The organism is Microbacterium sp., from assembly GCF_051860965.1.
GTDB lineage: Bacteria > Actinomycetota > Actinomycetes > Actinomycetales > Microbacteriaceae > Microbacterium.
On the sequence record NZ_JBIMKU010000002.1, the window covers coordinates 303,819 to 419,161 of the forward strand.

Genomic DNA, 115,343 nt, shown 5'->3' on the forward strand with positions numbered 1-115,343 from the left:
CGGATGGTCGGCGGTGCAGCAGGCGTTCTTCAACCCGCAGATCGCGCTCGACTCCCTCCCGCGCATCTGGGAGGGGTTCCTGATCAACCTGCAGGTTCTGGCGCTCTCGCTCGTGACCGTCTCGATCGTCGCGCTGCTCGTCGCGGTGCTGCGAACGCTCCCGGGCCCGGTCTTCCTGCCGCTGCGCGTACTCGCAGCGGCATACACCGACATCTTCCGCGGACTGCCCTTCATCATCGTGCTGTACATCGTGGGCTTCGGCATCCCGACCCTCACGAACACGCGCGTTCCGCTGATCCTCCTCGGTACGCTCGCCGTCACCCTCACCTACTCGGCGTACGTGTCGGAGGTCATCCGCGCCGGCATCGAGGCGGTGCATCCATCCCAGCGCCTCGCCGCACGCGCACTGGGGCTCGGCTACGCCCAGACGCTGCGGCGCGTCGTCCTGCCGCAGGCGCTGCGCAAGATCACGCCGCCGCTCATGAACGACTTCGTCGCGATGCAGAAGGATGTCGGCCTCATCTCGATCCTGGGCATCATGGACGCCGTTCTCGCGGCGAAGATCGAGGCGTCGCAGACGTACAACTTCACGCCGTACGTCGTCGCCGGCATCCTCTTCGTCCTCCTGGCGATCCCGACCATCCGCCTCACCGACTGGTACACCGCGCGGCTGCGCTCTCGCGAGCAGACGGGGGCGATCCTGTGACCGCCCTGCTGCGCGCCGAGGATCTGTGGAAGTCCTTCGACGGACGCGACGTGCTGCAGGGCGTCTCGGTCGATCTCGCGGTGCACGAGGTCGTCGCCGTCATCGGAGCGAGCGGGTCGGGCAAGTCGACGCTGCTGCGGTGCCTGAGCCTGCTCGAGCCCATCGACGACGGACGCATCCTGCTCGGCGACGACGACATCTCGGATCCCCGCGTCGACGCCAACCGCGTGCGCTCCCGCTTCGGGATGGTCTTCCAGAGCTACAACCTCTTCCCGCACATGTCGGTGCTCGACAACGTGACGCTCGCCTCACGGGTCGTGCGCAGGGAGTCGAAGCGGGATGCCGAGGCCCGCGGTCTCGTGCTCCTGGAGCGCGTCGGACTCGCCGACAAGGCGCGGGAGCACCCCGACCGCCTCTCGGGCGGTCAGCAGCAGCGCGCGGCCATCGTGCGCGCGATCGCGACGGACCCGGAGGTGCTGCTGCTCGACGAGATCACCTCGGCGCTCGATCCGGAGCTCGTGGGCGAAGTGCTCGAGCTCGTCCGCCAGCTCGCCGAGGACGGTGCGACGATCCTCATGGCGACGCACGAGATGGCCTTCGCGCGCGACGTAGCACATCGGGTGGTCTTCCTCGACGGCGGCCGCATCATCGAGCAGGGCCCGCCCGCCGAGGTGTTCGGCGCACCGCGCGAAGCGCGCACCCGGGAGTTCCTGGCCCGCTTCACCGCGTAGGCCGCGGCATCCATCCCCGACCGTCGTCGAGCTTTTCGCTCGGTCGGAGAATGTCGCCTCGGTCGGACGATTTCGCGCTGATCCTCCGACCGAACGTCGATCCTCCGACCGAGCGGCAGCGACAGGACGCGCAGACGTGCTGGAGCGGAGCGCCGCAGACGGTGTCAGGATGCTGCGCGCTCGGCCGCTTCGACGACGTTCGTCATGAGCAGCGCGACCGTCATCGGGCCGACACCGCCGGGGTTCGGCGAGAGGTAGCCGGCGACCTCGACGACGTCGGGGTGGACGTCACCGTGCACGCGGCTCTTGCCCGTCTCGGGGTCGAGCTCGCGCGTCACGCCGACGTCGAGCACGGCGGCGCCCGCCTTGACGTGCTCGGGCCGCACGATGTGCTTGACGCCCGCCGCGGCGACGATGACGTCGGCGAGCGCGAGGTACGCCGCCAGGTCGGTCGTGCCCGTATGCGTGAGCGTGACGGTCGCGTTGATCGCTCGGCGGGTCAGCAGGAGCCCGATCGAGCGCCCGATCGTGACACCGCGGCCGACGACGACGACGTGCTTGCCGTTCAGGTCGTAGTCGTTGCGCAGCAGCAGCTCGATCACTCCCCGCGGCGTGCACGGCAGAGGCGTCGTGATCGGCGCGTTGACGTTGAGCACGAGGCGGCCGAGATTGGTCGGATGCAGGCCGTCGGCGTCCTTGGCCGGGTCGATGCGCTCGAGGATCGCGTCGGTGTCGAGATGCTTCGGCAGCGGGAGCTGCACGATGTAGCCGTGGCATCCATCGTCCGCATTCAGCTCGTCGATGACGGCCTCGACCTCTTCCTGCGACGCGTCGGCGGGCAGCTCGACCTGGATCGAGTTCATGCCGATCGCCTCGGACTCGCGGTGCTTCATGCCGACGTAGAGCTGGGACGCGGGGTCGGCGCCCACGAGCACCGTCGCGATGCCGGGCACGATCCCGCGCGCCGCGAGGGCTGCGACGCGCTCACGCAGTTCGGCCTTGATCTCGGCCGCCGCCGCCTTGCCGTCGAGTCTGATCGCGGTCATGTCGTTCGTTCCTCCTGCTGTCGAGTCCGAGCGATGCTGTCGAAACCGACGCTCCCCCGATGTGGTTCGACGGGAACGGTCGGGTTCGGCACGTCGCTACTGCGCGAGACCGGGGTAGAGCGGGAATGCAGCGGTCAGCGCGGCGACCCGGGTGCGGAGGGCTTCGACATCCGCGCCGGGCAGCAGCGCGAGGGCGATGACGTCGGCGACCTCGGTGAACTCGGTGTCGCCGAACCCGCGGGTGGCGAGTGCGGGCGTGCCGATGCGCAGGCCCGACGTCACCATCGGCGGGCGCGGGTCGTTCGGGACGGCGTTGCGGTTCACGGTGATGTGGATCTCGTGCAGCAGGTCCTCGGCCTGCTTGCCGTCGATCTCGGCGTCGCGCAGGTCGACGAGCACGAGGTGCACGTCGGTTCCGCCCGAGCGCACGGCGATGCCCGCCGCGGCGACGTCGGGCTGCGAGAGCCGCTCGGCGATGATGTGCGCGCCGCTCAGGACGCGCTCCTGACGCTCCTTGAACTCGGGCGTCGCCGCGAGCTTGAACGCCGTCGCCTTGGCGGCGATGACGTGCATGAGCGGTCCGCCCTGCTGCCCCGGGAACACGGCCGAGTTGATCTTCTTGGCGATGTCGGCGTCGTTCGTGAGGATGAAGCCCGAGCGGGGGCCGCCGATCGTCTTGTGCACCGTCGAAGACACGACGTGCGCGTGCGGCACCGGGTTCGGGTGCAGACCCGCCGCGACGAGCCCCGCGAAGTGCGCCATGTCGACCCAGAGCAGAGCACCGACCTCGTCGGCGATCGCGCGGAAGGCGGCGAAATCGAGCTGGCGCGGATAGGCCGACCACCCGGCGATGATGACCTTGGGCTGGTGCTCGATCGCGAGGCGACGGACCTCATCCATGTCGATCGTCGACGTCTCGGGGTCGACGCCGTACGCGACGATGTCGTAGAGGCGACCCGAGAAGTTGATCTTCATACCGTGCGTGAGGTGGCCGCCCTGGTCGAGCGAGAGACCGAGCAGCGTGTCGCCCGGGCGCGCGATCGCGTGCAGCACGGCGGCGTTGGCCGTCGCACCCGAGTGCGGCTGGACGTTCGCGAACTCGGCGCCGAAGAGCGACTTCGCGCGCTGGATCGCGAGCTCCTCGGCGACGTCCACCTCTTCGCAGCCGCCGTAGTAGCGGCGGCCGGGGTACCCCTCGGCGTACTTGTTCGTGAGGACCGAGCCCTGCGACTGCAGGATCGAGACCGGCACGAAGTTCTCGGACGCGATCATCTCGAGGTAGCCGCGCTGACGCTCGAGCTCGCGCTCGAGCACCTGGGCGATCTCGGGGTCGACCTCGGCGAGCGGGGCGTTGAAGTACTGATCGGTCATGACGATCTCCTTGACGACGGCTTTCGGGGTTCGCGGCACGGGGGTGCCGGGATGTCTACATCGGCCCAGGCGCGCGGTCGAATGCCGTTGTCAGCCGCTCCCCGGTGGTGGTCCACCTCAACGCCAGTCGCGACGATCCGAGCATAACCGATGGCCTCGGCCCGCGGACGCTGTGCGTCATGGTCGGCAACCGGTAAAGTGGCGACATCCGCTTTTGTTAGGACGCTTTACATGAATCGTCGGCAGCGACGCCGGACAGCCGCAGCACTCGTCCTCGCCCTCGCTGCCGCGCTGGCAGCGTGTGCGCCGGGCGGACAGAATGGAGACACCGTGACTCTTCCCCCACTCGTTCCGCTCCCCGCATCCATCGCATCGACCGACGGCGCGCCGTTCCGACTCGGCGCCGACACCGTCGTGTCGGGGGATCGGGATGCCGCGGCCGCCCTCGTCTCGTTGCTCGAGGCGCGCACGGGCACGGCGCCCGGAGATGGCGAGGACGGCTCCATCGAGCTGCGGATCGAGAAGGGCGGAGCGCCCGAGTCGTACGTGCTCGCGGCGGACGACGCATCCATCGTCGTCACGGGCGCGGATCCCGCGGGCCTCTTCTACGGCGTGCAGACCCTCGGGCAGCTCGTGCGACCCGATGGAGCCGCGTGGGTCGTGCCCGCCGTGAGGATCGAGGATGCCCCGAGGTTCGCCTATCGCGGGGTCATGCTCGACGTCGCCCGGCACTTCCAGACCGTCGACACCGTCAAGGCCTACATCGACCGCGCGTCGGGCCTGAAGTTCAATGCGCTCCATCTGCACCTCAGCGACGATCAGAGCTGGCGCCTCCAGCTCGATTCGCGCCCGCTCCTGACCGAGCTGTCGAGCAGTTCGTCGGTCGGCGGCGATCCGGGCGGCTTCTACACGAAGGCCGACTACGCCGACATCGTCGCGTATGCCGCGGACCACCACATGATCGTCGTTCCCGAGTTCGACATGCCGAGCCACACGCACGCGATCACCCTCGCGTACCCCGAGCTCATGGAAGAGCCCGTGATCGACGATCACATGCGCGAGATCGCCGCGAGCCACGGCGGTGAGCTGCCCGTCAACGGCGTCGACTACGACGGCATGGCGGTCGGATTCTCATCGCTCAAGATCCAGGACGAGGCCACGTACGACTTCGCCGCCGACGCGTTCGGCGAGCTCGCCGCGATGACGCCCGGACCGTACCTGCACTTCGGCGGGGACGAGTCGCTCGCGACGAGCGATGAGGATTTCGACGAGTTCGTGAGCCGCGTCAGCGAGATCATCTCGAATCTCGGCAAGATTCCCGTGGCATGGCACGAAGCGGGGTCGGCCAAGGACCTCGCCGACGACACCGTCGGGCAGTACTGGGGCTTCGTGACCCCGACCGACGGGATGGACGACAAGGCGCGCGCGTTCGCGCAGGTGATCCTGTCGCCCGCCGATGCGATCTACCTCGACATGAAGCCGACCGCGTCGAGCGACCTCGGTCTGACCTGGGCGAACGGTCCGACGAGCGTCGAGCGTTCGTACTCGTGGGAGCCCTCGGCGGTGATCGAGGGCCTGGACGACGGCGACATCCTCGGCGTCGAGGCGCCCCTGTGGACCGAGACGATCAAGAACCTCGACGACATCGACGCGATGGCGTTCCCGCGCATCGCGGCCGCAGCCGAGGCCGCGTGGTCGCCGGCCACGACCGAGAGCGAGCTGCGCACGTGGCAGTCGTTCCGCGAGCGCGTAGGGGCGATGGGACCGCTGTGGACGAGCCTCGGCATCGGGTTCCCGGCCTCGGACGAGATCCCCTGGGTGACCGAGGAGTGACCACCGTCATCCACTCCGTGCGGCTCGTCGACGGCGGGATCGTCACCGACGACGCGTGGGTCGCCGTCGACGGCGAGCGCGTCGTGGGGACGGGCACGGATGACGCGTGGCGTGCGCTCGTCGACGACGGTGACACCGTCGTCGACGGCGGGGGCGGCTTCCTCGTGCCCGGGTTCATCGATCTGCACGGGCACGGCGGTGCCGGCGCGTCGTACGACGACGGGGCGGAGGCGATCCGCGGCGCGCGAGCGCTGCACCGCGCACACGGCACGACCCGCGCCGTGATCTCGCTCGTGACGGCGCCGATCGACGATCTCACGCACCGTGTCGCGGTCATCGCCGACCTCGCCGAGACCGACCCCGACATCCTGGGGTCGCACCTGGAGGGACCCTTCCTCGATCCCGGGCACAAGGGCGCCCACGATCCGGCGCTGCTGCGGCATCCCGCGCCCGGAGACGTCGCCCGACTCCTCGAAGCCGGACGCGGGACCGTCCGGCAGATGACCATCGCCCCCGAGCTCCCCGGCGGCCTCGATGCCGTGCGCGCGGTCGTGGGGGCGGGAGCCGTCGCGGCCGTCGGCCACACCGATGCGTCGATGGATGCCGCCGCCCGCGCGTTCGACGCCGGCGCGACCGTCCTCACGCACGCGTTCAATGCGATGCCCGGGCTCGCGCATCGCGCTCCCGGACCGGTCGGCGCGGCGACGGCCGACCCGCGGGTGACGCTCGAGATCATCGCCGACGGCGTGCACGTCGATTCCGAGATCGTGCGCATCGTGTTCGCCGCCGCCCCCGGCCGCATCGCGCTCGTGACCGACGCGATGGCCGCAGCGGGATCGACGGACGGACGCTACGTGCTGGGCGGGCTCGGGGTCGATGTCGTCGAGGGCGTCGCACGGCTCGCCGACGGGGGCAGCATCGCGGGATCGACGCTGCTCCAGGATCAGGCGCTCCGCAACGCCGTCGTGTTCGGCGTGCCGCTCCCCGACGCCGTCGAGGCACTCACGCGCACGCCCGCCCGGGTGCTCGGCCGCGACGACCTCGGCCGCCTCGAGCCCGGATGCCTCGCCGACGCCGTGCTGCTCGACGACGATCTCGTCGTGCGCGCCGTCTGGATCGCCGGGACTCGGGTCTAGGAAGACCGAGCGGCCGCTGCATACCCCCCGATCGCAGCGACCGCTCCCGTCTTCTCCCCAGATTCCCCAGAACCCGTCTGTCGAGATGGGCGGGCCGGAGAACCCTCCCCCGAGAATCCTCCGGCCCCGCCTCCCGATGACTCGGGCGGAATCCACCCGATCCGTGCCACCGGCGCCCGCTCCCCTGCCCCCCGGCGGGAAGCGAGCAACGATCTCTCCCTGATGAGACGACGACACGGCGCATCTATTACGCGGTTCGTCGGATTTCTTTCGACTTCCCTCTCGGCGGCCCCGATTGCCCTCCCCGACGAGACAAAACCCCCGGTTCACGAGAGAATGAGCCGAGTCGCGTGATAGAACCCGCTTTCGCGCGTCTCTTCCGGTGGAGGCTGTGGGATGCCTCATGCCGAGCATGTCTGGGGACTGCATGACGATGAACGACGACGCCGTAGGGGTGGCCGAACTGGGCGACTCCGACCTCGTGCTGCGCACGCGCTCGGGCGATCCGCAGGCGTTCGCGGAACTGTGGCGCCGCCACTACCGTTCGGGCGTCGCCGTCGCACGCTCGGTGTCGTCCTCGCTCGATGCCGACGACCTCGTGCAAGAGGCGTACACGCGCATCTACCAGTCGATCCAGAAGGGCGGGGGGCCGACCGGCTCGTTCCGCGCCTACCTGTTCACGAGCATCCGCAACACTGCTGCGGGCTGGGGCCGCGCACGCAAAGAGACCGCGATCGACGAACTCGACACCGTCGAGGACCCGGCATCCAACGAGCACGCCACGGCCGAGGCGCTCGATCGCAGCCTCACGCACCGGGCCTTCCGCAGCCTGCCGACGCGTTGGCAGGAAGTGCTCTGGTACTCCGAGATCGAGCAGATGAAGCCGGCCGAGATCGCGCCTCTTCTCGGCCTCAAGGCGACCGCCGTCGCCCAGCTGACCTTCCGTGCGCGCGAGGGTCTGCGGGAAGCCTGGATCCAGGCCCACTTGCGCTCGCTCGAGGACGGCTCGGACTGCCAGTGGACGGTCGAACGCCTGGGAGCATACGCCCGCAACAACCTCGGTCGTCGCGATCTCGGCAAGGTCGACGCGCACCTCGCCGAGTGCGCGCGGTGCACGATCGTCGCGAGCGAAGCGAAGGAGGTGGGCAGCCGACTCGCCCTCGTGCTGCTGCCGCTGACCATCGGCGCAGCCGGAACGTCCGGCTACCTCGCGATGCTGCAGGGCGGCGGGATTCCCGTGCTCGCGCTGGCCGCGATGCCGGGGAGCATCGAGGGCGCTGTCACGGTCCTTCCCGCGGCACCGGTGCCGGTCGGCGCGGCGGGCGGTGCGTCCGGCGCCGGCGCGTCCGGCGGCGGTGCGGCGAGCGCGGGAGGCGGATCCGCTGCGGCCGGTGGCGCGGCAGCGGCCGGCACCGCGGCTGCGGGCACCGCAGCGGCCGCGGGCGGCGGTCTCATCGGAATCGGCGCGAGCATCGCGCTCGTGGCGGCGGCGATCGTGGGGGCGGGGGCGGGCGGCGGGGGCGCCACCCTGCTCCCCCCGGTGGGGCCCCGGGGCGCCGCGGGGCGGGGAGTACCCGCGGTCGCCGCCCCCACATCGCCGGCCCCCGACCCACCGTCCGACCGGACCGAGCAGGTCGTGGAAGAGGTCGCGCCCGAACAGGTCCTGGACCCGATCGAGCTCCCCGTCGCCGAGACGACGCCCACGTCACCGCCGTCTCCGGCGAACCCGGGCGTGACGCCGATCGATCCCGTGGATCCCGCCGTCACGCCTATGCCCGTCGATCCGGCAGAGCCCACGGACCCGACCGATCCCACCGATCCCACGGATCCCACCGATCCCACCGATCCGACCGATCCCACCGATCCCACCGATCCCACGGATCCCACCGATCCCACCGATCCGACAGACCCCACCGACCCCACCGACCCCACCGACCCCACCGACCCCACGGACCCGACCGACCCCACCGACCCGACCGACCCCACCGACCCCACCGACCCCACCGACCCCACGGACCCGGCCGAGCCGACTCTCCCGGAGGGGTCGCCGACGATCGGCTCGGCGACGGTCACACTGGCCGGGCGGGCGACGATCCACGTCCCGATCACGGGCGCTCCGGGCTCGACGGTCGCCGTCACGTTCGCGGGCCGCAGCCTCGGCAGCGCGATGATCGGCGCCGACGGCACCGCGATGGTGGACGTGCAGCCGACGCTGAGCGAGGTCCTGGCCGACTCGGCCCTCGTCGTGAACTACACGGCGGGCGACGCGGCCGGCCCCACGGCGCAGCGGCGCATCACGGAGTTCGTCAGCGTCTGGGCCCTGCTGGTGGCGGTCCTCGGACTCTGAGCCGGGCGGTCGCGGCATCCATCCCCGGTAGAATCGGCGGGTGACCGACATGCGCCCCGTGACCCCTGCAAGACCGGCGGAGCCCGCGCCCGGAACGCGCGCGCCGCTGTCGCCGATCGATGTCCTCGCCTTCGTCTGCCAGCTGTTCGCCTTCGGCACGCTCGCGTTCTGGGGCTTCGTCTTCTGGTCCTTCCCGTGGAACGTCGTAGTCGGCATCGCCGCTCCCGTCGCCGCGATCATCGTCTGGGCGCTCTTCGTCTCGCCGCGTGCCGTCTTCGCGGTGCATCCCTTCGTGCGCGCCGTCGTCGAACTGCTCGTCTACGTCTCGGCGACGATCGCCTGGTGGAGCATGGGCGCGGCGTGGGTCGGGATCGTGTTCGGGGCGATCGCCGTCACCGTCGGCGTCCTGGCCGGCCGCCGCCGGTTCTCGTGACCCCCGCATCCGTCGTCGCGCGACTGCGCGACGAGCTCGGCGACCGGGTCGACACGTCGCCCGCCGCGCTGCAGACGGCGCGTGCCGACAAGTCCGGGCACGCGGCACCGGGCACTCCGATCGCGGTCGTGCACGCGGCGTCCGTCGCCGACGTGCAGGCGACGCTGCGGATCGCCACCGCGACGGGAACGCCCGTCGTGACCCGCGGCGCCGGCACCGGTCTCGCGGGGGGCGCGAACGCCGGCTCCGGCGAGATCGCGCTCTCGGTGCGCGGCATGGACCGCATCCTCGATGTGCGCGCGGACGACCAGATCGCGGTCGTCGAACCGGGCATCCTCAACGCCGACCTCAACGCCGCGCTCGCCGAACACGGACTGTGGTGGGCCCCCGATCCCGCGAGCCGCGCGATCTCGACCGTCGGCGGCAACATCGCGACCGGCGCGGGCGGGCTGCTGTGCGCGAAGTACGGGGTCGTGCGCGATGCCGTGCTCGGCGTCGACCTGGTCCTCGCAGACGGCAGACTGCTCACGCTCGGCCACCGCACCGTCAAGGGCGTCACGGGCCTCGACCTCACGTCGCTCGTCATCGGCTCGGAGGGCACGCTGGGGGTCGTCGTGGGCGCGACGCTCAAGCTCCGCCGCCTGGTGCCCGGCGACGTGTGCACGATCGCCGCGACGTTCCCCGACGTGCGCACGGCGGCACAGGCATCCGCCGCCGTCACGGCGTCCGGCGCCCAGCCGTCGATCATGGAGCTGATGGATGCCGCGTCGCTCGCTGCGGTCCATGCCCTCCTGCGGCTCGATCCGCCGCTGCCGGGCGCGGCGCAGCTCACGATCCAGACCGACGGTCCGGCCGCCGGCACGGAGGCCGACACGATCGCCGAGGTGCTGCGGAGTGCCGGTGGCGTCGTCGCGGTGTCGCACGACCGCGAGGAGGGCGAGCGGCTGCTCGCGATCCGGCGGGCGATGCATCCCGCCATGGAGTCGCTCGGCACGACGCTCATCGAAGACGTCTCGGTGCCGCGCAGCGCCATGCCGGCGATGTTCGACGAGATCGCGCGCGTCGAACGCGAACACGGCGTCACGATCCCGACCGTGGCGCACGCGGGTGACGGCAACCTGCATCCGAACTTCATCTTCCACGCCGAGCCCGACGAGTTCGGCGTCGTCGAGGCGCCGTCGTACATCTGGGATGCCGCGGACGACCTCTTCCGCGCGGCGCTGCGCCTGGGCGGCACCCTCACGGGCGAGCACGGCGTCGGTGTGCTCAAGCGTCGATGGCTCGCAGACGAGCTGGGCGACGATCAGTGGCGGCTGCAGCGCGAGATCACGCGCGTGTTCGACCCGCAGGGCCTGCTCAACCCCGGCAAGGTGTTCTGACTCACGCCGCGGGCGGGTAGACCTGCACCGGCTCGCCGACGGACGCCGGGCGGTTCGCGATGATGATCGCCAGGATGCCCAGCGCGACCGGAACGGCGAACGAGAGCAGCTGGCCGAGCCCCCAGACGAGCGCGATCCACTCGCCGTCGTCGGTGCTCGGAGCAGGGCTCACCGCGACGTACAGCAGCTGAGTGAGCACCTGCGGCGTCACCACGAGGGCGAGGCCCCACAGCGGCATCCATCGCTCGCGTCCGCGGAGCACCCCCGCGCGCGCGATCTGCACGACGAACACGATCGACGCCGCCAGCGTCACCGCCCAGGTGAGGTAGGCCCAGGCGCGGTAGAAGTCGGGCGCGCTCTCGTACGGCATGATCCAGGACAGGATGCGGTCGATCAGCGGCCACGCCGCGACGATCACCGCAGCCGTGACGGCGAGCGGCCGACGGCGCACGACGCTGCCGTCGCGTCCGATCCCGAATGCGAACACCAGGACGGCCGCCGAGAACGCGAGGACGGCCGCCCAGAACAGCACACCCGAGACCGGCGAGAACAGCATCGACGTCTGCGCGAAGAGCAGAGAGGACTGGGCGAACGTCAGCACCGCGCTCACGATGAGCAGGACTCCGCCGACGAGGAGGGTGCGTCGCAGAGCGGGGGCGGAGGGGGCGTCCGTCATGCCTTCAGCGTAGGTCAGAGCGACGTGAGCGCCGCCGCTCCGTCGAGCTGCGTGTCGCGCACGTCTCCGATCAGCGCGGCGCCGAGCGCGGCGGCGGGCGAGCCCGCGGGAAGGAGCTCCACCCTCTCCTCGAGGTGCAGGGATCGCATGAAGGGGGATGCCGCGGCACTCGCCGCGAGCTCGGCCGAGACATCGGCCATCAGCCGTTCGCCGAGCGCCGTCACACCCCCGCCCAGCACGACGGCGTCCACGTCGGCGGTGAGCACGAGAACGCGCACGGCAGCCGCGACGCCTCGCGCGAGGCCCGCGCGCAGACCGAGCGCGGTCTGGTCTCCGGCATCCGCCGCGTCGAACACATCCCGCACGGGCAGTGCGGCGCGGCGTCCCCAGCGTTCGGCGATCGCCCCGCCCCCTGCGAGCGCCTCGATGCAGCCGAACTGACCGCACCGGCACAGCGGACCGTGCGGGTCGACCGAGATGTGGCCGACCTCTCCGGCGGTCCCGCGGGCGCCGCGCCACAGCTCGCCGTCGCGCACGATGCCCGCCGCGATGCCGGTGCCGAGGTTGAGGTAGCCGGTCGTGCCCACCCCGCCGTGCAGCACGTAGGCGCCCAGCGCGGCGGCCTTGACGTCGTTCTCGACCCGGACGGGCACGCCGAGCGCGGGGCCCACGGCCGCCGCGAGATCGAGTTCGGCGACGCCCAGGTTCACGGCGTGCACGACGCGTGCCGTCCCCGGCACGACCTGGCCCGGCATCCCGATCCCGACGGAACGCACCGCGGTGCGATCGACCCCTCCGTCGTCCGCGAGCGCCGCGACGGCATCGAGCACCGTCTGCACGACGGCATCCGGTCCCCATCCGGTCGCGAGCCGCACGCGCCGCACGACGGTGCCGGTCTCGTCGACCGCGACGGCATCGCTCTTGGTGCCGCCGACGTCCAGCCCGATCCTCATCGGCCGTCCTCCCGTCGGAAGGCGGCTGTTCCCTGCGCGCGCATCAGCCCTTGACCGCCCCCGCGACGAGTCCGCCCGACATACGCCCCTGCACGATGAGGAAGAAGATGACGACGGGGATCGCGATCATGGTGGATCCCGCCATGACGGCGCCCCAGTTGACGGCGCCTCCGACGGACGAGGACTGGAAGGCGTTGAGCCACGGCATGAGCGTCAGGTTGTAGCCCGACATGAACAGCAGCGCCATCGTGAACTCGTTCCACGCCTGGATGAACGCGAAGATGCCCGTCGCGACGAGGCCCGGCGCCAGCAGCGGGAAGGTGACCTTCCAGAACGCCTGGGACTTCGTGCATCCATCGATCATCGCCGCTTCTTCGAGATCGGCGGGGACACCCGCGACGAACCCGCGCAGGGTCCAGATCGTGAACGGGATGACGGCGGCGGTGTAGACGATCCCGAGGCCCAGCATCGTGTTCATGAGGTGCCAGTCGTCGATCATGCCGTAGATCGTGAACATCATCGCCTCGCCCGGGATCATCTGCACGATGAGGATCGAGACGATGAAGGTCCGGCGGCCCTTGAAGCGGAAGCGCGCGAGGGCGACCGAGGCGAGGAACGCGAAGAGCAGCGTCGCGACGAGGACGCCGGCCGTGATCGTGACCGTGGTGGGCAGCGCGTGGGAGAAGTCCGTCTGGCCGGGCGCGGCTTCGCGGTTCCACGCCGTGACGTAGTTGCTCGCCGTGAAGTCCAACGGGAACCAGCTCGGCGTGCGGCTGACGATCTTGCTGTTCGGCGTGAACGACATGTTGATCATCCAGTACACCGGGAAGATCGAGAGCACGAAGACGATGAGCGCCGCGATGTTGAGGACGGTGCGGGTGGCGACCTTCTTCGCCGAGGGGCGTCGCGCATCGATCGAGCCGCGCTTGGGGCGCTTCGCGTGGCCGACCTCGCCGATGACCTCGTCGACGCCGACCGTCGTGAGCTGGGTGCCGACACTGACCTGAGTGCTCACAGCTCCTCCTCCTTGAGCGTCGTGCGCACGTACCCCCACGAGAGGACGAGCAGCAGGATCACCATGACGACGCCGATCGCCGACGTCATGCCGAACTCGCCGACACCCTGGCGGAACAGATAGGTGCCGAGCACATTGGTCTCACTGGCGATGCCGCCGCGGCTCTGCAGGGCGTAGACCTGCGTGAAGATCCGGAGGTTCCAGATGATCTGGAGCACGAGGACGACGGTGAGGATGCTGCGCAGGTACGGGAAGACGACCTGCCAGAAGCGCTTCCAGCCCGTCGCACCGTCGAGCGATGCGGCCTCGATGACCTCGCCCGGCACCTGGCCGAGACCCGCATAGGTCGTGAACGCGACGAACGGGATGCCCTGCCAGACGACGATGATCGTGAGGACCATGTAGAACGACCAGGGGTTGAGCAGCCACGAGTAGTTCGTGAAGTCGCTGGTACCCGTGATGGCGTTGAGCGCCGCATTGACCAGGCCGTACTGGGTGTCGAAGATCCAGCCCCACACGACGGTCGCCGTCAGCGGCGGCATGGCCCACGCGAGCAGGAGACCCACCGACACGACGATCCGCCAGCCGCGCCCGAGGCGCGTCATGAGGAGGGCGACGAGCACGCCCAGCACGATGATGAGCGCCGTGAGGACCACCATGAGCCCGAGGCTTCGCAGGAGCACGGCGGGGAAGTCGGACTGGGTGAACAGCGCGACGTAGTTGTCGAGGCCCACGAAGTCGGGCAGCGTGCCCTGCACCTTGTTTCGGACCGTGTAGTCGGTGAACGACTGGACGACCATCAGGATCGCCGGCCAGCCGACCATGACGCCGAGGATGATCAGGGAGGGCGCCAGGAGCGTCCACCCGCCGCGCGCCTCGCGGCGCGCGCGCTTCTTCTCGCGCGAGACGGGCGGGCGTCCGGCGCTCCGCGCGGCCGGCGGCCGCTCGGCGATCGCAGTGTCGCTCATGTCGTCTCCTCTCTGAGGTGATCCGGCCGTCGCGGCGAGCGCGCGGCAGTTCGGGGGTGTTCGGGAGAGGACCGCTCTCCGGGTCATGCGCGGGCGCCGATCGTCCCGATCATGGCCGAGGGCTCGGTCCGACGGAAGGGGTCCCGGCCCGGAAGACCGGGACCCCTTCGCCTACGGGATTACTTGTTGAGGATCGCTTCGATCTGCTTGTCGAGGTCCTCGGCCACCGTCTTGACGTCCTCGCCCTGCGCGATGCGCACGAGACCGTCGGGGATGATGGCCGCAGCCTCGACCTCACCCCAGTTGGGGCTGGCCGGCGTGAACTTCGAGTTCGCGAGCGCCTCGGCCTGCGCCTTCGCCGACGCGGTGTCGGGGAGGGCGGACGCGGCCGACTTGATGCCCGGGACGAGCCCCTGCTCGGCGAGGAGCTCCTGGTAGCCCGACGAGAGCATGATCTTGAGCGCGGCCTTGGCCTTCTCGGGAGCGTCCGACTTGTACGCGACGGCGACGTTCGAGCCACCCGCGAAGATCGGCGCGGTCTCGCCGGCCTTGGCACCCGGGAGTGCGAAAGCGCCGAGGTCCTTGGCGTAGGTGTCGGGGCATCCGTTGGAGACCTCTTCACCAGCCGCCTCGTCGCCCCACGGCCAGGCACCCGTCAGGTTGCCCTGGGCCCACGCGGGAGTCGAGAGGAATCCGACCTCGCCCGCGCAGAAGGCGATGTTGCCGAGACGCTCGTTGCCGTCGACAGGCGCGATCGTCGCGGTCTGGTAGACCTCCTGCAGCTTCGTGAGACCCTCGACGCTCGCGTCGCTGGAGAGCTGGGCGTCCCACTCGTCGCCGTCCTGGACCGCGATCTCGCCGCCGTACGTCCAGATGTAGGGAAGCGCGTTGTACCAGTCGCGACCCGGTGCGTAGATGCCGGAGACGGTCGCCGTGGTCAGCTCCTGACCTTTCGCGACGTAGTCGTCGAGCGTCTCGGGGAGCGTGTCGCCCACGATCTGCGGCGTGTAGAAGACGACGCGGCCACCGGCGTAGTACGGCGCCGCCCACAGCGAGCCGTCGTACGTGCCGGCCTCGACCAGGCCCGGAAGCAGGTCGTCGCCGCCGAGGTCGCCCTCGATGTCGGTGATGTCGAGGAACAGCCCCTTGTCGGCGAAGCCGATCGCCTGCGTGTTGCCGACCTCCACGATGTCGGGAGCGTCGTTCGACGACAGCGCCTTGTCGTAGGTGTTGGAGACGTCGTCCCACGTCTTCTCTTCGATCTTGAGCGTCCAGCCGTCGTTCTCGTCCGCGAAGGTGTCGACGAGGTAGTCGCGGGCCGTCTGCGGGGTGTCCGCGCCGACCAGCCAGACCGTCAGTTCACCGGTGGACGGCTCGCTGGGGGCGGCACCGCTGCCGCCGGCGCAGCCGGCGAGAAGGACCGCCGAAGCGCCGACGAGCCCGATGGCTCCGAGCTTCTTGTTCATGGTGTCTTCCTTTTGTTTCTCTTGGTGGTACCGGGAGGGCCGGGTGACCCATCCGGGGGGATGGTGGGGTGTCACGACACCCCGAGTTGGCCTGACAGGACCATGACGGCCGCACCGCGCAGGACGATGTCCTGGCCCTGCTCCGTCATCCGCACCCGCACGCCGTCGTGGAACTCGGCGAGCGTGCGTGTGCGAAGGGTCTCGACCGCCTGATCCGCGAGGGGGCCGTCGAGAAGCTCAGGGGGGCCGGAGAGCACGATCTCCGACAGGTCGAGGGCGCCGACGACGGGCGCGAGCGCGATGCCCAGCCGCTCCCCCGCGTCGCGCAGGATGCCGTCTCGTTCGTCGATGGATGCCGCCGCCAGCCGCTCCGTCAGGGACGGCACCGACAGCCAGGCCTCGAGGCATCCCACCTTTCCGCACGAGCACAGCGGGCCGCCGTCGGTTCCGACCGTGACGTGCCCGATCTCGCCCGCGGCGAAGCGTGGACCGCGCATCGGCTGACCGGCGGCGAGCAGCCCGGAGCCGACGCCGCGACCGACCTTGACGAGCAGCACGTCGTCACCGGCGCCGCCGAAGGTGTACTCCGCAAGGACCGCGGCATTGGCGTCGTTCGCGACCAGCACGGGCAGCCCGAGCGCGTCCTGCAGTGCGCCCTCGAGGTCGAAACCCACCCAGCCGAAGTTCGGGGCCGCGAGGATGACGCCGCGCTCGTCGACGACGCCGGGAGTGCCCACGCCGATGCCGAGCACGGGCGCGTGGGACTCGGCGACGAGCTCGCGTGCGAGGGACACGACGGTCTCGACCACGTCGTCGGCGGCCGGCAGGGGGACTTCGCGGCGGACGACGATGTCGCCGTCGATGGTGAGGACGGCACCCGTGATGACTTCCGAGCCCGAGAGGTCGATGCCGACGATGCGGTGGCCCGCGCGGTCGAGATCGATGAGCATCGCCGGCTTGCCGGGACCGCTCGATTCGCGCATGCCCAGTTCGGCGACGAATCCGTCGGCGATCAGCTCGGCGACGAGGTCCGAGATCGTGACGCGGGTGAGGCCCGTCTCGCGGGAGAGATCCGCACGGCTCATGGCGCCGTCGTGGAAGAGCGTCTGCAGCACGAGTGAGCGGTTGTGCCCGCGCGCGTGCTCCGGCAGCACTTTCGCGCCGCGGCGCAGCGAGCGGCCGAAGGCTCGGGTCGCCCCCTGGGCGTGCACGTTCTCGAGGGCCGAGCCGCGCTGCACTTCCGATGCCGTCATGTTTGTTAGTAGACCTTACGAACATAATCGGCGCAAGCGATGAAACGTATTTGGACGGCGTGTTTACAAAACCGTTACATTCCTGCGAACTTCCCGCGACAGAGGCGACGGGGGTCGGATGCCGCATCGCCCGCGGTTAGGCTCGGCGCATGAACCGGCACGCCATCACCCGACGGATCGCCGTCCTCGCCGTGACCGCCACCGCGGTTCTCGGGCTCGCGGCGTGCACGTCGTTATCCACCCCCTCCCCCGCATCGACGAGCGTCGGCAGCGACGCCGCGGGAGACGACGGGCAGAGCGTCGAGGACGCATGCGCCCTCGTCCAGGGCACGATCACCGACGTCACGACCGAGTTCGAGAACCTCGGCGACGGCGCCGATCCGGCCGCCGTGGTCGAATCCGTCAAGGCGGCGTCGCAGAAGATCGGCGATGTGTCGTCGCAGATCACGAACGACGAGGTGGCCGCGATCGTGCCGTCTCTGCAGGAGATGTTCGCGCAGGTCGGCGACACGATGACGGCACTCGTCGAAGGCGACGTCTCCAAACTCGACGACGCTCAGGCGCTGGCCGAGAGCTTCCAGACCACGACGCAGCGGTTGCAGGAAGTCTGCGCTCCCTGACGCGTGACCCGCGCGCCCGGTCGTCCTTTACCATAGAGGGACCAATCTTCGCACCTGGGGGGTGACGGCGTGACGGATCTCGCTACCAAGCACGGGGCCGGCGATGCGGCTGACGACGCCCGCGACGGCGAGTTCGTCGACGACTCCGCCCAGCTCGGCGAAGACTCCGCGGCCGAGATCCGCGACGATGCAGAGCCGTCGGACAAGACCGCAGAAGACGATGCGAGCGACGAGCAGACGGATGCCGCCGCCGACACCGGGGCGCCGGACGACGTCGAGACGGGCGACGGCTCGTCGGTCGAGATCGACGACGACGCGGCTGCCGTCGACGACGCCATCCCCGCCGAAGACGAGATCGACGATGCCGCGATCGTCGGAGACGAGGCGGAGCCGGATGCCGCAGAAGCAACCGGGATCACCCCGGACCCGGAGGTAGAGGTCGCGCTCGACGACGAAGCCGAGCTCCCCACCGCCGCGGAAGAGACCGAAACGATCGTCGCGCCCGTAGCGCTCGACCCCACCACGGCGGCCGACCCCGAGCCCGCGGCACCCGCTGCCGCTCTGGCGGCAACCACCGCGGTGCTCGCCGCCCCTGTCGCGGCGGCCGACGGCGCAGGTGAGGGCACCGGCGCGATCTACGCCTGGGCTCCCGCCCAGCCCGCCCCCAAGAAGCGTCGGGCAGGTCTGTGGATCGGCCTGGCGGCCGGCGCAGCCGTCATCGGCATGGTCGCGGCATCCGTCGTCCTCATCGCACCCGGCACCTCGGTCGCCGGCGTCGGCGTCGGCTTCCTCACCGAGGGCGCCGCCAGCGACGCCCTGACGCAGCGTCTGGCGGAGACGACGATCGTGCTGACCGGCCAAGGCGACGACGTCGAACTCACCGGTGCCGAGCTCGGCGCCTCGATCGACGCCGATGCTCTGGCCGCGAGGGCCTACGCCGAGCATCCCGCGTGGAACGTCACGCAGTGGTTCTCCGAGCCGATCGACGCGATCGTCCACCTCGACGCCGCCGCGGCGACGCCGGTCCTGCGCGCCGCCGCACCGAGCCTCTACACCGATCCGGTGGATGCGACGCTCGACTTCGACGAGGCGACGGTGTCGTACGTCACGACCCCCGGCGAGCTCGGCACCGGAATCGACGTCGAGGCCGTGCGGGAAGCGCTGCAGGCCGCCTTCGTCGCCGGCGATTCCCGTGTCGACTTCGCGCCGGTGCAGGCGGACGTCCCGCCCGAGACGCAGGCGCATGTCGTCGAGGCGACCGCGAAGGGGCTCAACGACATCATCGACCGCGCCGGTTTCTACATCGGCGACGAGCGGGTCGTCCCCGTCTCGCGCGAGGTCGCGGCATCCTGGCTCACCGTCAGGCCCGGCGATCGCGGCACCTTCCAGGTGTCGGTGGATGAAGCGGCCATCCAGCCCATCGTCGACACGATCGCCGCGGCCGTCGACGTCGCACCCGTGAACAACGCCGTCATCACGAACTCCGCGGGCACCGTGCTCCGCGACGAGTCGAACGGCACGGTCGGCCGGGCGGTGGAGGACACCTCCGACATCGCCGCCGACTACGCCGAACAGCTCACCCACTTCGACCCGGTGTTCGAGCTCCCGATGACCGAGGTGCCGTTCACGACGGTCACGCTCGCGCGCCGCGTCGAGGTCAACCTGTCGAGCCAGCGCGCGTACTTCTACGAGAACGATGTGCTGGTGCGGGACATCATCATGTCGTCCGGTGTGGCGGGCTCCGCGACCCCCAAGGGTCGCTTCACCGTCAACGGCTACTCACGGGTGCAGAGCATGGGCTGCTTCGAGGGGGCTCCCTACTGCGTGCGCGACGTTCCCTACGTGACGTGGTTCGCACCCGATGTCGGCTTCCACGGCGCGAGCGCGCTGCGCAACAGCCTGGGCTACCCGCAGAGCCACGGCTGCGTCAACATGTGGGACAGCGACGCGAAGTGGGTCTACGACTGGACCGCGAACGGCACCGAGGTCTGGGTGCACAGCTGACCCTCGTCAGCTCCTCGCGACGCTGACCTTCCGGCGGACGACCACGCCCGCCGGGGATACGGGAATGGCGAGGGCGACGCGCGCCCCCGCCATTCCCGGTCCGTCGATCAGTGGATCGCGTCGATGATGCCGTTCAGCGTCGCGGACGGACGCATGATGTTCTCCACGAGCTCGACCGACGGGCGGTAATAGCCGCCGATGTCGGCGGGCGAGCCCTGCACGGCGTTGAGCTCCGCCACGATCTGCTCCTCGTTCGCGGCGAGCGACTCCGCGATGGGTGCGAAGATCGCCGCGAGCTCGGGATCCGCCGTCTGCGCGGCGAGCTCCTGCGCCCAGTACAGGCCGAGGTAGAAGTGGCTGCCGCGGTTGTCGATCGTGCCGAGCGCGCGGCCGGGCGACTTGTCGTTCTCGAGGAACGTGCCGGTCGCGGCATCCAGCGTGTCGGCAAGCACCTGCGCCCGCACGTTGTCGGTGTAGGTCGCGAGGTGCTCGAGCGAAGCGGCGAGCGCGAAGAACTCGCCGAGCGAGTCCCAGCGCAGGTAGTTCTCCTCGACGAGCTGCTGCACGTGCTTGGGGGCCGATCCGCCGGCGCCGGTCTCGAACAGACCGCCGCCCGCGAGCAGCGGCACGATCGACAGCATCTTGGCGCTCGTGCCGACCTCGAGGATCGGGAAGAGGTCGGTCAGGTAGTCGCGAAGGACGTTGCCCGTCACCGAGATCGTGTCGAGTCCGTGGCGCAGGCGCGCGAGCGTGTAGCGGGTCGCCTCGGTCGGCGACAGGATGCTGAACTCCACCCCGTGGGTGTCCATCGTGGCCAGCGCCTGGTAGATCTTCGCGACGAGCTGCGCGTCGTGCGCCCGGTTGATGTCGAGCCAGAAGACCGCGGGCGCACCGCTCGCCTTCGCGCGGCCGATCGCGAGCTTGACCCAGTCCATGACGGCGATGTGCTTCGTCTGCGTGGCGCGCCAGATGTCGCCCGCGCCGACCTCGTGCTCGATCAGGACGGTGCCGTCGCTGTCGAGCACCTGGACGGTGCCCGGAGCCGCGATCTCGAACGTCTTGTCGTGGCTGCCGTACTCCTCTGCCGCCTGTGCCATGAGCCCGACGTTCGGCACGGTGCCGATCGTCGCGGGGTCGAGCGGGCCGTTCGCGATGACGTCGTCGATCACCGCCTGATAGACACCGGCATACGACGAGTCCGGGATGACGGCGAGCGTGTCGTCCTCGCCGCCGTCGACGCCCCACAGCTTGCCGCCGTTGCGGATCAGCGCGGGCATCGAGGCATCCACGATCACATCCGACGGGACGTGGAGGTTCGTGATCCCCTTGTCGGAGTTCACGTACGACAGCCGCGGACCCTTCGCGAGCTCGGCGTCGATCGCGGCGCGGATCTCTGCGCCGCCCTCGAGCTGGTCGAGGCCCGCGAGGATCGAGCCGAGTCCGTTGTTGGGCGTGAGCCCCGCGGCGGCGAGCTGGTCGCCGTACGTCGCGAACGTCTCGGGCAGGAACGCCTTGACGACGTGACCGAAGATGATGGGGTCGCTGACCTTCATCATCGTCGCCTTGAGGTGGACCGAGTAGAGGACGTCGTCGGCGGCCGCGGTCGCGAGCGTCTCGGCGAGGAACGCGTCGAGCGCGGCTGCCGAGAGGAACGTCGCGTCGACGATCTCGCGCGGGAGGACCTTGAGGTTGTCCTTCAGGACCGTCACGGTGCCGTCGGTCGCCGTGTGGCGGATCGTCAGCACGTCGTCGTGCGCCGCGACCCACGACTTCTCGTTCGCCTTGAAGTCGTCGTGGCCGAGCGTCGCGACGCGGGTCTTCGAGCCGGCGGCGAACGGCTTGTTGCGGTGCGGGTGCTTGCGCGCGTAGTTCTTGACCGACAGTGGTGCTCGGCGGTCGCTGTTGCCCTCGCGCAGCACGGGGTTGACCGCGGAGCCCTTGATGCGGTCGTAGCGCGCCCGGATGTCCTTCGCCTCGACCGTCTCGGCCTCATCGGGGTAGTCGGGAACGTCGTAGCCGTCGGCCTGCAGCTCGGCGATCGCTGCCTTCAGCTGCGGGATCGAGGCCGAGATGTTCGGAAGCTTGATGATGTTGGCCTCGGGAAGTGTCGCGAGACCGCCGAGCTCGGCGAGCGCGTCGCCCACCTGCTGCTCGGGCGTCAGCTTCTGCGGGAACGCCGCGAGGATGCGGCCCGCGAGCGAGATGTCGCGCGTCTCGATGTCGACCCCCGCCTGCCGCGTGAAGGCCTGCACGATCGGCAGGAACGAGGCGGTCGCCAGCGCCGGGGCCTCGTCGGTATAGGTGTAGATGATGGTCGAGTCGGTCACCTGAGATGTCTCCGTTCGGTCTGCGCCCAGCCTATCGCACCGGGCCAAAGTATCTTGACGTCAAGATAAACCGAGGGCGAGCACACCTTCGGCCCAGCGTGCCTGCCGTTCCCATTGGAAGCCCTGTCCGCCCTCGTGCTGGTTGAAGGGGAAGACCTCGACCTGCACGTCTGCGCCGTAGTGGTTCGCGGCCGCGAAGACGGTCGACGGCGGGCACACGGTGTCGTGCAGTCCGGTGCTGAGGAGCGCGGGGGCCGTCGCGCGACGGGCGAAGTTGACACCGTCGAAGTACGACAGGGTGCGGAACGTCCGGTCCACCCGATCGCGATGCACGGAGAGGTACTGGACGATCTCCTGGTACGGGAAGGCCTCGGTCAGACCGACGGCGCGCTCGAAGTGGCAGAGGAACGGGACGTCCGCCATGACCCCCTGCAGACCCTCGACGAGGCCCGCCGCAGCGAGCGCGATGCCGCCCCCCTGACTGCCTCCCGTGACGAGCACCCGAGCCGGATCGACGAGGTCCAATCCACGCACCTCGTCGACGAGCCGCACCGCATCGGTGAAGACGCGGCGGTAGTAGTAGTCGCGCGGATCGTCGATCCCCCGCGTCATGAAGCCGGGGGCGGACGGACCGGTGCCGTGCGGATCGGGCGTCGACCCGCCCGACCCCCACACGCTGCCCTGCCCGCGGGTGTCCATGAAGGCGTAGGCGTACCCGCTCGCCACCCAGGGCAGACGCTCATGCGGGAGTCCACGGCCGCCGCCGTACCCGTTGTATTCGACGATCGTCGGCAGCGGCCCGGTCGCACCGGCGGGGGTGAGGTACCAGGCCCGGACGTCGTCGCCCGCGAATCCCGTGAACGTGAGGTCGTGCACGTCGACGAGGGACAGCGCCGTCTGCACGCGCGCGAGGCGCGTCGGGCCGGCATCCGACCGGGCCTGCGCCAGCGTGTCCGCCCAGAACTCGTCGAAGTCCTCGGGCTCCGCCACGTCGGGGCGATACGTGCGGAGCTCCTCCAGGGGCAGATCGAAACGTGACACGGTTCTCCTTACTCTTCACGGGATGGTGATGCGGGATGCCCGGCGGGGGCGGTCATGAGCGGATCTCGGTGATGTGCAGGACGAAGGCCTGCACGGGCCAGAGCGTGGGAAGCTGAAGCCCGACCTCGGCGAGCACACCACCCGGGAGCTCGATCTCGGCGAGGGCGAACCACTCCGGAGTGATCCAGGACGCGCTCCGCGCCCCGCCGATCTCGCGGCGCACGCGCACGCGATAGCGCCTGGCCGGGTCGAGCCCGGCGAGGCGCAGCCGCTCCGGACGGGCGTCCTCCAGGCTCCGCACGGTCGCGACGACGACCACGGCGGCCGCGGCATCCGGCCCCGTGAACATCGTCACCCGCCACGCGGGATCACGCAGCGCCGGATGCGAGACGACCCCCGTGTGGATGAGCGGACGCAGCTCGCGGTACAGCTGCGCGAACCGCGCGACGACGGCGAGGTCCTCGGCGGGGAGCACGGCGATATCGGTCTCGAATCCCGCCGATCCGAGCAGGCTCGTGGCCATGCGGTACGAGAGATCGGTCGTGCGGCCCGAGCTGTGCGACTCGGCGGGGCCGACGTGCGCACCGACGAGCTCGGGGGGCAGGAGCAGCCCGGTCCACAGCTGGATGTCCTGCCGTTCCACGGGGTCGTTCGAGTCGCTCGCCCACACGCGGTCGGTGACCGCGAGGATGCCGAGATCGGTCCGCGCACCGCCGCTCGAGCACGATTCGATCTCGAGGCCCGCGTGCGAACGCTTGAGGTCGGAGATCAGCCGGTAGACCGCGCGCATCTGCGCGTGTCCGCCGGGCCTGCCGTCGTGGACGCTGTCGACGAGATCGCGGTTGTGATCCCACTTGATGAAGTCGATCCCGAGCGACGCGACGAGAGCGGAGATCTGCCCGCGCACATGCTCGTACGCGGCCGGATTCGCCAGATCGAGCACGTACTGGGTGCGCCACGAGAGCTCGCCGCCGTGATCCAGGTAGCCGGGATCGTGCAGGAGCCAGTCGGGGTGGGCGCGCGCGACGTCCGACGCCAGGCTCACCATCTCGGGCTCGAACCACAGTCCGAACTCCATGCCGAGCTCGTGCACCCGAGCCGCGAGCGGTTCGAGGCCTTCGGGCCACACTCCCCGATCGACGACCCAGTCGCCGAGGCTCGTCGTGTCATCCCGTCGCCCCTGGAACCACCCGTCATCCAGGACGAATCGCTCGAACCCGACGGACGCCGCCAGCTCGGCGAGCGCGAGGAGCCGTGCCGGATCGTGGTCGAAGTACACGGCCTCCCACGTGTTGAGGGTGAGCGGCCGCGGAGAGGAGGGATGCTGCGGCCGCGCCCGCAGCCATGTGTGCACCCGTGCGGCGAACCCGTCGAGCCCGGAGTCGGTCCAGACGAACGCCGTGCGCGGAGCGCTGTACGCCTGCCCTGCCGCGAGCACGATCTCTCCCGGTCGCAGGAGCTCGCCCGCTCCGATCAGGATGACGGCATCCGTCACCCGATCCGTGCGGTAGGTCGTGTCCGACGACCAGGCCGTGTGGACTCCCCACGCCTCGCCCGCCGACCAGCGGGGTTCGTCGATCGTGAGGATCGTCGCCGTCGGAGCGTCGTGACCGGGGCGACCCCGACGCGAGGCGCGGGCGACCGCGCCCGCGGGCACCAGGGTCGTCACCGGGCGCTTCTCGCGCGTCCACCGGCCGTCGAAGGTCGTGACGTGCGTCGTCGACGACGGCACGGGCAGCGTCGCCTCGAGCCAGTCCACCTCGATCGGGTCGCCGGCGTTGTGCAGCTCGGCATCCACCCACACGACACCGCCGGCCTCGATCCGCGCCGTCCACGTCAGGGAGAGTCGGGATGCCTCGTCCTCCGCCCGGATCGTCACCGCCCCGTCGGCGACGTCCGCCGACGTCGTGCGCCAGCGACAGCGGTGCAGTCCGGACGCCGTGCGGACCTGAAGACCCGGGCGACCCGTCCACCCGTCGGCCTCGGCGGGGAGGATCGAGACCTGCCACGCGGCGTCGAGGGTGCCGGGCGGAGCCTGGCGGCTCACGGCACGGGCCAGGGCACGCAGGTCGTCGGGCTCGACGTCGCCGAGCGGAGCGCCCCAGTGCAGGACGCGCGGGAGTCCGGGCGAGGGCACCTCGAGCACGAGCGTAACCCCGTGAGCGTCGACGATGAGGTCGTGCGGGGTCATTCGCCCTCCTCGGGCGCGGGCAGACGCTCGCCCGTGCCGCGTTCGATGATCCAGGTGGGAAGCGTGATCTGCTGGATGAAGCCGGACGGATCGGCGATGCGCTCGATCGCGAGCCGGCCGGCGCGGCGACCGAGCTCGAGCGGGTCGTAGGAGATCACCGAGACCCCGAGCACGTCGGCGGTGTCGAAGTCGTCGAAGCCGATGAGCGCCGTGCGGCCGTCATCCCCCCGCTCCCGCAGCGCCTGCAACGCACCGATCGTCATGCGGTTGTTGCCCGCCACGATCGCCGTGGGCGGGAGCGGGGCGTCCAAGAGCTCGCGCACCAGCTGGATGGCGGGGAGCGACAGATCGTCGCGGAGAACCTCCCACGCAGAGGTGTCAGCCACCCCCGCCTCGGCCATCGCCTGCCGATAGCCGCCGATGCGCTCGGTCTGCGTGTAGACCGCTGCCGGGTTGCACACGTAGGCGACACGGCGATGGCCGAGCCGCACCAGGCGACGCGTGGCCTCGAGCACGGCGGCACGGTTGTCGAGCACGATCGAGTCGGCCGCGAGATTGCGCGCGGGGCGATCGAGGGAGATCACCGGCGTGCCGAGCTGGCGCTCCCCCTCGAGATAGGACTGGTCCTCACCCACGGGGATGAGAAGCAGTGCGCCGACGCGCTGCGCGAGAAGAGCGTCGGCGACGCGACCCTCGCCCTCCTCGGTGTCGTCGGTCGTCGCCACGACGAGGCTGTAGCCGTGAGCCGAGAGCTCCTTCTCGAGTCCGGCCGCGACCTTGTAGTAGAACGGGTTGCTCAGCTCGCCGATGATGAAGCCCACGGTCTTGGTGCCGCCGCCCCGTCGCAGTCCCTGCGCGAGCGTGTTGGGCCGGAAGCGCAGGCGCTTGGCGGCGCCGAGGACGCGCTCCACCGTCTGTGGCGCGACGAGCTCGCGCTGGGTGAAGACCCGCGACACGGTCTTGGAGCTGACCCCGGCGAGTCGGGCGACGTCGTCGAGCGTCGCGCGCTGTTGAACCGTCATCGGTCCTCCTGTCGGACACAGACTATCAGCGTCGACGCAGAATGACGACGATGGACATTCACAGGACATGAACAGGTGAGAGCATCCAAAGCGGCAGCAGGAATACCCAGATCAAAGGGTGTTTAATTTGTTCAATCGAGAATTGGACAGGCTAAGACAGCGTTGACATTCGACGCTTGTGCCTGGCCACGGACCGGGGTTACTGTGGGCCGCGCGGGCCCCCTCGGTGAAGATGCAGGCGCGGCGCGTGGCGGTTTCAAGGGTGAACCTGACAAGGAGAAAGAACATGGCACGCAAACGACTCGCAGGCCTGGCGGCGATCGCCGTCGCGGGCGTCGCACTCGCCGGATGCTCCGGCGGCGGAGGCGGCGGCGACGCCTCCAACACGATCGACGGCGAGGTGAAGGGTGACATCAAGGTCGTCACCTGGCGCACCGACCTCGTCGAGGACGGCACATTCGACAAGTACGCGGCAGCGTTCAATGAGGAGTACCCCGACGTGAAGGTCACGTTCGAGGGCATCACCGACTACGCGGGCGAGATGCTCACCCGCATGTCGACCACCAACTACGGCGATGTCATCGGCATCCCGGCGATCAAGCCCGATCAGTACGAGCAGTTCCTCGAGCCCCTGGGCAAGACCGCCGACTTCGAGGACACGTACCGCTTCCTCCCGGCCGCCAGCTACGACGGGACGCAGTACGGCATCGCGTTCGGCGGCAACGCCAACGGCATCGTCTACAACAAGAAGGTGTTCGAAGAGGCCGGCGTCACCGAGCTCCCGACGACCGAGGACGAGTGGCTCGAGGCGCTGCAGAAGGTCGGAGACAACACCGACGCCATCCCGATGTACACGAACTACAAGGACGGCTGGCCGCTCACGCAGAGCTTCGGCAACCTGGGCGTCGTGACCGACGACCCCGACGCACCTGTGACGATGGCGGAGGATCCGGCGCCGTGGACCGAGGGCACCGACGTCTACGCGATCGACTCGCTGCTGTACGACACCGTCGCCGCCGGGCTCACCGAGCCCGACCCGCTGACGACGAACTGGGAGCAGTCGAAGGTCGACCTCGGAACGGGCAAGATCGCGACGATGCCCCTGGGCTCCTGGGCGATCTCGCAGATGCAGGCCGCGGCCGAGGAGAACGGCGCGTCGGCGGACGACATCGGCTACATGGCCTTCCCGGCGAACGTCGACGGCACGCAGCTCGCCGTCATCGGCGGCGACTACAACCTCGCGGTCAGCAAGCACTCGAAGTCCAAGGCCGCCGCGTGGGCATGGATCCAGTGGGTCGTCGAGAACTCGGGCTACACCGAGGCACAGGGCATGATCTCTCCGCTCATCGACAAGGAGCTCCCGCCGAACCTCGCAGGCTTCACCGACGCCGGTGTCGAGCTGATGGAGATCAACCCCGCCCCCGCCGGCAAGGAGGGTCTCATCAACTCCATCGCCGACGACTCGCAGATCGACCTCTACGGTCCGATCTACCGTCAGAAGCTCGTCGACATCGCCCGCGGTGCCGCCGACGGCGACAAGGACAGCTACTTCGCCGAGCTCAACGAACGCTGGGGCGCTTCGGTCTCGAAGCTCGCCGGCTGATCTCGACGACGAAAGGACGCGAACGATGGCGATCGCAGCTCCCGGCTCCGCACCCGCGGACGCCCCTGCGGTCCTGTCTGCGCCCGCCCGGGCCGGTCGGCTGCGCGGTTCACGCCGCGCAGCCGGCGGCTCCGGCGAGGGGGCACGCGGGACGGCAGGACGCACTCTCCTGCAGAAGCTGACCCCCTGGTTCTTCCTCGCCGGAGCCGTCGGGCTCCTGCTGCTGTTCACCTACTGGCCGGCGCTGAACCTCTTCTATTACAGCGTCACCGACTGGGACGGCATCGACCTGACGAAGAACTTCGTCGGCCTCGAGAACTACATCCAGGTCTTCACCGATCCGCGCATCTTCGGCGTGTTCTGGGTGAGCCTGTACTACTTCGTCGCCTCGTTCGTGCAGATGGCGATCGCCCTGTACTTCGCGGCGATCCTCAGCTTCTCGACGCGGTTCTCGAATCTGTTCCGCGGCATCCTGTTCTTCCCCTATCTCATCAACGGCGTCGCCGTCGGCTTCGTCTTCCTCTACCTCTTCCAGCCGGGCGGGACGCTCGACACCGTGCTCTCGTGGTTCGGGGTCGCCGATCCACCGCAGTGGCTGGGCAACCCCGACATCGTCAACTGGTCGCTCGCGGGCACGTCGGTCTGGCGTTACACGGGCCTGAACTTCGTGCTCTTCCTCGGTGCGATCCAGTCGATCCCGCATGAGCTCTACGAGGCAGCCGACCTCGACGGCGCCAACAGGTGGCAGCAGTTCTGGGCGATCATCTTCCCCGGCATCCGACGCATCATCGGCCTGTCGTTCATCCTCGCGATCGCCGGAAGCCTGTCGGTCTTCGAAGTGCCGTTCATCATGACCGGCGGAGCGAACGGATCGGCGACGTTCGTCATCCAGACGCTGCAGACCGCCTTCAGCTTCCGGCAGGTCGGACTCGCCTCCGCGATGGCCGTCGTGCTGCTCGCGATCGTGCTGATCGTGACCGTGATCCAGCGAAAAGTGTTCCCCGACGAGAAGGTGGATCTGACATGACGGCCACGTCCGCGCCCCCGCGTCGCGTCGCGAAGGGCCGTTCGGCCGGCGAGCGCATCGGCGGCATGACCGCCACGACGGCGAAGTACCTCAGCCTCATCATCGCCGCCGTCGTGACGCTGCTGCCGCTCTCGGTGCTGCTCTTCGCGAGCCTCAAGACCAAGACCGAGTACGCCCAGACCGGCCCGTTCTCGCCGCCCGCGAACTGGCTCAACTTCGACAACTTCGTCACCGCCTTCACGAGCGGCAAGATGCTCGAGGGCTTCGTGAACACCACGATCGTGCTGGTCGTCTCGCTCGTGGGCACGATCTTCCTCGGGACGATGGCCGCCTATGCGCTGGACCGGTTCGCGTTCCGCGGCAAGAAGCTCGTCTTCGGACTGTTCCTGCTCGCCACGCTGATCCCGGGTGTGACGACGCAGGTCGCGACGTTCCAGCTCGTCAACGGGCTCGGCCTGTACGACACCAAGGCCGCGCTGATCCTGCTCTTCATGGGCACCGACATCATCGCGATCTACCTGTTCATCCAGTTCATGCAGGGCATTCCGGTGTCGCTGGACGAGGCCGCGATGATCGACGGCGCCAACCGGTGGACGATCTACTGGCGGATCGTGCTGCCGCTGCTCAAGCCCGCCATCGCGACCGTCGTGATCATCAAGGGCATCGCGATCTACAACGAGTTCTACGCCCCGTTCCTCTATCTGCCCTCCGAGGGCCTCATCTCCACCTCCCTCTTCCGATTCAAGGGTCCGTTCGGGGCACAGTGGGAGGTGATCGCCGCGGGTACCATCGTCGTCATCATCCCGACGCTGATCGTGTTCCTGCTGCTGCAGCGCTGGATCTACAAGGGCCTCACCGCAGGAGCCGTCAAGTGACTTCCCTCTCTTCCCGCACTCTCCACGACGGCTGGACGGTGCGGGCCACCGCCGGGCCCGTGCCGGCGAACGTCTCGGGGGCGAGCATTCCCGCCACGGTGCCCGGCACGGTGCACATCGATCTGCTCGCGGCCGATCTCATCCCCGATCCGTTCCACGGCGTCAACGAGGCGGCCGTCGCCTGGATCGGACTCGTCGACTGGACCTACCGCACGACGTTCGCCTGGACGCCGGACGGCCGGACCCGGCAGGACCTCGTGTTCGAGGGCCTCGACACCGTCGCGACGATCCGCCTCAACGGCCGGGTGATCGGCGAGACCGCGAACCAGCACCGGTCGTACCGCTTCGACATCGGCGCACTGCTCGTCGAGGGCGAGAACGAGATCGAGATCGCCTTCCGTGCCCCGATCCCCTATGCCAACGCGCAGAGCCTCGCGCTCGGCGTGCGCCCGCGCCCGTACCCCCTGCCCTACGAGGCGATCCGCAAGTCCGCCTGCAACTTCGGGTGGGACTGGGGGATCGCGACGTTCACGAGCGGACCGTGGAAGCCGGTGCGCCTCGAGTCGTGGTCGGGCGCCCGGCTCGCCGAGGTGCGTGTGACGGCGACGCCCGAGGGTGACGGCGGGCACGTCGACGTCGATGTCGTGATCGAACGGGATGCCTCCAGCGCTCCCCTGACGCTCTCGCTCGCGGCGCGCGGTCCCGGTGTCGAGACGCAGTCCCCGCCCGAGGCCGTCGTCGGCGACCGGGCGCGCGCGCGTCTCGACCTCGCGACCGTTCAGCGCTGGTGGCCCGCGGGTTATGGCGAGCAGCCCCGCTACGCCGTCGACGTACGGCTGAACGGCGACGGCGTGCTCGACGAGGCCCAGCGGACGGTGGGCTTCCGCACCGTCGAATGGGATCAGACGCCGGATGCCGCGGGCAACGCCTTCACGCTCGTGGTCAATGATCAGCCCGTGTTCGTGAAGGGCGTCAACTGGATCCCCGACGATGCCCTGCCCGTCCGGGTCGACCGCGCCCGCGTGAAGCGTCGGTTCCGGCAGGCGCTCGACGCGAACCTCAACCTCATCCGGGTGTGGGGCGGCGGCCTCTACGAGTCCGACGACTTCTACGACCTCGCCGACGAGCTCGGCCTGCTGACGTGGCAGGACTTCCTCTTCGCGTGCGCCGGCTACCCCGAGGAGGAGCCGCTGCGCTCCGAGATCGAGGCGGAGGCGCGCGAGAACATCGTGCGGCTGGCGTCGCATCCCTCCCTCGTCCTGCTCACGGGCAACAACGAGGCGCTCGAGGGGTTCGCCGACTGGGGCTGGCAGCGTCGCCTGGACGGCAGGACCTGGGGAGCGCACTACTACTACGAGCTGTTCCCCGCGCTCGTCGCGGAGCTCGCGCCGCACGTGCCGTACGTCCCCGGCAGTCCGTTCAGCGCGGGTATGGGCTGGGACCCGACGCTCACGGCCGATGCGCCGAGCGGCACGCAGACCGGGCCCCACCCGCTCGATCCGGGTTCGGGCACCGTGCACCTCTGGCGTCAGTGGAACGACCGGGACTGGACCACGTACCGCGAGCACACCCCCCGGTTCGTCGCGGAGTTCGGCTGGCAGGGCCCGCCGACGTGGACCACCCTGACGCAGTCGCTCGACGATGACCCGCTCACGCCCGAGTCGCCGGGGATGGTCGTCCACCAGAAGGCGATGGAGGGCAACGTCAAGCTCACGAACGGGCTGCTCCCCCACTTCCGGCTCCCCGACGACATGGAGACCTGGCACTGGGCGATGCAGCTCAACCAGGCCAACGCCGTCGGCGCGGCGCTCGATCACTTCCGGTCGTGGGCGCCTCACACGATGGGCGCCATCGTGTGGCAGCTCAACGACTGCTGGCCCGTGACCTCGTGGGCGGCGATCGACGGCGCGGAGCGACCGAAGCCGCTCTTCCATGCGCTGCGGAACGCGTTCGCCCCACGGGTGATCACGCTCCAGCCGCGCGAGGACGGCCTCGCCGTCGTCCTCGGCAACGACACCGGCGACACCTGGAGCGGCACGCTCGAGATCCGTCGCCTGACCTTCGCCGGGCGCGCGGTCGCGGGCATCGCGATCGAGATCTCCGTCGGCCCGCGCAGCACGCTCGTCGTTCCGATCGAGGCCGGCGTGGCGACGACGGCGGAGGCCGGCGGGGAGCTGCTCGTGGCCGAGGCATCCGGCATCCGCGGCTTCTGGTTCTTCGCCGAGCCGCGGGATTCCGCACTCCCGGCGCAGAATGTCGCGGTCTCCACCCGCGTCGTCCCCGGCGGCACAGAGGTGACCGCGACCGCCGGAGCGCTCGTGCGTGATCTGACGCTGCTCGTCGACAAGGTCCATCCCGCCGCGCACGCCGAAGACGGCCTGCTGACCCTGCTGCCCGGCGAGTCGGCGCGCATCCTCGTGCGCCATGACGGAGCGCTGGATGCCGCGGCCCTCGCCGATCCGCGGGTGCTGCGCAGCGCGAACCAGCTGGTGCGCGCGTGAGCGTCCTGGACGCGCCGGTCTGCGGCATGACCTGGGGGTGGACCGGCGTGCGAGGCACCTGGGCGACCCCGACGGCGGCGGACTCGATGGCGAAGATGGCCGACCACGCCGTGACGTGGACGGCGATCTCGTACGCCGCGCTGCAGGCGACGGCGACGTCCACCGACATCCCCTTCGAGGCGGCGCCGACGGTGACCGACGATGAGATCGTGTGGGCGATCCGCGAGGCGCGCGCCCTCGGCATGAGGGTGTGCCTCAAGCCGGTCGTCAATGTGGCCGACGGCACATGGCGCGCGCACATCGGATTCTTCGACTGGGACGTGCCGAACGAGCCGACCTGGACGCAGTGGTTCGCGTCGTACCGCGCGTTCATCCTGCATGCCGCGCAGATCGCGCAGGCCGAGCGCTGCGAGATGTTCTGCATCGGCTGCGAGATGGTGCGCGCCGACGGACAGGAGGCCCACTGGCGCGCGCTGATCGCCGATGTGCGATCCGTGTACTCGGGCCTGGTCACCTACAACTGCGACAAGTATCAGGAGGACCATGTCACGTGGTGGGATGCCGTCGACGTGATCTCGTCGAGCGGCTACTACCCCCTCGGCACGTGGGACGAGCATCTCGACCGCATCGAGCGTGTCGTCGAGGCGCACGGCAAGCCCTTCGTGTTCCTCGAGGCGGGGTGCCCGTCGCGCGAGGGATCGCCCGCGATCCCGAACGACTGGAGCCTGCCGGGCGAGCCGTCCGGCGCGGCTCAGCTCGCCTGGTACGAGGACATGTTCGACGCGTGCGCGCGTCGGACATGGGTCGGGGGGTGGTTCCTGTGGGACTGGCCACCGCGCCTGTACGACCTCGCGGAGGCGACCGCGAACGACGACTACTGCCCCTACGGCAAGCCGGCGGGTGACTTCCTGCGCAGGACCTACTCCGCGCTGGCGGGCGCGCGCGAGATCGCGAGAACCGAGGAGCAGTCGTGACACCGCGGAGCGTGCTCGCGATCGATGCGGGCCAGACGGGCATGAAGGTGCGCCTCCAGATGCCGGACGGACACGACGATCTCGTGTTCCGCGGCATCGACACGCACGACGCGCTGCTGCCTCAGCTGGCCGAGGTGGTGCGGGCCTCGCTCGCACGCACCCACGCCACGCCCGAGATCCTCTCCGCCGGGATCTCCGGGTTGACGGCGCGCGACGCGGACGCGTCCGAGCTCCTGTCGCTCGTGCACGGCACCGGCCTGCGCGGCGTCACGCTCGCACACGACTCCACGACCTCGTTCCTGGGCGCCCTGGGCGACCGGCACGGCTCCGTCGTGGCCGCCGGCACGGGTGTGGTCACCCTCGCCGTGGGTCCCGATGCGATCGCGCGCGTCGACGGATGGGGATACATCATGGGCGACGCGGGCAGCGGCTACTGGATCGGCCGGGAGGCGCTCGACGCCGTCATGCGCGCCTACGACGGCCGCGGTGCCGCCACGGGGCTGACCGATGTCGTGCGCTCTCTGTGGCCCGATCTCGCCCAGGCGTACATGGACCTCCAGAGCGACGAGAACCGCGTCCGCATCGTCGCCGGCTTCGCGACCGAGGTCGCCCGACTCGCCGTCGAGGATGACGCCGTCGCCCTCGACATCACGCGGCGCGCCGCCGGCGAGCTCGCCGCGAGCGTGTCGACGTCGATCTCGCGGGTGCGCGGGGAGGACGAGGTGTTCGCGGTGTGCGCGATCGGCGGAGTGTTCCGCTCCCCCCGCCTCCGCGAGGCGTTCGCCGATGCCGTGACCCTCGGCGGGGAGCGCTCCGACGTCGAGATCGTCACGCCGCAGGGGGCGGGCATCGACGGGGTCGTCGCCCTCGCCGACCTCCCCTCGGCGCACCCCCTCACCGCGGCGATCCATCGGGCCGGCACGGCATGACGGCGCGGCGTCTGCTGTTCGGCGGCGACTACAACCCCGAGCAGTGGGACGAGGCGGTGTGGGCCGAGGACATCCGACTCATGCGGGAGGCGTCGGTGACGACCGTGACGCTCGGCGTCTTCTCGTGGGGATTCCTCGAGGTCGATGACGACGTGTGGGAGTGGACCTGGTTCGACCGGATCATCGGGATGCTGTCGGATGCCGGGATCGGCATAGACCTGGCGACCCCGACCGCAGCTCCGCCGAACTGGCTCCACCGTGCGCACCCCGAGATCATCCCGGTCGATCGCCGCGGCATCCGATTCCATCCCGGCGGTCGCCTCGGATGGTGCGCGAGCCACCCGACCTGGCACGAGTACTCGACGCGCATCGCGCGTCGGCTCGCAGAACGCTACGCCGCGCACCCCTCGGTGACCATGTGGCACGTCGGCAACGAGCTCGGCGGCGGCAACCGGCTCTGCTACTGCGAGGCATCCAGTGCCGCGTTCCGCACCTGGTGCCGGGCGCGCTACGGCACGATCCAGGAGCTGAACCGCGCGTGGGGCACGGCCTTCTGGGGGCTGCGGTATCGGTCGTTCGACGACGTCACCGCGCCGCTCGCGAGCGAGTCGGGCACCAACCCGTCGATCCTGCTGGCCTACGACCGCTTCTCCTCCGACGAGCTCCTCGGGCAGTACCGCCGCGAGCGCGACGCGCTGCGCGCCGCGGGGGCCACGCAGCCGATCACGACCAACCTCATGCTGACCGTCGGCGGGAGCGTCACCGACTACGCCGAGTGGACCGACGACCTCGATCTGGTCGCGATCGACCACTACACGCAGGCCGCCGATCCCCACCGCGAGCGCGAGCTCGCCTTCGTGGCCTCCCGAGCGCGCGGACTCGACCGCCGCACGCCCTGGCTGCTCATGGAGCATGCGGCGTCCGCCGTGAACTGGCAGGCCCGCAACACGCCGAAGGCGCCGGGCGAGATGGCGCGGCACTCCCTCCAGCACATCGCCCACGGCGCGGACGGCGCCCTCTTCTTCCAGTGGCGCGCGTCCGCCAGTGGCGTGGAGCAGTTCCACTCGGGACTCGTGCCCCACGCGGGCACCGACACCCGGCAGTGGCGGGACGTCGTCGCACTCGGGAGCCTCCTCGAGCGCATCGGCGAGACGGCCGGAAGCCTCGTCGCCCCCACGCGCGCGGCGATCGTCGCCGACATCCCCGCCAAGTGGGCGTGGGAGGAGTCGCAGTCGCCGCTGCGCGACTTCCCCATCGAGAACGACGGGTATCGATGGCACGCGGCGCTCTCCGCGCGCGGGCTCGCTCCCGACGTGGTGCCTCCGCAGGCCGACCTCGCGGCTTACGACCTGCTCGTCGTGCCGGGGATGTTCGCCGTCTCCGAGGACGACGCCGCCCGCATCGCGCATGCCGCGGGCGACGGCGCGACCGTGGTCGTCGGTCCGCTCTCGGGCATCGTCGACGAGGAGAACCGCGTGCGACTCGGCGGCTACCCGGGCGCGTTCCGGGATCTGCTGGGGGTGTTGGGCGAGGAGCTGCATCCGCTGCAGGAGGGCGAGGCGGTTCCGCTCGCGTCCGGCGCCCTCGTCGCCGACTGGGCCGAGCGCCTCCGCGCGATCGACGCGGAGGTGATCGACACCTACGCAGGGGGTGTGCTCGCCGGTTCGCCGGCCGTAACACGACGCTCCGTGGGTGCCGGCTGGGCCTGGTACGTGTCGGGCCGGCTCACCGAGGGCTTCGATGCGCTGGTGGATGCCGTCGCCGCCGCTTCGGGCCTGACACCGGCGGTGCCCGTGGTCGACGGCGTCGAAGCGGTCCGGCGCGTGGGGGACTCGGCATCCTGGCTCTTCCTCATCAACCACTCGGCCACCGACGCCGAGGTCCCCGCAACGGGCATCGATCTCGTCAGCGGCGCACGCGTGGACGGCCTGCTGCCCCTTCCCGCCGGCGGCATCGGCGTGGTGCGCGAAGACATCTCGTGAGCGCTCCCCGCACGGGCCGCATCCCGCTCATCGACCCCGAGGCGCTGCTCACCGGCAGCATCCGCCGGTCGCAGCCGCTGCGTTCGCTGCTGCGGATGCTGCGACCGCACCGCGTCGGCATGTCCCTCGCCGTCGGAGCCTTCGTCATCAAGGACAGCGCGGTCTGGGTGCTGCCGCCGGTGACAGCGGCGATCATCGACATCGTCGTCGCCGGAGGCCCCGTCACGAACATCGGCTGGTGGGCGCTCGTCGCCGTCGCGGTGCTGGCGTTGAACTATCCCTTCAACATGATGGTGGTGCACCTCACGAGCACCGCGAACCGCAGCCTCGCCTACACGGTGCGCGCGGGACTCGCCGCGCGGCTGCAGCGGCTCTCGCTCGGCTTCCACAACCGTCAGAGCGCGTCGATCGTGCAGACGAAGATCGTGCGCGACGTCGAGAACCTCGAGCTCATGCTCGCGCAGCTGTTCCCGACCGTGATCTCCGCGCTGTCGACTCTCGTGGGTGCCGTGCTCATCACGGCGCTGACCGTGCCGCTGTTCGTCGGCGTCTTCGCCGTGGCGATCCCCATCGCGGCATCCCTCATCGTGTACATCCGCCGGCGGGCCGCGACGCGCAACGAGGCCTTCCGGCTCGAAGTGGAGCGGCTCTCGGCGCACGTGAGCGAGATGGCGGCGCTCATGCCGATCACGCGCGGCCACGGACTGGAGGATGTCGCCACGGCGCGCATCGCCGAACGCGCCGACTCCGTGCGACGCGCCGGGCGCGACCTCGATGTGCTGAACGGGCGGTTCGGAGCGCTCTCGTGGATCTCGTATCAGGTGCTCGGGCTGCTGTGCCTCGTGGGCGCCGCCACCCTGGCCGTCACCGGTATCGTGCCGATCACCGCCGGCCAGGTCGTGCTGCTGAGCACCTACTTCGGCATGCTGACGAACTCGATCGTCATGCTCATGAACGCCGCCCCGATCTTCACGCGCGGAATGGACGCCATGCGCTCGATCGCCGACGTGACCGAGGAGCTCGACGTCGAGGACAGTCGCGGCAAGGCCGAGGTCGCCCGCGTGCGCGGAGACCTCCGGCTCGAGCACGTGGTCGTGCACTATCCCGGCGATGAGCTGCCCGCGCTCGACGGTATCGATCTGGAGATCGACTCGGGGCAGACGGTGGCGTTCGTCGGGCCCTCCGGATCGGGGAAGTCCACGATCCTCAACACCGTTCTCGGATTCGTGCGCCCGACCGCGGGAGTCGTGCGCATCGACGGCCGAGATCTCGCGGAGATCGATCTGCGCTCGCTGCGGCGATTCGTGTCGATCGTGCCGCAGGAGACGGTGCTCCTGGCCGGATCGGTGCGCGAGAACGTCGCCTACGGCGCTCCGGATGTCACCGATGTCGACGTCTTCGCCGCTCTCGCCGAAGCCAACGCGCTCGACATCGTCTCGGGGTCCCCCGACGGGCTCGACACCGTCGTCGGCGAACGCGGCTCACGACTCTCGGGAGGCCAGCGCCAGCGTCTCGCCATCGCCCGCGCGCTCATCCGCGATCCGCGGATCCTCGTCCTCGACGAGGCGACGAGCGCTCTCGATGCGGAGTCCGAGGCACGGGTCACCGAAGCGCTCGATCGCGCGCGCCGAGGGCGCACGACGCTGATCGTCGCCCACCGGCTCTCGACCGTGCGCGGCGCCGACGTGATCGTCGTCGTCGAGGACGGACGCATCGTCGAGACGGGGTCGCACGAGGAGCTCGCCGCGGCGGGGGGGCTCTACTCGCGTCTCGCGCTGCTGCAGGCGGGCCAGTGAGTCCCCGCCTTCCGGCCGCCGCGCGGACCGGAGTCGTTCCGGGTTACCCTGTGCGTATGCACGAGCTTCGACTGGTCGAACTGTCCGCCGCCACGATCGTGGCGGTCAACAACATGTCCCTCAAGCCGGGGCAGGAGCAGTTCCTCGCGCCGGTGAGCTACGGCATCGCCGCCACCGTCATCAATCCGCAGACCTCGTGGCAGCGCGTCGTGCTCGACGCCAACGAGGTCGTCGGCTTCGTGAGCGCCAACTTCGACGAAGAGGCACCGCAGGAGCACTTCCGCTCCGTGCTCTGGCGCATCAACGTCGACGCGGACGACCAGGGCCGCGGCGTCGGTCGCTTCGCCGTCGAGAAGCTCCTCGAAGAGGCGCGCAACCGCGGTCTCGATCGCGTCGACGTCATCTACGAGGCCGGCGACGGCGGCCCCGAGGCGTTCTTCCAGCGTGTGGGCTTCACCCCGGTGGGTGAGACCGAGTACGGTGAGGTCATCGCCGAGATCCGCCTGTAGCGCTCGGCGACGCGAATCTGGGTGAGTTCGTCCTTCGAGTCCGCTGCGCCCTGTCGCGTGATGCCGCGGCGGGGCCTCGGATTCCCCTCCCCCACCGAGGCCCCGTCGCTCCTTTCGTCGCTGCGCTGACCGGGAGTCCGCCGGCCGCCGAGACCCCGCACGCCGCGCTCTCTGCGCCGCCCCGCGCTCTGGCCGGTCGGATGTTCCGCGCTCTGTCCGGTCGGCGCGCGGCTTCGGGCCGCGCTCTGCCCGGCCCTGCGCTCTGTCCGGTCGGATGTTCCGCGCTCTGGCCGGTCGGATGTTCCGCGCTCTCTGCGCCGCCCCGCGCTCTGGCCGGTCGGATGTTCCGCGCTCTGTCCGGTCGGCGCGCGGCTTAGGGCCGCGCTCTGCCCGGCCCTGCGCTCTGTCCGGTCGGATGATCCGCCCTCCGTCGGCGGACCGACGATGGATGCTCCGACGAAACGCGAATCCTCCGACCGAGCACCCTGATCCCGGCCGATACCAAGGCCATGAAAACCGATTCCCTCGTCGATCCCCCTCGTCTCGCCATCCCCTCATCCGACCCGCCCCGCGCGCAGTCTGGTCGGATGATCTACTCTCCGTCGGAGGATCGACGATGGATGCTCCGACCGAACGCGAATCCTCCGACGCTCTCCTCCACGGAGGGCGCTCGAGGACGTTCCTCCCCAGATCGACGTCCCAGCCTGCGGAGGGGCGATCGCCGATGAGAGCCTCGGCGAGTGGAACTGGACGAGTGGGTGACAGCACGCGGAGGAATCGTGCATCGAGCCGCGGCGAAGCAGGCCGGCTGGACCGATGCGCACGTCGTGAAGGTCAAGCGCTCCGGCGCGGTGCAGATCATCCGACGAACCTGGGTGGCGACGGCTGACGCCGGAGCGGATGCGCTCGCAGCCGCGTGGGCCGGCGGGCGCATCGCCTGCGTGTCGCTCGCCCGCGAGCGTGGGTGGTGGATGCCGGAATCCGCCGACCAGCGGCGGCATGTGAGCCTCAAGCCGCATGCGCGTGCGGGCGTCATCGCGCGCGAGGACGTCATCCACTGGTCGAGGCCCGTTGCACCGGCATCCGCACACTCCCTGCGCGAGTCGGTGGAAGACGCGCTCGCTCACATCGCCGTGTGCCTCGCCGCCGAACATGCGCGCGTGGTGTGGGAGTCGGCTGTGCGGATCGAGCGATTGTCGCCCGAAGCTCTGCGGAACGTGCGGTGGACGACTCGTGCGGCGGCAGAGCTGGCGCGCGCGGTATCCGGGTTGTCGGACTCCGGGCTGGAGTCGCTGTTCCTCGTCCGCCTTGCTCCGTGGGGGCTGCGGATCGCGCAGCAGGTGGTGCTCGCCGGAAGACCCGTCGACTTCCTCATCGGCGAGCTGCTCGTGGTCCAGGTCGATGGTCACGCCCATCATTCGAGTGCTGCGGACCGTGGCCGCGACGTCGCGCACGACGCCGAGCTGCGGTTGCGTGGGTTCACGGTTCTGCGCTTCACCTACGCGCAGGTCGTCCACGACTGGCCGGCCGTCGAGCGGACGATCGCGCGAGCCGTCGCCGCCGGACTCGACCGCCGCAGCTGACCGCCGGTCGTCCTGGGCCGCCTCTCACTCCCCGCCGCCGCGGCTGCACGCCCGTTCGGTCGGACGATCCGCCTTCCGTCGGAGGATCGAGCACGGATGCTCCGTCCGAACGCGAATCCTCCGACCGAACGGCGGGGAGACCGGCGATGAGCACGGCGATGAGCAGGAGCAGCAGCGGCACCACGACGTGGAAGACGGATGCCCCGGCCCGCCGGGAAGACGTGGCCGGGGCATCCGGAATCCGACTCAGACGAGCGACTCGCGCCAGGCGGCGTGCAGCTGGGCGAACTTGCCCGTGCCGCTGATGAGCTCGGCCGGAGTGTCGTCCTCGATGATCTCGCCGTGCTCCATCACCAGCACGCGGTCGGCGATCGCGACCGTCGACAGGCGGTGCGCGATGATGATCGCCGTGCGCTCCGCGAGCAGCGTCTGCAGTGCATCCTGGATCATGCGCTCGGACGGGATGTCGAGCGACGCCGTCGCCTCGTCGAGGATCAGCACCGAGGGGTCGGCGAGGAAGGCGCGCGCGAACGAGATCAGCTGGCGCTGTCCCGCCGAGACGCGCCCACCGCGCTTGTTGACATCGGTGCCGTACCCGTCGGGAAGACGCTCGATGAAGGCGTCGGCGCCGACCGCGCGCGCGGCCGCCTTGATCTCTTCGAACGTCGCATCGGGCTTGCCGAGGGCGATGTTGTCGGCGACCGTGCCGCTGAACAGGTACGCCTCCTGCGTGACCATCACGATCGCGCGGCGCAGATCCTTCGGATGCAGCGACCGCAGATCCACCCCGTCGAGCGACACCGTGCCGCGCGTCGGGTCGTAGAACCGCGACACGAGCTTGGCGAGCGTCGATTTGCCCGCACCGGTCGTCCCGACGAGCGCGATCGTCTGGCCCGCGGGGATGTCGAGCGAGAAGTCCGGCAGGATGACGCGGTCGTCGGAGTAGCCGAAGGTCACGTCGTCGAAGCGCACGTGGCCCTTCGCCTCCCACAGATCGACGGGATGCTTGGGGTCGGGCACCGTCGGCTCCTCCTCGAGCACGCCCGAGACCTTCTCGAGCGCGGCCGTCGCGGATTGGTACGAGTTCAGGAAGAACGCGACCTCCTGCATCGGCGAGAAGAAGTTGCGCACGAAGATGACGGCACTCAGCAGCGTGCCCACCAGGATCGCGCCGTCGGCGACGCGTACGCCGCCCCAGAACACGATGAAGGCGAGCGCGAACGACGCGATGGCCATGAGACCCGGCTCGAAGGTTCCGAACAGGCGGATCGAACGGATGTTGACGTCGCGGTACTGCAGAGCGAGCCCGCCGAACTCGTCGTCGTTGCGCTCCTCCTTGCGGAAGGCCTTGACCGCGCGGATGCCCGTCATCGTCTCGACGAACTTCACGATCACCTTGGCGCTGACGACGCGCGACTCCCGGTAGACGACCTGCGAGCGGCTGTAGAACCAGCGCATGAGGAAGAACAGCGGGATGCCGGCGAGAGTCAGGATGACGCCCGACTGCCAGTCGAGGAAGTACAGCGCCACGAGCGTGAACGCACCGTACAGCACGCCCGAGACGAGCTCGTTGAGACCGCCGTCGAGCAGCTCGCGGATCGTGTCGAGGTCGCTCGTCTGTCGCGAGATGATGCGACCCGACGTGTACGACTCGTGGAACTCGAGACTCAGACGCTGCGTGTGCAGGAAGATCCGCTTGCGCAGCTCGAGCATGACCGCCTGGGTCAGGCGTGCGGCCACGACGACGTACCAGCCGATCAGGCCGGCACCGCCGATGCCCGCGAGCAGGTACACGACCACGACCCCGATGGTCGGCAGCCAGTCCGCCTGCTCGACGACCGCGGGAAGGGCGGTGTTCAGCCCGTACGCGATCAGCAGCGGTCCGATCACGCGCAGCGCGGTCGAGACCACCAGGACGGCCGCCGCCAGCACGAGCTGCCACCGCAGCGGCGACACGAGCGAGCCCAGGAGGCGCAGCGAGCGCGCGCGGATGAGACGGCTCTCGTCCCGCGTGTAGTCCGAGCGGTCTTCGCCGCTCGTGCCCGTCACCGTCGTGCTCACAGGTTCACCTCCCTCTCGCGCATGCGCGCATGTTCGTCTTCCAGGCTCGAGATCACGTGCCGGTAGTGCTCGCTCTCGCGGAGCAGGTCGGAGTGCGTGCCCACCGCCGTGATGCGGCCGGCCTCGAGCAGTGCGACGCGGTCCGCCAGCATGACCGTGGACGGCCGGTGCGCGACGATGAGCGCGGTCGTGTCGTGCATCACCTCGCGCAGCGCGTCCTCGACGAGCGCCTCGGTGTCGACGTCGAGAGCGGACAGCGGGTCGTCGAGGACGAGCACCGCGGGACGCGCGGCGACGGCGCGCGCGAGCGCGAGTCGCTGGCGCTGCCCGCCCGAGAGCGAGAGCCCCTCCTCGCCGATGATCGTGTCGACGCCGTCGGGCAGGTCTTCGACGAATCCGGCCTGGGCGACGCCGAGTGCTTCGCGCATGACCCGCTCGGCCTCCGCGCTGCCCGGTTCGAGATCCTCACGGCCCAGCAGGACGTTGTCGCGCACCGACTGCGAGAAGAGCGTCGCGTCCTCGAAGGCCATGCCGATGTGAGTGCGGAGGTCCTTCAGCGTGAGGTCGCGCACGTCGACGCCGTCGAGCACGACGCGGCCCTCCGTCACGTCGTAGAGGCGGGTCGGCAGCGTCGTGAGCGTCGTCTTGCCACTGCCGGTGAGGCCGACGAGCGCCATCGTCTCACCGGGGCGCAGCGCGAGGTCCACGCCGTCGATCAGGTCGCGCTCGCTCATGGCGGAGTCGGGATAGCGGAAGTGCACGTTCTCGAAGACGAGCTCGCCGCGCGGCTGCTCGAGCACAGTGGGGTGCTCTGGGTCGACGATCGAGTTCTCCTCGTCGAAGACCTCGAAGAGGCGGTCCGTCGCGGTGCGGGCGTCGAGCATGAACGAGAAGAGGAACCCGATCGACTCCATGGGCCAGCGCAGCACCGTCGCCATGACGAAGAAGGCCACGAGCTCGGCGCTCTGCAGCTGCCCGAGCGCCGTCAGGTAGATGCCGACGCCGAGGCACAGGGCGAAAGCGATGTCGGGCAGCAGCACGAGCCAGAACCAGATCCAGCCGACGGCGCGGGCCTTGCTCAGCTCGGTCTCGCGCAGCGACTCCGCCTGACGGGTGAACTTCTGCAGCGCGTGCTTGCCGCGACCGAAGGCCTTGAGCACCCGGATGCCGTGGACGCTCTCCTCGACCGAGGTCGCGAGGTCGCCGGCTTGGTCCTGGCTCTGACGGGCAAGGGTGCCGTAGGTCTTCTCGAATCGGTAGCCGGCGTACCACAGCGGAGCCGACACGACGAGGAAGGTCGTGCCGAGCAGCCAGTGCCAGCGGAAGAGCAGCACCGTGCCGACCGCGATGGTCAGGACGTTGACGACGAGCAGCACGAGGCCGAAGGCGAGCCAGCGCCGGAGCATGCTGATGTCCTGCATCATGCGACTCAGCAGCTGTCCCGACTGCCACTTGTCGTGGAACGACACGGGGAGGCGCTGGAGCTGCGCGTAGAAGCCCTGACGGAGCTCGTACTCGACCATGGTGGCGGGCCCGAGCACGAACCAGCGCCGGAGCCAGACCATCACGGCCTCGGCGAGGCCGAGGCCCAGGATGGCCGCGGCGCCCCAGCCGATCGCGCTGAAGGTGCCGGAGGCGATCGGTCCCTGCACGATCTCCTCGAGGACGAGCGGGATTCCCAGGGCCAGCAGGCTCGCGATGAGCGCGCTGACGGCACCGAGCACGAGGCGGGGCAGGACGGGCTTGGCGAAGGGAAGAAGACGCGCGAGCGACTTCAGGGTGGATGGGTGAGACCGTTTCGGTTCAGCGGTGGAGGTCATGATCCTTGTGGGACGAGAGGTGGAGCGGATGCCGCGGCGGAGGCGGCGGGGAATGTCTGCGACGACGCAGGACATGGCTGAACGCGGGGTTCCTCGGTGGGAACGCTCCGCGAGGCGGCTCTATGCCCGCGGGGGTGCGGGCGGGGCGAGAGGCGGAGCGGTCAACCCGCGAACGTCGTCGCCGACCCCGGGAACGGAAGGACCGTGCTGCGGGTACGGAGGACGACGACGGCCTTGGCATCGATGGCGGCGTAGGTCATGGCATCCTCCTGGATTCTCTGCGGACGGGGGCTGGGCGCGAACGCGACAGCCCTCCAGCCTATCCCTGGGAGTTCACTGTGTGCAAGCTCACTTTGCAGCTTCGCGCGCGAGCAGACTCTGCTTGACGTCGAGACCCCATGCGAATCCGCCGAGCGTGCCGTCGGAGCGCAGCACACGATGGCACGGCACGAAGAGGGCGGGGGCGTTGCGGGCGCAGATGGATGCCGCGGCCCGCACGGCGCTGGGCTGCCCGAGCGCCGCCGCGAACTCCGCGTACGACAGCGGCTCCCCCGGGGCGATGGCGCGGAGCGCCGTCCACCCCGCGAGCTGCATCGCCGTGCCGGACTGCGCGACGTCGACGTCGTCGATGGCCGACAGATCGCCGTCGTAGTACGCACGCGCAGCGGCCGAGGCATCCGTCTCCCGCTCCCGCACGTCGGCCGGCTGCGCGGTCGCCGACAGTCGGGCGAGGATCGCCTCGCGGTCGGCGGTCCACCCGCTCGCGAGTACACGGCCCTGCTCGTCGGCGAGGATCGTGAACGCGCCGTCGGGGGTGTCGATCGTCTGGATGGTGGCGGTCGTCATGACGGCTCCTTCGAGGTGCGCGGCGGGACGGCCCGCCAGAGGTGTGCGGTGAGATAGCTGCGCCAGGGAGCGAGATGCGCGGCCCAGGAGACGAGACCGGACGGATCGGAGGGGATGCCCAGCGCCGCCGCACCCGAGCGCACGGCGACATCGCCCGGGAGCATGACGTCGGGATCGCCCAGCACGCGCATGCGCACGTAGTCGGCCGTCCACGGGCCGATGCCCGGCATCGCGAGGAGCGCGGCGCGCTGCTCTGCGCCGTCGTCCCCCGCCGTGAGCACGAGCGACCCGTCGGCGAGGGCCGCGGCGGCGCCGGTGACGGCGCGGATGCGGGCCGCCGGACCGCGCAGCACCTCGGCACCGCGCTCGGCGATCGCCGCCATCGTGGGGAACAGCCTGGTCGCCGCGCCGAAGCCGTCGATCTGATCGCCGAGCGCGGCCGTGAGCGCCGTCAGCGCCGTGCGAGCAGCGGCGACGGTGATCTGCTGGCCGACCATCGCGCGGATGAGCATCTCGTGCGGATCGGCGGCGCCGGGGACGCGGATGCCGGGGATCCTCGCGACCGCGGCGGTCAGCAGCGGTTCGGTCGAGAGGGCGTCGTCGATCGCGAGGGGATCGGCATCCAGGTCGAACAGGCGCCGAGCCCTCGTCACGAGCGACGTGAGGTCGGACAGCTGGGTCAACTGCGCCCGGAGCCGGAGGCGACCCGCGTCGTCGATGCGGAGCTCGAACCACCCCGGGCCGCCGGGGAGCCGGACGACGCGGGCGAACGAGGTGGGCGTCGCGGTCTCGACCGACGAGACGGACCGCGCGGCCATCCACGCGAAGAGGCCGTGGGCGTCGAGCGGGCCGCGATGCGGGACGACGAGGTCGATCGTGCTCGGGGCGTCGGACGACGCCGGTCCGGCGCCCGCCGGCTGAGCCGCACCGCCTGCGAGCCCGGAACGCCGGCGCCGCGCGCGCAGCTCGAGCGGCGGCATCCCGAACACTTCGCGGATCGTGTCGTTGAACTGTCGGATGCTGGAGAACCCCGATGAGAACGCGACGTCCGCCGCGGGCATGTCGGTGCCGACGAGGAGCATGCGCGCGGTCTGGGCGCGGTGCGCGCGACTCAGCGCCAAGGGGCCCGCACCGAGCTCGGTCGTGAGCAGACGCGTGAGATGCCGGGGAGAGTAGCCCAGACGGCGGGCGAGACCGGGAACGCCCTCGCGCTCGACGACCCCGTCGGCGATGAGTCGCATCGCGCGCCCCGCGGTGTCGCCGCGCAGGTTCCACTGCGGAGACCCGGGCGCCGCTTCGGGCAGGCACCGCTTGCACGCGCGGAAGCCTGCCTCGTGCGCCGCCGCGCTCGTGGGGTAGAAGGTGACGTTCGACGCCTTGGGCGTGCGAGCGGGGCAGCTCGGGCGGCAGTAGATGCCGGTGGAGCGCACCGCCGTGACGAACTGACCGTCGAATCGGGCATCGCGCGAGTCGATCGCGCGATACCGCTCGTCGAAGGTCATGGTCATCGTCACGGCTCTACTCTGACACGCTCCCCCGACGCCGGCTCGCGGAAATCGGACACGGCTGTCGCGGCATCCATCGCCCCGTCGGCGGCCGCCGGGGGGTCAGTGGAAGAAGTGGCGCTCGCCCGTGAAGAACATCGTCACCCCGGCATCCCGAGCCGCCTCGACGACCTCTGCGTCGCGCACCGACCCGCCGGGCTGGATGATCGCCGAGATCCCGGCGTCGATCAGCACCTGCGGTCCGTCGGCGAAGGGGAAGAAGGCGTCGGATGCCGCGACCGAGCCCGCGGCACGGTCACCCGCCCGCTCGACTGCGAGGCGGCACGAGTCGACGCGGTTGACCTGGCCCATGCCGATGCCGACGGTGGCGGAGCCCTTCGCGAGCACGATCGCGTTGGACTTGACCGCCCGGCAGGCCTTCCACGCGAAGATGAGGTTCTGCATCTCCTCCGCGGCCGGTCGGGACCCCGACACGAGCTCCCAGTCCCGCGCGACGGACTCGATGTCATCGGGGAACCGGTCCGCGTCCTGCAGGAGCAGGCCACCCGAGACGAGTCGCACGTCCATGCGCTCCTGCTGCCAGTCCGCCGGGAGCTGCAGCACGCGCAGGTTCTTCTTGAGCGAGAACACCGCGAGCGCCTCGGGCTCGAAATCGGGAGCCACGATGACCTCGGTGAAGATGTCGCGCAGGTTCTCGGCCATCTTGAGCGTCACGGTGCGGTTCGCGGCGATGACACCGCCGAAGGCCGAGACCGGGTCGCACTCATGCGCGCGCAGGTGCGCCGAGGCGATCGGGTCGAGCGCGTTGGGCGCCGCCACGGCGATGCCGCACGGGTTCGCGTGCTTGATGATCGCCACGGCGGGCTTGACCATGTCGAAGGCGGCGCGCAGAGCGGCGTCGGCGTCGACGTAGTTGTTGTACGACATCTCCTTGCCCTGCAGCTGCTTCGCCTGCGCGATGCCGTGGCCGCCCAGACGCGTGTAGATCGCCGCGCGCTGGTGCGAGTTCTCGCCGTAGCGCAGCGTCGCCATCCGCTCGGCCTTGACCGTGAGGTGGGCGGGGAGGTCGTCCTGCACGAGGGTGCCCTCGGCGAACCAGGTCGCGACAGCGCGGTCGTACTCGCACGTGTGCGCGAAGGCGCGCGCCGCGAGCTCGCGACGCTGAGCGAGGGTCGTGCCGCCGCTCGAGATGGCCGCGATCACGGCGGGATACGACTCGGGCGAGACGACGATCGCGACGTTGGCGAAGTTCTTCGCCGACGCACGCACCATCGCGGGGCCGCCGATGTCGATCTGCTCGACGACGTCGGCGGGCGATGCTCCGGATGCCACGGTCTCGACGAACGGGTAGAGGTTCACCACGACGAGCTCGAACGGCCGGATGTCGAGCTCGGCGAGCTGGCGCTCGTGATCCTCCAGGCGGAGGTCGGCGAGCAGGCCCGCGTGCACACCGGGATGCAGGGTCTTCACGCGACCGTCGAGCGACTCGGGGAAGCCCGTGACAGCCGCGACGTCGGTCACGGCGTAGCCCTCGGCGCGCAGCAGCGCCGCCGAGCCGCCCGTCGAGACGATCTCGACACCGGCGGCGTCCAGCGCGGCGGCGAGGTCGAGGAGGCCCGACTTGTCGCTCACCGAGACGAGGGCGCGGCGCACCGTGACGACATCGCGGTCGCGGTACAGGTTCGGGTCGTGGCTCGGGCCGGCCATGGGGACTCCTTCGGCGTCAGGGTGCTTTCGCTGCGGTGGCGAGGTCGAGTTCGCCCGTCGCGACGCGGCGGACGACGTCGATCAGCAGGCGCCGTTCGACGGGCTTGATGCGCTCGTGGAGGGTGTGCTCGTCGTCGTCTTCGAGGACGGGCACGCGCTCCTGCGCGAGGATCGGACCGGTGTCGACGCCCGTGTCGACCACGATGACGCTCGCACCCGTCTGCACGGCTCCCGCGGCGAGCGCGTCACGCACGCCGTGCGCTCCGGGGAACTCGGGAAGGTACGCGGGATGCGTGTTGACGATGCGAGGCGCCCACTCCTCGACGAGCGTCGCGGGCAGGAGCCGCATGAGCCCGCTCAGCACGATCAGGTCGGGCCGCCAGACCGAGAGCTGCGCGCCGAGCTCGGATCCCCACTCCTCGCGAGAGGCGAACTGCTCCCACGGCACGAGGAAGGTCGGGATGCCGTACTCCTCGGCGTGGGCGAAGCCGTCCGCCTCGCGGTCGGCGCCGACGACGACGATCTCGGCCGGGAAGTCGGCGTCTGCCGCGGCATCCAGCAGCGCCCGGAGATTGGAGCCCGCGCCCGAGATGAGGACAGCGACCGTGAGCACGGGCCTAGTCTACCGGCGGCGTGTCGGCGGCCGAAGCGAGCTGATCGCCCCTTCGCCGGTCGGCGTCGGCGGGAGCGCGGTCGCGACGGCGCGGTGACAGGAGCAGGATGCCGGCCCCGACGAGCACCTCGAGCCCGACGGCGAGCGCGACAGGGCCGGGCTGCGGACCCACTTCGGCGAGGGTGCCGGGGCCGATCGACCCCGACGCGAGCGCTGCGAGGAGCGCCGCGACACCCGCTGACACGACGGCGATGCCGAGCGCGACGACGAGGCGGACGCCGACCGCGTCGGACTCCGGTTCGGGTTCGTCGTGGAGGTCGCCCGACGGGGCGTCGGAGGACCCGATCAGGCCGACGAGAACGGCGGTGCGGGCAGCATCCGGAGTCTCGTCGGCATCGACGGCCTGCCGCAGTACGAGACGTGAGCGTGCGATCCACCCGGCGAACGCGCCGACGGCGACCGGGAGCAGCGCGAGCAGGAGGAGCCAGGGGCTGAGGGACTCGGGGACGATGCCCAGCAGCGGGATGCCCGGGAGCACCCCGACCTGGGTCCCCGCTGGGGCGACGGTCGTGCCGGCACCCACCAGGAAGCCCGGGCCTGCGAGGAACGACATGGCCCAGACGAGGACCGTCGGCAGATACGCGAGCTGGCCGACGGTGATGATCGTCGCACCGAGCGCGTCGACGTGCGCGGACTCGAAGAGCGCGATGACCTCTCCTCCGCGGCCGATGAGGGCGATCGCGGTGAGCAGTGCCGCGAGGCCCGTCAGTGCCACGACGACGACAGCCGCGCCGCGGGCGACGAGCGCCGGCGCGTCTGCCCACGGCGTGCCCTCGACGCGGTCTCGCGCGCGGGCGATGACCCCTTCGCCGGCCTCGGACCACTCCGTCACGACGGCGCCCACGAGGGCCGGCACGGCGAAGACGAGTCCGGGGAGGAGGACAGCCATCCACACCGTCGTGTCGGCGACGTCGATCGGCGACGTGAGGGCGACGGCGACGGCGATCGCGGTGAAGAGCCCCGCACCGGTGAGCACACCCGTGATCCACGCCCCGGCCTGCGACGCCCGGCGGCCGGATCGCGCCGCGAAGATCGCGGTGAAGCTCGCGAAGGCGAGCGGTGCGAGGGAGACGGTGAAGGATGCCGCTGCCGCGTCGATCCCGGTCACGGCGAGATACTCCGGCGGCAGGGTGATGTCGAGCGCCACGAGATGACCGAGCTGCCACACCTTGGCCGACGTCGACCACAGCAGCCCCCAGTCCGCGGCGCCCCCGCCCGCGAGCGCCCAGACGAGGGTCAGCGGTGCGAGCACGACGGCGAGGCCCACAGCCGCCGCGATGACGGCGTCGACCGCGGCGAGGATGAAGACGATGAGGCGATGCATGCCTCAACGACCCTACCGACGGCGGGCCGCGGCATCCTCACCGGCACGCCTCTCGGCGGCCATTCGATCGCGCACGCGCCGACCCGCTATCTTCGTGCTCGGAGGTCCACCCATGACAACAGCGCCGTCGTCCGCACCCGACACCGTCGAGCCCGAGCCGAAGAACGGCTTCGACCGGTTCTTCGAGATCACCCGTCGGCGCTCGACCGTCGGCACCGAGGTGCGCGGCGGTGTCGTCACGTTCGTGACGATGGCCTACATCGTCATCCTGAACCCGATCATCCTGTCGTCGGGCGTCGACGTCGACGGCGACAGCCTGAGCTTCGTGGCCGTCGCCGCCGCCACCGCCCTGACCGCGGGCGTCATGACGATCCTGTTCGGTCTCGTCACGCGACTCCCGTTCGCGTTCGCGGCGGGCCTGGGCATCAACTCCTTCCTCGCCGTCTCGGTGGTCGGACAGGTCACGTGGTCCGAGGCGATGGGTCTCGTCGTCATCAACGGCCTCATCATCGTGCTGCTCGCGGCCACGGGCCTGCGGCGCATGATCTTCGACGCCGTGCCGATCCAGCTCAAGCTCGCGATCACGGTCGGCATCGGCCTGTTCATCGCCTTCATCGGCTTCGTCGATGCCGGCTTCGTGACCTCGACGGGCGCCTCGTCGCCGCCGGTCGGCCTGGGTGTCGACGGGTCGGTCTCGACGATCCCGACGCTCGTCTTCGTCATCACACTGCTGCTGACGGGCATCCTCGTCGCGCGCAAGGTCAAGGGCTGCATCCTCATCGGTCTCGTGAGCGGGACGGTGCTCGCCGTCGTCATCGAGGCGATCTGGAACATCGGGCCCAAGTTCGCCGACGACGGCGTCAACCCGGGCGGATGGGGACTCTCGGTGCCCGAGCTGCCGGCAACCCTCGTCTCGATCCCCGATCTGTCCCTCCTCGGCCAGGTGTCCTTCGGGTCGTTCGAGCGCATCGGCGTGCTCGCCGCGCTGATGCTCGTCTTCACGCTCGTCTTCACGAACTTCTTCGACGCGATGGGCACGATGACCGGGCTGTCGAAGGAGGCAGGCCTCGCCAACGAGAAGGGCGACTTCCCGCGCATCAAGTCCGCGCTCATCGTCGAGGGCGTCGGCGCCGTCGCGGGTGGTCTCACCTCGAGCTCGTCGAGCACGGTCTTCATCGAGTCGGGTGCGGGCATCGGCGAGGGCGCGCGCACGGGCTTCGCGAACGTCGTGACGGGCGCGCTGTTCCTCGTCGCGATGTTCTTCACGCCGCTCGTCTCGATCGTGCCGAGCGAGGTCGCGGCCGCGGCCCTCGTGATCGTCGGTGCGCTCATGATGTCGCAGATCCGCTTCATCGACTTCAGCGAGTTCTCGGTGCTGCTGCCGGTCTTCCTCACCGTCACGGTCATGCCGCTCACGTACTCGATCGCGAACGGCATCGGCGCGGGCTTCGTCTCGTGGGTCGTCGTCCGCTCGCTCTCGGGCAAGGCGAAGCAGATCAGTCCGCTGCTGTGGATCGTCGCGGCGGGCTTCCTGCTCTACTTCGCGCGCGGACCGATCGAGGCGCTGCTTCAGGGGTGAACGACGGGCGGGGGGTGGATGCCGGAGCCTCGGCATCCCCCCTCATCAGCCCTCGAACGGCTCGAGGAGGAAGACCGCGATGAGTCGATCGGTCTTCTGCTGGTAGTTCTCGTAGTCGGGCCACACGTCGACCGAGCGCGCCCACCACTCGGCGCGCTCGTCGCCCGACAGTTCGCGGGCGCGGTAGTCGCGCTTGTGAGACCCGTCCTGCAGTTCGACGTGCGGCTCGCGCCGCATGTTCTCGCCCCACTTGGGCTCGTCCGGGGCTCCGCCCTTCGATGCCACGACGGCGTAGCGTCCGTCGTGCTCGACGCGCATCAGCGCGGTCTTGCGCAGAGCGCCGGACTTCGCGCCGACGGTCGTCAGCACGATGATGGGCACCCCGCGGAGCGTGTTCGCCTCGGCGCCGTTCGTCGCCTCGTACGTCTCGGCCTGTGTGCGCGCCCATTCAGAGGTGGACGGCTCGTACTTTCCCGTGAGCGGCATCTTTTCAGGCTAGCGCCCGATCGCTAGGGTGTGGCTCATCAGCGGCATCCGCACGGCACCCGGAGGGCGTCATGGCAGAGAGCAGGCAGACCGCCGACGCGAAGGTCCTCGAACTGCGCGTCCACGGCGTCAACAACACCACCCCGTACGATCTCCTCGATCTGCCGCCGGACGCCGTGCGTCTGGTCGCCGGCGACAAGCTCGGCTCGTTCTGGGAGCCCACGCCCGACGCGGCGGCGGCCATCGCTGCGGCACGCCCGGGGCAGCGCGGCGCCGCACCCCCGGGCGTGCGCAGAGAGGCCTACTCGTGGGGCGGCATGGTGCGCACGGTGCCGAACGTCGGCGGCCTCAGCATCGGGGGCGTCGTCGCCGGCGTCGTGGCCCGCGTGCTCTACGCCATCGTGCTGCCGTTCAGCATCGGCAACGCGGTCATGTGGTCACGTTCGCTCTCGACCCCCGACAACCCCTCGGGGCCGCGGGAGAAGCTCACGGCGGGCGCCGCACGCCTGTTCGGACTTCTGCTGACTCTGCTGTTCACCACGACCGCCGTGACGATCGCCATCGACGTCGTGGCTCTGCAGTGCGGCTCGACCCCCGCTCGGTGCGGGCCGCTCGAGGGTGCGCTGGAAGGGCTGCAGGGTCTCACCGCGGGTCAGCGTCTCGCGCTGCTGTCGCTCGTCCCGGTGCTCGCCGTGATCCTCTTGGCGGTGTTCGCCGCGGTGTCGCGCACGAGGTACGACGTCCTGCCGGGTATGGAGCTGAACACCGAAGAGACCGGCCTGCCGCGATCGGCGACGGCCGATCGCGTCGGCGCGTCCGAGGCAGGTCGCGGTTTCGCGCCGAAGTCGGTGCTCTCGCAGCCCGGGTTCTGGGTGAACCGCGTCACCACGGATCTGTCACGCACGCACATCGCTGCCGCGATCCTGCTCGTCGCGACCTTCGTGGCGGGCCAGGCGGCGTCCGGCCCGTGGCAGGCCTTCTACGGGTGGACGCTGGGAATCTCAGCGGGACTGCTCGGGGCCGCGGTCGTGCTGGCGTGCGTCGTCCCGACGATGACGATCTCGGTCGATCCGGCCGACGTCGAGCGCGGGTTCGTCGAGCGGTCGTGGGCGCGTGTGCCGAGTCTGCTCGCGCTCGGGGCCGCGGGTGCGATGCTGCTCGTCACTCTCGCGCCCCTGGCGTTCGCTCCCGAATGGGCGATCGGCGCGGCGGGAAGATCCTCTGCCGAGCTGACGCCGCTCGTCATCATCGCCGTCGGCGGCTTCCTGGCCCTCACGGGGGCGTGGTGGCGCAAGGACGCCGACCGACGCACGGCGGCGTGGCGCGGATGCGCACCGGCCGTGTTCATGACCGTCGCGCTGACGGTGAGCGTGGCGACGAGCGCGATCGTCGTCGTCACGACGGCCGACTGGCTGAACGGCGCTCAGGGGCCGGCCGCGCTCATCGGTCAGCAGGCCTCGGCACCCGCCCCGCCTGTCGACGAGGCATGCGGGTGCATCGAGCAGCTCGAGCCCAGCATCCGGATCTCGGGGATCTGGGTCGTGCTCGGCACTGTGATCGTCCTCGCCGTGATCGTCGCCTTGCTGATCATCGTGCCCGGTGTCTTCCGGACGCGGGTGGACGACCGGCGCGCACGCGCCTGGGGGGCTCCGATCACGCCCGACGACCTGCCCGCGCCGACCGGCGGCATCCTGCCCCCCTCACGCGCCGTGCTGTTCAGCCGCATCCTCGGAGCGCGCACGCGTGCGGCGCGGGCGCACCTCGCGGAGCCGATCGTGGGGGTGCTCGCGATCGTGCTCGGTGCCGCCCTGGTCCTCTCGCTGGCACTGCTCGTGTGGGCCGCCGTCGCCGCCGTGCTCACGACATACGACCCGTACGCACCCGCCATCTCGGGGCTGTCGCCGATCCTCACGAACACGCTGAACGTCGGCATGTGGGTGCTCGCCGTGAGCGGCGTCGCCATCGTCGGCGCCCTCGCAGCGGGCGGCACGGGCGACGGTGCGCGACCCCTGGGAACGGTGTGGGACATCGCGTGCTTCCTCCCCCGCACCGGGCACCCGTTCGGGCCGCCCTGCTACGCGGAGCGCGCGGTGCCGGAGATCGCCGGGCATCTGAATCACTGGCTTGCTCGCGAGGATCGCCGCGCCGTGCTCGCCGCGCACAGCATGGGCGCTGTCCTGTCGGTCGCGGCGCTCGGCCTGCTCGCGAGCTCGGAGCGCACGCGCCCCGCGCTCTCGCGCGTCTCGCTGCTCACGTTCGGCGTGCAGCTGCGGCCCTTCTTCGGGCGCATGCTGCCCGAGCTGCTGGGGCCGGACGTGCTCGGAACGCAGCCGGCCCTCGCGCCCCGTCTGTTCGCGCGGGATCCGTGGCTGGCCGACTTCGAGGCCCAGACGGCGCGTCACGAGGGTCCCGCCACCTCGACGGCGCCGCAGTCGACCGTGCGCGAATCGATAGCCGGCCGCTTCGCACGACCGCAGCGGCCCACCGGTGCTGTGACGGGCACCCTCGTGCGCGCCGATCACGACGGCGCACCTCTGCCGCTGCCCGGTCTCCGCTGGGTGAGCCTGTGGCGCCTGACGGACTACCTCGGCTATCCCGCGATGAGCACGGCGCCGGGCGGCGCCGACGGGTCGTGGACGAACGACCTCGACCGCATCGTCGACGAGCTCGACACGAGCGGCTACCTCGTCAAGGTCGGCACACACGGCGCGTACTACCGCACCTCCGGCTACGTCGATGCGATCACGCAACTGGCACGCAAGTCACGGTCGTGAGACGACGAGGGGGTGGATGCCGCGGCATCCACCCCCTCGTCCGTCGGCCGTTACAGGCCGGCGATGATCTCGCGCATGAGCGACGCCGTCTCGGACGGCGTCTTGCCGACCTTGACGCCGGCGGCCTCGAGGGCCTCCTTCTTCGCCTGCGCCGTGCCCGCCGAGCCCGAGACGATGGCGCCGGCGTGGCCCATCGTCTTGCCCTCGGGCGCGGTGAAGCCCGCGACGTAGCCGACGACCGGCTTCGTGACGTTCGCCTTGATGAAGTCGGCCGCGCGCTCTTCGGCGTCGCCGCCGATCTCGCCGATCATGACGATCGCCTTGGTCTCGGGGTCGGCCTCGAACGCGGCGAGCGCATCGATGTGCGTCGTGCCGATGATGGGGTCTCCGCCGATGCCGATCGCCGTCGAGAAGCCGATCTCGCGCAGCTCGTACATCATCTGGTACGTCAGGGTGCCGGACTTCGACACGAGGCCGATGGGTCCCTTGCCTGTGATGTTGGCGGGGGTGATGCCGACGAGCGACTCGTCGGGCGTGATGATGCCGGGGCAGTTCGGGCCGATGATGCGCGTCGTGTCGCCCTTGGACTGCGCGTACGCCCACGCCTCTGCCGTGTCGCCGACGGGCACGCCCTCGGTGATGACGACGAGCAGCGGGATCTCGGCGTCGATGGCCTCGACCATCGCGTCCTTCGTGAAGGCCGGCGGCACGAAGGCGATCGAGACGTCGGCACCGGTGGCCGCGATGGCCTCTTCTACCGAGGCGAAGACGGGCAGCTCGACGGGGTTGCCGTCCTTGTCGGTGTGCAGGACGGTCGTGCCGGCCTTGCGGGCGTTGACGCCGCCGACGACCTGCGTCCCGGCCTTGAGCATGAGGGCGGTGTGCTTGGTGCCCTCGCCGCCCGTGATGCCCTGGACGATGACCTTGGAGTCCTTGTTGAGGAAGATCGACATGTTCTGCAGTCCTTATGCGTTCGCGAGTTCGGCGGCCTTGTCGGCGCCTTCGTCCATGGTCTCGGCGAGGGTCACGAGGGGGTGGTTCGCGTCACGGAGGATCGCGCGGCCTTCTTCGACCTTGTTGCCGTCGAGGCGCACCACGAGCGGCTTCGAGGCGCTCGAGCCGAGCTCGGCGAGCGCGCCCACGATGCCCTTGGCGACGGCGTCGCACGCCGTGATGCCGCCGAAGACGTTGACGAAGACCGACTTGACCTGCGGATCGCCGAGGATGACGTCCAGGCCCGCGGCCATGACCTCGGCCGAGGCGCCGCCGCCGATGTCGAGGAAGTTGGCGGGCTTGACGCCGCCGTGCTTCTCACCGGCGTACGCGACGACGTCGAGCGTCGACATCACGAGGCCCGCACCGTTGCCGATGACGCCGACCTCGCCGTCGAGCTTGACGTAGTTGAGGTCGTTGGCCTTGGCCTTCGCCTCGAGCGGATCGGCGGCGTCCTTGTCTTCGAGCAGCGCGTGACCGGGGTGGCGGAAGTCGGCGTTCTCGTCGAGCGAGACCTTGCCGTCGAGGGCGATGATGTCGCCCTCCTCCGAGAGGATCAGGGGGTTGACCTCGACGAGCGTCGCGTCCTCGCCCTTGTAGACGGCGTAGAGCTTGACGAAGACGTCGCTGACCTTGTCGACCAGCTCGGGCGCGAAGCCCGCGGCCTCGGCGATCTCGACGGCCTTGGCCTTGTCGACGCCCTGACCCGGGTTCACCTCGATGCGCGCGAGCGCCTCGGGACGCTCGACGGCGAGCTCTTCGATCTCCATGCCGCCTTCGACGCTCGCGAGCGACAGGTAGGAGCGGTTGGCGCGATCGAGCAGCACCGAGAAGTAGTACTCCTTGTCGATGCGCGCGCCCTGCGCGACCATGACGCGCTTCACGATGTGGCCCTTGATGTCGAGGCCGAAGATGGACTTCGACAGCTCGTACGCCTCATCGGGGGTCTTGGCGACCTTCACGCCGCCGGCCTTGCCGCGGCCGCCGGCCTTGACCTGCGCCTTGACGACGACGACTCCGCCGATCTTCTCGGCTGCGGCCCGCACCTCCTCCGGCGTGTCCGCGACGATGCCGGCGAGAACCGGCACCTCGTACTTCTCGAAAAGGTCTCGTGCCTGGTACTCGTACAGATCCACAGTGGAATTCCTTCGCAGTGGCGAATGGGGTGGGATGACGCGAAAAGCGTCTCGACGTCGAGATATCGACCAATCCCCCAGCCTACTACTCGTGAGCGGGAGCTCCTGACGCGCGGCATCGGGTTCCACCTCGGATGGAACGCCGTCCGAGTAGAGTCCTCGGCATGAGCGACACCGCATCACCGTCCGCCGCGAGCACCGCCGTCGTGGCGGCGGCGATCGACCTGTTCTCGGAGCAGGGGTTCGACCAGACCTCGGTCGAGCAGATCGCCCGGGCGGCGGGCGTCTCGCGCTCGACCTTCTTCCGGCAGTTCGGCGGCAAGGACGACGTCATCTTCGCGGATCACGAGCTGCTGCTCGCCGAGCTCCGCGAGTATCTCGCCCAGCCGCACGACGATCCGTGGGCGGCCGTGTGCGAGGCATCCGTCCGGGTCTACTCGCACTTCGCCGCCGACCCGGAGCTCGCACGCCGTCGCTACGCCGTCGTGCGGGGCGTGGCCACGCTGCGCGACCGCGAGATCGTGACGGTCTTCCGCTACGAGCGTCTCTTCGACGAGTACCTGCGGGCGGCGCTGCCGGGCCTCGACCCCCTCGACGCGGTCGGGTTCGCCGCACTCGTCACGGCGGTGCACAACCACGTGCTGCGGCAGCTGCTGCGCGGCCCCAAGCGCGTACCCGTCGCGGTGCTGCGCCGGGCGCTCGACGACACGATGCGGCGCTTCGGCGTGCTCTCCGACGGCGAGGAGCGGGATGCCGCGCCCGACGACGTCGTCGTCGCGGTGTTCCCGCGGTCGATGCCGACGGCGGAGGTCGCACGCCGCGTGCGCGAGCAGCTCGACGGATAGGGAGCGCGCGGGGCGCCGACGCAATAGCCTGAGCGCGTGAGCACCCCGACAGCGACGCCGTCCGAGACCGACACCGGCACCCGGTGGTGGTCGATCGAGCCGGATGCCATCGCCCGAGAGCTGCACACCGACACCGACAGAGGACTGACATCCGCGGCCGCGGCGGAGCGACTCGCCGCGGTCGGTCCGAACGCTCTCGCGAGCGCGCCTCCGCCCAGCGCCGTCAGAATCGCGCTCGGGCAGCTGGCCGAGCTCATGACGCTCATGCTCATCGCCGTCGCAGTCGTCTCGCTCCTGATCGGGCAGATCACGACGGCGATCGTCGTCGGCATCCTCGTGGCGTACAACGTCGTGCAGGGCACTCGCCAGGAGCTCAAGGCACGCCGGAGCGTCGACGCGCTCGCGAAACTGCAGACGCCGCAGGCCCGTGTGCTGCGCGACGGTCAGATCGAGCTCGTGGATGCGACGGCGCTGGTCCCCGGCGACATCGTCGACCTCGAAGCGGGCGACCTCGTCCCCGCCGACGGCCGCATCGTGCGCTCGGCGACGCTCGAGACGCAGGAGTCGGCGCTCACGGGCGAATCGCTCCCGATCGAGAAGGGCCGCGCGGCGAACCCGCCCGACGCGGCGCTCGCCGACCGCACCGCGATGCTCTTCCAGAACACGTCTGTCACCCGCGGCACGGCGCGGATGATCGTCGTCGAGACCGGCATGCGCAGCGAGGTCGGGCGCATCGCGACCCTGCTCTCGACGGTGTCGAACACCCGGTCGCCGCTCCAGCGCGAGCTCGACGGACTCACGCGCGTCATCGGCATCGTCGCGTGGGCCGCCGTCTTCGTCATCATCGCGATCGGCGCCGCGCGCGGGCAGGAGGTCGGCGAACTGCTCTTCCTCGGCACGGCGGTCGCCATCTCCGCGATCCCGACGGGCCTTCCGACCTTCGTGCAGAGCCTCCTCTCCTGGGGGGCGACCCACCTCGCGAAGGAGAAGGCGATCGTCGCGAGCCTCGCCGACGTCGAGACGCTCGGCGCGACGAGCGCGATCTGCTCCGACAAGACCGGCACGCTGACGCTCAACGAGATGACGGCACGCACGATCTGGTTCGGCGGCTCCCACTACCAGGTGACGGGTGGCGGCTACTCGTTCGACGGCAAGGTGCTGCGCGCGGCGGGCGAGCCCGTGCAGGCGAGCCGCGTGGGCCTCGCCGTCTCCCTCCCCAACGACGCGACCGTGTCGATCGACGGCGCCGTCGTCGGCGACCCGACGGAAGCAGCGCTCATCGTGCTCGCCGCCAAGCTCGGCGTCGACGCCGACGCGACCCGGCGCGAGCACCCGCGCATTGCGGAAGTGCCGTTCGACTCCGACTACAAGTTCATGGCGACCTTCCACCACGTCACCGTCGACGGTCAGGACCGCCTCATCGAGTTCGTCAAGGGCGCACCCGACATCATCGTGGGCCGCTGCGCCACCCGATACGGAGCCGACGGCACGACGGCGCCGATCGACGCCGACGAGGTCACCGCCGTGCTCGAGACGATGAGCGCGAGCGGTCTGCGCACGCTCGCGATCGGCGCGCGGTTCCTGGATGCGGAGGACGAGGCATCCGTCGTCTCCGACCCGATGTCGTACGTGACCGACCTCGACCTCATCGGCATCGTCGGGATCGTCGATCCCCTGCGGCCCTCCTCGAAGATCGCCGTCGACATCGCCCAGCGCGCCGGCATCGAAGTGCGCATGATCACGGGCGACCACGCCGTGACCGCCGGGGCGATCGGCAAGGAGCTGGGCCTCGGTGCGGGCGCGATCAGCGGCGCCGACCTGCAGAAGCTCGACGACGCCGAGCTGCTGAAGGATCTTCCCGACCTGCACGTCTTCGGCCGCGTGACCCCCCAGGACAAGCTGCGTCTCGTGCAGCTGCTGCAGTCGCAGGGCGAGATCGTCGCGATGACGGGGGATGCCGTCAACGACGCCGCCGCGATCAAGCAGGCCGACGTCGGCGTCGCGATGGGGTCGGGCTCCGAAGTCACGAAGCAGGCGGCCAAGCTCGTACTCACGGACGACAACTTCGCGACGCTCGTGCGAGCGGTCGAGCTCGGCCGGATCGTCTACGACAAGATCACGTCGTACCTGCGGTTCCAGATGTCGCAGCTCGTATCGCTCCTGCTGCTCTTCCTCGCGGCATCCGCGTTCTCGATCGCCGACGGCGTCGCGCTGTTCCCCGGAATGGTGCTGTTCCTGAACTTCTTCGTGACGCTGTTCGCCGTGCTCGCGATCGCGGCGGACGAGGCGCCCCCCGGCATCATGGACCGCCCGCCGCGCAACCCGAAGCTCGGCATCGTCAACGGGGGCGCACTGGCGGAGTGGGGCCTGTACGGCTTCGCGATCTTCCTCGCGTCGTGGGTGCCGCTCGTGTGGGGTCCCGACGAGCCGAGCCCGACCGAACCGTCGCACGCCATGACCATGGCCTATGTCGTCGTGGGCCTCGGCACGGTCATCAGCGCCGTGCTCATGCGCCGCTCGCCCGAGACGGGGCTCGCCGCGCCCATCGCGGCGGTCGCGAAGCTGCTCGTCTGGCCCGTCGTCATCATCGTGGTGTCGACCGAGATCTCGTTCCTGCAGAACATCGTCGGCGCGACGTCGCTGACCGGACCCGAGTGGCTCGTGTGCCTCGGTCTGCTCGTGCTCGTGACCGGATTCGTCGAGGGCCACAAGTGGATCCTGCGTCGCGTCGGCGCGGGAAGAGCCGCGCGCTACGCCTCGACGCCGTAGGCGGCCGCTTCGCCGTTGCGGCGCTCACGGCGGCATGCCGCCCTTCCTGCGCGATGTCCCGTTTCCACCCGATCCGCCTCGCAACGAGCGCGCATTCCGCGGAGAACGGGGACACGGACGTCGGCAGGGAGGGCCAGGATGGATGCCATGCCCTACGACATCCCCGCGCCGATGCTCGCGAAGTCGGTCCCGACCGTGCCCGACCCGGCGAAGACGCCCGGCGGGCTGAGCTTCGAGCCGAAGTGGGACGGCTTCCGCGCCCTCGTCTCGTGGGACGGCGAGAAGGTCGAGATCGGCTCGCGCGGAGCGAAGCCGCTCACACGGTACTTCCCCGAACTCGTCGACGCGTTCGCCCACCTGCTGCCCGAGCCGTGCCTCATCGACGGCGAGATCGTCGTGCCGAAAGAGGTGGACGGTCGTGAGCGACTCGATTGGGAATCGCTCACCCAGCGCATCCATCCTGCTGCCTCCCGCGTCACGATGCTGTCCGAGAAGACCCCGGCCATGTTCATCGGGTTCGATCTGCTGGCTCGCGGCGACCGCGATCTGCAGGCCGAGCCCTTCTCGGTGCGCCGCGCCGAGCTCGTCGACCTGCTCGGCGGGGTCCCGCATCCCGTCCACGTCACGCGCACAACCGACGACCCGGCGCTCGCGGAGCGCTGGCTCGCCGAGTTCGAGGGCGCGGGGCTCGACGGGGTCGTGGCCAAGCCGCTCTCGCAGCCCTATGCGCCCAACAAGCGCACGATGTTCAAGATCAAGCACGCGCGCACGGCCGACGTCGTCGCGATGGGGTATCGCATCCACAAGTCGGGCGAGGGCGTCGGCTCGCTCCTCGTCGGGCTCTACAGCGACACCGGCGAGCTCTTCACCGTCGGCGCGGTGTCGGCGTGGAGCAACGCCCGGCGGCTCGAGCTCATCGACGAGCTCGCCCCGCTCGTCGAGCGCAACGATGACGGGCAGGCGGTGAAGAGCGAGGGTGAGAAGTCGCGGTTCTCGGCACCCGACCGCGATTCGTCCTTCGTGCATCTGCGCCCCGAGCGCGTGCTCGAGGTGCGGTACGACCAGCTCGAGGGCTGGCGCTTCCGTCACACCGTGCAGTTCGAGCGCTGGCGTCCCGATCGCGACGCTCGTTCCTGCACGTACGAACAGCTCGAATCCGTCGCCGACTACGACGTGCGCGACGTGCTGGACTGATCGTGGCCGGACTCCACCATGTCGAGCTCTGGGTGCCCGATCCGACCGGCGCCGATTGGGCGTGGCTCCTCCCCCGCCTGGGCTACGTCCTCGACGGCGAATGGCCCGACGGCCGCACCTGGGCGGCGGGCGACGGCGCGTACCTGACCTTCACGACCTCGCCGAGCCTCGCGGACGCGTCGCACGACCGTCGTCGCCCCGGGCTCAATCACCTGGCCTTCCTCGGCGGCACCGCCGCGGAGGTCGATGCGATCATGGCCGACGGGCCGGCGCACGGGTGGGCGCCGCTCTATCACGACCGGTATCCGCACGCGGGCGGACCCGATCACTACGCGGGCTGGCTCGAGAACACCGCCGGCTTCAAGGTCGAGGTCGTCAGGTCCAGTTCTCGGGGTTGATGCGGCTCGGCTGCACGCGTGGCGGCTCCCCCGGCATCTTGGGGAAGTCGGGCGGGAAGTTCAGCTCGCCGAGACCTGCGTCGAGATCGCGCTGCCACCATTCGAGCAGCGTGTCGATGCGGCCCGGTTTGTCGAGGAACCCCGCCCAGGCATCGCCCGTGTCGGCGAGCCGCTGCGGCGCCGATCGCACGGTGAACGCGGCGGGATCGGCATCCGGCAGCTCGTCCCACGACAGCGGCATCGACACCGTCGCACCCGGCAGCGCGCGGGGACTGTAGGCGCCGGCCATCGTCCGGTCGCGATTGGCCTGGTTGAAGTCGACGAACACGCGCTCGCCGCGCTCCTCCTTCCACCACGCGGTCGTCACACGATCGGGCATGCGCCGCTCGAGCTCGCGCGCCGCCGCGATGACGGCGTGGCGCACATCGAGGAACTCGTGCGTCGGCTCGATGGGACAGAAGACATGGATGCCGCGATTGCCGCTCGTCTTGACCCACGCCTCCAGTCCCGCTTCGGCGAGCACGTCTCGCAGGACGGGGGCGATCGCGGCGGCGTCGGCGAAGTCGGTGCCCGGCTGAGGGTCGAGGTCGATGCGCAGCTCGACGGGGTTGTCGGGATCGGAGGCCAGCGATGCCCACGGGTGGAAGACGACGGTGTTCATCTGCGCGGCCCACACGACCGCCGCGGGTTCGGTCAGGACGATCTGCGGATGCCGGCGCCCGCTGTTGTACGTCACCGTCACGGTCTCGACGAACCCCGGCGCGCCCTTCGGCGGGTTCTTGGAGTAGAACCGTTCGCCGTCGACCCCCTCGGGGAACCGCTCGAGCGACACCGGCCGATCGCCGTTGGCCGCGAGGAAGGGCCCCGATACGGCGATGAGGTACTCCGCGAGCTCGCGCTTCGTGATCCCCAGATCGGGCCACAGCACCCGATCAGGGCTCGACAGCCCGACCTCGCGGTCGCCGTCGGGGCCGGGGACGGTCAGGGTGATGCGCTCGGACGCCATGGTCCGACGCTAGCGGGATGCCGCGACATCCGGCACCCTCTGTCGCCGCGCCCGTCAGGCCGGGTCGAGCGCGAGAAGCGGCGCGAGATGCTCGCGCGACAGCCGCATCCACGGTCCGCGCGGATCGACGATGACCCCGGCGAGTCCCTCGTCCGCTCGGAGCGCGCCGGCGATGCGCGCGCCCGAGAGCGGCGCCGCGGTGTCGCCGCGGCCCATTGCGACGACCTCGAGCGGGTGCGAGTAGACCTCGAGGAACCGGCTGCCGTCGGGAGCGCGCCCCTCGGCGACGCCGACGCGGCCGTCGCCTTCGGCCGGCCGGTTGACGGCCACCCACAGGGGCACGCGGGTCATGGCTTCGACGACGGCGGCGGTCGTGGCATCGGTCCTCTCGCCCGCGAGCAGCGACTTGATGGTCAACTCCTCGTCGAGCGTCGCGAGCATGCGCTCGATGAGCTCGCGCGGGAGGATCGCCCGGGCCGGACCGGACGACGGGTCGATCGCGAGTCCGGCGGCATCGCTCGCGAGGACGTTCCGCAGCACGAGCAGCGCGGGCTGGCCCATCGCCGACGTCGCGGTGTCCCCGTCGGCCCGGATGCTGTCGGCCAGCGCCTTGCCGCTGCTGAAGGCGACCGCGAAGCGGTTCCCGCCGAACTCGATCGAAGCGAGCGGAAGGGGCTTGCCCTCGGACATGAGCGTCTGCGCGTCGCCGCGCACGCGAAGGAAGAGGTGGCCCTGCAGCACCTGGCGAGCGAGGTCGAACAGGTCGGACGACTCCGGCTTCTCGGGGTAGCGCGCGAGGCTGTCGCGCAGCAGCACGTTGTCCTTCAGCCCCGGCACGGTCTCGTCGGGAGTGCGCCGCGTCTGTGCGGCAGCAATGCTCGGCGCAGCGGCGTCGGTCGGCGTCGTGCCGCCGAGCCCGCGGAAGGACGACATCGAGATGCCGACGGATGCCGCGGACGACGTGTCGGCGACGGCGACCGCGGCGGCATCCTGCGCGGACGCGTCGACGTCGGATTCAGAAGCCTGCTGTTCGGGTTCGGCGTTCTTGGACCGGCGGGAGAAGAGTGCCATCCGTCGAGCCTAACCCGCACCCCTGACCGCGACCGCAGGCCCGTGGATCAGAGCTTCTCGATCGGCGCGACCTTGATGAGGAGCTTCTTCTGGCCGTGGCTGTCGAACTTCACGTACGCGATGCGCTTCGCACCCTCGCCCGTGATCATGTCGACGCGCCCCTCGCCGTAGTTCTCGTGCCGGATGCGGTCACCCGGCGCGAGCTGCATGTCGCCGTTGTCGCGCAGCTTCGCGGGCAGCCGATTGGCGAACTTGTCGAGGTTGGTCGACTCGCGTCGCGGGAGCGGCACGAGGTCGTCGCCGTAGCGGTTCGACCCGCCGCCCGAACCGCCGCCGGGGCCTCGCGCATTGAGCGCGCGCGAGCGGGTGCCGCCGCGGGAGTTGACGTCGCCCGGCGACTGCCGCCAGTGCACGAGGTCGGCCGGGATCTCCTGCAGGAAGCGACTCGGCATCGCGACGGTGACCTCGCCGAATTGCGCGCGCGTCATCGCGAGTGAGAGGTACAGGCGCTTGCGCGCGCGGGTCACACCGACGTAGAACAGTCGTCGCTCCTCCTGCGGCCCGCCCGGCTCGTTCGCCGAGATGCGGTGCGGAATGAGGTCCTCCTCTACACCCGTGACGAACACGGCGTCGTACTCGAGGCCCTTCGCAGTGTGCATCGTCATGAGCGACACCGAGCCCGAGGCATCCTCGAGGTCATCCGCATCGGAGACGAGCGCGACCTCGGCGAGGAAGTCGATGACCGTGCCCTCGGGATTGTTGCGGGCGAACTCGCGCGCGACGGCGACGAGCTCGTCGAGGTTCTCGACGCGCGCTTCGTCCTGCGGATCGCGGCTCGCGCGCAGCGAATCGGTGTAGCCCGACTTGCCCAGCAGCACCTGCAGGCCGTCGGCGACCGACGTCGACGGTGCGAGCTCGCCCGTCGCGGGGAGCATGATCTCGGTCGCCTCGGCCAGCACGGCGTCGAGGTGCGCGATCGCGGCCTGGATCTTCGGCCCCACGCCGAGCGCCGACGAGTTCGCGAGGGCATCGCGGAACGTGATGCCCTCGTCGGCCGCGTATCGTGCGATCGCCGTCTCGGTGACATCGCCGATGCCGCGACGCGGCTTGTTCAGGATGCGGCGCACCGCCATCTCGTCTGCGGGGTTGGCGACCGCGACCAGATAGGCGAGGGCGTCCTTGATCTCGGCGCGCTCGTAGAACTTCGTGCCGCCCATGATCTTGTACGGCACGGCGGAGCGGATGAAGATCTCCTCCAGCGCACGTGACTGCGAGTTCGTGCGGTAGAACACCGCCATCTCGGAGTAGTCGGTGCCCGCGCGCCGCAGCACCTCGACCTCGTCGGCGACGAACTGCGCCTCGTCGTGCTGCGAGTAGCCGGTGAAGCCGACGATCTTCTCGCCCTCGCCCACATCCGTCCACAGCTTCTTGTCCTTGCGGTCGAAGTTGTTGCTGATGACGGCGTTCGCGGCGCTGAGGATGTTCTGCGTCGAGCGGTAGTTCTGCTCGAGCAGCACGACCTTCGCGCCCGGGTAGTCGCGCTCGAACTCGGTGATGTTGCGGATGTCGGCGCCGCGGAAGGCGTAGATCGACTGATCCGAGTCGCCGACGACGGTGAGGGAGGATGCCTCGTCGGTCTGGCGATCGTCGAAGATCATCATGCCGCCCGGGCCCTCGGCCGGGGGCGAATCGCTGCCGGGAGGGCGCGTCAGCTCGTGGATGAGCGCGTACTGCGCGTGGTTTGTGTCCTGGTACTCGTCGACGAGGATGTGCCGGAACCGGCGGCGATAGACATCGGCGATGTGCGGGAACGCGCGGAACAGATACACGACCTGGCCGATGAGGTCGTCGAAGTCGAACGCGTTCGCCTTCTGCAATGCGCGCTGGTACTCGGTGAAGAGGTCGACGAAGACGCGCTCGGCCGGATCGCTCAGATTCGCCTGTCGCGCATACGACTCGGCATCCGCCAGCTCGTTCTTGAGCTTGGAGATGCGGCTCTGCACACCCGCCGGGGTGAGGCCGAAGGAATCCGCCTCGTGCTCCTTCACCAGTCGCTTGATGAGCGCCCGCGAGTCGCCGGAGTCGTAGATCGTGAAGGCCTTCGTGAAGCCGAACTGCTCTGCCTCGCGGCGGAGGATGCGCACGCACGCCGAGTGGAACGTCGAGATCCACATGCCCTGCGCGCGGTCGCCGATGAGGCGCCCCACGCGCTCGCGCATCTCTCCCGCGGCCTTGTTGGTGAAGGTGATCGCGAGGATCTGGCTCGGCCATGCCTCGCGACCGCGCAGCAGCGAGGCGATGCGGCGGGTCAGCACGCTCGTCTTGCCCGACCCCGCGCCCGCGACGATCAGCAGGGCCGGACCCCGGTAGGTGACGGCCTCGCGCTGCGGTGGATTGAGGCCCTCGAGGAGGTCCTCATCGGGCCGCACTCCCGAGGCTTGCGGCCCCTGGTCGCTGTTCACGATGAGGGGCGCGGAGGAGTCAGTCATGTCTCCTAGATTCTAGGCGCGAGCACGGACAGCCGTCGGGTCAGCCGACAGGCGCCCACTCCCGCCCGAACCAGCGACGGATGCGGGATGCACCGAACTCCGCCTTGTCGGCCGCGAGCGCGAGAGACGGGCCTTCGAGACGGCCGTTCGGTCGCCCTTCGAAGAACGAGACCTCGACGCGTCCGATCGCCTCGGCTCCGAACTCGATGTAGCAGACGCCCCGCCCGTCGTAGGCGGCATCCGTCTCCTCCGCGCGGATGCGCGAGGCGATCCGCCGCGCCGCGGTGGCACCCTGCCGTTCGGCGAAGACCCCGGCGCGCGGGGTTCCGACGGCGGCGCAGTCGCCCACCGCGTACACGTCCGGCCACGGCGTCTCGAGCGTCTTCGGATCCACGGGGATCCAGCCGTCGACGGTGAGCCCCGACTGCTCGACGACCGCCGGCACGCGGTGGATCGGCACGCCGAGGTACAGGTCGAACGGCAGCTCGGAGCCGTCGCCGAGATGCGCGACGCCGTTCTCGAGCCGCCGCACGTTGGTCTCGGGATGCCACGAGATCCCGCGCTGGTCGAAAGCCTCGAGGATCGCGGCCGACGCATCGGGCGACGGCGGGATCGGACGCGGGAACGGCATGACGAGCGAGATCGTGGATGCCTCGCGCACGCCCCGCTCGCGCAGGAGCGCGTCCAGGAGCAGTGCGGTCTCGCTGGGCGCAGGCGGGCACTTGAACGGACCCGCCGTGATGCCGATGACGACGTCGCCTCCCGCGAACTCGGCGAGCGTGCGCTGGAGCGCGAAGGCGCCGCTCTCGCTGTAGAAGTCGTGGCCCTCCTCGATGAGCCCGACCGTCCTCTCAGGCGCGTAGTCGGCGCCGAGCGCGATCACGAGGTGGTCCGCCTCGAACGGTCCGGCCGTCGTCTCGACGCGTCGCGCCGCCGCGTCGATCGCCGTGACGTCGGCCGAGACGAAGCGGACGCCGGGCAGATCGAGGTCGGAATAGGGATGCCGCACGTGCGCGGCATCCGTCCGCCCGAACATGACGTCGAGCTTCGAGAAGCCGAAGACGAATCCCTCGGACCTGTCGATCAGCACGACGTCGATGTCATCGCCGAACTCCTCGCTCAGCGTCGTCGCGAGCTCGAGCCCCGCGAATCCCGCACCCAGCACCACGACCCGCTCGCCCATGTCGCTCCCGTCCCCAGCCATCGCTTCCGACGGCGCAACTCTAGCGGTGGGCCGACTTCCCAGCGTCCGCCTGACACACTGATCTCGTGCGCACGATCCTCAACATCATCTGGCTGATCCTCGCGGGCTTCTGGCTCTTCCTCGGCTACGTCCTCGCGGGCGTGCTGCTGTGCATCCCGATCATCACGATCCCGTGGGCGATCGCGTCGTTCCGCACGGCGAGCTACGTCATCTGGCCGTTCGGCCGCACGATCGTGTCGAAGCCGACGGCGGGCGTCGGCTCGTTCCTCGGCAACGTCATCTGGGTGATCTTCGCCGGCTGGTGGCTTGCGATCGGGCACCTCGTGTCGGGCATCGCGCTGTTCATCACGATCATCGGCATCCCGCTCGCCCTCGCCGACTTCAAGATGATCCCGATCTCGCTCATGCCGCTCGGCAAGGACATCGTCTCGACGCGCAACGGCGACTTCGACCGCACGCTCACCTCGAGCTGACCGCACCCGCCTGTTCGCTAGGGTGGTGGCAGCCGGCGGCCACCCGTGCGCAGGCGCATGTTTTCTGGGGATGGTGCCGCGTCGCGGCCTCGACGGAAGCGATCTCATGACCGCAGACCTCTCAGGTGAAGGGCGCCGCGCGCTCGCAGCACGGATCGTCGCCGCGTTCGACGAGGTGTCGAGGGGCGCAGACCCACTGTGGGTCAGCCTGGAGGCGCCGTCCGGCTGGGGCAAGACCCGCATCGTGCAGGAGGTGTACGCGCAGCTCGCGACGACGCGTCAGAGCGAGACGGGCCAGTACTGGCCGGCTGCGCTCACGGCGACGACGACCGGAGCGACAGACATCCTGCGCGACCGGAAGACGGTCTCGCCTCCCCAGGTCGAGCGCGAACCCGACAGCGTGCCGGCGTTCTTCTGGTGGGGCATCAGCGCGTTCGAGCGGAACGGGATCCCTTCCATCGCCCTCGCGCAGGATCTGCGGCAGTTCGACGGCCATCTTCCGTTCCTGGTCGCGCGCTGCAAGCAGCTCAGCCGACTGCGGGAGAAGGGCGCGACCGGCGCTCGCGAACTCGGCGCGATCGCTCTGGAGGAGGCCCGTGACGAACTGACGTCTGCCGTGCTCGATCTGGCCGGACTCGGTCTGCCGGGCGTCGGCTTCGTCTGGCGCCTCGGCGCATGGACGGCCGGCAAGATCTCGAGCGCGCAGCGCGAGCGGCGGATGGTCGCGCAGGGTTCCACGATCCGCGAAGACCATGGCCAGGTAGCCGCAGACGCCTACGAGACCATCCAGTCCGTGTCTCGTCCCGGCCTGCCGACGGTCATCGTCGTCGAAGACCTCCAGTACGCCGACGCGACGCTCATCGACCTGCTGTCGCGCCTGCTCGGCAGCGGCAAGCCGATCCTCGTCGTGACGACCGCCTGGCCCGGCGTGTTCGCGGACGCCGGCCCGCTTGCCCGCATCGCGGCGGCCGGCACGCACGTGGTGCGTCTCTCGACCGTGGAGGAGCCACCCGCTGGCTGGCCGGACATGTCGTCCCTCGATGAGTTCGAGCTCGCGTCGATCGTGCGGAGCCACTACCCCCTCGCCACCGACCGGACGATCGCGGGGCTCATCGCACGATCCGACAATCCGCTGCAGCTGAAGCTGCTGTGCACGCTTCCGTCCATCGCACGGCGGGCTCGCGACGGGGTGCTCGACCTCGATCCCTCCGTCATCGAGGCCCTCCCTCCCTCGCTCGACGGCATGTACGAGCAGATGTGGACCCAGCTGCCGCCCGCGGTGCGCGAGTCGCTCGCCCTCGCCCTGTGCGGGATCCCGACCGATCTCGATCGCGCGAACGGTGACGATCGGTGGGATGCCGAGCTGCTCGCGCGGGTCGCCCGGGCGCTGTTCCCCGCGGCCGACGGGGTGATCGACGCCATCGACTCCGCCCAGACCGGATATGCCTGGGCGGAGCTCGTCGAGGACGCCCTGCGCGTGTTCCCCGACGAGGCGAACCGCAGGGTCGTCGAGCAGCGGCGACCAGAGTTCTATTCGCAGCTGGACATCGACCGGATCCGGACCGAGCTCACGAGGGTGATCGGAGAGGATCTCGGCGACGACGCTCTTCCCGAGAGCATCCGCCAGCATCGTGCGGCGCTCCTGCTCGCGCTTTCGGCCGAGGGGTTCGGAGTCGATCCCGACGCGCTCACTGCGGCCGCGGGACTGCAGACCGAACTGCTCGAAGCTGTCGACGAGTCCGGCCGCGTGCTCGAGATCCTCGATCAGATCTCGGCGGGCTACGCGCCGGCAACGCACCCGGCATCCGACTCAGATGAGGTCGCGTCCCCGGGACAGCCGCCCCTGCGCGCGCACGCGCCCCTCAGCGCAGGTCTCGCGCCGATGAGCCCCGAACTGCGGATCCGACGCGCTGTCGCCCTCGCGACGTCGGGCCGGCCGCGTGCCGCCGCCGACGAACTGGATGCCGTCATCTCCGACCTCGAGAGCCGGCGCGGCGTCGAGGACGCCGTCGCCCTCGACGCACGCATCGAGCGCGCCGCGATCGTACTGCGCGCACCGCGTTCGGACGAGGAGAGCATCGACGTCGATGAACTTCGCCGCACCGTCGAGCGCGTCTTCGGTCCGGCCGACCCTCGCGTCCTGCGACTCATCCGGATGGAACGCATGACGGCATCCATCGACGGCTTCCACGGCCTGCCCGATGTCGTCACCGACGCCGGCCGGTATCGGGTGAAGGATCTGTCCACCCGCTTCGGAGCCGTCAACCCCGAGCTCGTCGCCTTTCTCCGCCTCATGGCAGAGCAGGCACGGTCCTCCGGCTACCCCGATGCCGCCGCGACGTTCCTCGACGGGCAGGCGCATGACCTCGCCGACGCCGTCGGTGGGACGCATCCCGAAGTGCTGCGACTCCGGCTCGACCGTGCGCGCTGTCTGGTCGATGTCGGGCGTACAGAGGAGGCTTTCCACGAGGCCGAGGTCATCCGAACGGCATTCATCGCCGCGGGCGGACCGCAGAGCGATGACGCCATCGATGCGCTGATCGCGATGATCTCGGCAGAGTCTGCGGCGGAGCGGTCGAACCAGCGCGCATCCGGGCTCGCGAGGCTGCTCCTCGACGAGGCGCGCGCCACCGCCGACAGGACATCCCTCGTCCGCCTGCGCATCGCGGTGCGGTTGTCGGAGCTCGACGCCGAAGATGGTCCGGGCGACGACGACATCCGCGATCTCTTCGAGCTGCTCGATACCGCGAGCCCCGTGCTGGGCGAGGCGGACGCCGACATCGGAGCGCTCCGCCACGCTCTCGCCGAGACCCTTCTCGAAACGGGGTATGCCGAGTCGGCGCTCTCACTCGCCGAGGCGGGTGCCCGCCTGTGCGCCCGCCATCGCGCTCAGCCGCTCACGTGGAGCCGCGTGATGCTGCTCGGTCGCTGCCACGAGATGCTCGGGCAGGCGGCCGAGGCCGTCACCGCCTACGTCTTCGTCGCCGAAGCCGCCGAGGACGCCGTGGAACTCGCCGCGCGGTCGGACGAAGGCCACCCGGCGGCGGAGGCGACCGCCGCCCGGGCGCGTGCGCGCATCGCCCTCGTTCAGCGGCTCTCGCCCACAGGCTGGTATCCCAGCGCCGACATCGATGTGCGCCCGACGACCGAAACCCATCGGTACCACCGAAGGGCGGCGTGGCAGGACGAGGACTTCTTCGCCGACGACTCCCAGATGCTCCTCCTCGCGCAGCATCTGCACGGGAGATCCCTGATCCACGGTCCGGCCGACCACGTCGCGCTCGACCTGCTGCGTACGCTTCGAAGATTCCACTTCACACACCAGGAGCACGAACCGGCCCTGATCCTCACGCGCCAGCTGTTCGCACTCGTGCCGCTCCCCCTCTACGGTCGACTCTCGGGCGCGAGCGAGGTCGACGACGCCGAGCGTTGGCTCCTCGCGAACGCCGCCGTGCAGTCGGCGAGCTCGATCGGCCGTCCCGAGGAAGCGATCGCGATCATCGATGACGTGCTGGCGCTCGCCGAGTCCCCTGAAGATCTGACCATGCTGCTCAAAGACAAGGCCGACCTTCTGGCAGAGGAGGGACGAATCGACGACGCGCTCGAGACGCTGGCCTCCGCGCGCACCCACGCGCGCAGTATCGAGCGCGTGCTCGTCGTCGAGAGCGCGCTCAACCTGCTCGAGGACCACGGCCGCTACACGGAGGCGGTCGAGTTGGCACGGTCGGAGCTCGCAGAACCGGACGTCGACGCACCGGAGCTGCTCGTCGGCAAGATCTCCTGGTTCCTGCAGGCGGATGGCCGCCCCGACGAGGCGATCGCGACGCTCTCGGCGGCCATCGACGACCCCGCGCTCGCCGGCCACCATGACGGACTGCGGTCCAGTCGGGCGTGGTTGCGCGCACAGGCGGGCGATGACGAGGGTGCCGTCGACGATCTTCACGACGTGCTCCGCGCGAATCCGGACGACGAGTTCGCGAACGTCGCCCTGGTGGCACCGCTTCTCCGCCTGGACCGGCGAGAGGAAGCATCACGAAGATTCCTCGAAGCCGTCGGAGCGAGCCAGCGCGCGGGCCACAAGATCATCGACTTCACGCTGCGCGAACGCGTCATCGAGATGGTGACAGCCTTCGGCGAGGCGTCGGATGCCGTCGCGCTGGCCGAGGAGTACCTGCTGCACCTCGAGTCGGCGAATCTCGGATGGATCGAGTCGACGCTCCGGTCGAACGGCGAGCGCCTGCTCGCCGCCGCCCACGAGCGGGCGGACTGACGCCGCAGAGAGATCCGCGCGGTCGCGGGGCCCCTTTTTGACCGATCAGGATGCCGCGGTCCGCGCGCCCCGCCGGGGCAGCGCGAGCAGCACGCCCACGATGGCGAGTACGGCGCCGAAGCCCGCGGCGTACCACGCGGTCTCGTCGGGGATCTCGAGGTACGTCGTGATGCCGAGGATGCGCGCGAGGCCCCAGGGCAGCAGGCCGAGCTCGTCGTTCCAGATCGTCAGTGCGCCCTCGAGCCCGAGGGCGCCGATCACGACCGCGGGGATCAGCAGCGCCGCGCCGACCGCCGCGAGCACGGCCCCCCACGCGCGGCGGACGCCGAGCTGCGCGGCCAGCGCCCAGCCGGCCGCGACGAAGACCCAGACGAACAGGGCGAATGCGACCGTGATGTAGGCGACGCGCAGGACGGGATCCGTCCAGAACGCGAACCAGTAACCCCCGGGGCCGGAGAACGACAGCGCGAAGAGCGTCACGATGCAGCGCAGCACGACCACGCCGCCCACGGCCGCGATGACGGGCCATGGCGAGCGCCGTCCCACCACCAGGCGGACGACGAGGACGAAGATCGCCCATGCCGCGAAGACGATGACGAGGTGCGACCAGGACAGGAACGACGTCTGCACCGCCCGCGTGGCCACGAGCAGCGCCGCGGGGACGCCGAACACCAGCCAGCGGTCGAGCTGCAGCATCCCGAGCGTCGACTCCCGCGCCCGCCACGGACGGGTCGAGGCGATCCACGATGCCCTGGCCGCTGCGGCACCCGGCTTGGCGACGAGCCGCGTGCGTGCGGCGAGCATGCCGATGACGACCCACGCCGCCGCGAGCAGGAGCAGGATGCGCGCCAACCACGCCATCGCGAGGTCGCGGTCGGCGCGGTCGACGCCGAGCTGCGCGGCCGTGAGGTTCCACGCGGGGTGGGCGACGTCGCCCTCGTAGAGCTCGAGGTGCTCGGCGGCGAGCGCACCGTAGGCGTCGCGTGCGGACTGCCACTGCGCATAGACGTCGGGAGAGAGCGTGTCGTGCCACTGCGCCTGCCGCAGGAACATCTCGCGATACGCCGACAGCAGCTGCAGCGTCTCGAGCTCGTAGGCGAGCGCACCCGTGAAGGCCTCGCGCATCTCGGGGTCGCGCCAGGTCGCGGCATCCGTCCCTTCGACGAGCTCTCGCATGCGCTCCACGTCGGCGACCGCGGCCCGCCCCTGCGCGATCGTCTCGTCGACGCGGTCCTCGCCGATGATCGTGTACAGCACGTCGAGGGTGGCGGAGTCCCCCGTCAGGATGTCCCACTCGAAGAGCCACATCTGCGGCGGCGGCTCGAGCCCGAGCGCGAAGGCGCGCACTTCGGCGAACGGGCCGAGGTACAGGCCATCCTCGATGGCCGCGTGCGATCGGGTCATCGCCTCGGCGATCGCTGCGACCGTCGCCGGGTCGTCCGAGAAGAACTCGCGCGCCCAGTCGACCGTCACGGCACCCACGTCGACCGACGGATCACGGGCGATGGCCGCGGCGAGCTGCGTGTTGAGCTCGGACAGCTGCCAGAAACCCGCCTTGAGGTAGAGGATCATCGGTCCCGCCCGCCACGGGCCGCCGTCCTGCGTCCACGTCCAGACGCCCTCGATGTTCGGATTGGCCGCGAGCAGCGTCTGCATGGCCCACTGGAACTCCGCGCCGAGGTCGTTGGGGAACGCGCCGAGCGATTCGAACTCGCGCTTGCTCTGGAACTCGACGATCCGCCGCTGGTCCCCCGTCTCGAGCGTGTCGTTGAGCGGCAGCCACGAGTAGAAGTCGCCGAGCGTGTACTTCGTCGACACGATGAGCGCGGGCGAGTCGATGCCGTCGAGCACCGCGTGGTACGAATCCGCGTCGGTGTGCATGTCGCCGACGCCGCCGATGCCGACCGACCACGTGCGGAAGACGACTTCGCGACCGGATGCCTCGGCCTGCCCCGTGTACGCGTCGAGCATCGTGCGCACGGCCTCGGGCGTGCGCACGGCGATCGCCGAGTAGTAGTCCCAGCCCGGCTCCTTGTAGATGTCACCGCCCTCGCCGATGCGGATGAGGATGCCCGACAGCCCCGGTTCGGCGGCGTAGAGCTCGTCGAGGCCCTCGGCGTAGGTCTGCCAGAGGCGCGGATCCTCGGTGTCGAGCGAGCCCAGCCGGTCCACGAACCAGTCGTTCATGGCCGGAGTCAGCGTCGGCATGTCGGTGCGGAGGAAGACCTTGACCCCGAGCTCCGCCGCGCGGTCCCAGAACGGTCCGAACGCGTCGCGCAGGGCGAGTGCTCGCGCGACATGCGGATCGCCGCCGGAGTAGATCGGTCCGCCATCGACGTCGTCGAAGGTCGCGTACTCGACGAACCCGGGCCAGGCGACCGCGTTGTACCCGTTCTCGAGCGAACGGGCCAGGAACAGCTCCCAGTCGTCATAGGCATCGGCGAGTGCCGCCTCGTCGATGTAGGGGGCCTCCTCGAGATACACCTGCTCGAAGGCTCGCGACACATGCGAGTAGTCGGTGCCGCTCTCCCACTGCGCGGGGTCGGCCTCGACGCCGACGGCGCCGAGATCGACCATGCGGAAGGGCAGCGCCGAGGTGACGGTCTGCCCGAGGTGCTCGTCGACGGACCGGCCGGAGCGGATCTGCGCGGCGAGGTCGTAGATCCCCCGCGCGCCCCCGGCCTCGGCCGCCGCCTCCACCCGGAGCGCGTCGGGCGTTCCGGTCAGCACGTAGGAGTCGTCGCGAGCCGAGCCCGTGCCGCTGACGACGACCGTGAGCGCAGCCGTGCCGACGGTCTCGGACGCGGCATCCACTGCCCCTTCGAGAGCGTCGACGGCGACCTCGAACCGCGGAGTGGTGGGCGCATCGATCGAGGTGAAGACCGGCGGAGGAACCGCCGCGTCGACGGGAGCGACGGCCGGCTCGACCGGAGTCATCTGCTCGGACGGCTCGGTGCGGATGCCGAGGGCATCGCCCACCGCGACTCCGAGGCCCAGACCGGATGCCAGGAGGACGATCGCGACGACGACGGCGAGGATGCCCCGCCGTGTCGCCTTCGCCATTCCGAAATCCTAGGTCCACGCGCAGGGCACCTCGGACGCGCCTCCGCTCTCCGACCGGTCGGGGCGGGTTTCGAGGTGAAATCGTTACGCGCCGGCGCCGATGCCGCGCTCAGGGTCGACGATCGAGCCGTGGAATCGGTGTGTGAACTCCCGAGGCATCACGGCGCGGGGTCAGCTGCTGCGACGCATCGCGCGGATGCCGGCCCACAAGCCGAGGGCCGCGAGCACCAGGGCGGCGATCCAACCCCAGAGCACCTCGATCGCTCCGAGATCCCCTGCGAAGAGTGCTCGCTCGGCCTGGACGACCCAGTTGATGGGGTTGACCGTGGCGACCGCGCGCATCCACGCCGGGCCGTCGTCGAGCGGCAGGAGCATCCCCGACAGGATCAGCAGCGGGAAGATGAGCGTCTGCTGGACTCCCCAGAACAGCCACTCCCGGTCTTTCGTGCCGAGGGCGAGCGTGTACGACAGCGAGCCGAGGCCGACCCCGAACACCGCCAGGAGCGCGAGCCCGATCACCAGACCCGGCACGCTGATCGTGAAGCCGAACGGCCACGCGATCAGCACGATGAGCAGCGCCTGCACGATGATCGGCACGACCTCCTTCAGGGCGCGGCCGATCAGCAGCGACGACCGCGCGAGGGGCGCGACGAGGGTGCGCTCGTGCGAGCCCGTCATCATCTCGTACTGCAGATTCGATCCGGTCGCTCCCGTGCCGAAGAGCACGATCATGACGAGCACACCCGGCACGAACCACTGCAGGGTCTCGCCGACCGGCGCGCCCGACGATCCGACGAGCAGCGGCGCGAACAGCCCGAGGAACACGAGAGGCTGAACGAGACTGAAGATCAGGGTGAACGGATCGCGCGCGACGGGCTTGAGCTCGCGCGTGAGCACGTTCCAGGTGTCGCGGGCGGGATTCGCCGTGACGGCCGTGTCGTTCGTGGTGGTCATCGCTGGGCTCCTGCCGTCTCGGTCGCTTCTTGTTCTTCCACGTGCGCGCCCTCGCCCGCTTCACGCAGCGTGCGCCCCGTGAGTGCGAGGAACACGTCGTCGAGCGTGGGCGGGACGCCGGTCGCGCGCTGCACCGTGATGCCCGCGGCATCCATCGCCCGCACGACCCGGGGAAGCAATGCGTCGCCGTCGGGGGCGGTGACGACGATGGATGCGGCGTCCACCCGCACGTCACGGTCGGTCAGCGTCGACAGCACGGCGAGCGCCCTCTCGGCTTCGTCGGTCGATGCGAAGCCGAAGGTGAGCACGTCGCCCGCCAGCTCGGCTTTCAGCGCTGTCGCGCTGTCGTCGGCGATCACGCGGCCCCTGTCCATGACCATGACCCGCTCGGCGTAGCGATCTGCCTCTTCGAGGTAGTGCGTCGTGAGGAAGATCGTCGTGCCGTGCTGGGCGCGCAGATCCAGGATGTGCTGCCACAGGTTCGCCCGGCTCTGCGGATCGAGGCCCGTCGACGGCTCGTCGAGGAAGATCAGCGGCGGCGCGTGCATGAGCCCGAGCGCGATGTCGAGCCGGCGCTTCTGACCGCCCGACAGCTGCTGGACGGACCGCGTTGCGAACGACCCGAGATCGAGCGAGTCGATGAGGTCGTCCGCTCTCTTCTTGGCGGCGTTCGCCGGCATGCCGTAGAACGCCCCTTGGCTGAGCAGCTCGTCGCGCACACGCTGCGAGAAGCTGCCGCTCGTGAGCTGCCCCACGTAGCCGATGCGCGCCCGCACGTCGGCGGGCCGCTGGAGGATGTCGTAGCCGACCACGCGGGCGGTGCCCGACGTCGGCGGTATGAGGGTCGTGAGCATGCGCAGACTGGTGGATTTGCCCGCGCCGTTCGGCCCGAGGAATGCCACGAGCTCGCCGCGCGCGACCTCGAAGGAGAGGTCGGTGACGGCCTCGACAGTCTTCTTCTTGACGGTGAAGCGCTTGGTGAGCCCCTGCGCTTGAATGATCGGTTCGTTCGCCATATCGCGAGGCTAGGAGCCACTGCGGTCAGATCTTGTCCGCATCGCTCGATAATGTTTCGACATGGCCGACACGACGACACGAGCGCTCTCGCTGCTCAATCTGCTGCAGACTCACCGCCACTGGCCGGGCACCGAGCTCGCTGTGCGACTCGGAGTGACCGAGCGCACGGTGCGCCGCGACGTCGAGCGCCTGCGCGATCTCGGCTACCGCATCGAGTCCTCCCCGGGTGCTGCCGGAGGGTATCGGCTCGAGGCCGGGAGCGCCGTGCCCCCGCTCCTGCTGACCGACGAAGAAGCCGTCGCGATGGCGATCGGACTCCGAGTCGCGGCGTCCCAGCGCCTCGTCTCCGGCCCCGAGACGACCATCACGGCTCTGGCGAAGCTCGAGCAGGTGCTGCCCGCGCCGCTGCGCCGGCGGGTCACCGCCCTCGCCGAGACGGTGCAGCCGTCGGGCATCAACGCCGGTGCGCCCGTCGACAGCGAGATCCTCGGCGAGCTCGCGCTCGCGTGCCGGGACCACGAACGCGTGCGCTTCGTCTACACCGCAGCGTCGGGCGAGGTGACCAGGCGTCGCGTCGAGCCGCACGCCCTCGCGCCCGCAGACCGTCACTGGTACCTGCTGTGCTGGGATCTCGACAAGGACGACTGGCGCACATTCCGCGTCGACCGCCTGGCGGGCGTCGAGCACGCCCGCGTGCTCTTCGAGCCGAAGCCGCTCACGCCCGAGCAGATCGAGGAGTTCATCTTCGTCGCCCGTTCGTGGGTGCGCACGGCCGTCGAGGCCGATGCCGTGATGGAGCTGCCGCTGGATGTCATGCGCGAGAACTTCGGCCAGTGGGGGCAGGGCGCGACGGCAGAGGATGCCACGCATACCCGCTGGCCCGTCGGCGGCAGCGACTTCCGCGAGACGATGTACGGGCTGTCGTGGATCCCCGCCGGAGTCGCATACACGACGGACCTCGCCTCACCCGCGCGGGAAGAGCTGCGCGAGACGCTCGTGCGGATGCTCGCGGCTCTCGACGCTCCCCAGCCTGTCGCCCGCTAACCTCGACGCATGAGCGACGACGTCTTGGAGACCCTGGCACGCGTCGAGGCGGAGGAGCGCGAGATCGTGCTGCCGCGCTTCGATGTGAAGGATGCCTGGACCCTCGGTTCCCGCATGCGCGATGCCGCGGTGGCCGCCGAGCTGCCGATCGTCATCGGCATCTCGCTCGGCGAAGCGCGCCTCTTCCACACGGCCCTGCCCGGATCGAGCGCCGACAATGACGGCTGGCTCGAACGCAAGGCGCGCGTTGCACGTCGCTACGGGCGTTCGTCCTACGGCGTGGGTCTCGCGTTCCGCGCCGCGGGTCGGGACTTCGACACCGACGGACGCCTCGACACTTCCGTCTTCGCAGCCCATGGCGGCGTCTTCCCGATCACGATCGCCGGGGTCGGCGTCGTGGGCACGGTCGGCGTCTCGGGCCTGCCCCAGGCCGATGACCACGCCTTCGTGGTGTCGCACCTGCGCGGCTTCGCCGCGACGCTCTGAGACACACGCTGTCACAGAGCTTCACACCGTTGAGCGGTGTCGGCGGTCGCGCCTAGCGTGGTGTCATCGCTTCACATCGCGGCGATCCGGGTGGTCCCGGGCTCCGGCTCATACCCGGAAGCGTTGCGGGTTCGACTCCCGCCGTCGCGTCCACTCTGCAGGCGGATCTCGGGGTTTCTCGGAATTCGACGCGCCGTCCCGCGCCCCGCGTGCGCTCGGGACGAGGGACGGCGCGGAATCGTCAGGGCAGGGGTGTCGGGTTCTGCGGGTCCGGCGGCACGGGAAGCGAGCCCTGGATGCGGTTCTGCGCCTGGCACTTGCTGGTGCAGTTGGTGGCGCCGGCCGACAGCTCGATGGCATCCTCGCCGAGCACGCCGCCCAGGCGGCCGCCGGGCTGCACGATCCACTTCGTGACGGTGGCCGTCTGCAGAGTCTTGGTGGCGACCTGCGGGCTGTCCTTGCCGAGCAGCATCTGGTGGTACCCGGTGGAGCTCTGCGACGTGCTCACAGCGTCGATCCCGTTGCCGAAGTTGATCTTGCCAGTGAACGAATTGGTGAAGTAGAAGATGCCGGGCGCGAGGGTGTGCGTGAACTCGACAGGCCCTGCGAACTCGGTCTCCATCTGGAAGATGCCGCCTTGAGCGCCGTCCTTCGCTTGGATCTTGTACGTGCCGAGCGAGGTCCGGAAGATCACGGCCACCGACTCGTCCTTCACTTCGAGACGCGTGATCGTCGCCCCGGCGCGCTGTGCAGCCGTCAGGGTCGGCACCTTCGACGCGAAGATCTTCGTCGGAGACGTCACCATGCGCTGCGGATCGGGAGCTCCGGTGAGGGTGTAGTCGTACACGCCGAGCGTCGCCACGTCGATGTCGAAACCGACATGGATGCCACGCACGGCGACCCGAGCACCGGGAGCCAGGTTCGAGAGCCTGATGTCCTTCCCGGGGGCGGGGTTGTACGTTGTGCCGTTGACGGTGACGGCGAAGTCGCCGCCGGTCACGGACGTCTTGGCCTGCGCAGGGGCGGCGATCGTCAGTGAGCCGACGATCACAACGGCGCCGGCGATGAGGGCTGCGCGCAGAATCGTGAGAGGGGTCCGGATGTGAGGCATGTACGGCCTTTCGCGATGGTGGGATCCCGGGAAGTCGGGTGCCTGTCCACCATCCGTGGGCGCGAGTTCATCCGACAATCGGACGTTGGTCGTAGTACCGCGGCTCCCATGCGCTCGGGCCCGCACACGCACCGACGCGTCGAAGACGCCCGTTCCGCACTCCCCCCGCGGTGCCGCCCCCGTCATGCCGGGCGCGGGGTCGGTCATCCTCCAGCGCGACGGCCGCGCCGCACGCGCTCGACGGTCTCGCCCGCAGCGACACCGACGAGAACGATCGCGGCGGTGATGGACAGCGAGAGAGCGTCGAAGAACGCGAGAGCGGACGCCGCGCCCGCGAGCAGGGCGAGAGCACCCAGCCCGATGAGCTGTGCGCGCGACCAGCGACCCTCGAGAACGCGACGGAAGATCACGGTGCCGATGAGGAACAGGGTCGGCGCACCGACGATCACGATGGTCGCGGCGAGGCCGCGCTGGTCGGGAAGCGAGAGCATCTCCTTGTCGCCCACGCTCATCAGCACGATGCCGGCGATGATCGGAAGATGCACCCAGGTGTAGGCCGTGCGAGCGAGCTTCGCCGGCTCGTCCGAGGCTTCGATCGCCTCCGCGCCGATACGTTCACCATGGTCGAAGTAGATCCACCACGTCGCCGCGGCGGCGACGAACGCCGTCACCATCGCAGCGATGGATGCCGCTGACGATTCCTTCTCGACGAACGCGAGCCCGGTGACCAGCAGCCCTTCGCCGAGCGCGATGAGCACGAAGAGCGCGGTGCGCTCGGCGATGTGCGGACCGGACAGGTCCCACGAGCGCAGCAGCACGCGTCCTCGGCCGGGGATCGGATACCCCAGAACCGTGCCGAGCAGTTCGAGAGCGAGCGCTGCGGCCCACAACGGCAGCTGCCAGGCCAGGGGCAGGAGGGCGCCGACGATCCACAGCACGGCACCGGCGACCGTCCAGCACAGCACGAGAGCGAAATCCCGGGCGACCTGTCGGTCGTGACGCGCCGTCGCCCACACGATGAAGCCCGTTCGCCCGACCTGCAGGACCACGTAGGCGATCGCGAACGCCCACGCGCGTTCTCCGAAGGCCTCCGCGATCGAGACGCTCATCACGAGCGCGACGAAGGCGAGGGCGATCACCGCCCCGCGCACGGGAAGCTTCACCGGGTCGAGCCAATTGGTCACCCACGTGGTCGACACCCACGCCCACCACAGGGCGCACACCATGATGATGCCCTCGAACGCGCCCAGCGGCGTCTGGTTCTCGTAGAGGTAGGCGGACAGCTGAGTCAGCCCGAAGACGAACACCAGGTCGAAGAACAGCTCGACATAGGTCACTCGATCAGCGCGCTCGGAGTCCGCGGGGCGCAGCACGTCACGGACCATCCCGAATGCCATGCCCTCATCCTGGCACCGCTCCGGGAGCCCCTGACGTACTCAGCCGAAAAGGTCGCGGAGCCCCGGTAGCTCGAACCCGCTGAGCTGCTCGCCGAGTCCGGACACCTGCTCTCCAGCATCCGCGACGAGCCCCTCCGCACCGCCTGCCAGGGCGTCGACGTCCACGCCCTCGGCGAGCGCGCCGAAGTCGACGCCGAGATCCGCCGCCTGCGCGAGCAGGGGCGCGGCGACCGCGCTGAGCACGGCTCCGCCCGCCACGGCGCCGAGCAGCCCGATTCCCGCAGCACCCGCAGCGCCGGCACCCGCGCGCGACAGCAGACCCCGCATCCGTCCCGGTCTCATCGCTTCGCTCCGACCCGCGGCTCGCGCGAGGTCGGCCGCCGACGACGACGTCGGCCGCTCGTGCGGGGCGAGCTCCGTGCTCATCCGCGCCTCGAGCTGAGCACGCTGCGCGGGGGTGAGCCGTTCGAAGGCCTCGCGATGGATCTGCTCGACCGCGTGCGGCTCGGCCGTGCGCATGAGGTAGTCGTACCGCGCGATCGCAGCGCGATCCTCGGCAGACCCGTACGACCCGGCCGCCGGCGGCGTCACGCCGGGGCGCGACGCGGGGGCGGATGCGGTGGCTGCCGCAGGGGGTGTCGTGGCCGGTCGCGCGCCCGTGGCGGCACCCGGCTGCCCGGTGAGCGCATCTGCGGCGCTGCGCACCATGCCGCTCCAACCATTCGAGCTCTGCGAGGCCGACGGACCGGCCTTCTTGTCGAGCGCCTTCGATGCCATGTCGACCAGACGGGACAGCTTGCTCATGACGAACCTTTCATTCACGGGTGGTTCGTCCGGCCGCACACTCACGGGAGTCGACGGGTGTCGATGTATGCAGGGAGCTCCGGTGAGACGGCGTGCGACGGACGCCAAGGTCTCCTCCACCCCTCACGGAGCCGACGGACCGGGACACGATCGCGTGTCCGTATTGACGAGCCGTCGCATCGGGAGTACTCCCCTTGCGCGACCGAGGCTACCGGCCCCAACCTATGCGTCTCCTGCACACGCGCGGAGGCTGCGACGGCAGTGCGCGGACCGTGCGCGCCCGACGTCCAGCCGACCTCGGAGGCGCGTCATGAGCACGGTCTGCCGTCACCATCCGCTGAACGCATCGGCCGGCGTGCGGCCTACCGCGACCGGCCTGCCCCGGCTTCGCGACCATTGACTCCAGGCCCCCGTGTAGACGCGCGTCTCGATGCCCGCCTCGGCGAAGGCGAGAGCCGAATGGGCGGAGGCGATGCCGACCCCGCAGTACAGGACGATGTCGCGGTCCGCATCGACGCCGCTCGACTGGATGATGCCGCGGATCTCGTGCGGGGAGCGGAGGGTTCCGTCGCGCGCGATGTGCGCCACGGTCGGCAGGTTGACCGCGCCGGGGATGTGTCCGGCCGCGGGATCCTCACCGCTCGCACGCCCGCGATAGTGATCCGGTCCGCGCACGTCGACGAGCACGCCGGTGGTCGGCGCGCGCGCCGCGTCGTCGATGGATGCGATGCCCGGATCCACATCGAGAAGGCGCACATCGCCGGCCGCGGCCCCGTGATCGCCCGACTCGACCGGAAGGCCGCGCCGGACCCACGCACGGATCCCCCCGTCGAGCACCCGGATGTCGACGCCGCGGCGCCGCAGCAGCCACCATGCGCGCGATGCCGCGACCGCGTCGTTGTCGTCGTAGGCGACGACGAGATCGCCGTCATCGATGCCCCAGTGACGCGCCGCCGTCTGCAAGTCGCCCAGAGACGGCAGCGGAAAGCGCCCCTCCTCCGGATGGCCGGCCCGCGAGAGGTCGTGTTCGAGGTCGACGTACACCGCCCCGGGGATGTGCGCGGCGAGATACGCCGGCCGCCCCTGCGGGATGTCGAGTCGCCAGCGCACGTCGAGCAGCCGCACAGGCCGGTCGCCGGCCAGCGCGGCGCTGAGCGCCGGGACATCGATCACGTGGGGCATGGATCAAGGTTCGGATGACCGGCCCCTCGCGCGCGCTGTGTGTCGAAACACGGCGCAAGAAGACGAAAGATCCCGTCACATTCGTTCACACGGTCGGCCGCGAGGAGTCGACGGCGACCTCGCGCGAGGGGTCCGACGGGGACGTGTTAACGCGTGAGTCGCAACATGTCGGGATGTGATCGGGCCCGTCTCACCGCTGGATGACCGCGCCCTACCGTGATCGGACACCAGGGCCTGCGGGCCGTGCCGACACGAACGGAGGAAGCGGCCATGACGACGACTGCTGACGATCGCATCCGCGAAGACGAGCGCCCGACTGCGGCATCCCTCGTCGACGACCGAGCCGACGCTCCCCCCGCACGCGAGCGCGTGGACCTCGGCACGATCCGGGTCGTGCACACGCGGCACTGGTTCCGCTGGGTGCTCAGCGCGCTCATCGCCTTCGCCGTCGCGCAGTTCGCGTGGTCGCTCGTGACCAACCCCAACTACGAATGGGGCGTCTTCGCGGAGTACTTCTTCACCGAGCCGATCCTGATCGGTCTCGGGTACACGCTCTCGCTGACGGCGATCTCCGCCACGATCGGGTTCCTGCTCGGCACGGTGATCGCGCTCGGGCGCCTCTCGAAGTCGCCGCTGCTGCAGTCCGCCGCGTGGCTCTACATCTGGTTCTTCCGCTCGGTGCCGCTCGTGGTGCAGCTGGTCGTCTGGTACAACCTGGGCTACCTCTACCCGACCCTGGGGCTGGGCACCCCGTTCACGACGGACTTCTGGATCGTCGAGTTCCCGACGGTGCAGCTCATCAGCGGGTTCGCCGCCGCGATCCTCGGCCTCAGCCTCCACCAGGCCGCCTACTCGGCCGAGATCGTCCGCGGCGGCATCCTCTCCGTCGATCAAGGGCAGCTCGAAGCCGCGGCCGCCCTCGGCATCCCCTCGGGCAAGCGCCTGCGCCACATCATCCTGCCGCAGGCCATGCGTTCGATCGTGCCGAACGCGACCAATGAGGTGATCGGGCTCGTCAAGGGGGCCTCGGTCGTGTTCGTCATCGCGATCCCCGAGCTGTTCTACCAGGTGCAGGTCATCTACATGCGCAACAGCCGTGTGATCCCGCTGCTGCTGGTAGCGGTGGTCTGGTACACGATCATCACGACGATCCTGAGCATCGCGCAGTACTACATCGAGCGGCACTACGCGCGGGGATCCGCCCGCGCCCTGCCGCCGACCCCGTTCCAACGCGTGCGCCGGTGGACGTCGTCGCAGTGGGCGCGCCTGGGCGACACGCCCGCGAGGCTGGAACCGGACGACGACCCGCGCGCGGTCGCCGCGCCCCCGATTCGTCAGGATGCCGCCATCGACGCGAACGAGGAGACCCGATGACCATCGCAGCCCCCGCCCCTACGAGGGGTCTCGTCGAGATCCACAACGTCCACAAGAGCTACGGCGCTCTCGAGGTGCTCTCGGGCATCGACCTCACCATCGCGCCCGGCGAGGTCGTCGCGATCCTCGGCCCGAGCGGGTCGGGCAAATCCACGCTCCTGCGCACGATCAACCACCTCGAGAGCGTCGACCAGGGCTCGGTCACGGTCGACGGCCAGCTCATCGGCTACGAGCTGCGGGGCGAGAAGCTCTACGAGCTGCGGGAGAAGGACATCCTGCAGCGGCGCACCCAGATCGGGATCGTCTTCCAGAACTTCAATCTCTTCCCGCATCTCACAGCTCTCGAGAACGTCACCGAGGCACCCCTTGCGCTCAAGCGGCTGAACAGGAGCGAGGCACGCGAGCTCGCCCTGGGGCTCCTCGCCCGCGTCGGACTGAGCGACAAGTCGGATCACTATCCGCGCCAGTTGTCGGGCGGACAGCAGCAGCGCGTCGCGATCGCCCGCGCGCTCGCGCTCGACCCGAAGGTGCTGCTCTTCGACGAGCCCACGAGCGCCCTCGACCCCGAGCTGGTGGGCGAGGTGCTCGACGTGATCCGCACCCTCGCGAGCACCGGCACGACCCTCGTCATCGTCACGCACGAGATCGGGTTCGCGCGCGAGGTCGCCGACCGCATCGTGTTCGTCGACGGCGGCCGAATCCTCGAAGAGGGCCCGCCCAGCAGGGTCCTCGTCGCCCCGGAGCACCCGCGCACGCGGGAGTTCCTCGCCAAAGTCCTGGCCTGACGCGGCACCGCGCAGGTCCCGGCATCCACACAGATAGAGAGACACACAGCATGGCCATCAGCAAGAAGCAGGGCGTCGCCCTCGGAGTGGGCATCGTCGCGGTCGCGGCGATCGTGGGCGGCGTCTTCGCCGTCGTGAACCTGAATGCCGGGAGCGCCGAGGCAGCCCCCGGCGGCGACGAGACCCCCGCCGCCGAGGCGAACACGACGACCGACGAGATCGAGAGGTTCCACCTCGACGGTCCGATCCCCGAGGCCGTCGAGGCGCTCGAGGCGAGCGGCTTCGAGCCCATCGAAGCGGGCAAGCTCACCGTGGCGATCGGCGCGTTCGTGCCGCCGCTCAGCTACCAGCCCGATGGCACGTCGGCTCCGGGCGACGTCGCGGGCACCGAGCCCAACCTCGGATCGCTCATCGCGGAGGGCCTCGGACTCGAGTACAACCCGCAGGTCGTCGCCTGGGCGGACTGGCCTCTGGGCATCCAGTCGGGCAAGTACGACCTCATCACCGCGAACGTGACGGTGACCGAGGAGCGCAAGGAGCTCTACGACTTCGCGAGCTACCGGCAGGACCTCCTCGGGTTCTACGTGAAGTCGGACAGCCCCATCGAGTCGATCACGAAGGCCGCCGACATCGAGGGCCTGAAGATCATCGTCGGCTCGGGCACCAATCAGGAGCAGGTGCTCCTCGCGTGGAACGAAGAGCTCGAGGCCGACGGCAAGCAGCCGGCGGAGCTGCAGTACTTCGACGACACAGCCGCTGCGACGCTCGCGATCCAGTCCGGACGCGCCGACGCCAACTTCGGCCCCAACGCGACGTCGGCGTGGGCTGCTCGTGAGACGGGTGACACCAAGCTCGTCGGCATCGTGCCCGGCGGCTGGCCGCTGACGGCCGAGATCGCGGCCGGCACCGCGAAGGGCAACGGCCTCATCGAGCCCGTCAGCATCGTGCTCAACGCGATCATCGCGGACGGCACGTACACGGAGCTCCTCGAGTTCTGGGGACTCGAGAGCGAAGCGATCGAGGAGTCCGTGGTCAACCCCGCGGGACTTCCCAAGTCCTGACCCTTCGAGGCGGGGGCGGCGTCACGAGCGCCGCCCTCGCCTTCGGCGTCTCCCGGCGAGCTGGGGATGCGGAGGGATCGACGTCATGCCCTGACGAGATCGGCCAGCACGCGGCCGATCGTCGGGGCGAACTTGAACCCGTGCCCCGAGAAGCCCGCCCCGAGGGCGACCGGCCCGATCCGGTCGAGGATGAACGCGGCATCCGGAGTCGACGTGTACGTGCACGAGATCTCGACAGCGCGATCCGCGTCGACCCCGGGCAGCCACTCGCGAGCGTAGCGACGGATCGAGGCGGCGAGCGCGGGCTCGGGCAGATATGTGCGCCGGTCGGGGTGGACCTCTGGCCCCACACCGTGCCACCCCGCCTTGACGCCCTCTCCGGGGACTCCCATTCCGTAGACCGCGGTCGGGAACCACGCTGTCGCCGGGTCGTCGGGCGACGGGGCGTGATTGAACCCGGGCCAGTCCTCGGGGGTCGGTGCCAGCGCCGCGAAGGTCGCCGGCTGCTCCTGCGTGACCCGGAGCGGCGGAAGTGCGAAGGTCGCGCCGAGCGTGGCGAGCACGTCGGTCGTCCAGGCGCCCGCGGTCACGACAGCGCGCCGCGCAGAGATCGGGTGCTGCGCTCCCCCGGTGTCGCGCACGACGAGGTCCACCCGGTCGTCGTCGATGGCCCCGGCGACGAGCGCGGTCTCGGTGAGCAGGCGGGCGCCGTTCGCCGCGGCCGTGGACGCGAACGCGTCGACCGCGCGATCCGCGTGCAGTCGCCCCGCCTCGGGCGTGTGCAGCACAGGGCCGGCGAAACGCAGTCCGGGCCAGCGCCGCGTCGCTTCGGCCGCGTCCAGCAGCTCGGTGCGGAAGCCGCCCGCGGCGATGTCGACGGCGGCCGCCGCGTAGTCGCGGCCGGGTCCGTGATTGACGATCCCGGTGCGGGTGAGGATGCTCTCCCCGCTCTCCCGCTCGAGTTCGCGCCAGTCTTCAGCCGCTTCCTGCAGCCAGGCGAGGAGCGTCGGATCCTGATAGCCCAGGTTGAAGTTGCGTGATGTGCCGTGCGAAGCGCCATGCCGGTGGCCGATGTCGAACCGCTCGACGAGGACCACATCGACGCCGCGGCGGGCTAGTTGCCACGCCGTCGCGGATCCCATGACCCCGCCGCCGATGACGACGACCTCGGCATCGATGCTCACCCGTCGATCGCCTTAGCGAAGCACTGCGAGAACGTGATCGGGAGATAGGGCGGATACGTCGGTATCCGCGTGTACCCGATCCGCTCGTAGAGGGCGACCGCCTCGGGCTGCCGGTCGCCCGTCTGCAGGATGAGGCGGCGAGCGCCCGCTGCGGCGCCGAGACGCTCGAGCTCGGCCATGAGCAGCCGGCTGACGCCGGACCCACGGACGTCCGCCGCGACGAAGACGCGCTTGACCTCGAGCGACCCCTCGAACTCCGGGCCGAGGTCGCGCAGTGCCGCATGCCCGACCGGCCGCCCGTCGACGGTCGCGATGATCGTCACGGGGATCGTCGCCGGATCCACGGCGAGCGCGTTCGCCATGCGCTCGGCCTCGATCGGATCGACATCGAGCAGGCGCCCCGCGTATCGCGGACCGATCTCGGCATCCATCGCCTCGCGCAGCGCGACCGCGCGCGGATCGAACCACGAGACGACCTCGATCGAGGCGGTGGTGAGGATGTCGGGCATGCGGTCCTTCTCGCGACGGGGCGCCTCAGCCGGCGATGACGCTGTCTTCGACGATACGGTTCGCCAGGCCGTCCGCGCTCGACGCGACCGCAGGGCGTCACAGGTCGTCATCCGCCTTCATCCGCCGTAACCGAGAGCGAGGCACCGCCTCGGCGATCGCCGCTGCGGGATCGACCCGTTGCGAGAGATTGCGGCTCAGGTTGCGACGACGGTCGCGCGCGCGCATTCTGAGCGGATGCCCCACGCATCCACCCCCGTCGAGCTCGCGCTCTCCGCCCGCGACGAGGCGGTCCTCGACAACCCCACCTGGCACGCGCTCACGGGTCCGCACGCCCACTTCGCGATCGGCGACGACCTCGTGCGCAAGTATCCCGACGACGTCGCGCCCTTCCTCGCCGTGCGGACGTGGGACGACCCCGCGGTGTGGGACGCGCTGATCGCTCTCGTCGGGCCGGGCGCCGAGGTCGGCTACTCGGGTGCCGATCCCGAGCTGCCTCCGGGCTGGGAGGTCCTGTGGCACGGCGAGGGCGTGCAGCTCGTCGAGACCGCCGCGCTCGCACCGAAGCCCGACGACGAGGCAGTGCTGCTGGGCGCCGACGACGTCGAGGAGATGCTCGCGGTGGTCGAGCGCAACCAGCCCGGTCCCTTCAAGCCGCGCACGCACGAGCTCGGTCGCTACGTCGGCATCCGTCGCGACGGCCGCCTCGTCGCGATGGCCGGCGAACGCCTGCACCCCGAGGGCTGGACCGAGATCAGCGCCGTGTCGACGGACGAGCAGTACCGCGGCCAGGGCCTGGCGTCGCGCCTCGTGCTCGACGTCGCGTTCCACATCCAGCAGCGCGGCGATCGTGCGCTCATGCACGCCGCCGCGACCAACGTCACCGCGATCGCGATCTACGAGCGACTCGGCTTCGCGCTGCGCACGCACACGACCTTCGCCGCCGTCCGTACCCCGTCCTGACGGCACGGGCGGCCCCTGTGGTCAGACGGGGTCGACGACCCCCGTGCGCAGTCGAGCGACGATGGCGTCGGCGACCCGGTCGGTCTGCCGGAACGAGAGCGAGTCGACCGCGGGGCGGGTGAACGCCCCCGCTTCGGTCTGCGACGTGAAGGGACCGATCGCGAACAGTCCGTCGTGCGGGACATCGGCGGAACTCAGCACCTGCCCGTCGTCGGTCACGCGCACGCGGCCGAGCGAGCCGTCGTACTCCGCATCCGCGACGCGGAGCTCGCTGCCGTGCACGGTCGCCAGTTCGCGCAGCGCGTCGTTCGTGCTGCGCGCCGCGTTCGACGGCGGCAGCCAGGCATCGACGAGCGCCCGGGTGCGCGTCTCGCCGGGAACGCGGGCGCTGGATGCCGTGAACCCGCGCTCGTCGATCGAGATCTCGACGTCGGGTCCGAGGAAGACGACGACTCCCGCATCGGCGAGGGCGAGCAGCTCCTCCAGGCGATGCGGAGGCGGGCCGCTCGCGAAGTAGCTGAAGAAGGTGTGCCAGCGCACCGGCAGCGCATGCGCGCGCGACCGCGCGTTCCAGCGTTCCTTGGGGATCTCCGCCAGCGCCATGAACGACAGCAGGCCGGCGATGAAGACGCCCTGCGCGGGACTGCGCTCCTGCGTCGTGCGCAGGAGCAGATCCTCCGCGATGTGGGCGCGGACGCGCCGATGCGCATCGTCACGGTCGACGAAGAATGCGTCGGCGAAGGGGCGGTCGAAGCCCGCCACGTCGAACCGATCCAGCGGATCCGGCACCGCCGCGGCGATCTCGTCGAGCAGGAGCGGGTCGTCCCAGGCGTGTGCCGCGAGCACGGAGCGGAAGTCGGTCCAGCTCCCGACGACCCGCTCGGGATGCCCCGTGAAGAGCTCCCGATAGTGACCGTGGAGCAGCTCGGACGCCAGGAGCGGCCAGGCGTCGCGCTCGAAGTCGAGGGGCTCCGCGCCGGCTGCGAGTGCCGCGATCGCATCGGTCGTGAGCACATCGCGCTGCGGCGGGTCGCCCTGCAGCGTCGAGGTGACCTTCGACCGGTACGGCACGCCGCGTCGCGAGCCGAGGTGCAGGCGCGGCTCGCTGCCCGAGGCGAGGTAGCGCAGCGCACCGTCGGCGCCGCGCTCGAACCTGCCACCCCGGCCCTGCGTGAGGAGGACGACGAGATCGACGGCGGCCAGACCCATTCCGCGCACGATGACATCGGTCCCCGCTTCGACCGCCGAGAGATCGGCATCAGCGGTGTAGGCCGGTGGCACGTAGACGAGGCCGAGCTGCCGGGACGCCGTGAGCAGGTCGGCCGACGCGGGATCGATGTCGCTCTCGGCGTGTCCGACGCAGTAGACGACGGCATCCGTCCCCAGCTCGTCTCCGCTCGCGAGCACGACGACGTGACCGCCGTTCTGATCGGGACGCACGGAGCGCACGGTGTCCGTGACGGCCCGCACGGTCACGCCGTGCGGCGCATCGGCGATCGTGCGCCGGAAGAACCAGTCGAGATAGTGGCTGTGCAGCCGCCGCGTCGGAAAGCCGTCCGGCCCGAGCGACGCCGCCTCGGCCGACGAGAGCTCGTCCAGCTCGACGTCCTCGAGCTCGCCCGCGCGCCAGAGGTCGAGCCATGCATCCAGCGCGGGGCCGGGCCGGACAGGGCCGGCGATCGCGCAGCTGTCGTCGGTGAACACCGTCACGTCGCGCGTCACCGAGTTGAGCTTGAGCAGCGGCGACTGCGCGTGCCGCCAGATGCGACCCGCGCCCGGCGGATGCGGATCGACGAGCACGATGTCGAGCCGCGTGTGCTCGTCCGTGCGCGCCAGCACGCGTTCCAGGAGCATGACGGCGCGCGGGCCGGCTCCGACGAAGACGAGACGCGCGGGAGCCGTCATCGCGCGAGGACGGGTGCGGGATGCGGGGCCGGCAGCCCCAGGAGGTCGCGCAGCGTCGCCCCGTCTTCGTACGACTCGCGGTACGAGCCGCGCTCCTGCAGCAGGGGCACGACGCGGTCGGCGAACTCGTCCAGACCGTGCGGCGTCAGATGGCCGACGACGGTGAATCCGTCGGTCGCGCGGCCCTGCACGTACCGGTCGATCTCGGCGGCGATGTGATCGGGCGTCCCGACGAAGGTGTGGTTCGCCGTGAGACGGATCACGGTGTCGCGGATGCTGAGCCCCTCGGTCTCGGACACCTCGCGCAGGGCGTCGATGCGCTTGCCGACCGCCGCGTGGCGGTTCGCCCAGCCCTGCGCCGTCGCGGCCCCCGTGTCGGGCTCGATGTCGGGCAGCGGCCCGTCGGGATCGTACGCCGACAGATCGCGGTTCCAGACGCCCTCGAGGTAGCGGATCGCGATCTCGGGTCGTACCTGCTGGAGTGCGATCTCGCGCGAGCGCTCCTTCGCCTCCTGCGCCGTGTCGCCGATGGCGAAGGTGGCGGCGGGAAGGATCCTGAGCGAGTCCTCGGTCCTCCCCCACGCCGGCAGCTGGCCCTTCACGTCGTCGTAGAAAGCGCGCGCGTCCTCGAACCCGGTGTGGAGCGAGAAGATGACCTCCGCGTGCTCGGCGCCGAACTGCCGCCCGTCGGCGGAGTCCCCCGCCTGCACGATGACCGGTCGCCCCTGCGGCGAGCGCGGCACGTCGAAGAGGGCGTCGACGTCGAACTGGGGTCCCGCGTGACGCACGCGCGCGGGCACCCCCTCGTCGAGGAACGCGCCGGTCGCGGCATCCGCCCGCACGCCATCCGCGGGCCACGAGTCCCACAGCTCCTTCGCGAGGGCCGCGAACTCGCGGGCGCGCTCGTACCGGTCGGCGTGAGCGAGGAATCCGCCGCGGCGGAAGTTCGCACCATGGAAGGCATCCGAACTCGTCACGGCGTTCCATCCGGCCCGCCCGCCCGAGAGGTGGTCGAGGGTCGCGAGCTCACGCGCCAGTTCGTACGGCTCGTTGAACGTGGTGCTGAGCGTGCCCACCAGACCGACGTGCTCGGTGATCCCCGCGAGGGCGGCGAGGATCGACAGCGTGTTGGGGCGACCGAGCACGTCGAGCTCGTGCACGCGGCCGTCGTGCTCGCGGAGTCGAAGCCCCTCGGCGAGGAAGACGTAGTCGAACAGCCCCCGCTCCGCCGTGCGGGAGAAGTGCTCGAACGACGAGAAGTCGATCTGGCTGCCCGCGGTCGGATCCGTCCAGACCGTCGTGTTGTTGACGCCGGGGAAGTGCGCGGCGAGGTGGACCTGGCGGACGGCGCGGCTCACAGCGCCACCTTCTCTCCGACATAGCGGCTCTCGGGGCGGGTGAGGCCCAGGCGCGTACGCAGCGATGCCCCGTCGGCGTCCTCGCGCAGCACGCCCGCCGATCGCAGGATCGGCGCGACCTTCTCGGCGATCGCGACGACGTCGGCGGGCTGGCGGGCGGGGCGCAGCCGGACGCCGTCGACACCGGATGCCGCGAGCTCCCGCACGGCGTCCACGACGTCCGCGGGGGTTCCCACGACGACGCGCGCATCCGAAGTCAGGGGCTCGCCCGCCCACTCGTCGAGACGCTGAGAGGCGTCGCGCGCTGCGACAGCGGTGTCCTCGACGAGGACGAGCAGGTCGGCGAAGACCCGCAGCGGCTCGCGGTCGCGACGCAGATCATCGGCGGCGGCGTCGAGGTCGTCGCGGATGGCGACGACGTCGGCATCGTCGTGCGGCGTGACGTAGACGAGGTCGGCGTGCTCCGCGGCCAGGCGGAACGGCACCGTCTGGTGTGCGAGGACGGTGAGGAGAGGACGCCCCTGCGGCGAACGCGGAACGATCGATGCCCCCGTGATCGAGAAGAACTCCCCCTCGAACTCGATCCTGTGCACGCGGTCCGCGTCGAGGAACCGTCCGCTCTCGAGATCGCGGATGATCGCGTCATCCTGCCACGAGTCCCAGAGCCGCGCGAGCACGTCGGCGAACTCGCCGGCCTCGCGGAACGCCGCGAGGATCTCGGGCGAGTCCTCCACGCGCCCCGACGCGGGGAACACATCCACGCCGATGTCGCGCCGGCCGAAGTTCGCGCGCTCGGCCGCCGACGCGCCGGCGACGAGACGCACGCCCGCGCGGCCCCGACTCGCGAAGTCGAGGGTCTGGATGCCGGTCGCGACGTGGAACGGCTCGGTGTGCGTCGTCGTGACCGTGGGGATGAGCCCGATCCGGCGCGTGAGCGGCGCGGCGTAGGAGGCGATGAGCACGGCGTCGAGGCGCCCGCGCACGCGGCCCGGCCGGAGCGCGTCGACCGGCTCGAAGCGATCGGGCAGCGAAAGGGCGTCCTCGATCGTCGCCAGGGCGAGACCCGCGTCATCCGCCGTCCGCAAGAGGTCGCGCCAGTAGGCGGGCGAGGTCAGTGCGCGCGCGTGGGCAGAAGGCTCGCGCCACGCGGCGGGATGCCAGCCCGCCCGCTCCAAGGCGATGCCGAGGTGCACCTGGTGGGTCACGGGACGCTCCTTCCTGCCGCATGCGCGGCGGTCCGACTCTCACCATCGCGTCACGTGGCGGCGGCATCCAACGGCGGCTGACATATGACGACTCACAGCGCCAGAGGGCGTAACGAAGCGCGCGCTCTCACCCGACACGGGGGATGACGGCGCCGGCGAGCCCGCCTATCGTGCAGATCATGAAGCGATGGTTCGTGCTGATCCTGCTGGCGGTCTCCCAGTTCGTCATGGTGCTCGACAGCACCGTCATGAACGTCTCGATCTCGACGGTCGCGACCGATCTCGGGACCGACATCTCGGGGATGCAGGCGGCGATCACGTTCTACGCCCTGACGATGGCGGCCTTCATGCTCACCGGCGGCAAACTGGGCGACAAATGGGGTCGCAGTCGTGCGTTCCGGATCGGATCGATCGTCTACGGGCTGGGCTCGCTCACGACGGCCCTGAGTCCGAATCTCACCGTGCTCATGCTCGGGTGGTCGCTCGTCGAGGGCCTGGGAGCCGTGCTCGTGATCCCGGCGATCGCGGCGCTCGCGGCCATCAACTACACGGGGCGCGAGCGCATCGTCGCGTTCTCGGCGCTCGGTGCGATCACGGGCTTCGCCGCGGCCGCGGGTCCTCTGATCGGCGGCCTGGCGACCACGTACGGGTCGTGGAGGTATGTGTTCCTCGGCGAGACGGTAGTCATGCTGATCGTGCTGATCGTCTCGGGGCGTATCAAGGACGTCGAACCCGACCCGAGACTGAGGATCGACCTGCTGAGCGTCGTCCTCTCGGCCAGCGGCATGGCGATCCTCGTCTTCGGCCTGCTGCAGAGCAAGACGTGGGGATGGATCGTCCCGCTCGATCCCCCGCTCATCGGCGGTGTTCCGTTCGCGCCGCTCGGAGTGTCTCCGACCGCGCTCCTCATCCTCATCGCGATCGTCGTGCTCTGGCTGTTCTTCCAGCGCCAGAAGCAGCTCGCGCGCTCGGGACGCAAACCGCTCCTGAACGTGTCGCTTCTGCGCATCCCGGCGCTGCGCAGCGGACTGGCGATGTTCCTCGCGCAGTACTTCGCGATCGCGGCGCTCTTCTTCGTCGTGCCGGTCTACCTGCAGATCATCCTGGGCTACGACGCGCTGCAGACGGGCCTCAAGATCCTGCCCCTCTCGATCGGACTGATCCTGTTCTCGATCCTCGGCTCGCGCCTGTCGACGGTGCGCTCCGCCCGCAACATCGGGCGCATCGGCCAGCTGACCCTCGCGGTCGGCGTGCTCTTCATCCTCGTCGCGGTGCAGCCCGCACTGTCGGGCTGGCTGTTCGCGGTGGGGATGTTCGTGGTCGGAGCAGGCTTCGGCCTGCTCGCATCGCAGCTCGGCAACGTGAACATGTCGGCCGTCGGCGAGCACGACACGTCAGAGGTGGGAGGGCTGCAGGGCACCTTCCAGAACCTCGGATCGTCCTTCGGAACGGCCGTCGTCGGTTCGGTGTTCATCCTGCTGCTCACGGGCGGATTCGCCACGGCCGTGCAGGCGAGCACCTCGATCCCCGCAGACGTCCAGCAGCAGGTCATCGCCGCCACCGAGAAGGGTGCGCCGATCCTGTCGCAGCAGCAGGCCGAAAAGGCGTTGACGGATGCCGGAGCCACCGCCGACGTCGCTGCCGATGTCGCGCAGACCTACGCCGACGCCCAGGTCGAGTCGCTGCGCCAGTCGCTGTTCCTCGTCTTCGCACTCACCGTGATCGGCCTGCTGCTGTCGCGCGGACTCCCTGCGTCGGTCGCCGCACCGCGCGACAAGACCGCCGCGGCACCCTGAGCGACAGCGCAGTCGGCATCGTCGCGGCCACGCGCGGCGATCGCGGGATGACGCGCCGCGGCATCCCGGTCCCCGTCACGCGTCGGCGGTCGGGGCTCCCGAGTCCTTCCACGCGGGGAATCCGCCGTCGACGTGCGCGACGTTCGTGAAGCCCTTCGCCCGGAGCTGTTCGGCGACGGGACCCGAGCCGCGGATCGACCCGCAGACGATCACGATGTCCTGATCCCATTCGGTGACTTCCGCGAGCTTCTCGGGCGAGTCGATGAGGAACTGCGCGTCGAGGTTGTCGCGGTCGCCGCGCACCGAGCCCGGGATGACCCCGTCGCGCGCGCGACCGGCATCGCTGCGCACATCGATGACGAGTGCTCCCGCGGCGGCGCGCTGCGCGGCCTCCTCCGGCGTGATGAGCGGGGCGTCGTATGTGGGCTCGGTCTCGACGTCGGTGGAGTCGGTCATGCGCGGGGTCCTTTCGAGCGTGCTGATCGCGGTTCGACCGCCACGCTACGTCGGCTCCGGCATCCGGCGCGTCGGCGAGCGTCACACGACGCCATACGCTCCCGGCGCAGACCGCCCGCTCAAGCGGGAGCGACGACCTTGCGCATCACGGTCTTGTTCTTGCCGATGCGCCGCTCGAGCGTGAAGCCCGCTTCTTCGAAGATGCCGGGCGTGACGTTGTGCAGGAAGGATGCCGAGACGCGCTTGCCCGGCTCGACGATGTTGGGGAAGGACACCACCTCGCCGCCGCCCGCCTGCGCGATGAGGTCGAGTGCGCCCCGGAGCGCCTCCTGCGCGACCCCGCTCCTGCGATGATCGCGGTCGACGAAGAAGCACGTGATGCGCCAGGGCGCATCATGCGACTCCTCGGCATCGAACTGCTTGCGGTGGTAGATGTTCGGCAGTTCGAGCGGGCTGCCGTACTCGCACCAGGCGATGGCCTGATCGCCGTCGAACACCAGCGCGGCGTGCGCGACGCCCTCGGCGACGAGTCGCCGCTTGAACGTGGGACCGTCGTACTCCTTCTTGACCGTGTCAACGGTGTCGCCGTGGAAGTACGAGCAATAGCATCCGCCCCACACGCCATTGTGCTTCTCGGCGAGCGCGAGCCACGCCGGGAAGGTCTCGAGCGTCAGCGGCTTGATGACATGCGTCGTCATGACGCCCATTGTGGGCGCATCGCGCGGCGAAGGGAACCGGCTACGGAGTGCGCAGGGAGCGCACCATGCTCTGGAGGCTCTGGAACGCGATCGTCTGCTCGTCCGCGGTCATCCCCCGCAGCATCCGCACCTCGACGGACCGCACCGCGACGGTGGCCTTCTCGAGCATCGCCCGCCCGCGAGGGGTGAGTGTCGCCGGCAGTGCCTTGCCGACGGCTGCTTCGGCCGGCCGGACGACCTGTCCATCGCGCTCGAGCGTCTGGAGCAGCACGTTCATGGACTGTCGCGTGACGAACGCGCCGCGGGCGAGGTCCGAGTTCGACAGGCCCGGGCGCTGCGCGAGCAGTTCGAGGCAGGAGTAGTGCGTGATGGTCATGTCGAGCGGGCGCAGGACGTCCTCCATCGCGGCACGAAGGGCGCTCGCGGCCTCCTTCAGCAGATAGCCCAGTGACGTCTCGAGATCGATCCCGTCTTGACTCATGTCAGTATTCTGACATACGCTTCTTTTGTGTCAGATAACTGACACATGGATGCAAGGAGCACGCGATGCCCGTCACCGGACCCGACTTCATCTCACTGCAGACGCGCGACCTCAGCGCCTCGCAGGCGTTCTACGAGCGCTACCTCGGGCTCGTCCGCTCTCCCGCCGGGCCGCCGCATGCGGTCGTCTTCCAGACGGCGCCGATCGCCTTCGCCCTGCGGGACATCGTCGCGGGCACCGATCTCGCCTCGACTGCGCAGCCGGGGATCGGCGTCGCGCTCTGGCTGCACGCCACCGACGTGCAGGAGATCCACGACGCGCTCGTCGCCGACGGGCGCACGATCGTCGCAGCTCCCGTCGACGGCCCTTTCGGCCGCACGTTCACCTTCGCCGATCCCGACGGCTACCACGTCACCCTGCACGACCGGGCGTGACACCCGCCGCGAGGTGGTTCGGGATGCCGGGGTCGACACACGCGCGGCTCAGCGACTCCGTATCCTGGGCGAGGAGGCCCACACGTGAAGATCGCCCTGCTCCGCCGGTTCGTCGTCGCCGCCGAGGAACTCCACTTCCCGCGCGCCGCCGAGCACCTCGGCATCCCGCTCGCGTCGCTGTACACGTCGATCGACAAGCTCGAGGACGAGGTCGGGCAGCCGCTCTTCACACGCGACGGCGGCCAGCCCCGGCTCACGAAAGCGGGATCCCTCCTGCTCGCCGACGCGAAGGAGATGATCGCGGCCGCGCCCCCGCCCGCGCCGAAGTCGAGCGCGCCCGCCGGCGGCAAGGCCAAGGCATCGAAGGGCAAGGGACGCGCGCCCGCCGTCAAGGGGCAGCCCAAGCCCTACAAGAAGCGTCAGGGACGCTAGGCGCGCTCGGCGGGCGCCATCAGCGAGCGCGCCAGCAGCGTCGACCCCGCCACAGCCGCGGGCATCGTCGCGATCGCCCCGAACGGCACGAGGAAGCACAGCTGCGTCGCGACGCCGAATCCGAGCGCCCGCGCGCGGTGCCGACCCAAGAGCTCTCGCCTCGCGGCGCGGTCGATGCCGCGCGCGGAAAGGGCGCGCGAGCTGAGCTCGTCGGCGAGCAGCCACCCCGTGAGGCCGACGCCGACGACCGCCCCGACGACCCCGCCCACGATCGGGATTAGGCCGATGACGGCGGCGAGGACCGCCACGAGCGCTCCGCGCGCGAGCAGTGAGAGGGTGTCGCCGACGGCACGCCAGAAGCCACCGCCGATGTCGATGGCGTCGGCCCCGGCATCCCGCTCCACCGCCTTCCAGATGCGGTCGTAGAACGGCTCGCCGAGCAGCAGCGTCAGGGCCGTGAACGAGACCGCGAGGATGACGAGCGCGGCGCCCACCATCGCCGTGCCGATGGTGATGCGGACGACCGTGGCCCACACGCCGGGCCAGGCTTCGGCGAACGGGGTCACCGCCGTGACGATACCGGGAAGAGAGACGCCGAGCGCGATCAGCCCGCCCACGAACAGCAGCGCGACGATCGCGGCAGGCACGAGCCCGAGCGCCATGAGGCCGGGGCGGCGGGTCCACCAGCCGAATCCGCGACCCAGGAGCCCTGCCCCCCGCACGAACTCGCGCATCGAGACCGCCCTCCAGAATCCGCCGCGGCAACCGCCGTCAGGGGTTCGATTCTGCCCGACACCGGCCACCGCGCACACGTGGAAGTGCCGGGAGCCGGCCTGCTGGCGGGCTCCCGGCTCGGATCGGACGCCGGATCAGCGGAATCTGCGGCGGTAGATCGCAGCCGCTCCGAAGTACGCGACCACGAGGATGCCGACGAGCCACGCGAGCGCGACCCAGATGTCGGTGCCGACGGGCTGTCCCGAGAACAGCGCCCGCATCGTGTCGACGATGGAGGTGACCGGCTGGTTCTCGGCGAACCAGGCGACCGGACCGGGCATCGACTCGGTCGGCACGAAGGCGGAACTGATGAAGGGCAGGAAGATCAGCGGGTAGCTGAAGGCGCTCGCGCCGTCGACGGTCTTGGCCGACAGGCCGGCGATCACCGCGATCCATGTCAGCGCGAGCGTGAACAGGACGAGGATGCCGGCGGCCGCGAGCCACGCGCCGAACGAGGCGCCTGTGCGGAAGCCCATCAGCAGAGCGACGCCGACCACGATCGCGACCGACACCATGTTCGCGACGAGGGATGTCAGCACGTGCGCCCACAGCACACTCGACCGCGCGATCGGCATCGACTGGAACCGCTCGAAGATCCCGCCCTGCAGGTCGAGGAACAGCCGGTAGGCCGTATAGGCGATGCCCGAGGCGATCGTGATGAGGAGGATGCCGGGAAGCATGTAGTCGATGTACGACTCGCCGGATCCGGTGTCGATCGCGCCGCCGAGCACGAAGACGAACAGCAGCATGAGGGCGATCGGCGTGACCGCGGTCGTGATGATCGTGTCGGGGCTGCGGAGGATGTGGCGCAGCGAGCGACCGGTGAGGACGCCGGTGTCGCCGAGGACGTGAGCGGTCATCAGGCCGCCTCCTTCTTCTCGTCGCCCACGAGCGCGAGGAAGACCTCTTCGAGCGTGGGCTGCTTCTCGACGTACTCGACCTTCGCCTGCGGCAGAAGCCGCTTGAGCTCGGCGAGCGTGCCGTTCTGGATGATGGTGCCCCGGTGCAGGATCGCGATGCGGTCCGCGAGCTGCTCGGCTTCATCGAGGTACTGCGTCGTCAGCAGCACGGTCGTCCCCGACGCGGCCAGCTTCTTGACCGTCTGCCACACCTCGATGCGGGCTTCGGGGTCCAGGCCCGTGGTCGGCTCGTCGAGGAAGATGATCGGCGGGTCGCCGATCAGGCTCATCGCGATGTCGAGCCGTCGTCGCATCCCACCCGAGTACGTGCCCGCGCGGCGGGCACCGGCGTCGGTGAGGGAGAAGCGCTCCAGCAGATCGTCGGCGACCGCGCCCGGGTCGGCCACGTGCCGCAGCTGTGCGATGAGCACCAGGTTCTCACGCCCGGAGAGGATCTCGTCGACGGCGGCGAACTGCCCCGTGAGACTGATCGACTCGCGCACGTCCTGCGCCTGGGATGCGACGTCGTAGCCGTGGACGGTCGCCGTGCCGGCATCCGGCTTCAGAAGCGTCGAGAGGATGCGGACGAGCGTCGTCTTGCCGGCGCCGTTCGAGCCGAGCAGGGCGAAGATGCTCCCCCGCTCGACCTCGAAGTCGACGCCTTGCAGCACAGCGAGGTCCTTGAACGACTTCGCGACGCCCTGCACCCTGATGGCTGCATCGGTCATGATTCCTCCTCGCCCAGACCCTTGATCGTGTCGGTGAGACGCGTGCGCTCCTTGTCGATCCACCGCTTGCCGGCATACGCGGCGGCGAACGTCTCGGCGAACTCCACCGGGTCCGCGCCGACGATCTCATCCACGGGAGTGCCGTCGACCGCGGCGCGCTCCCAGAGGTCGGCGAAGTCGTTCAGCATCGTGACCATGACCGCAGGGTCGCCGTCGGTGATGCCGCCGTTGTACATGAAGTACCGCTCGAACGCGTTCGCCGCGGTGCGATACGGCTCGGGCAGCGCGGCGATCCTCGCCTTGTACTGCCGGTACGCCTTCTTGTCTGCGAGCGATCCCGTGATCAGCTCGTACCATTTCCCGGCCATCTCAGACCTCTCCTTCTGCGCGGTTCCGATGGAGCTGTTCGATGCGTTCTGCGAGGAAGCTCCAGGTCCTCCAGAACTCGTCGAGCTGAGCCCGACCGGTGCCGTTGATCGTGTAGACCTTGCGCGGAGGCCCCTTCTCGGAGGGAACCTTCTCGACGTCGACGAACCCGCGCTGCTCGATGCGGACGAGCAGGGCGTAGACCGTGCCCTCGACGAGCTCGGTGAAGCCCTCGTCGCGCAGGCGCGCCGTGATCTCGTACCCGTACGCGGGCTGCTCGGCGAGCACCGCGAGCACGATGCCCTCGAGGGTGCCCTTGAGCATCTCGGTCATCTGACTGGCCATGACTGCTCCCTACTCAGTAACGCTGACTACCACTAGACGGTAACACTGAGTACCGGTACTTGGCAACACTGAATAGCGGATTTCTCCGCGGCATCCATCACAATCGGACGGTGGCCTCCGCCTTCCGCAATCTCTCCTGGTGGGCGCAGGACTACGCCTACGCCGGAATCTGGCAGGTGCGCGCCTTCTTCAACCGGGTCGACCCCGCGACATATCGCGCGGGAGACCGCACGCCGATCGTCGTGATCCCGGGTGTCTACGAGACGTGGAAGTTCCTGCAGCCGCTCGTCGAGGACGCCCACGCCGCGGGCCACCCCGTCCATGTCCTCGGTCGACTGCGCCACAACCGGCACCCCGTCGTCGAGTCCGCGGACCGCGTCGCGGAGTATCTCGAGGAGCACGATCTGAGGGATGCCGTCATCGCCGCGCACAGCAAGGGCGGCCTCATCGGCAAGCAGGTCATGATCGGGCGCGCAGGGCATCGCGTGCGCTCGATGCTCGCCGTCGCGACGCCTTTCGGCGGCTCGCGCTACGCGAACCTCATGTGGGGTCCGACGCTGCGCATCTTCTCGACGAAGGACGCGACGATCCTCGCGCTCGGCGAGCAGCGCGACGTCAACGCACGGATCGTGTCGATGTACGGCCGCTTCGACCCGCACATCCCCGAGCGCAGCGAGCTGCCGGGTGCGACGAACATCGAGCTCGACACCGGCGGGCACTTCCGCATCCTCGAGCATCCGCGGGTCATCGCCGAGCTGCTCGCCCTCGCGGAGTGACCTGCGCCACTCGATGGCGTCGTCCCGCCGCGGGATCATCGCCGCGCTAGACCGCGCGGAAGAACGCGACGCCGAGGTCCGCGTGGTCCACGAACACGCCGTCGACGTCGGCATCCCGGATGACCTCCCACTCCGCCTCCCAGTCGCCGAACGCGCCCGGGGCTCGCCCGGTGCGGAACTGACCGATGAGGAAGGCGTTCTCCGGGCGACAGGTCCAGGTGAAGACGCGCAGACCGCGCTCATGGGCGTCGCGGACGACGGGGGTCGGTCCCGTGAGGCGGCCGAGCTTGTCGGGTGCGAGGATCATGCGCTTGTCGACACTGATCCCGTCCACGACGCCTGCGAGCCCGTCGAGTCCCGCGGGCGACGCCGTCTGCCGGTAGGTGAGCGCCGACTTGCCGTGCGCCGCGGCGAGGTCGAACGGGCGGCCCGCAGCCTCGAGCAGGTAGATGTAGGTCGCCGCGACCCCCCGCTCCTGCAGCCGGCCGAGCACCGTGGACTCGAACGACTCGATCGTGAGCGGCAGTTCGCCTCGACCCCAGCCCGCCTCGTCGAGCTCGGACGCGACGAGGGCCGCGACATCCCAGCCCAGCGACGCGAAATAGGTCGCGTGCTTGATCTCGAGGACCACGCCGATCTCGCGGCCGCGATCGAGGGAACCTGCGCGCACGAGATCGAGCACGTCGCGCAGGCGCAGGATCGGCTGCTCGTCGTCGAACGTCGCGCTCGAGGGCCGCAGCTTCGGCAGGCGCTCACGGCAGCGCAAGGTGGCGAGCTCGTCCCACGTGAAGTCCTCGGTGAACCATCCCGTGAGTTCGGCGCCGTCGATCGACTTCGTCGTACGGCGATCCGCGAACTCGGATCGGGACGCGACATCCGTCGTCCCCGAGATCTCGTTCTCGTGGCGGACGACCAGCACACCGTCCTTCGAGACGACGACGTCGGGCTCGACGGCGTCGACACCCATCTCGAGTGCGAGGTCGTAGGACGAGCGCGAATGCTCGGGGCGGTAGCCCGGCGCACCACGGTGGCCGATGACGAGCGGGATGCGGCGCGGCACGGTTCCAGGCTACCCGCGCCGCCCCTCATAGCCGTCTCACAGCCCGACAGAGGCGAGGGTGGCCGGTGTTCGGATATCGTGGATCAACAGCACAGTGCTGGGATTGACCCCGACTTTGGAGTGTGAGAGCAGTGGCCCTCAACAACCCCGCATTCAACAACCCCGCCTTCCAGGACAAGAAGGCCGTGAACACCTACCCCGGTGGTCCGCAGGCGGCGAACCTCGGCTTCGGCACGCAGACCGCGTCGACGCAGCACGCGACGGTGGATGCTGCGGCCAACGCGCAGCTCGAGGGCGCGTACGCCGCTCCCTCGGCCGGCGCCATCGACACCGGCCGGATGTCGTACGAGGACACCATCTGGAAGACGATCGGTCTCTTCGCCGTCCTGCTCGTGACGTCGGTCGTCGGGTGGGTCTGGACGATGGCTCCCGTCACCGTCGAGAACCCGATGCCGACGATCCTCCCGTGGATCATCGGCGCGCTCGCGGGCTTCGTCCTCTCGATGGTGATCATCTTCACGTCGCGCAAGAAGATCCGCCCCGCGCTGATCTTCGCGTACGCGGCATTCGAGGGCCTCTTCGTCGGCGGCATCTCGGCATTCTTCGAGTTCCAGTGGCCCGGCATCGTCATGCAGGCGACGCTCGCGACGCTCGCCGTCGTGGGCGTGACCCTCGCGCTCTTCGCCAACGGCAAGATCCGCGCCTCGAAGAAGGCCACGAAGGTCTTCATGATCGCGATGGTCGGCTACCTCGTCTTCTCGCTCCTGAACCTCGTCCTCATGTGGACCGGCATCATCCCGGCCGACATGATGTTCGGTCTGCACAGCGCGTCGATCGGCATCGGCGGCATCAGCATCCCCCTCGGCCTGATCATCGGCGTCCTCGTCGTCATCATGGCCGCCTACTCGCTCGTGCTCGACTTCGACTCGATCCAGCAGGGCGTGCGCAACGGCGCACCCCGTCAGTACGGCTGGCTCGGGGGCTTCGGCATCATGGTCACCGTCGTGTGGCTCTACATCGAGATCCTGCGCATCATCGCGATCGTGCGAGGCTCGAACTAGACCTCGGCACGTCACGAGGGGCCGTCCGTCAGGACGGCCCCTCCGTCGTTTCGCCGTCACGGCTGTCGCGGCATCCGGAATCGTCGCTAGGGTGACGACATGACCGCGCCCCGCGCCGTCGCGGTACGCCCGCGAAACGGGGCCGACGTGACCAGGGGGTCGCGACGGCGGGTCCTCCGCGGGCTCGCGGGGCTGACCGCGGGGCTGTTCGCGATGTGCTGTCTGCTGCCGACAGGGCTGTCGGCCGCGGCGGCGGACGCCGTCGATGCGCCCCTGGGGTTCGAGGACGCGCGCTGCGCCGTGCCCGTGCCGGAGTCCCGCGTCGGCGACGTGCGGTGCGGCTACCTCACCGTGCCCGAGAGCCGCGCGGCCGACGCGGACCCCGAGCAGAAGCTGCGTCTGCCGGTCGTCATCGTCCGCAGCGAGTCCCCCGAGCGCGTGACCGACCCGCTCGTCGTCCCGGTGGCTGGCACGGCGGACGCCAGCGGCCTCGGTGCACTCGGCTACTTCCTGACCCGCCCCGCCTGGGTGGGCGATCGCGACGTCGTGCTCGTCGAGCGGCGCGGAGACCTCCACGCCGAGCCGTCGCTCGACTGCCCCGAGCTCGCCGGCGTCCTGACGGCCGCGCAGCGCGTGGACCGCACCCGCGCATGCCACGACCGTCTCGTCGACGAGGGGGTCGATCCGGCCGCCTACACGAGCGCCGCGATCGCGGCGGACCTCGGCGATCTGTACGTCGCGCTGGGCTACGACACATGGAACCTGTACGGCGCCGGAGAGGGCTCGCGGCTCGCGCTGGCCGTGCTGCGCGACCGACCGGCGGGTGTGCGGTCGGTCATCCTCGACGGGCCGCGGGCTCTCGACGTCGATCTGGCGACCGCACTGCCGGCGAGCGTCACGGCAGCACTCGATGCCGTCGTGGAGGACTGCCGCGCCGACGATGGCTGCCGCGCGCGATATCCCGACCTCGCGGGTCGTGTCGAGACGGCGCTCGCGCGCGCGGATCGAGAGCCGTTCACGGTCACCGTCGACGATCCGGTCTCGGGGGATCCCGCCGCTCGGTCGATGGAGGGCGCGGCCGTCGTCAGGGCGCTCATCGCGGCGCTGCAGGACCCGCGCAGCGCTCGCGCCGTGCCGTATGTCATCGATCGCCTCTCCCGCGGCGACGCCGACGCGGTGCTCCCCTTCGCGCAGCGCAGTCTCGGCATCGACGCACGGCCTGCCGAGGGGCTCGCTCTGTCGATCGCGTGCGCCGAGGAGTTCCCGTTCCACGATCCGGACGCTCTCGCATCGGCACAGGATGCCTCGGTGCTCGCGGCCCACGTCGGAGACGCCGGGTCCGCGGCCGCCGAGTGCGAAGCCTGGGCCGTTCCGGCGGCGGACGCGCGGGAGAACGCGGTGGTCACGAGCAGCGTGCCGACGCTCGTGATCTCGGGCGAGTACGACCCGACCGCGGCATGGAGCGACGCAGCAGCCACGGGGCTCGCACGTCACTACGCCTACCTCCTCCCCGCCACGGGCGCGGCCGCCGTGTGGAACGGCGGGTGCGCGGCATCCATCGCCCGGCAGTTCCTCGAGGACCCCGCGACCGAACCGCGGTCGGGCTGCATCGAGCGCACGCCCGCCCCGCAGTTCCTCACGGCCGCCGACGTCCACGCGACCTCGGCCGTGTACCGGCTCGACAGCGACGTGCGGACGGCCCCGCGTCCCGGCCAGATCGGCATCGCGATCGCGACGGTGCTCGTCTTCGTCGGCACGCTCGTGTACGGCGTCGTCTATGCGCTGCGTCGCCGATGGGATGCCCCACCCGGCACCGTTTTCGCCGCCGTCTCCGCCGCGGCGCTCAACCTCGCCTTCGTGGGCATCCTGGGCCTCGTGCTGGCGACCGCCGACCCTCTCGTGCTCGCCTTCGGACTGCCCGCCGCCGCATGGCCCCTCCTCCTCCTCCCCTTCGCCGCCCTCGCGTGCGCGGTGGTGCTCGTCGTGCTGCTCGTGCGGGCATGGATGCAGGATGACGGCGGACTCGCGCACCGCGTCATCCTCACCGTCTCGGCTCTCGGCACGCTCGGCTTCGCCGTCTGGCTGCTGGTGCGCGGACTCCTCGCGCTCTGATCGCGTCCGCAACGGAGGGCGCGGGTCACGGGATCTCCCTTCGTTCCGTTCTGCTCTCGGCGGAACGGGCTCGGATCGATGGATTCCGCGGCCTATCGTGAGCGCATGGCCGAGATCATCCCGCTCCGCACACCCCGTGCTCCCGAGCCGCTCTGGCGCGATGTCCTGGGCGCCGAGCTGCGACGCCGACGCCACGACCGTGGCGAGCGGCTGGCCGACACGGCGGATCGCGCCGGGGTGTCGCCGCAGTACCTCTCCGAGATGGAGCGCGGCCTGAAGGAGCCTTCGAGCGAGATGATCGCGGCGGTCGCAGGCGCCCTCGAGGTCACGCTCGTCGATCTGACGACCGCCGTGGCCGACGGGCTGCGGGCAGCGGCTGCCCCGCCCGCTGCCGCGATGGTGCTCGCCGCCTGAGCGTCCGCCCGCGGGCCTGGTCGCGGCATCCATCGCTCACTAGCGTGGAGACGTGAGCCCTGCACGCAAAGAGACCTTCCTCGACGTCGACGGGCACGAGGTGCGCGTCTCGAGTCCTGACAAGATCGTCTTCCCGCAAGTCGGGCTGTCGAAGCTCGAGATCGTGGAGTACTACCTGGCCGTCGCAGAGGGGGCGCTGCGCGGCGCCGGCGGACGGCCCATGGTGCTCAAGCGCTTCGTGAAGGGCATCGATCAGGAGGCCTTCTTCCAGAAGCGCGTTCCCGAGAACCACCCCGACTTCATCGACACCGCGACGCTGCAGTACGCGCGAGGGACGTCGGCGGAAGAAGCCGTGATCCGGGATGCCGCGGGCCTCGCATGGATCGTGAACCTCGGCTGCCTCGACCTCAACCCGCATCCCGTCCGCGCGGAGGACCTGGACCACCCCGACGAGCTGCGCATCGACCTCGACCCCATGCCGGGCGTCGACTGGTCGCAGATCGTGGACGTGGCGTTCGTCGCCCGCGAGGTGCTCGACGACACCGGGCTGGTCGGCTGGCCGAAGACGAGCGGATCCCGGGGCATGCACATCCTCGTTCGGATCGCGCCCGAGTGGGACTACGCGAAGGTGCGCCTCGCGGCCGAGACGCTCGCGCGCGAGGTCGAGAACCGCGCGCCCGGGCTCGCGACCGCACGCTGGTGGAAGGAGGAGCGCGGCGAGAGCGTCTTCGTCGACTTCAACCAGAACGCCAAGGACCGCACCGTCGCGTCGGCCTACTCGATCCGCCCGCTGCCGGACGCGCGGGTGTCGACGCCGCTCGACTGGAGCGAAGTCCGCGAGCGCCGGCCGGAGGAGTTCACCGTGCCGACGGTGCTCGCGCGCTACGCCGAGATCGGCGACCCGCACGAGGGCATCGACGGGTCGGCCGGGTCGCTCGCAGGCCTGCTCGCGCTCGCCGACGAGCTCGGGCCCGCCGAGAAGCCCCCGCGCGGCGGGGGCGAGGACGGCCGTCGCCAGTCGACCATGCCGCTCATCGAGCTCGCGCGCACGAAGACGAAGCCCGAAGCGCTCGAGGCGCTGGAGCAGTGGAAGGCGCAGCATCCCGCGGTATCGTCGCAGCTGCACCCGGCGGACGTGCTCGTGGACGGCATGCGGGGCTCGTCATCGCTCTGGTACCGCGTGCGGGTCAATCTGCAGCACGTGCCCGAAGAGGCTCGTCCGCCGCAGGAAGCCCTGATCGCGGACTACGACCCCTGGGCCGGCAAGTCCTGGCCCGGCCGCCCGACCGACTGACCCTCGAGGCCGGCCTGGATCGTCGCAAGGGCGAACTCGAACGCCTCGTCGACATCGCCGCCCATGCGGAACCCGCCCGCGAGCTCCATGCTCACGAAGCCGGTCGCCCACGCGGTGAAGAGCCGCGCCGCGTCGAGCGCGCGCTCGGAGCCCACCAGTTCACGCGAGGCCTCGAGGATCGGCGCGGCCGCTCGGCGGGTCGCGTCGGTCGCGCCGGCCGTCGAGAACATCAGGCGGAATCCCTCGGGGCGCTCATGCGCGAACGCGCGGAAGGCGCGGGCGTAGTCGGCGATCGAGTGACCGGATGCCGCGAGCCGCTCGGTCAGGTCGTCGGCGGTGGCCTCGGCGATGAGCTGCACGAGCGCCTCGCGGTCGCGGACCCGCTTGTAGAGCGATGGCGCGCGCACCCCGACCTGCGTCGCGACTGCGCTCATCGTGACGCCCGCCGGTCCGCCCGATTCGAGCAGGCGGCGACCCGCCTCGACGATCTCTGAGAGCGATGTGCGATCGGGGGTCGGCATCCTGGCCTCCTCATGGCTATTGACTTTAGCCATGATAGCTACTTACGATAGCCATCACAATCCCCAGGAGGACACCATGCGACTCGACGAGCACCTGCACCGCATCGGCAACGACATCGTCGCGGCCTATCTGATCGTCGCGCCGGACGGCGTCACGGTCGTCGACGCCGGCATGCCCGGCCAGTGGAAGGAGCTGCTCAGCGAGCTCGCGTCGCTCGGGCTCGCGTTGCGCGATGTGAAGGGGCTCATCGTGACGCACGGCGACAGCGACCACATCGGCTTCGCGGAGCGCCTGCGCACCGAGGCGGGGGTACCGGTGTTCGTGCATGCCGCCGATGCCGCGCGCGCTCGCGGCGGCGACAAGCCGAAGACCACGATGCCGAAGATGAGGTTCGGCCCGACGTTCGCCTTCTTCGCCTACGGACTGCGCAAGGGCGCGCTGCGCACGAAGCCGGTCGGCGAAGTCGTGGAGATCGCCGACGGCGACGTCCTCGATCTGCCCGGCGCACCCCGGATCATCGGCATGCCGGGCCACTCGCCGGGCAGCATCGCTGTCCACTCCCCGCTCGCCGGCGCCGTGTTCGTCGGCGACGCCCTCACGACGCGCCACGTCACGACCGGGCGCACGGGTGCGCAGCCCGCGCCGTTCACCGACGAGCCGGAGCGGGCCCTCGCCTCTCTCGACGCGATCGCGGGTCTCGAGGCGGCATGGGTGCTGCCCGGCCACGGCGCTCCCTGGCACGGCTCTCCGGCGAGCGCCGTCGCCGCCGTGCGCGCCGCCGCCGCCGCATGAGTTCGATGTCCAGGGATCGCTGTTGGAACGCTCTCTCCCGCGATCCGTGGACACTCGACGGGAGAGACGGGGCGGGTCAGCGCTCGGTGAGCACGCGATCCGCGAGGCCGTAGGCGACGGCATCGTGCGCCGTGAAGATCCTGTCCCGGTCGGTGTCGGCGCGCAGGCGCGCGGCATCCTGACCCGTGTGCCGCGCGAGGATCGCCTCGACGTCACCGCGCACGCGCACGAGCTCGTCCGCCTGCAGGATGAGGTCGGGGATGGTCCCGCGACCCTGCCCCGCGGGCTGATGCAGCACCACGCGCGCGTGCGGCAGGATGGCGCGCTTGCCCGCTGCGCCGGCGGCGAGCATGACGGCGCCGACACCGATCGCCTGGCCGACGACCGTCGTCGCGACGTCGGGCCGGATGTGCCGCATCGTGTCGTAGATCGCGAGCATCGCCGCGGGATCGCCGCCCTCGCAGTTGATGTAGAGCTGGATGTCGCGATCGTGACTGTCGGCGTCGAGATGGAGCAGCTGAGCGATGAGGGCGTTCGCGACGCCGGCGTCGATCCCCGTCCCGAGGTAGACGACGCGCTCGGCGAGGAGGTGCGTGTAGACGTCCATGATGCGCTCGCCCCGCGGGTGCTGGGCGACGACGTTCGGGATCGTGTACGTGCTCATGCCGACACCCCCAGCCCCGCAGGGCGTCGACGCAACGGCGCGATCTGCGAGAAGTCGTCGACGACGGCGTCGATGAAGCCGTAGTCGAGCGCCTGCTGCGCCGTGTACCACCGGTCGTGGAGGGAGTCCTCGAAGATCCGATCGATCGGCTGGCCGGTGTCCTGTGCGATCAGCCCGAGGACCGTGTCACGGGTGTGGCGCAGATCGCCCGCCTGCACCTCGACCTCGACGGTCGAACCCCCGATCCCCGACGAGCCCTGGTGCATGAGGATGCGCGCATGAGGCAGCGCGCGGCGCTTGCCCGATGCGCCCGCCGACAGCAGGAACTGTCCGGCGCTGCACGCCAGACCGAGGGCGAGCGTGGACACGTCGTTCGGGATGAGACGCATGACGTCGCGGATCGCGAGCATCGCGGGCACGGAACCGCCCGGCGAATGGATCCAGAGGGCGATGTCGGATGCCTCGTCCTCCGCCGCGAGGGCGAGGAGCTGCGTCGCGATCAGGGTGCCGTTGTCGTCGTCGAGCGGACCGTCGAGCACGAGCACGCGCTGGTGGAGCAGTTCGCGCCGCGCCTCGGCTCCGAACTGCGGGATCTTGCCGTCTTCTGCCATGGGCCCAGCCTGCGCGCGGACAGCGCGGTCGGCACGGTCTTCCGCCGACGGTGGATCAGCCCTCAGCGGAGTCCGGTCCTCGGGCGGCTCTCGGACGACGATCGGATCGCCGCATCCCGCTCGCCGGCGGATGCCTTGCCGATGAGAGGCGGGTTCAGGAGCGGCGGTTCGGGCGACCCAGCACGTCACGCGCCGCGCAGGCGAGCGCCGCCATCGCGTGCTCGGGATCGACGGCGCGCGCGGCCTGGACCGCCTCGAGCCCGAGCCGCTCGTGCAGCTCGATGTCCGTCAGCACACGCACGAGCGCCTCGGCGAGCGCCTGCACGTCACCGTCGGGAACGAGCACACCGCCGCCGCGCGCCAGCAGCTCGCGCGGTCCGTAGGGCGCGGCGTACGAGACGACGGGGCACCCGTCGGCCAGCGCCTCGACGATCGAGAGACCCTGACCCTCGTACGCCGAGGTGGACAGGAAGGCCATGGCCTCGCGCAGTGCGCGCCCGGGCTCGTCCGTCCGACCGCGCAGCACGACGTGCGCGCCGAGTCCGAGCTCGTCGATGAGCGACTGCAGCCGCGCCCGCTCGGGTCCGTCGCCGTAGACGTCGAGCGTGGCATCCGGCACGGCCTCCACGACGGTCGCGAACGCCCGCACGGCGTGGTCGATGCGCTTTCCGGGCGCGAGGCGGTTGAGCATCACGACGCGGCCGAGCACGCGGTCCGACGACGGGGAGACGGATGCCGCGGCCGGCACCCCGTGCGGAGCGACGAGGTGCACGCCCGAGTCGCCGAATCGCGCTGCGACGTCGGCGCGCTGCGCCGCGGTGGGCCACAGCACGGCGTCGAAGCGCTCGGCGAGCGAGAACCACCTCGACCACAGGGCGTTGACGTCCGCGTCCGGCGTGTAGGGCGGCTCGAGGTGGATCGTGTGGATCGCGTGCACGAGCCGGGCATCCGGATCATCCCACCCGGCGAGGAGCTCGCCGAGCTGGCGCGATTCGCACACGACGACGACCTGGCGGTCGGGGTTACCCACGCGCAGCCCAGTGACGACGTGGTCGAGCCACGCGCGGTAGAGGGCACCGAAGCCGTCGAGTACGCCGGCGACCGATCCGTCGGCGTGTCGGACGACGACGGGGGCCGTGCTGATGTGCCAGTCCGGATCGCCGACGATCACGGGAAGATCGACCGCTGCGTCCGCCACCGACCGGTACTCGAGCGACGGATCGGGGTCTCCCGGATGCGCCGCCTCGATCAGCCAGTCAGCTGCTCCCCCGGTGGGCGCGGCGGCTTCGTCGAAGAGGTTGCGCATGACCGACGGGTCTGTGACGAGGTCGCGACCGTCGAACGCGGCGCGGTGGCGCGCGTGGTCGGTCGAAGTCCCCGGATCCACGGTCAGCAGGAGCGGTCCGCGACCGCCGTGAACCCCCGCCGCGGCCATCTGGCGCGCGCGCGCGAGCGTCGCGAGCGTGTAGCCGCCGTCGAGGTCGGGGATGAGACGGCTCGACAGGATGACGTACTCGGCGTCGGGGAACGGGATCACTCCCCCATCCTGGCGCGCCGTCACGCCGAGGTCATTCCCACTCGATGGTGCCCGGCGGCTTCGAGGTCACGTCGAGCACGACGCGGTTGACGTCACGTACTTCGTTCGTGATGCGGTTCGAGATGCGTGCGAGCACGTCGTACGGCAGGCGCGTCCAGTCCGCGGTCATCGCGTCTTCGGACGACACGGGACGAAGGACGATCGGATGCCCGTACGTGCGGCCGTCGCCCTGCACACCCACCGAGCGGACGTCTGCGAGCAGCACGACGGGACACTGCCAGATCTCTTGATCGAGCCCTGCCTTCGTCAGCTCCTCGCGGGCGATGGCGTCGGCGTCACGCAGGATCTCGAGGCGGTCAGCGGTGACCTCGCCCACGATCCGGATGCCGAGGCCGGGGCCCGGAAAGGGCTGGCGACCCACGATCACCTCGGGAAGGCCCAGCTCGCGGCCGATCGCGCGGACCTCGTCCTTGAACAGCGTGCGCAGCGGCTCGACGAGCTCGAACTGGAGGTCCTCGGGAAGACCCCCCACGTTGTGGTGCGACTTGATGTTCGCCGTGCCGGTGCCCCCACCGGACTCGACGACGTCGGGGTACAGCGTGCCCTGCACGAGGAACCGGATCGGCTCACCGTCGGCCGCAGCCTCCGCGACGAGGGCCTTCTCGGCCTCTTCGAACGTGCGGATGAACTCGCGCCCGATGATCTTGCGCTTCTGCTCGGGATCGCTCACGCCCGCGAGCGCCGTGAGGAAGCGCTCGCGCGCGTCGACGGTGACGAGACGGACGCCGGTCGAGGCGACGTAGTCCTGCTCGACCTGCTCGCGCTCGTTCTTACGGAGCAGACCGTGGTCGACGAAGATGCAGACGAGCTGATCGCCGACGGCCTCGTGCACGAGCGCGGCCGCGACCGCCGAATCGACGCCGCCCGAGAGACCGCAGATGACACGCCCGGTGCCGATCTGCTCCCGGATGCGGCCGACCTGCTCGGCGATGACGTTGCCGCTGTTCCAGTCGGCCGGGAGTCCCGCGCCGACGTGCAGGAAGTTCTCGATGACCCGCTGGCCATGGTCGGAGTGCTTCACCTCGGGATGCCACTGCACGCCGTAGAAGCGCTTCTCGTCGCTCCCGAAGGCGGCGACCGGAGTGGCCGACGTCGAGGCGAGCACCTCGAAGCCCTCGGGCGCACGCGACACCTGGTCGCCGTGACTCATCCAGACGTTCTGCTCGGCCGGCTGCCCGGCGAGCAGGATCCCGCCGTCTCCGGTGACCGCGGCATCCGTCGCTCCGTACTCCCGCAGGCCCGTGTTGGCGACCTCGCCACCGAGCGCCTGCGCCATGACCTGGAAGCCGTAGCAGATGCCGAGCGTCGGCACCCCGAGATCGAAGACCCCGGCGTCGAGCGCGGGCGCCCCCTCCTCGTAGACCGACGACGGCCCGCCCGACAGGATGATGCCCACCGGGTTCTTGGCGGCGATCTCGGCCGCGGATGCCGTGTGCGGCACGATCTCGCTGTAGACCCCCGCTTCGCGCACCCGGCGGGCGATCAGCTGCGCGTACTGCGCGCCGAAGTCGACGACCAGGACGGGGCGCTGCGAGGTTTCGGTCTGCTCGGTCAACGGGAGCCTTCCGCTGCGGGGATGGGGACGGATGCTTCTGACGCCTCGCGTTGGGCGAGGTACGCGCGTACCTCGCGGGCGACGCGGGCCTCCATGAAAAAGGACAGGAGGGGGACGATGCCGCCGAGCGCCAGCACGATGAACCGCGGGAACGGCCAGCGCATGAGGCTCCAGATGCGGAAGCACGAGAAGAGGTACACGACGTAGAACCAGCCGTGCGCGACGAGGATGAACAGCGAGATGTTGAAGCCGTCGCCGACCGAGGTCATCTCGCAGTCGTTCGTCATCGGCAGGAACAGCGACCACCACTCGCAGCCGGGGCCGGCGATGACAGGAGCGAACCACAGCGCGCCGCCCGATCCCCCCGCGAAGAGCTCGACGTGCAGCGGCGTGTACTTGAGGATCATCTCGGCCACGAGCAGGAGCAGGCCGATACCCGTGATGGTGGAGCAGATCTCGTAGAAGCGGAGGGCTCCGCGGATCGCCGGGAAGGAGGCGAGTTTGGGGGCGCGGGGCATGAGAGCGAGTTTACCCGGCCGACTCGGGCTCCAGATCTTCGAGCTCCTTCTCCCACGCGTCCTTCGCCAGGCGGTACCAGAGGTAGAACGCGAACCCCGCGAACACCGCCCATTCGAGCGCATAGAAGATGTTGAGCCAGTTGACGCTCGAGCCCTCGGCGGGGGCGGGCGAGGAGATGTCGAGCAGCGGCTGCGGTGCGACCTCGGATGCGAGGTAGGGGCGGTAGACGTCGAGCCCCTCGACGTCGTGCCACTGACCGAGCAGCATCGCGGGCGACATGCGCGTCATGGCCTGGGGGTCGGCGCCGCGCGCGGGCAGCGCCGGGCCCTCGTCCGAGATGATGCGTCCCGTGATCGTGACGGATGCCTCGGGTTCGCCCTGAAGGCGATCGATCGCGGCCTGCGCCGCCTCGGCGGTCGGCGCCCAGCCGATCGCCACGGCGACCGACGTCGGGGTAGCGGTGCCGTCGAGCCGCAGCTGGCCCGTCACCCAGTAGCCCTCGACCCCGTCGTTGAAGCGAGAGCTCACGGCGATGAAGTCGTCGGGGACCCAGGAGCCGGATGCCTCGACCCGCTGCCCCACGAGAGGCTCGGGCAGATACTCTCCGGGGGCGGCGACCTCGGCGAGCGGGCGCAGG

General features: G+C 70.2%; 96 protein-coding genes, 1 tRNA gene and 1 riboswitch (2 of these 98 cut by a window edge). Of the genes, 43 read left to right on the forward strand and 54 right to left on the reverse strand.

The window, feature by feature from the left end; all coding sequences use genetic code 11:
* On the forward strand, positions 1–706 hold the 3' portion of the coding sequence (locus ACTIFV_RS04925) for an amino acid ABC transporter permease (RefSeq protein WP_439591656.1). It extends 140 nt beyond the left edge of the window; the window shows 706 of its 846 coding nt (coding positions 141–846); its start codon lies beyond the left edge, outside the window; the stop codon is at positions 704–706.
* Positions 703–1,437, forward strand: a complete 735-nt coding sequence (locus tag ACTIFV_RS04930) for an amino acid ABC transporter ATP-binding protein (protein ID WP_439591657.1) — start codon at positions 703–705, stop codon at positions 1,435–1,437. Before ACTIFV_RS04925 ends, ACTIFV_RS04930 begins: the two co-directional genes overlap by 4 nt.
* Positions 1,438–1,601: 164 nt before the next feature.
* Here the strand turns inward: ACTIFV_RS04930 and ACTIFV_RS04935 are convergent, their stop codons facing one another.
* On the reverse strand, positions 1,602–2,483 hold the full coding sequence (locus ACTIFV_RS04935) for a bifunctional methylenetetrahydrofolate dehydrogenase/methenyltetrahydrofolate cyclohydrolase (RefSeq protein ID WP_439591658.1): 882 nt from the start codon (positions 2,481–2,483) through the stop codon (positions 1,602–1,604).
* 96 nt (positions 2,484–2,579) lie between these two features.
* Positions 2,580–3,854 (reverse strand): serine hydroxymethyltransferase, encoded by a 1,275-nt coding sequence (gene glyA / locus ACTIFV_RS04940; RefSeq protein ID WP_439591659.1) that lies wholly within the window; start codon positions 3,852–3,854, stop codon positions 2,580–2,582.
* Positions 3,855–3,910: 56 nt separating this feature from the next.
* Positions 3,911–3,995, reverse strand: a riboswitch (ZMP/ZTP riboswitch).
* Between the two features lie 189 nt (positions 3,996–4,184).
* On the opposite strand from glyA, the gene ACTIFV_RS04945 reads away from it, so the two are divergent.
* The 5 genes from ACTIFV_RS04945 to ACTIFV_RS04965 all read left to right on the forward strand — a co-directional run bounded on the left by ACTIFV_RS04945 (position 4,185) and on the right by ACTIFV_RS04965 (position 10,982).
* Complete coding sequence (locus tag ACTIFV_RS04945; protein WP_439591660.1) at positions 4,185–5,687, forward strand: beta-N-acetylhexosaminidase; 1,503 nt, start codon at positions 4,185–4,187, stop codon at positions 5,685–5,687.
* On the forward strand, positions 5,684–6,823 hold the full coding sequence (gene nagA, locus ACTIFV_RS04950; RefSeq protein WP_439591661.1) for an N-acetylglucosamine-6-phosphate deacetylase: 1,140 nt from the start codon (positions 5,684–5,686) through the stop codon (positions 6,821–6,823). Before ACTIFV_RS04945 ends, nagA begins: the two co-directional genes overlap by 4 nt.
* 427 nt (positions 6,824–7,250) lie before the next feature.
* On the forward strand, positions 7,251–9,170 hold the full coding sequence (locus tag ACTIFV_RS04955) for a sigma-70 family RNA polymerase sigma factor (RefSeq protein WP_439591662.1): 1,920 nt from the start codon (positions 7,251–7,253) through the stop codon (positions 9,168–9,170).
* Between the two features lie 40 nt (positions 9,171–9,210).
* Positions 9,211–9,603, forward strand: a complete 393-nt coding sequence (locus tag ACTIFV_RS04960; protein ID WP_439591663.1) for a YrdB family protein — start codon at positions 9,211–9,213, stop codon at positions 9,601–9,603.
* Positions 9,600–10,982: an FAD-binding oxidoreductase gene (locus tag ACTIFV_RS04965; protein ID WP_439591664.1), complete on the forward strand. Its 1,383-nt coding sequence runs from the start codon at positions 9,600–9,602 to the stop codon at positions 10,980–10,982. Before ACTIFV_RS04960 ends, ACTIFV_RS04965 begins: the two co-directional genes overlap by 4 nt.
* Position 10,983: 1 nt before the next feature.
* Here ACTIFV_RS04965 and ACTIFV_RS04970 read toward each other — a convergent pair whose 3' ends face one another.
* The 6 genes from ACTIFV_RS04970 to ACTIFV_RS04995 form a co-directional block, all read right to left on the reverse strand.
* On the reverse strand, positions 10,984–11,658 hold the full coding sequence (locus ACTIFV_RS04970) for a hypothetical protein (RefSeq protein WP_439591665.1): 675 nt from the start codon (positions 11,656–11,658) through the stop codon (positions 10,984–10,986).
* A gap of 14 nt (positions 11,659–11,672) precedes the next feature.
* Complete coding sequence (locus tag ACTIFV_RS04975) at positions 11,673–12,611, reverse strand: ROK family protein (protein WP_439591666.1); 939 nt, start codon at positions 12,609–12,611, stop codon at positions 11,673–11,675.
* Positions 12,612–12,654: 43 nt separating this feature from the next.
* Positions 12,655–13,626 carry a carbohydrate ABC transporter permease gene (locus ACTIFV_RS04980; protein WP_439591667.1) on the reverse strand — a complete coding sequence of 324 codons (972 nt, stop codon included), beginning with the start codon at positions 13,624–13,626 and terminating at the stop codon, positions 12,655–12,657.
* Positions 13,623–14,594: a carbohydrate ABC transporter permease gene (locus ACTIFV_RS04985; RefSeq protein WP_439591668.1), complete on the reverse strand. Its 972-nt coding sequence runs from the start codon at positions 14,592–14,594 to the stop codon at positions 13,623–13,625. The genes ACTIFV_RS04980 and ACTIFV_RS04985 overlap by 4 nt, the downstream gene beginning before the upstream one ends.
* A gap of 179 nt (positions 14,595–14,773) precedes the next feature.
* On the reverse strand, positions 14,774–16,060 hold the full coding sequence (locus tag ACTIFV_RS04990) for an extracellular solute-binding protein (RefSeq protein WP_439591669.1): 1,287 nt from the start codon (positions 16,058–16,060) through the stop codon (positions 14,774–14,776).
* Between the two features lie 71 nt (positions 16,061–16,131).
* Positions 16,132–17,313: an ROK family transcriptional regulator gene (locus ACTIFV_RS04995; RefSeq protein WP_439591670.1), complete on the reverse strand. Its 1,182-nt coding sequence runs from the start codon at positions 17,311–17,313 to the stop codon at positions 16,132–16,134.
* A gap of 149 nt (positions 17,314–17,462) precedes the next feature.
* On the opposite strand from ACTIFV_RS04995, the gene ACTIFV_RS05000 reads away from it, so the two are divergent.
* Both ACTIFV_RS05000 and ACTIFV_RS05005 read left to right on the forward strand, forming a co-directional pair.
* Entirely contained in the window at positions 17,463–17,933 is a 471-nt protein-coding gene (locus tag ACTIFV_RS05000) for a hypothetical protein (RefSeq protein WP_439591671.1), read from the forward strand.
* A 69-nt stretch (positions 17,934–18,002) separates the two neighbouring features.
* The gene (locus tag ACTIFV_RS05005) at positions 18,003–19,937 is read left to right on the forward strand and encodes a L,D-transpeptidase family protein (protein ID WP_439591672.1); all 1,935 of its coding nucleotides are present in this window, start codon (positions 18,003–18,005) and stop codon (positions 19,935–19,937) included.
* A 107-nt stretch (positions 19,938–20,044) separates the two neighbouring features.
* On the opposite strand, the gene ACTIFV_RS05010 is transcribed toward ACTIFV_RS05005, so the two are convergent.
* The 4 genes from ACTIFV_RS05010 to ACTIFV_RS05025 are packed head-to-tail and all read right to left on the reverse strand — an operon-like array spanning position 20,045 to position 26,518.
* A complete protein-coding gene (locus ACTIFV_RS05010; protein ID WP_439591673.1) occupies positions 20,045–22,264 on the reverse strand; it encodes an NADP-dependent isocitrate dehydrogenase in 2,220 nt (739 codons plus the stop codon).
* 60 nt (positions 22,265–22,324) lie between these two features.
* Positions 22,325–23,305, reverse strand: a complete 981-nt coding sequence (locus ACTIFV_RS05015; RefSeq protein ID WP_439591674.1) for an acetylxylan esterase — start codon at positions 23,303–23,305, stop codon at positions 22,325–22,327.
* A 52-nt stretch (positions 23,306–23,357) separates the two neighbouring features.
* On the reverse strand, positions 23,358–25,496 hold the full coding sequence (locus ACTIFV_RS05020) for an alpha-galactosidase (protein ID WP_439591675.1): 2,139 nt from the start codon (positions 25,494–25,496) through the stop codon (positions 23,358–23,360).
* Positions 25,493–26,518 (reverse strand): LacI family DNA-binding transcriptional regulator, encoded by a 1,026-nt coding sequence (locus ACTIFV_RS05025; protein ID WP_439591676.1) that lies wholly within the window; start codon positions 26,516–26,518, stop codon positions 25,493–25,495. The genes ACTIFV_RS05020 and ACTIFV_RS05025 overlap by 4 nt, the downstream gene beginning before the upstream one ends.
* A 286-nt stretch (positions 26,519–26,804) precedes the next feature.
* Here ACTIFV_RS05025 and ACTIFV_RS05030 point away from each other — a divergent pair, with 286 nt between their 5' ends.
* From ACTIFV_RS05030 to ACTIFV_RS05075, 10 genes are all read left to right on the forward strand, one after another.
* Positions 26,805–28,121 carry an ABC transporter substrate-binding protein gene (locus tag ACTIFV_RS05030; protein WP_439591677.1) on the forward strand — a complete coding sequence of 439 codons (1,317 nt, stop codon included), beginning with the start codon at positions 26,805–26,807 and terminating at the stop codon, positions 28,119–28,121.
* Between the two features lie 25 nt (positions 28,122–28,146).
* On the forward strand, positions 28,147–29,148 hold the full coding sequence (locus tag ACTIFV_RS05035) for a carbohydrate ABC transporter permease (RefSeq protein WP_439591678.1): 1,002 nt from the start codon (positions 28,147–28,149) through the stop codon (positions 29,146–29,148).
* A complete protein-coding gene (locus ACTIFV_RS05040; RefSeq protein WP_439591679.1) occupies positions 29,145–30,023 on the forward strand; it encodes a carbohydrate ABC transporter permease in 879 nt (292 codons plus the stop codon). Before ACTIFV_RS05035 ends, ACTIFV_RS05040 begins: the two co-directional genes overlap by 4 nt.
* Entirely contained in the window at positions 30,020–32,524 is a 2,505-nt protein-coding gene (locus ACTIFV_RS05045) for a glycoside hydrolase family 2 protein (protein WP_439591680.1), read from the forward strand. Before ACTIFV_RS05040 ends, ACTIFV_RS05045 begins: the two co-directional genes overlap by 4 nt.
* Complete coding sequence (locus ACTIFV_RS05050) at positions 32,521–33,498, forward strand: glycoside hydrolase family 113 (protein WP_439591681.1); 978 nt, start codon at positions 32,521–32,523, stop codon at positions 33,496–33,498. Before ACTIFV_RS05045 ends, ACTIFV_RS05050 begins: the two co-directional genes overlap by 4 nt.
* Complete coding sequence (locus tag ACTIFV_RS05055) at positions 33,495–34,427, forward strand: N-acetylglucosamine kinase (RefSeq protein ID WP_439591682.1); 933 nt, start codon at positions 33,495–33,497, stop codon at positions 34,425–34,427. The genes ACTIFV_RS05050 and ACTIFV_RS05055 overlap by 4 nt, the downstream gene beginning before the upstream one ends.
* On the forward strand, positions 34,424–36,409 hold the full coding sequence (locus ACTIFV_RS05060) for a beta-galactosidase (RefSeq protein ID WP_439591683.1): 1,986 nt from the start codon (positions 34,424–34,426) through the stop codon (positions 36,407–36,409). The genes ACTIFV_RS05055 and ACTIFV_RS05060 overlap by 4 nt, the downstream gene beginning before the upstream one ends.
* Positions 36,406–38,205, forward strand: coding sequence for an ABC transporter ATP-binding protein (locus ACTIFV_RS05065; protein WP_439591684.1), 1,800 nt, complete (start codon positions 36,406–36,408; stop codon positions 38,203–38,205). The genes ACTIFV_RS05060 and ACTIFV_RS05065 overlap by 4 nt, the downstream gene beginning before the upstream one ends.
* 56 nt (positions 38,206–38,261) lie before the next feature.
* Complete coding sequence (locus ACTIFV_RS05070; RefSeq protein WP_439591685.1) at positions 38,262–38,714, forward strand: GNAT family N-acetyltransferase; 453 nt, start codon at positions 38,262–38,264, stop codon at positions 38,712–38,714.
* A 740-nt stretch (positions 38,715–39,454) separates the two neighbouring features.
* Positions 39,455–40,297 (forward strand): endonuclease domain-containing protein, encoded by an 843-nt coding sequence (locus ACTIFV_RS05075; protein ID WP_439591686.1) that lies wholly within the window; start codon positions 39,455–39,457, stop codon positions 40,295–40,297.
* 246 nt (positions 40,298–40,543) lie between these two features.
* Here the strand turns inward: ACTIFV_RS05075 and ACTIFV_RS05080 are convergent, their stop codons facing one another.
* The 7 genes from ACTIFV_RS05080 to ACTIFV_RS05110 form a co-directional block, all read right to left on the reverse strand.
* A complete protein-coding gene (locus ACTIFV_RS05080) occupies positions 40,544–42,358 on the reverse strand; it encodes an ABC transporter ATP-binding protein (protein ID WP_439591687.1) in 1,815 nt (604 codons plus the stop codon).
* Positions 42,355–44,178, reverse strand: a complete 1,824-nt coding sequence (locus ACTIFV_RS05085; protein ID WP_439591688.1) for an ABC transporter ATP-binding protein — start codon at positions 44,176–44,178, stop codon at positions 42,355–42,357. Before ACTIFV_RS05085 ends, ACTIFV_RS05080 begins: the two co-directional genes overlap by 4 nt.
* Positions 44,179–44,526: 348 nt before the next feature.
* Positions 44,527–45,024, reverse strand: a complete 498-nt coding sequence (locus tag ACTIFV_RS05090) for a methylated-DNA--[protein]-cysteine S-methyltransferase (RefSeq protein ID WP_439591689.1) — start codon at positions 45,022–45,024, stop codon at positions 44,527–44,529.
* The gene (locus ACTIFV_RS05095) at positions 45,021–46,532 is read right to left on the reverse strand and encodes a DNA-3-methyladenine glycosylase 2 family protein (RefSeq protein WP_439591845.1); all 1,512 of its coding nucleotides are present in this window, start codon (positions 46,530–46,532) and stop codon (positions 45,021–45,023) included. Before ACTIFV_RS05095 ends, ACTIFV_RS05090 begins: the two co-directional genes overlap by 4 nt.
* Positions 46,533–46,631: 99 nt before the next feature.
* Positions 46,632–48,236: a bifunctional phosphoribosylaminoimidazolecarboxamide formyltransferase/IMP cyclohydrolase gene (gene purH, locus ACTIFV_RS05100; protein ID WP_439591690.1), complete on the reverse strand. Its 1,605-nt coding sequence runs from the start codon at positions 48,234–48,236 to the stop codon at positions 46,632–46,634.
* 16 nt (positions 48,237–48,252) lie between these two features.
* Positions 48,253–48,849, reverse strand: coding sequence for a phosphoribosylglycinamide formyltransferase (gene purN / locus ACTIFV_RS05105; protein ID WP_439591691.1), 597 nt, complete (start codon positions 48,847–48,849; stop codon positions 48,253–48,255).
* A gap of 4 nt (positions 48,850–48,853) precedes the next feature.
* Positions 48,854–50,233, reverse strand: coding sequence for a cell division protein PerM (locus ACTIFV_RS05110; protein ID WP_439591692.1), 1,380 nt, complete (start codon positions 50,231–50,233; stop codon positions 48,854–48,856).
* A 112-nt stretch (positions 50,234–50,345) separates the two neighbouring features.
* Here ACTIFV_RS05110 and ACTIFV_RS05115 point away from each other — a divergent pair, with 112 nt between their 5' ends.
* Positions 50,346–51,812, forward strand: coding sequence for an NCS2 family permease (locus ACTIFV_RS05115; protein ID WP_439591693.1), 1,467 nt, complete (start codon positions 50,346–50,348; stop codon positions 51,810–51,812).
* A 45-nt stretch (positions 51,813–51,857) separates the two neighbouring features.
* Here ACTIFV_RS05115 and ACTIFV_RS05120 read toward each other — a convergent pair whose 3' ends face one another.
* The gene (locus tag ACTIFV_RS05120; RefSeq protein ID WP_439591694.1) at positions 51,858–52,298 is read right to left on the reverse strand and encodes a nitroreductase family deazaflavin-dependent oxidoreductase; all 441 of its coding nucleotides are present in this window, start codon (positions 52,296–52,298) and stop codon (positions 51,858–51,860) included.
* A gap of 71 nt (positions 52,299–52,369) precedes the next feature.
* Here ACTIFV_RS05120 and ACTIFV_RS05125 point away from each other — a divergent pair, with 71 nt between their 5' ends.
* A complete protein-coding gene (locus ACTIFV_RS05125) occupies positions 52,370–55,072 on the forward strand; it encodes a hypothetical protein (RefSeq protein ID WP_439591695.1) in 2,703 nt (900 codons plus the stop codon).
* Between the two features lie 50 nt (positions 55,073–55,122).
* Here the strand turns inward: ACTIFV_RS05125 and sucD are convergent, their stop codons facing one another.
* Together sucD and sucC are read right to left on the reverse strand one after the other, a co-directional pair.
* Positions 55,123–56,025 carry a succinate--CoA ligase subunit alpha gene (gene sucD, locus ACTIFV_RS05130; RefSeq protein ID WP_439591696.1) on the reverse strand — a complete coding sequence of 301 codons (903 nt, stop codon included), beginning with the start codon at positions 56,023–56,025 and terminating at the stop codon, positions 55,123–55,125.
* 12 nt (positions 56,026–56,037) lie between these two features.
* Positions 56,038–57,201 carry an ADP-forming succinate--CoA ligase subunit beta gene (gene sucC, locus ACTIFV_RS05135; protein ID WP_439591697.1) on the reverse strand — a complete coding sequence of 388 codons (1,164 nt, stop codon included), beginning with the start codon at positions 57,199–57,201 and terminating at the stop codon, positions 56,038–56,040.
* Positions 57,202–57,365: 164 nt separating this feature from the next.
* Here sucC and ACTIFV_RS05140 point away from each other — a divergent pair, with 164 nt between their 5' ends.
* The 4 genes from ACTIFV_RS05140 (at position 57,366) to ACTIFV_RS05155 (ending at position 62,407) form a co-directional block, all read left to right on the forward strand.
* Complete coding sequence (locus ACTIFV_RS05140; RefSeq protein ID WP_439591698.1) at positions 57,366–58,046, forward strand: TetR family transcriptional regulator; 681 nt, start codon at positions 57,366–57,368, stop codon at positions 58,044–58,046.
* A gap of 36 nt (positions 58,047–58,082) precedes the next feature.
* On the forward strand, positions 58,083–60,815 hold the full coding sequence (locus ACTIFV_RS05145; protein ID WP_439591699.1) for a cation-translocating P-type ATPase: 2,733 nt from the start codon (positions 58,083–58,085) through the stop codon (positions 60,813–60,815).
* A 147-nt stretch (positions 60,816–60,962) separates the two neighbouring features.
* On the forward strand, positions 60,963–62,009 hold the full coding sequence (locus ACTIFV_RS05150; RefSeq protein ID WP_439591700.1) for an ATP-dependent DNA ligase: 1,047 nt from the start codon (positions 60,963–60,965) through the stop codon (positions 62,007–62,009).
* 2 nt (positions 62,010–62,011) lie between these two features.
* Positions 62,012–62,407, forward strand: a complete 396-nt coding sequence (locus ACTIFV_RS05155; protein ID WP_439591701.1) for a VOC family protein — start codon at positions 62,012–62,014, stop codon at positions 62,405–62,407.
* Here the strand turns inward: ACTIFV_RS05155 and ligD are convergent.
* Genes ligD through ACTIFV_RS05175 form a run of 4 tightly spaced genes read right to left on the reverse strand, consistent with a single transcriptional unit; the run spans position 62,385 to position 68,156 of the window.
* Positions 62,385–63,413 (reverse strand): non-homologous end-joining DNA ligase, encoded by a 1,029-nt coding sequence (ligD, locus tag ACTIFV_RS05160; protein WP_439591702.1) that lies wholly within the window; start codon positions 63,411–63,413, stop codon positions 62,385–62,387. The two genes, ACTIFV_RS05155 and ligD, sit on opposite strands and share 23 nt — an antisense overlap.
* Positions 63,414–63,467: 54 nt before the next feature.
* Positions 63,468–64,484 carry an SseB family protein gene (locus ACTIFV_RS05165; protein WP_439591703.1) on the reverse strand — a complete coding sequence of 339 codons (1,017 nt, stop codon included), beginning with the start codon at positions 64,482–64,484 and terminating at the stop codon, positions 63,468–63,470.
* A gap of 47 nt (positions 64,485–64,531) precedes the next feature.
* A complete protein-coding gene (locus ACTIFV_RS05170) occupies positions 64,532–66,973 on the reverse strand; it encodes an ATP-dependent helicase (protein ID WP_439591704.1) in 2,442 nt (813 codons plus the stop codon).
* A gap of 40 nt (positions 66,974–67,013) precedes the next feature.
* Positions 67,014–68,156: an NAD(P)/FAD-dependent oxidoreductase gene (locus ACTIFV_RS05175; protein ID WP_439591705.1), complete on the reverse strand. Its 1,143-nt coding sequence runs from the start codon at positions 68,154–68,156 to the stop codon at positions 67,014–67,016.
* 86 nt (positions 68,157–68,242) lie between these two features.
* Here ACTIFV_RS05175 and ACTIFV_RS05180 point away from each other — a divergent pair, with 86 nt between their 5' ends.
* Together ACTIFV_RS05180 and ACTIFV_RS05185 are read left to right on the forward strand one after the other, a co-directional pair.
* On the forward strand, positions 68,243–68,650 hold the full coding sequence (locus tag ACTIFV_RS05180) for a YccF domain-containing protein (protein ID WP_439591706.1): 408 nt from the start codon (positions 68,243–68,245) through the stop codon (positions 68,648–68,650).
* Positions 68,651–68,756: 106 nt separating this feature from the next.
* Positions 68,757–72,920 carry a hypothetical protein gene (locus ACTIFV_RS05185; RefSeq protein ID WP_439591707.1) on the forward strand — a complete coding sequence of 1,388 codons (4,164 nt, stop codon included), beginning with the start codon at positions 68,757–68,759 and terminating at the stop codon, positions 72,918–72,920.
* Positions 72,921–72,965: 45 nt separating this feature from the next.
* Here the strand turns inward: ACTIFV_RS05185 and ACTIFV_RS05190 are convergent, their stop codons facing one another.
* The 3 genes from ACTIFV_RS05190 to ACTIFV_RS05200 form a co-directional block, all read right to left on the reverse strand.
* The gene (locus tag ACTIFV_RS05190; protein WP_439591708.1) at positions 72,966–75,983 is read right to left on the reverse strand and encodes a hypothetical protein; all 3,018 of its coding nucleotides are present in this window, start codon (positions 75,981–75,983) and stop codon (positions 72,966–72,968) included.
* 171 nt (positions 75,984–76,154) lie between these two features.
* On the reverse strand, positions 76,155–76,937 hold the full coding sequence (locus tag ACTIFV_RS05195) for an ABC transporter permease (protein WP_439591709.1): 783 nt from the start codon (positions 76,935–76,937) through the stop codon (positions 76,155–76,157).
* Positions 76,934–77,953 (reverse strand): ATP-binding cassette domain-containing protein, encoded by a 1,020-nt coding sequence (locus ACTIFV_RS05200; protein WP_439591710.1) that lies wholly within the window; start codon positions 77,951–77,953, stop codon positions 76,934–76,936. The genes ACTIFV_RS05195 and ACTIFV_RS05200 overlap by 4 nt, the downstream gene beginning before the upstream one ends.
* 61 nt (positions 77,954–78,014) lie before the next feature.
* Here ACTIFV_RS05200 and ACTIFV_RS05205 point away from each other — a divergent pair, with 61 nt between their 5' ends.
* The 3 genes from ACTIFV_RS05205 (at position 78,015) to ACTIFV_RS05215 (ending at position 79,637) form a co-directional block, all read left to right on the forward strand.
* Complete coding sequence (locus ACTIFV_RS05205; RefSeq protein ID WP_439591711.1) at positions 78,015–78,998, forward strand: helix-turn-helix transcriptional regulator; 984 nt, start codon at positions 78,015–78,017, stop codon at positions 78,996–78,998.
* 9 nt (positions 78,999–79,007) lie between these two features.
* Positions 79,008–79,484, forward strand: a complete 477-nt coding sequence (locus ACTIFV_RS05210; protein ID WP_439591712.1) for a heme-degrading domain-containing protein — start codon at positions 79,008–79,010, stop codon at positions 79,482–79,484.
* Positions 79,485–79,561: 77 nt separating this feature from the next.
* A tRNA-Met gene (locus tag ACTIFV_RS05215) sits at positions 79,562–79,637 on the forward strand.
* A gap of 88 nt (positions 79,638–79,725) precedes the next feature.
* Here the strand turns inward: ACTIFV_RS05215 and ACTIFV_RS05220 are convergent.
* The 4 genes from ACTIFV_RS05220 to ACTIFV_RS05235 all read right to left on the reverse strand — a co-directional run bounded on the left by ACTIFV_RS05220 (position 79,726) and on the right by ACTIFV_RS05235 (position 83,978).
* The gene (locus tag ACTIFV_RS05220) at positions 79,726–80,595 is read right to left on the reverse strand and encodes a hypothetical protein (RefSeq protein ID WP_439591713.1); all 870 of its coding nucleotides are present in this window, start codon (positions 80,593–80,595) and stop codon (positions 79,726–79,728) included.
* A gap of 203 nt (positions 80,596–80,798) precedes the next feature.
* Complete coding sequence (locus ACTIFV_RS05225) at positions 80,799–81,992, reverse strand: low temperature requirement protein A (RefSeq protein WP_439591714.1); 1,194 nt, start codon at positions 81,990–81,992, stop codon at positions 80,799–80,801.
* A gap of 39 nt (positions 81,993–82,031) precedes the next feature.
* Positions 82,032–82,796 (reverse strand): cation-transporting ATPase, encoded by a 765-nt coding sequence (locus ACTIFV_RS05230; RefSeq protein ID WP_439591715.1) that lies wholly within the window; start codon positions 82,794–82,796, stop codon positions 82,032–82,034.
* Between the two features lie 327 nt (positions 82,797–83,123).
* Entirely contained in the window at positions 83,124–83,978 is an 855-nt protein-coding gene (locus ACTIFV_RS05235) for a sulfurtransferase (RefSeq protein ID WP_439591716.1), read from the reverse strand.
* Between the two features lie 270 nt (positions 83,979–84,248).
* Between ACTIFV_RS05235 and ACTIFV_RS05240 the strand changes: the two genes are divergently transcribed.
* Genes ACTIFV_RS05240 through ACTIFV_RS05250 form a run of 3 tightly spaced genes read left to right on the forward strand, consistent with a single transcriptional unit; the run spans position 84,249 to position 87,198 of the window.
* Entirely contained in the window at positions 84,249–85,352 is a 1,104-nt protein-coding gene (locus tag ACTIFV_RS05240; RefSeq protein ID WP_439591717.1) for an amino acid ABC transporter permease, read from the forward strand.
* Positions 85,349–86,137 (forward strand): amino acid ABC transporter ATP-binding protein, encoded by a 789-nt coding sequence (locus ACTIFV_RS05245; protein ID WP_439591718.1) that lies wholly within the window; start codon positions 85,349–85,351, stop codon positions 86,135–86,137. Before ACTIFV_RS05240 ends, ACTIFV_RS05245 begins: the two co-directional genes overlap by 4 nt.
* A gap of 50 nt (positions 86,138–86,187) precedes the next feature.
* Positions 86,188–87,198, forward strand: coding sequence for an ABC transporter substrate-binding protein (locus tag ACTIFV_RS05250; RefSeq protein ID WP_439591719.1), 1,011 nt, complete (start codon positions 86,188–86,190; stop codon positions 87,196–87,198).
* An 83-nt stretch (positions 87,199–87,281) separates the two neighbouring features.
* On the opposite strand, the gene ACTIFV_RS05255 is transcribed toward ACTIFV_RS05250, so the two are convergent.
* Both ACTIFV_RS05255 and ACTIFV_RS05260 read right to left on the reverse strand, forming a co-directional pair.
* On the reverse strand, positions 87,282–88,382 hold the full coding sequence (locus tag ACTIFV_RS05255) for an FAD-dependent oxidoreductase (RefSeq protein WP_439591720.1): 1,101 nt from the start codon (positions 88,380–88,382) through the stop codon (positions 87,282–87,284).
* Entirely contained in the window at positions 88,379–88,891 is a 513-nt protein-coding gene (locus tag ACTIFV_RS05260; protein WP_439591721.1) for a GNAT family N-acetyltransferase, read from the reverse strand. The genes ACTIFV_RS05255 and ACTIFV_RS05260 overlap by 4 nt, the downstream gene beginning before the upstream one ends.
* 235 nt (positions 88,892–89,126) lie before the next feature.
* Here ACTIFV_RS05260 and ACTIFV_RS05265 point away from each other — a divergent pair, with 235 nt between their 5' ends.
* On the forward strand, positions 89,127–89,852 hold the full coding sequence (locus tag ACTIFV_RS05265; RefSeq protein WP_439591722.1) for a GNAT family N-acetyltransferase: 726 nt from the start codon (positions 89,127–89,129) through the stop codon (positions 89,850–89,852).
* Between the two features lie 21 nt (positions 89,853–89,873).
* Here the strand turns inward: ACTIFV_RS05265 and ACTIFV_RS05270 are convergent, their stop codons facing one another.
* Genes ACTIFV_RS05270 through ACTIFV_RS05280 form a run of 3 tightly spaced genes read right to left on the reverse strand, consistent with a single transcriptional unit; the run spans position 89,874 to position 94,320 of the window.
* Positions 89,874–91,757 carry an FAD/NAD(P)-binding protein gene (locus ACTIFV_RS05270; RefSeq protein WP_439591723.1) on the reverse strand — a complete coding sequence of 628 codons (1,884 nt, stop codon included), beginning with the start codon at positions 91,755–91,757 and terminating at the stop codon, positions 89,874–89,876.
* The gene (locus ACTIFV_RS05275; RefSeq protein WP_439591724.1) at positions 91,754–93,115 is read right to left on the reverse strand and encodes an NtaA/DmoA family FMN-dependent monooxygenase; all 1,362 of its coding nucleotides are present in this window, start codon (positions 93,113–93,115) and stop codon (positions 91,754–91,756) included. Before ACTIFV_RS05275 ends, ACTIFV_RS05270 begins: the two co-directional genes overlap by 4 nt.
* Positions 93,112–94,320 (reverse strand): LLM class flavin-dependent oxidoreductase, encoded by a 1,209-nt coding sequence (locus ACTIFV_RS05280; RefSeq protein WP_439591725.1) that lies wholly within the window; start codon positions 94,318–94,320, stop codon positions 93,112–93,114. Before ACTIFV_RS05280 ends, ACTIFV_RS05275 begins: the two co-directional genes overlap by 4 nt.
* Before the next feature lie 179 nt (positions 94,321–94,499).
* Here ACTIFV_RS05280 and ACTIFV_RS05285 point away from each other — a divergent pair, with 179 nt between their 5' ends.
* Positions 94,500–96,116 (forward strand): MFS transporter, encoded by a 1,617-nt coding sequence (locus ACTIFV_RS05285; RefSeq protein WP_439591726.1) that lies wholly within the window; start codon positions 94,500–94,502, stop codon positions 96,114–96,116.
* A 75-nt stretch (positions 96,117–96,191) separates the two neighbouring features.
* Here the strand turns inward: ACTIFV_RS05285 and ACTIFV_RS05290 are convergent, their stop codons facing one another.
* The 3 genes from ACTIFV_RS05290 to ACTIFV_RS05300 form a co-directional block, all read right to left on the reverse strand.
* The gene (locus ACTIFV_RS05290; protein WP_439591727.1) at positions 96,192–96,572 is read right to left on the reverse strand and encodes a rhodanese-like domain-containing protein; all 381 of its coding nucleotides are present in this window, start codon (positions 96,570–96,572) and stop codon (positions 96,192–96,194) included.
* A 119-nt stretch (positions 96,573–96,691) separates the two neighbouring features.
* Positions 96,692–97,270, reverse strand: a complete 579-nt coding sequence (locus tag ACTIFV_RS05295) for a GNAT family N-acetyltransferase (RefSeq protein WP_439591728.1) — start codon at positions 97,268–97,270, stop codon at positions 96,692–96,694.
* 40 nt (positions 97,271–97,310) lie between these two features.
* Positions 97,311–97,751, reverse strand: a complete 441-nt coding sequence (locus tag ACTIFV_RS05300) for a MarR family winged helix-turn-helix transcriptional regulator (RefSeq protein WP_439591729.1) — start codon at positions 97,749–97,751, stop codon at positions 97,311–97,313.
* A gap of 65 nt (positions 97,752–97,816) precedes the next feature.
* On the opposite strand from ACTIFV_RS05300, the gene ACTIFV_RS05305 reads away from it, so the two are divergent.
* Positions 97,817–98,185, forward strand: a complete 369-nt coding sequence (locus ACTIFV_RS05305) for a VOC family protein (protein ID WP_439591730.1) — start codon at positions 97,817–97,819, stop codon at positions 98,183–98,185.
* Positions 98,186–98,269: 84 nt separating this feature from the next.
* Complete coding sequence (locus ACTIFV_RS05310) at positions 98,270–98,617, forward strand: LysR family transcriptional regulator (protein ID WP_439591731.1); 348 nt, start codon at positions 98,270–98,272, stop codon at positions 98,615–98,617.
* Here the strand turns inward: ACTIFV_RS05310 and ACTIFV_RS05315 are convergent.
* The 5 genes from ACTIFV_RS05315 to ACTIFV_RS05335 all read right to left on the reverse strand — a co-directional run bounded on the left by ACTIFV_RS05315 (position 98,614) and on the right by ACTIFV_RS05335 (position 101,729).
* The gene (locus ACTIFV_RS05315) at positions 98,614–99,351 is read right to left on the reverse strand and encodes an EI24 domain-containing protein (protein ID WP_439591732.1); all 738 of its coding nucleotides are present in this window, start codon (positions 99,349–99,351) and stop codon (positions 98,614–98,616) included. The two genes, ACTIFV_RS05310 and ACTIFV_RS05315, sit on opposite strands and share 4 nt — an antisense overlap.
* Positions 99,352–99,486: 135 nt before the next feature.
* Complete coding sequence (locus ACTIFV_RS05320) at positions 99,487–100,251, reverse strand: ABC transporter permease (protein ID WP_439591733.1); 765 nt, start codon at positions 100,249–100,251, stop codon at positions 99,487–99,489.
* Entirely contained in the window at positions 100,251–101,018 is a 768-nt protein-coding gene (locus ACTIFV_RS05325) for an ABC transporter ATP-binding protein (RefSeq protein ID WP_439591734.1), read from the reverse strand. Before ACTIFV_RS05325 ends, ACTIFV_RS05320 begins: the two co-directional genes overlap by 1 nt.
* Positions 101,015–101,386, reverse strand: a complete 372-nt coding sequence (locus tag ACTIFV_RS05330) for a DUF1048 domain-containing protein (RefSeq protein ID WP_439591735.1) — start codon at positions 101,384–101,386, stop codon at positions 101,015–101,017. The genes ACTIFV_RS05325 and ACTIFV_RS05330 overlap by 4 nt, the downstream gene beginning before the upstream one ends.
* A 1-nt stretch (position 101,387) precedes the next feature.
* Positions 101,388–101,729 carry a PadR family transcriptional regulator gene (locus tag ACTIFV_RS05335; RefSeq protein ID WP_439591736.1) on the reverse strand — a complete coding sequence of 114 codons (342 nt, stop codon included), beginning with the start codon at positions 101,727–101,729 and terminating at the stop codon, positions 101,388–101,390.
* A 110-nt stretch (positions 101,730–101,839) separates the two neighbouring features.
* Here ACTIFV_RS05335 and ACTIFV_RS05340 point away from each other — a divergent pair, with 110 nt between their 5' ends.
* The gene (locus ACTIFV_RS05340) at positions 101,840–102,505 is read left to right on the forward strand and encodes an esterase/lipase family protein (RefSeq protein ID WP_439591737.1); all 666 of its coding nucleotides are present in this window, start codon (positions 101,840–101,842) and stop codon (positions 102,503–102,505) included.
* 46 nt (positions 102,506–102,551) lie between these two features.
* Here ACTIFV_RS05340 and ACTIFV_RS05345 read toward each other — a convergent pair whose 3' ends face one another.
* Complete coding sequence (locus tag ACTIFV_RS05345; RefSeq protein ID WP_439591738.1) at positions 102,552–103,565, reverse strand: glycerophosphodiester phosphodiesterase family protein; 1,014 nt, start codon at positions 103,563–103,565, stop codon at positions 102,552–102,554.
* Between the two features lie 131 nt (positions 103,566–103,696).
* Here ACTIFV_RS05345 and ACTIFV_RS05350 point away from each other — a divergent pair, with 131 nt between their 5' ends.
* The 4 genes from ACTIFV_RS05350 (at position 103,697) to ACTIFV_RS05365 (ending at position 108,446) form a co-directional block, all read left to right on the forward strand.
* On the forward strand, positions 103,697–104,626 hold the full coding sequence (locus ACTIFV_RS05350) for a Bax inhibitor-1/YccA family protein (protein ID WP_439591739.1): 930 nt from the start codon (positions 103,697–103,699) through the stop codon (positions 104,624–104,626).
* 99 nt (positions 104,627–104,725) lie between these two features.
* On the forward strand, positions 104,726–106,738 hold the full coding sequence (locus ACTIFV_RS05355; RefSeq protein WP_439591740.1) for an alpha/beta hydrolase: 2,013 nt from the start codon (positions 104,726–104,728) through the stop codon (positions 106,736–106,738).
* 105 nt (positions 106,739–106,843) lie between these two features.
* Positions 106,844–107,152, forward strand: a complete 309-nt coding sequence (locus ACTIFV_RS05360; RefSeq protein ID WP_439591741.1) for a helix-turn-helix domain-containing protein — start codon at positions 106,844–106,846, stop codon at positions 107,150–107,152.
* Between the two features lie 52 nt (positions 107,153–107,204).
* Complete coding sequence (locus ACTIFV_RS05365; RefSeq protein ID WP_439591742.1) at positions 107,205–108,446, forward strand: DNA polymerase domain-containing protein; 1,242 nt, start codon at positions 107,205–107,207, stop codon at positions 108,444–108,446.
* Here the strand turns inward: ACTIFV_RS05365 and ACTIFV_RS05370 are convergent.
* The gene (locus ACTIFV_RS05370; RefSeq protein WP_439591743.1) at positions 108,398–108,967 is read right to left on the reverse strand and encodes a TetR/AcrR family transcriptional regulator; all 570 of its coding nucleotides are present in this window, start codon (positions 108,965–108,967) and stop codon (positions 108,398–108,400) included. The genes ACTIFV_RS05365 and ACTIFV_RS05370 overlap by 49 nt on opposite strands.
* 76 nt (positions 108,968–109,043) lie before the next feature.
* Between ACTIFV_RS05370 and ACTIFV_RS05375 the strand changes: the two genes are divergently transcribed.
* Complete coding sequence (locus ACTIFV_RS05375) at positions 109,044–109,760, forward strand: MBL fold metallo-hydrolase (RefSeq protein ID WP_439591744.1); 717 nt, start codon at positions 109,044–109,046, stop codon at positions 109,758–109,760.
* A gap of 76 nt (positions 109,761–109,836) precedes the next feature.
* Here ACTIFV_RS05375 and ACTIFV_RS05380 read toward each other — a convergent pair whose 3' ends face one another.
* From ACTIFV_RS05380 to ACTIFV_RS05405, 6 genes are all read right to left on the reverse strand, one after another.
* Positions 109,837–110,424: a ClpP family protease gene (locus ACTIFV_RS05380; RefSeq protein ID WP_439591745.1), complete on the reverse strand. Its 588-nt coding sequence runs from the start codon at positions 110,422–110,424 to the stop codon at positions 109,837–109,839.
* Positions 110,421–111,035, reverse strand: a complete 615-nt coding sequence (locus tag ACTIFV_RS05385) for a ClpP family protease (protein WP_439591746.1) — start codon at positions 111,033–111,035, stop codon at positions 110,421–110,423. Before ACTIFV_RS05385 ends, ACTIFV_RS05380 begins: the two co-directional genes overlap by 4 nt.
* A gap of 154 nt (positions 111,036–111,189) precedes the next feature.
* Positions 111,190–112,596, reverse strand: coding sequence for a glycosyltransferase (locus ACTIFV_RS05390; protein ID WP_439591747.1), 1,407 nt, complete (start codon positions 112,594–112,596; stop codon positions 111,190–111,192).
* Positions 112,597–112,603: 7 nt separating this feature from the next.
* Positions 112,604–114,187, reverse strand: a complete 1,584-nt coding sequence (gene guaA, locus ACTIFV_RS05395) for a glutamine-hydrolyzing GMP synthase (RefSeq protein ID WP_439591748.1) — start codon at positions 114,185–114,187, stop codon at positions 112,604–112,606.
* Entirely contained in the window at positions 114,184–114,705 is a 522-nt protein-coding gene (locus ACTIFV_RS05400) for a DUF3817 domain-containing protein (RefSeq protein ID WP_439591749.1), read from the reverse strand. Before ACTIFV_RS05400 ends, guaA begins: the two co-directional genes overlap by 4 nt.
* A 10-nt stretch (positions 114,706–114,715) precedes the next feature.
* Positions 114,716–115,343 carry the 3' portion of an SURF1 family protein gene (locus ACTIFV_RS05405; protein WP_439591750.1) on the reverse strand. Its footprint extends 194 nt past the window's final position, so only the last 628 of its 822 coding nucleotides appear in the window; its start codon lies beyond the right edge, outside the window; it ends in the stop codon at positions 114,716–114,718.

Coding starts and splice junctions, on each gene's coding strand:
- ACTIFV_RS04935 (WP_439591658.1), bottom strand. CDS start 2,483: ATGACCGCGATCAGACTCGACGGCAAGGCGGCGGCGGCCGAGATCAAG.
- glyA (WP_439591659.1), bottom strand. CDS start 3,854: ATGACCGATCAGTACTTCAACGCCCCGCTCGCCGAGGTCGACCCCGAG.
- ACTIFV_RS04955 (WP_439591662.1), top strand. CDS start 7,251: ATGACGATGAACGACGACGCCGTAGGGGTGGCCGAACTGGGCGACTCC.
- ACTIFV_RS04970 (WP_439591665.1), bottom strand. CDS start 11,658: ATGACGGACGCCCCCTCCGCCCCCGCTCTGCGACGCACCCTCCTCGTC.
- ACTIFV_RS04975 (WP_439591666.1), bottom strand. CDS start 12,611: ATGAGGATCGGGCTGGACGTCGGCGGCACCAAGAGCGATGCCGTCGCG.
- ACTIFV_RS04985 (WP_439591668.1), bottom strand. CDS start 14,594: ATGAGCGACACTGCGATCGCCGAGCGGCCGCCGGCCGCGCGGAGCGCC.
- ACTIFV_RS04990 (WP_439591669.1), bottom strand. CDS start 16,060: ATGAACAAGAAGCTCGGAGCCATCGGGCTCGTCGGCGCTTCGGCGGTC.
- ACTIFV_RS04995 (WP_439591670.1), bottom strand. CDS start 17,313: ATGACGGCATCGGAAGTGCAGCGCGGCTCGGCCCTCGAGAACGTGCAC.
- ACTIFV_RS05000 (WP_439591671.1), top strand. CDS start 17,463: ATGAACCGGCACGCCATCACCCGACGGATCGCCGTCCTCGCCGTGACC.
- ACTIFV_RS05020 (WP_439591675.1), bottom strand. CDS start 25,496: ATGACCCCGCACGACCTCATCGTCGACGCTCACGGGGTTACGCTCGTG.
- ACTIFV_RS05025 (WP_439591676.1), bottom strand. CDS start 26,518: ATGACGGTTCAACAGCGCGCGACGCTCGACGACGTCGCCCGACTCGCC.
- ACTIFV_RS05030 (WP_439591677.1), top strand. CDS start 26,805: ATGGCACGCAAACGACTCGCAGGCCTGGCGGCGATCGCCGTCGCGGGC.
- ACTIFV_RS05035 (WP_439591678.1), top strand. CDS start 28,147: ATGGCGATCGCAGCTCCCGGCTCCGCACCCGCGGACGCCCCTGCGGTC.
- ACTIFV_RS05040 (WP_439591679.1), top strand. CDS start 29,145: ATGACGGCCACGTCCGCGCCCCCGCGTCGCGTCGCGAAGGGCCGTTCG.
- ACTIFV_RS05060 (WP_439591683.1), top strand. CDS start 34,424: ATGACGGCGCGGCGTCTGCTGTTCGGCGGCGACTACAACCCCGAGCAG.
- ACTIFV_RS05070 (WP_439591685.1), top strand. CDS start 38,262: ATGCACGAGCTTCGACTGGTCGAACTGTCCGCCGCCACGATCGTGGCG.
- ACTIFV_RS05085 (WP_439591688.1), bottom strand. CDS start 44,178: ATGACCTCCACCGCTGAACCGAAACGGTCTCACCCATCCACCCTGAAG.
- ACTIFV_RS05090 (WP_439591689.1), bottom strand. CDS start 45,024: ATGACGACCGCCACCATCCAGACGATCGACACCCCCGACGGCGCGTTC.
- ACTIFV_RS05095 (WP_439591845.1), bottom strand. CDS start 46,532: ATGACCATGACCTTCGACGAGCGGTATCGCGCGATCGACTCGCGCGAT.
- purH (WP_439591690.1), bottom strand. CDS start 48,236: ATGGCCGGCCCGAGCCACGACCCGAACCTGTACCGCGACCGCGATGTC.
- ACTIFV_RS05110 (WP_439591692.1), bottom strand. CDS start 50,233: ATGCATCGCCTCATCGTCTTCATCCTCGCCGCGGTCGACGCCGTCATC.
- ACTIFV_RS05115 (WP_439591693.1), top strand. CDS start 50,346: ATGACAACAGCGCCGTCGTCCGCACCCGACACCGTCGAGCCCGAGCCG.
- ACTIFV_RS05120 (WP_439591694.1), bottom strand. CDS start 52,298: ATGCCGCTCACGGGAAAGTACGAGCCGTCCACCTCTGAATGGGCGCGC.
- ACTIFV_RS05125 (WP_439591695.1), top strand. CDS start 52,370: ATGGCAGAGAGCAGGCAGACCGCCGACGCGAAGGTCCTCGAACTGCGC.
- sucD (WP_439591696.1), bottom strand. CDS start 56,025: ATGTCGATCTTCCTCAACAAGGACTCCAAGGTCATCGTCCAGGGCATC.
- ACTIFV_RS05140 (WP_439591698.1), top strand. CDS start 57,366: ATGAGCGACACCGCATCACCGTCCGCCGCGAGCACCGCCGTCGTGGCG.
- ACTIFV_RS05150 (WP_439591700.1), top strand. CDS start 60,963: ATGCCCTACGACATCCCCGCGCCGATGCTCGCGAAGTCGGTCCCGACC.
- ligD (WP_439591702.1), bottom strand. CDS start 63,413: ATGGCGTCCGAGCGCATCACCCTGACCGTCCCCGGCCCCGACGGCGAC.
- ACTIFV_RS05165 (WP_439591703.1), bottom strand. CDS start 64,484: ATGGCACTCTTCTCCCGCCGGTCCAAGAACGCCGAACCCGAACAGCAG.
- ACTIFV_RS05170 (WP_439591704.1), bottom strand. CDS start 66,973: ATGACTGACTCCTCCGCGCCCCTCATCGTGAACAGCGACCAGGGGCCG.
- ACTIFV_RS05175 (WP_439591705.1), bottom strand. CDS start 68,156: ATGGGCGAGCGGGTCGTGGTGCTGGGTGCGGGATTCGCGGGGCTCGAG.
- ACTIFV_RS05185 (WP_439591707.1), top strand. CDS start 68,757: ATGACCGCAGACCTCTCAGGTGAAGGGCGCCGCGCGCTCGCAGCACGG.
- ACTIFV_RS05190 (WP_439591708.1), bottom strand. CDS start 75,983: ATGGCGAAGGCGACACGGCGGGGCATCCTCGCCGTCGTCGTCGCGATC.
- ACTIFV_RS05195 (WP_439591709.1), bottom strand. CDS start 76,937: ATGACCACCACGAACGACACGGCCGTCACGGCGAATCCCGCCCGCGAC.
- ACTIFV_RS05200 (WP_439591710.1), bottom strand. CDS start 77,953: ATGGCGAACGAACCGATCATTCAAGCGCAGGGGCTCACCAAGCGCTTC.
- ACTIFV_RS05205 (WP_439591711.1), top strand. CDS start 78,015: ATGGCCGACACGACGACACGAGCGCTCTCGCTGCTCAATCTGCTGCAG.
- ACTIFV_RS05210 (WP_439591712.1), top strand. CDS start 79,008: ATGAGCGACGACGTCTTGGAGACCCTGGCACGCGTCGAGGCGGAGGAG.
- ACTIFV_RS05220 (WP_439591713.1), bottom strand. CDS start 80,595: ATGCCTCACATCCGGACCCCTCTCACGATTCTGCGCGCAGCCCTCATC.
- ACTIFV_RS05225 (WP_439591714.1), bottom strand. CDS start 81,992: ATGGCATTCGGGATGGTCCGTGACGTGCTGCGCCCCGCGGACTCCGAG.
- ACTIFV_RS05230 (WP_439591715.1), bottom strand. CDS start 82,796: ATGAGCAAGCTGTCCCGTCTGGTCGACATGGCATCGAAGGCGCTCGAC.
- ACTIFV_RS05235 (WP_439591716.1), bottom strand. CDS start 83,978: ATGCCCCACGTGATCGATGTCCCGGCGCTCAGCGCCGCGCTGGCCGGC.
- ACTIFV_RS05240 (WP_439591717.1), top strand. CDS start 84,249: ATGACGACGACTGCTGACGATCGCATCCGCGAAGACGAGCGCCCGACT.
- ACTIFV_RS05245 (WP_439591718.1), top strand. CDS start 85,349: ATGACCATCGCAGCCCCCGCCCCTACGAGGGGTCTCGTCGAGATCCAC.
- ACTIFV_RS05250 (WP_439591719.1), top strand. CDS start 86,188: ATGGCCATCAGCAAGAAGCAGGGCGTCGCCCTCGGAGTGGGCATCGTC.
- ACTIFV_RS05260 (WP_439591721.1), bottom strand. CDS start 88,891: ATGCCCGACATCCTCACCACCGCCTCGATCGAGGTCGTCTCGTGGTTC.
- ACTIFV_RS05265 (WP_439591722.1), top strand. CDS start 89,127: ATGCCCCACGCATCCACCCCCGTCGAGCTCGCGCTCTCCGCCCGCGAC.
- ACTIFV_RS05270 (WP_439591723.1), bottom strand. CDS start 91,757: ATGACGGCTCCCGCGCGTCTCGTCTTCGTCGGAGCCGGCCCGCGCGCC.
- ACTIFV_RS05285 (WP_439591726.1), top strand. CDS start 94,500: ATGAAGCGATGGTTCGTGCTGATCCTGCTGGCGGTCTCCCAGTTCGTC.
- ACTIFV_RS05290 (WP_439591727.1), bottom strand. CDS start 96,572: ATGACCGACTCCACCGACGTCGAGACCGAGCCCACATACGACGCCCCG.
- ACTIFV_RS05295 (WP_439591728.1), bottom strand. CDS start 97,270: ATGACGACGCATGTCATCAAGCCGCTGACGCTCGAGACCTTCCCGGCG.
- ACTIFV_RS05300 (WP_439591729.1), bottom strand. CDS start 97,751: ATGAGTCAAGACGGGATCGATCTCGAGACGTCACTGGGCTATCTGCTG.
- ACTIFV_RS05305 (WP_439591730.1), top strand. CDS start 97,817: ATGCCCGTCACCGGACCCGACTTCATCTCACTGCAGACGCGCGACCTC.
- ACTIFV_RS05315 (WP_439591732.1), bottom strand. CDS start 99,351: ATGCGCGAGTTCGTGCGGGGGGCAGGGCTCCTGGGTCGCGGATTCGGC.
- ACTIFV_RS05320 (WP_439591733.1), bottom strand. CDS start 100,251: ATGACCGCTCACGTCCTCGGCGACACCGGCGTCCTCACCGGTCGCTCG.
- ACTIFV_RS05325 (WP_439591734.1), bottom strand. CDS start 101,018: ATGACCGATGCAGCCATCAGGGTGCAGGGCGTCGCGAAGTCGTTCAAG.
- ACTIFV_RS05330 (WP_439591735.1), bottom strand. CDS start 101,386: ATGGCCGGGAAATGGTACGAGCTGATCACGGGATCGCTCGCAGACAAG.
- ACTIFV_RS05335 (WP_439591736.1), bottom strand. CDS start 101,729: ATGGCCAGTCAGATGACCGAGATGCTCAAGGGCACCCTCGAGGGCATC.
- ACTIFV_RS05355 (WP_439591740.1), top strand. CDS start 104,726: ATGACCGCGCCCCGCGCCGTCGCGGTACGCCCGCGAAACGGGGCCGAC.
- ACTIFV_RS05360 (WP_439591741.1), top strand. CDS start 106,844: ATGGCCGAGATCATCCCGCTCCGCACACCCCGTGCTCCCGAGCCGCTC.
- ACTIFV_RS05370 (WP_439591743.1), bottom strand. CDS start 108,967: ATGCCGACCCCCGATCGCACATCGCTCTCAGAGATCGTCGAGGCGGGT.
- ACTIFV_RS05375 (WP_439591744.1), top strand. CDS start 109,044: ATGCGACTCGACGAGCACCTGCACCGCATCGGCAACGACATCGTCGCG.
- ACTIFV_RS05380 (WP_439591745.1), bottom strand. CDS start 110,424: ATGAGCACGTACACGATCCCGAACGTCGTCGCCCAGCACCCGCGGGGC.
- ACTIFV_RS05385 (WP_439591746.1), bottom strand. CDS start 111,035: ATGGCAGAAGACGGCAAGATCCCGCAGTTCGGAGCCGAGGCGCGGCGC.
- ACTIFV_RS05400 (WP_439591749.1), bottom strand. CDS start 114,705: ATGCCCCGCGCCCCCAAACTCGCCTCCTTCCCGGCGATCCGCGGAGCC.